The 87060-nt window shown below is 33.9% G+C and carries 102 protein-coding genes and 1 pseudogene; 87 read left to right on the forward strand and 16 right to left on the reverse strand.

The window, feature by feature from the left end; all coding sequences use genetic code 11:
* The first annotated feature begins 192 nt into the window (after positions 1-192).
* From yut to CD155_RS01295, 6 genes are all read left to right on the forward strand, one after another.
* On the forward strand, positions 193-1092 hold the full coding sequence (gene yut / locus CD155_RS01270; protein WP_103212310.1) for an urea transporter: 900 nt from the start codon (positions 193-195) through the stop codon (positions 1090-1092).
* Between the two features lie 344 nt (positions 1093-1436).
* Positions 1437-2582, forward strand: coding sequence for an acyl-CoA dehydrogenase family protein (locus CD155_RS01275; protein ID WP_103212311.1), 1146 nt, complete (start codon positions 1437-1439; stop codon positions 2580-2582).
* A 212-nt stretch (positions 2583-2794) separates the two neighbouring features.
* The gene (locus tag CD155_RS01280; RefSeq protein WP_103212312.1) at positions 2795-3715 is read left to right on the forward strand and encodes an ABC transporter substrate-binding protein; all 921 of its coding nucleotides are present in this window, start codon (positions 2795-2797) and stop codon (positions 3713-3715) included.
* Positions 3716-3836: 121 nt separating this feature from the next.
* The gene (locus CD155_RS01285) at positions 3837-4775 is read left to right on the forward strand and encodes a nucleoside hydrolase (protein ID WP_103212313.1); all 939 of its coding nucleotides are present in this window, start codon (positions 3837-3839) and stop codon (positions 4773-4775) included.
* A 111-nt stretch (positions 4776-4886) separates the two neighbouring features.
* The gene (locus CD155_RS01290; RefSeq protein ID WP_002443813.1) at positions 4887-5435 is read left to right on the forward strand and encodes a biotin transporter BioY; all 549 of its coding nucleotides are present in this window, start codon (positions 4887-4889) and stop codon (positions 5433-5435) included.
* Positions 5436-5474: 39 nt separating this feature from the next.
* Positions 5475-6230: a GNAT family N-acetyltransferase gene (locus tag CD155_RS01295; RefSeq protein ID WP_103212314.1), complete on the forward strand. Its 756-nt coding sequence runs from the start codon at positions 5475-5477 to the stop codon at positions 6228-6230.
* A gap of 39 nt (positions 6231-6269) precedes the next feature.
* Here CD155_RS01295 and fdhD read toward each other — a convergent pair whose 3' ends face one another.
* The gene (gene fdhD, locus CD155_RS01300; protein ID WP_002443809.1) at positions 6270-7061 is read right to left on the reverse strand and encodes a formate dehydrogenase accessory sulfurtransferase FdhD; all 792 of its coding nucleotides are present in this window, start codon (positions 7059-7061) and stop codon (positions 6270-6272) included.
* A gap of 217 nt (positions 7062-7278) precedes the next feature.
* On the opposite strand from fdhD, the gene modA reads away from it, so the two are divergent.
* The 5 genes from modA to CD155_RS01325 all read left to right on the forward strand — a co-directional run bounded on the left by modA (position 7279) and on the right by CD155_RS01325 (position 11159).
* Positions 7279-8073: a molybdate ABC transporter substrate-binding protein gene (modA, locus tag CD155_RS01305; protein WP_103212315.1), complete on the forward strand. Its 795-nt coding sequence runs from the start codon at positions 7279-7281 to the stop codon at positions 8071-8073.
* Positions 8074-8086: 13 nt separating this feature from the next.
* Positions 8087-8758 (forward strand): molybdate ABC transporter permease subunit, encoded by a 672-nt coding sequence (modB, locus tag CD155_RS01310; RefSeq protein WP_103212316.1) that lies wholly within the window; start codon positions 8087-8089, stop codon positions 8756-8758.
* Positions 8759-9367: an ATP-binding cassette domain-containing protein gene (locus CD155_RS01315; RefSeq protein ID WP_103212317.1), complete on the forward strand. Its 609-nt coding sequence runs from the start codon at positions 8759-8761 to the stop codon at positions 9365-9367.
* Positions 9368-9617: 250 nt separating this feature from the next.
* The gene (locus CD155_RS01320) at positions 9618-10622 is read left to right on the forward strand and encodes a ThiF family adenylyltransferase (protein ID WP_103212318.1); all 1005 of its coding nucleotides are present in this window, start codon (positions 9618-9620) and stop codon (positions 10620-10622) included.
* Between the two features lie 18 nt (positions 10623-10640).
* The gene (locus CD155_RS01325) at positions 10641-11159 is read left to right on the forward strand and encodes a MogA/MoaB family molybdenum cofactor biosynthesis protein (RefSeq protein WP_070871886.1); all 519 of its coding nucleotides are present in this window, start codon (positions 10641-10643) and stop codon (positions 11157-11159) included.
* Between the two features lie 26 nt (positions 11160-11185).
* Here the strand turns inward: CD155_RS01325 and moaC are convergent, their stop codons facing one another.
* On the reverse strand, positions 11186-11674 hold the full coding sequence (gene moaC, locus CD155_RS01330; RefSeq protein ID WP_070830332.1) for a cyclic pyranopterin monophosphate synthase MoaC: 489 nt from the start codon (positions 11672-11674) through the stop codon (positions 11186-11188).
* 61 nt (positions 11675-11735) lie between these two features.
* On the opposite strand from moaC, the gene CD155_RS01335 reads away from it, so the two are divergent.
* The 7 genes from CD155_RS01335 to CD155_RS01365 all read left to right on the forward strand — a co-directional run bounded on the left by CD155_RS01335 (position 11736) and on the right by CD155_RS01365 (position 16473).
* The gene (locus tag CD155_RS01335) at positions 11736-12995 is read left to right on the forward strand and encodes a molybdopterin molybdotransferase MoeA (protein ID WP_070830333.1); all 1260 of its coding nucleotides are present in this window, start codon (positions 11736-11738) and stop codon (positions 12993-12995) included.
* Positions 12992-13474, forward strand: a complete 483-nt coding sequence (gene mobB, locus CD155_RS01340) for a molybdopterin-guanine dinucleotide biosynthesis protein B (RefSeq protein WP_103212319.1) — start codon at positions 12992-12994, stop codon at positions 13472-13474. Before CD155_RS01335 ends, mobB begins: the two co-directional genes overlap by 4 nt.
* Complete coding sequence (locus tag CD155_RS01345) at positions 13471-13917, forward strand: molybdenum cofactor biosynthesis protein MoaE (RefSeq protein ID WP_103212320.1); 447 nt, start codon at positions 13471-13473, stop codon at positions 13915-13917. Before mobB ends, CD155_RS01345 begins: the two co-directional genes overlap by 4 nt.
* Position 13918: 1 nt before the next feature.
* The gene (gene moaD / locus CD155_RS01350; RefSeq protein ID WP_037541593.1) at positions 13919-14152 is read left to right on the forward strand and encodes a molybdopterin converting factor subunit 1; all 234 of its coding nucleotides are present in this window, start codon (positions 13919-13921) and stop codon (positions 14150-14152) included.
* 5 nt (positions 14153-14157) lie between these two features.
* Positions 14158-14763 (forward strand): molybdenum cofactor guanylyltransferase MobA, encoded by a 606-nt coding sequence (mobA, locus tag CD155_RS01355; protein WP_002443783.1) that lies wholly within the window; start codon positions 14158-14160, stop codon positions 14761-14763.
* Positions 14764-14775: 12 nt separating this feature from the next.
* Entirely contained in the window at positions 14776-15798 is a 1023-nt protein-coding gene (gene moaA, locus CD155_RS01360) for a GTP 3',8-cyclase MoaA (RefSeq protein WP_002443782.1), read from the forward strand.
* 324 nt (positions 15799-16122) lie between these two features.
* Positions 16123-16473 carry a SarA family transcriptional regulator gene (locus tag CD155_RS01365; protein ID WP_002432752.1) on the forward strand — a complete coding sequence of 117 codons (351 nt, stop codon included), beginning with the start codon at positions 16123-16125 and terminating at the stop codon, positions 16471-16473.
* Between the two features lie 143 nt (positions 16474-16616).
* On the opposite strand, the gene CD155_RS01370 is transcribed toward CD155_RS01365, so the two are convergent.
* Positions 16617-17816: an MFS transporter gene (locus CD155_RS01370; RefSeq protein ID WP_070871890.1), complete on the reverse strand. Its 1200-nt coding sequence runs from the start codon at positions 17814-17816 to the stop codon at positions 16617-16619.
* Positions 17816-18247, reverse strand: a complete 432-nt coding sequence (locus CD155_RS01375) for a MarR family winged helix-turn-helix transcriptional regulator (RefSeq protein WP_002443780.1) — start codon at positions 18245-18247, stop codon at positions 17816-17818. Before CD155_RS01375 ends, CD155_RS01370 begins: the two co-directional genes overlap by 1 nt.
* A gap of 175 nt (positions 18248-18422) precedes the next feature.
* On the opposite strand from CD155_RS01375, the gene CD155_RS01380 reads away from it, so the two are divergent.
* Positions 18423-19184: a VOC family protein gene (locus tag CD155_RS01380; RefSeq protein WP_070871891.1), complete on the forward strand. Its 762-nt coding sequence runs from the start codon at positions 18423-18425 to the stop codon at positions 19182-19184.
* Here the strand turns inward: CD155_RS01380 and CD155_RS13185 are convergent.
* Positions 19181-19432: a hypothetical protein gene (locus tag CD155_RS13185; RefSeq protein WP_080981450.1), complete on the reverse strand. Its 252-nt coding sequence runs from the start codon at positions 19430-19432 to the stop codon at positions 19181-19183. The genes CD155_RS01380 and CD155_RS13185 overlap by 4 nt on opposite strands.
* Before the next feature lie 154 nt (positions 19433-19586).
* Here CD155_RS13185 and CD155_RS01390 point away from each other — a divergent pair, with 154 nt between their 5' ends.
* Positions 19587-20837, forward strand: a complete 1251-nt coding sequence (locus tag CD155_RS01390; protein WP_103212321.1) for a lipid II:glycine glycyltransferase FemX — start codon at positions 19587-19589, stop codon at positions 20835-20837.
* A gap of 94 nt (positions 20838-20931) precedes the next feature.
* Positions 20932-24099: pseudogene (locus tag CD155_RS01395) on the forward strand (efflux RND transporter permease subunit).
* A 64-nt stretch (positions 24100-24163) separates the two neighbouring features.
* Here CD155_RS01395 and mspA read toward each other — a convergent pair.
* Both mspA and CD155_RS12870 read right to left on the reverse strand, forming a co-directional pair.
* Positions 24164-24481: a membrane stabilizing protein MspA gene (gene mspA, locus CD155_RS01400; protein WP_037541591.1), complete on the reverse strand. Its 318-nt coding sequence runs from the start codon at positions 24479-24481 to the stop codon at positions 24164-24166.
* Between the two features lie 250 nt (positions 24482-24731).
* Positions 24732-24896, reverse strand: coding sequence for an SE1832 family protein (locus CD155_RS12870; protein WP_002443773.1), 165 nt, complete (start codon positions 24894-24896; stop codon positions 24732-24734).
* A 150-nt stretch (positions 24897-25046) separates the two neighbouring features.
* On the opposite strand from CD155_RS12870, the gene CD155_RS01405 reads away from it, so the two are divergent.
* Positions 25047-25955 (forward strand): AEC family transporter, encoded by a 909-nt coding sequence (locus CD155_RS01405; protein ID WP_037541590.1) that lies wholly within the window; start codon positions 25047-25049, stop codon positions 25953-25955.
* Between the two features lie 314 nt (positions 25956-26269).
* Here CD155_RS01405 and CD155_RS01410 read toward each other — a convergent pair whose 3' ends face one another.
* The 3 genes from CD155_RS01410 to CD155_RS01420 all read right to left on the reverse strand — a co-directional run bounded on the left by CD155_RS01410 (position 26270) and on the right by CD155_RS01420 (position 29156).
* A complete protein-coding gene (locus CD155_RS01410) occupies positions 26270-27061 on the reverse strand; it encodes a glucose 1-dehydrogenase (RefSeq protein WP_002443769.1) in 792 nt (263 codons plus the stop codon).
* A gap of 19 nt (positions 27062-27080) precedes the next feature.
* Complete coding sequence (locus CD155_RS01415) at positions 27081-27944, reverse strand: GRP family sugar transporter (RefSeq protein WP_002443767.1); 864 nt, start codon at positions 27942-27944, stop codon at positions 27081-27083.
* Positions 27945-28271: 327 nt separating this feature from the next.
* On the reverse strand, positions 28272-29156 hold the full coding sequence (locus CD155_RS01420; protein ID WP_103212322.1) for a GNAT family N-acetyltransferase: 885 nt from the start codon (positions 29154-29156) through the stop codon (positions 28272-28274).
* A gap of 250 nt (positions 29157-29406) precedes the next feature.
* Between CD155_RS01420 and CD155_RS01425 the strand changes: the two genes are divergently transcribed.
* Positions 29407-31542, forward strand: coding sequence for a DNA topoisomerase III (locus CD155_RS01425; RefSeq protein WP_103212323.1), 2136 nt, complete (start codon positions 29407-29409; stop codon positions 31540-31542).
* 112 nt (positions 31543-31654) lie between these two features.
* Positions 31655-32989 (forward strand): NCS2 family permease, encoded by a 1335-nt coding sequence (locus CD155_RS01430; protein WP_002443759.1) that lies wholly within the window; start codon positions 31655-31657, stop codon positions 32987-32989.
* Between the two features lie 59 nt (positions 32990-33048).
* Here the strand turns inward: CD155_RS01430 and CD155_RS01435 are convergent, their stop codons facing one another.
* A complete protein-coding gene (locus CD155_RS01435) occupies positions 33049-33453 on the reverse strand; it encodes a hypothetical protein (RefSeq protein ID WP_002443757.1) in 405 nt (134 codons plus the stop codon).
* Between the two features lie 354 nt (positions 33454-33807).
* Here CD155_RS01435 and rpsJ point away from each other — a divergent pair, with 354 nt between their 5' ends.
* The 35 genes from rpsJ (at position 33808) to rpsI (ending at position 52474) form a co-directional block, all read left to right on the forward strand.
* On the forward strand, positions 33808-34116 hold the full coding sequence (gene rpsJ, locus CD155_RS01440; protein ID WP_001118667.1) for a 30S ribosomal protein S10: 309 nt from the start codon (positions 33808-33810) through the stop codon (positions 34114-34116).
* A 27-nt stretch (positions 34117-34143) separates the two neighbouring features.
* On the forward strand, positions 34144-34806 hold the full coding sequence (gene rplC, locus CD155_RS01445; RefSeq protein ID WP_002443755.1) for a 50S ribosomal protein L3: 663 nt from the start codon (positions 34144-34146) through the stop codon (positions 34804-34806).
* 29 nt (positions 34807-34835) lie between these two features.
* The gene (gene rplD / locus CD155_RS01450) at positions 34836-35459 is read left to right on the forward strand and encodes a 50S ribosomal protein L4 (RefSeq protein WP_002443752.1); all 624 of its coding nucleotides are present in this window, start codon (positions 34836-34838) and stop codon (positions 35457-35459) included.
* A complete protein-coding gene (gene rplW, locus CD155_RS01455) occupies positions 35459-35734 on the forward strand; it encodes a 50S ribosomal protein L23 (protein ID WP_002443749.1) in 276 nt (91 codons plus the stop codon). Before rplD ends, rplW begins: the two co-directional genes overlap by 1 nt.
* 31 nt (positions 35735-35765) lie before the next feature.
* The gene (gene rplB / locus CD155_RS01460) at positions 35766-36599 is read left to right on the forward strand and encodes a 50S ribosomal protein L2 (RefSeq protein WP_002443747.1); all 834 of its coding nucleotides are present in this window, start codon (positions 35766-35768) and stop codon (positions 36597-36599) included.
* A gap of 67 nt (positions 36600-36666) precedes the next feature.
* Positions 36667-36945, forward strand: a complete 279-nt coding sequence (rpsS, locus tag CD155_RS01465) for a 30S ribosomal protein S19 (protein ID WP_001829710.1) — start codon at positions 36667-36669, stop codon at positions 36943-36945.
* Between the two features lie 28 nt (positions 36946-36973).
* On the forward strand, positions 36974-37327 hold the full coding sequence (rplV, locus tag CD155_RS01470) for a 50S ribosomal protein L22 (RefSeq protein WP_103212324.1): 354 nt from the start codon (positions 36974-36976) through the stop codon (positions 37325-37327).
* Between the two features lie 24 nt (positions 37328-37351).
* The gene (gene rpsC, locus CD155_RS01475) at positions 37352-38005 is read left to right on the forward strand and encodes a 30S ribosomal protein S3 (RefSeq protein ID WP_002443735.1); all 654 of its coding nucleotides are present in this window, start codon (positions 37352-37354) and stop codon (positions 38003-38005) included.
* 2 nt (positions 38006-38007) lie between these two features.
* Positions 38008-38442 carry a 50S ribosomal protein L16 gene (gene rplP, locus CD155_RS01480; RefSeq protein WP_002432945.1) on the forward strand — a complete coding sequence of 145 codons (435 nt, stop codon included), beginning with the start codon at positions 38008-38010 and terminating at the stop codon, positions 38440-38442.
* Positions 38432-38641, forward strand: coding sequence for a 50S ribosomal protein L29 (rpmC, locus tag CD155_RS01485; RefSeq protein ID WP_000644737.1), 210 nt, complete (start codon positions 38432-38434; stop codon positions 38639-38641). Before rplP ends, rpmC begins: the two co-directional genes overlap by 11 nt.
* Before the next feature lie 24 nt (positions 38642-38665).
* Complete coding sequence (gene rpsQ / locus CD155_RS01490) at positions 38666-38929, forward strand: 30S ribosomal protein S17 (protein WP_002432741.1); 264 nt, start codon at positions 38666-38668, stop codon at positions 38927-38929.
* Between the two features lie 30 nt (positions 38930-38959).
* On the forward strand, positions 38960-39328 hold the full coding sequence (gene rplN, locus CD155_RS01495; RefSeq protein ID WP_002432661.1) for a 50S ribosomal protein L14: 369 nt from the start codon (positions 38960-38962) through the stop codon (positions 39326-39328).
* A 40-nt stretch (positions 39329-39368) separates the two neighbouring features.
* Positions 39369-39686, forward strand: a complete 318-nt coding sequence (gene rplX / locus CD155_RS01500) for a 50S ribosomal protein L24 (protein ID WP_002443733.1) — start codon at positions 39369-39371, stop codon at positions 39684-39686.
* Positions 39687-39711: 25 nt separating this feature from the next.
* Complete coding sequence (gene rplE, locus CD155_RS01505; protein ID WP_037541587.1) at positions 39712-40251, forward strand: 50S ribosomal protein L5; 540 nt, start codon at positions 39712-39714, stop codon at positions 40249-40251.
* A 23-nt stretch (positions 40252-40274) separates the two neighbouring features.
* The gene (locus tag CD155_RS01510; RefSeq protein WP_001829713.1) at positions 40275-40460 is read left to right on the forward strand and encodes a type Z 30S ribosomal protein S14; all 186 of its coding nucleotides are present in this window, start codon (positions 40275-40277) and stop codon (positions 40458-40460) included.
* A gap of 31 nt (positions 40461-40491) precedes the next feature.
* Entirely contained in the window at positions 40492-40890 is a 399-nt protein-coding gene (rpsH, locus tag CD155_RS01515) for a 30S ribosomal protein S8 (protein ID WP_002432853.1), read from the forward strand.
* A gap of 24 nt (positions 40891-40914) precedes the next feature.
* The gene (rplF, locus tag CD155_RS01520) at positions 40915-41451 is read left to right on the forward strand and encodes a 50S ribosomal protein L6 (protein ID WP_002443729.1); all 537 of its coding nucleotides are present in this window, start codon (positions 40915-40917) and stop codon (positions 41449-41451) included.
* A 31-nt stretch (positions 41452-41482) separates the two neighbouring features.
* Positions 41483-41845, forward strand: a complete 363-nt coding sequence (rplR, locus tag CD155_RS01525) for a 50S ribosomal protein L18 (protein WP_103212325.1) — start codon at positions 41483-41485, stop codon at positions 41843-41845.
* 20 nt (positions 41846-41865) lie between these two features.
* Positions 41866-42366: a 30S ribosomal protein S5 gene (rpsE, locus tag CD155_RS01530; protein ID WP_002443725.1), complete on the forward strand. Its 501-nt coding sequence runs from the start codon at positions 41866-41868 to the stop codon at positions 42364-42366.
* Positions 42367-42382: 16 nt separating this feature from the next.
* Positions 42383-42562: a 50S ribosomal protein L30 gene (gene rpmD, locus CD155_RS01535; RefSeq protein ID WP_002432330.1), complete on the forward strand. Its 180-nt coding sequence runs from the start codon at positions 42383-42385 to the stop codon at positions 42560-42562.
* Between the two features lie 16 nt (positions 42563-42578).
* Positions 42579-43019 (forward strand): 50S ribosomal protein L15, encoded by a 441-nt coding sequence (rplO, locus tag CD155_RS01540; protein WP_103212326.1) that lies wholly within the window; start codon positions 42579-42581, stop codon positions 43017-43019.
* Positions 43019-44311, forward strand: a complete 1293-nt coding sequence (secY, locus tag CD155_RS01545; protein WP_002443722.1) for a preprotein translocase subunit SecY — start codon at positions 43019-43021, stop codon at positions 44309-44311. The genes rplO and secY overlap by 1 nt, the downstream gene beginning before the upstream one ends.
* A 17-nt stretch (positions 44312-44328) precedes the next feature.
* A complete protein-coding gene (locus CD155_RS01550) occupies positions 44329-44976 on the forward strand; it encodes an adenylate kinase (RefSeq protein WP_002443720.1) in 648 nt (215 codons plus the stop codon).
* Positions 44977-45166: 190 nt separating this feature from the next.
* Positions 45167-45385: a translation initiation factor IF-1 gene (infA, locus tag CD155_RS01555; RefSeq protein ID WP_001829792.1), complete on the forward strand. Its 219-nt coding sequence runs from the start codon at positions 45167-45169 to the stop codon at positions 45383-45385.
* A gap of 31 nt (positions 45386-45416) precedes the next feature.
* Positions 45417-45530, forward strand: coding sequence for a 50S ribosomal protein L36 (gene rpmJ / locus CD155_RS01560; RefSeq protein WP_001829709.1), 114 nt, complete (start codon positions 45417-45419; stop codon positions 45528-45530).
* Between the two features lie 22 nt (positions 45531-45552).
* Positions 45553-45918 carry a 30S ribosomal protein S13 gene (gene rpsM, locus CD155_RS01565; RefSeq protein ID WP_002432712.1) on the forward strand — a complete coding sequence of 122 codons (366 nt, stop codon included), beginning with the start codon at positions 45553-45555 and terminating at the stop codon, positions 45916-45918.
* A 21-nt stretch (positions 45919-45939) separates the two neighbouring features.
* Positions 45940-46329, forward strand: coding sequence for a 30S ribosomal protein S11 (rpsK, locus tag CD155_RS01570; RefSeq protein ID WP_000101625.1), 390 nt, complete (start codon positions 45940-45942; stop codon positions 46327-46329).
* 76 nt (positions 46330-46405) lie between these two features.
* On the forward strand, positions 46406-47350 hold the full coding sequence (locus CD155_RS01575; protein ID WP_002443717.1) for a DNA-directed RNA polymerase subunit alpha: 945 nt from the start codon (positions 46406-46408) through the stop codon (positions 47348-47350).
* 16 nt (positions 47351-47366) lie between these two features.
* Positions 47367-47735, forward strand: coding sequence for a 50S ribosomal protein L17 (rplQ, locus tag CD155_RS01580; RefSeq protein WP_002432926.1), 369 nt, complete (start codon positions 47367-47369; stop codon positions 47733-47735).
* Positions 47736-48095: 360 nt separating this feature from the next.
* Positions 48096-48905 (forward strand): energy-coupling factor transporter ATPase, encoded by an 810-nt coding sequence (locus CD155_RS01585; protein WP_256605050.1) that lies wholly within the window; start codon positions 48096-48098, stop codon positions 48903-48905.
* On the forward strand, positions 48902-49762 hold the full coding sequence (locus CD155_RS01590; RefSeq protein WP_103212327.1) for an energy-coupling factor transporter ATPase: 861 nt from the start codon (positions 48902-48904) through the stop codon (positions 49760-49762). Before CD155_RS01585 ends, CD155_RS01590 begins: the two co-directional genes overlap by 4 nt.
* A complete protein-coding gene (locus CD155_RS01595; protein WP_103212328.1) occupies positions 49752-50558 on the forward strand; it encodes an energy-coupling factor transporter transmembrane component T family protein in 807 nt (268 codons plus the stop codon). The genes CD155_RS01590 and CD155_RS01595 overlap by 11 nt, the downstream gene beginning before the upstream one ends.
* Positions 50559-50561: 3 nt before the next feature.
* The gene (gene truA / locus CD155_RS01600) at positions 50562-51365 is read left to right on the forward strand and encodes a tRNA pseudouridine(38-40) synthase TruA (RefSeq protein ID WP_103212329.1); all 804 of its coding nucleotides are present in this window, start codon (positions 50562-50564) and stop codon (positions 51363-51365) included.
* Positions 51366-51624: 259 nt separating this feature from the next.
* Positions 51625-52062 (forward strand): 50S ribosomal protein L13, encoded by a 438-nt coding sequence (gene rplM / locus CD155_RS01605; protein WP_002443708.1) that lies wholly within the window; start codon positions 51625-51627, stop codon positions 52060-52062.
* A gap of 19 nt (positions 52063-52081) precedes the next feature.
* Entirely contained in the window at positions 52082-52474 is a 393-nt protein-coding gene (gene rpsI / locus CD155_RS01610; RefSeq protein WP_002443706.1) for a 30S ribosomal protein S9, read from the forward strand.
* 106 nt (positions 52475-52580) lie between these two features.
* On the opposite strand, the gene CD155_RS01615 is transcribed toward rpsI, so the two are convergent.
* Complete coding sequence (locus CD155_RS01615; protein WP_103212330.1) at positions 52581-53312, reverse strand: NAD-dependent protein deacylase; 732 nt, start codon at positions 53310-53312, stop codon at positions 52581-52583.
* Between the two features lie 252 nt (positions 53313-53564).
* Between CD155_RS01615 and CD155_RS01620 the strand changes: the two genes are divergently transcribed.
* The 9 genes from CD155_RS01620 to CD155_RS01660 all read left to right on the forward strand — a co-directional run bounded on the left by CD155_RS01620 (position 53565) and on the right by CD155_RS01660 (position 62038).
* On the forward strand, positions 53565-54320 hold the full coding sequence (locus CD155_RS01620) for a DeoR/GlpR family DNA-binding transcription regulator (protein ID WP_103212331.1): 756 nt from the start codon (positions 53565-53567) through the stop codon (positions 54318-54320).
* A gap of 313 nt (positions 54321-54633) precedes the next feature.
* The gene (gene lacA, locus CD155_RS01625) at positions 54634-55062 is read left to right on the forward strand and encodes a galactose-6-phosphate isomerase subunit LacA (protein ID WP_002443699.1); all 429 of its coding nucleotides are present in this window, start codon (positions 54634-54636) and stop codon (positions 55060-55062) included.
* Between the two features lie 14 nt (positions 55063-55076).
* Positions 55077-55592, forward strand: coding sequence for a galactose-6-phosphate isomerase subunit LacB (gene lacB, locus CD155_RS01630; protein ID WP_103212332.1), 516 nt, complete (start codon positions 55077-55079; stop codon positions 55590-55592).
* An 11-nt stretch (positions 55593-55603) separates the two neighbouring features.
* Positions 55604-56536, forward strand: coding sequence for a tagatose-6-phosphate kinase (gene lacC / locus CD155_RS01635; RefSeq protein ID WP_103212333.1), 933 nt, complete (start codon positions 55604-55606; stop codon positions 56534-56536).
* Positions 56537-56539: 3 nt separating this feature from the next.
* Entirely contained in the window at positions 56540-57520 is a 981-nt protein-coding gene (lacD, locus tag CD155_RS01640; protein ID WP_002443692.1) for a tagatose-bisphosphate aldolase, read from the forward strand.
* A 24-nt stretch (positions 57521-57544) separates the two neighbouring features.
* Positions 57545-57859, forward strand: a complete 315-nt coding sequence (locus CD155_RS01645) for a PTS lactose/cellobiose transporter subunit IIA (RefSeq protein WP_002443690.1) — start codon at positions 57545-57547, stop codon at positions 57857-57859.
* A gap of 5 nt (positions 57860-57864) precedes the next feature.
* On the forward strand, positions 57865-59610 hold the full coding sequence (locus tag CD155_RS01650; protein WP_070830354.1) for a lactose-specific PTS transporter subunit EIIC: 1746 nt from the start codon (positions 57865-57867) through the stop codon (positions 59608-59610).
* Between the two features lie 15 nt (positions 59611-59625).
* Complete coding sequence (lacG, locus tag CD155_RS01655) at positions 59626-61038, forward strand: 6-phospho-beta-galactosidase (protein ID WP_070830355.1); 1413 nt, start codon at positions 59626-59628, stop codon at positions 61036-61038.
* A 127-nt stretch (positions 61039-61165) separates the two neighbouring features.
* Complete coding sequence (locus CD155_RS01660) at positions 61166-62038, forward strand: alpha/beta hydrolase (protein ID WP_370444536.1); 873 nt, start codon at positions 61166-61168, stop codon at positions 62036-62038.
* Positions 62039-62109: 71 nt separating this feature from the next.
* Here CD155_RS01660 and CD155_RS01665 read toward each other — a convergent pair whose 3' ends face one another.
* Positions 62110-63099, reverse strand: a complete 990-nt coding sequence (locus CD155_RS01665) for an LLM class flavin-dependent oxidoreductase (RefSeq protein ID WP_103212335.1) — start codon at positions 63097-63099, stop codon at positions 62110-62112.
* Positions 63100-63244: 145 nt separating this feature from the next.
* Between CD155_RS01665 and CD155_RS01670 the strand changes: the two genes are divergently transcribed.
* The 5 genes from CD155_RS01670 to CD155_RS01690 all read left to right on the forward strand — a co-directional run bounded on the left by CD155_RS01670 (position 63245) and on the right by CD155_RS01690 (position 67170).
* Positions 63245-64249, forward strand: a complete 1005-nt coding sequence (locus CD155_RS01670) for an NADP-dependent oxidoreductase (RefSeq protein WP_103212336.1) — start codon at positions 63245-63247, stop codon at positions 64247-64249.
* 87 nt (positions 64250-64336) lie between these two features.
* A complete protein-coding gene (locus CD155_RS01675; protein WP_103212337.1) occupies positions 64337-65353 on the forward strand; it encodes a zinc-binding alcohol dehydrogenase family protein in 1017 nt (338 codons plus the stop codon).
* Positions 65354-65807: 454 nt separating this feature from the next.
* Complete coding sequence (gene amaP, locus CD155_RS01680; RefSeq protein ID WP_103212338.1) at positions 65808-66344, forward strand: alkaline shock response membrane anchor protein AmaP; 537 nt, start codon at positions 65808-65810, stop codon at positions 66342-66344.
* 12 nt (positions 66345-66356) lie between these two features.
* Positions 66357-66596, forward strand: a complete 240-nt coding sequence (locus tag CD155_RS01685; protein WP_002443674.1) for a DUF2273 domain-containing protein — start codon at positions 66357-66359, stop codon at positions 66594-66596.
* Positions 66597-66660: 64 nt separating this feature from the next.
* A complete protein-coding gene (locus tag CD155_RS01690) occupies positions 66661-67170 on the forward strand; it encodes an Asp23/Gls24 family envelope stress response protein (RefSeq protein ID WP_002443670.1) in 510 nt (169 codons plus the stop codon).
* A 115-nt stretch (positions 67171-67285) separates the two neighbouring features.
* Here CD155_RS01690 and CD155_RS01695 read toward each other — a convergent pair whose 3' ends face one another.
* A complete protein-coding gene (locus tag CD155_RS01695) occupies positions 67286-69232 on the reverse strand; it encodes an IucA/IucC family protein (RefSeq protein ID WP_103212339.1) in 1947 nt (648 codons plus the stop codon).
* Positions 69233-69335: 103 nt separating this feature from the next.
* Here CD155_RS01695 and CD155_RS01700 point away from each other — a divergent pair, with 103 nt between their 5' ends.
* The 7 genes from CD155_RS01700 (at position 69336) to CD155_RS01730 (ending at position 78335) form a co-directional block, all read left to right on the forward strand.
* Entirely contained in the window at positions 69336-70517 is a 1182-nt protein-coding gene (locus CD155_RS01700) for an MFS transporter (RefSeq protein ID WP_103212340.1), read from the forward strand.
* Positions 70507-72264 carry an IucA/IucC family protein gene (locus CD155_RS01705; protein ID WP_070830362.1) on the forward strand — a complete coding sequence of 586 codons (1758 nt, stop codon included), beginning with the start codon at positions 70507-70509 and terminating at the stop codon, positions 72262-72264. Before CD155_RS01700 ends, CD155_RS01705 begins: the two co-directional genes overlap by 11 nt.
* A 3-nt stretch (positions 72265-72267) precedes the next feature.
* The gene (locus CD155_RS01710) at positions 72268-73329 is read left to right on the forward strand and encodes an alanine/ornithine racemase family PLP-dependent enzyme (RefSeq protein ID WP_103212341.1); all 1062 of its coding nucleotides are present in this window, start codon (positions 72268-72270) and stop codon (positions 73327-73329) included.
* A gap of 395 nt (positions 73330-73724) precedes the next feature.
* A complete protein-coding gene (locus tag CD155_RS01715; RefSeq protein ID WP_002443661.1) occupies positions 73725-74723 on the forward strand; it encodes an ABC transporter substrate-binding protein in 999 nt (332 codons plus the stop codon).
* A gap of 11 nt (positions 74724-74734) precedes the next feature.
* Entirely contained in the window at positions 74735-75766 is a 1032-nt protein-coding gene (locus tag CD155_RS01720) for a FecCD family ABC transporter permease (protein ID WP_002443659.1), read from the forward strand.
* Positions 75763-76731 (forward strand): FecCD family ABC transporter permease, encoded by a 969-nt coding sequence (locus tag CD155_RS01725; protein ID WP_002443657.1) that lies wholly within the window; start codon positions 75763-75765, stop codon positions 76729-76731. Before CD155_RS01720 ends, CD155_RS01725 begins: the two co-directional genes overlap by 4 nt.
* A 230-nt stretch (positions 76732-76961) precedes the next feature.
* Positions 76962-78335: a YjiH family protein gene (locus CD155_RS01730; RefSeq protein WP_103212342.1), complete on the forward strand. Its 1374-nt coding sequence runs from the start codon at positions 76962-76964 to the stop codon at positions 78333-78335.
* A 52-nt stretch (positions 78336-78387) separates the two neighbouring features.
* On the opposite strand, the gene CD155_RS01735 is transcribed toward CD155_RS01730, so the two are convergent.
* Both CD155_RS01735 and CD155_RS01740 read right to left on the reverse strand, forming a co-directional pair.
* Positions 78388-78699, reverse strand: coding sequence for a heme oxygenase (locus tag CD155_RS01735; protein WP_002443653.1), 312 nt, complete (start codon positions 78697-78699; stop codon positions 78388-78390).
* Positions 78700-78878: 179 nt separating this feature from the next.
* Positions 78879-79139: a SunI/YnzG family protein gene (locus tag CD155_RS01740; RefSeq protein ID WP_037541582.1), complete on the reverse strand. Its 261-nt coding sequence runs from the start codon at positions 79137-79139 to the stop codon at positions 78879-78881.
* A 182-nt stretch (positions 79140-79321) separates the two neighbouring features.
* On the opposite strand from CD155_RS01740, the gene CD155_RS01745 reads away from it, so the two are divergent.
* From CD155_RS01745 to salA, 7 genes are all read left to right on the forward strand, one after another.
* On the forward strand, positions 79322-79837 hold the full coding sequence (locus CD155_RS01745) for a metal-dependent hydrolase (RefSeq protein ID WP_002443650.1): 516 nt from the start codon (positions 79322-79324) through the stop codon (positions 79835-79837).
* Between the two features lie 57 nt (positions 79838-79894).
* Positions 79895-81082, forward strand: coding sequence for a UTP--glucose-1-phosphate uridylyltransferase (locus CD155_RS01750; RefSeq protein WP_103212343.1), 1188 nt, complete (start codon positions 79895-79897; stop codon positions 81080-81082).
* A gap of 18 nt (positions 81083-81100) precedes the next feature.
* Positions 81101-81784, forward strand: a complete 684-nt coding sequence (gene trhA / locus CD155_RS01755; RefSeq protein WP_002443645.1) for a PAQR family membrane homeostasis protein TrhA — start codon at positions 81101-81103, stop codon at positions 81782-81784.
* Positions 81785-81929: 145 nt separating this feature from the next.
* Positions 81930-83270, forward strand: a complete 1341-nt coding sequence (gene sdrM / locus CD155_RS01760; protein WP_103212344.1) for a multidrug efflux MFS transporter SdrM — start codon at positions 81930-81932, stop codon at positions 83268-83270.
* A 120-nt stretch (positions 83271-83390) separates the two neighbouring features.
* Complete coding sequence (locus CD155_RS01765; protein WP_002443640.1) at positions 83391-83858, forward strand: SepA family multidrug efflux transporter; 468 nt, start codon at positions 83391-83393, stop codon at positions 83856-83858.
* Positions 83859-83940: 82 nt separating this feature from the next.
* Positions 83941-85383, forward strand: a complete 1443-nt coding sequence (locus CD155_RS01770) for an MDR family MFS transporter (RefSeq protein ID WP_002443637.1) — start codon at positions 83941-83943, stop codon at positions 85381-85383.
* Positions 85384-85532: 149 nt separating this feature from the next.
* Entirely contained in the window at positions 85533-86597 is a 1065-nt protein-coding gene (salA, locus tag CD155_RS01775; protein WP_070830368.1) for an iron-sulfur carrier protein/transcriptional regulator SalA, read from the forward strand.
* Positions 86598-87060 lie beyond the last annotated feature (463 nt).

Raw genomic sequence — 87060 nt, forward strand, 5'->3', positions numbered from 1 at the left:
AACAAGTAAAACGAGAAGAAAATTTTGGTTATTTATATAAAGATGGTTTAAACTTAGTATATATTTACCAATAAATATAAAATTTATCTAATGTTTAAAAAAGTTCTATTAGAAAAAGTATTATTAATATCAGAAGCATTTTATGGATATGCTAGAAAATGCTTTTAAATTTTAAGAATAAAGGTGAAAGAATTGAAAACAATTAGTATTATGTTAAAGAATATCTCTCAAGTTTTATTGATTAATAATAAGTGGACCGGATTGTTTGTATTAATTGGTTTGTTTGTAGCAAATTGGCAAGTTGGTTTAAGTGCACTTATCGCTAGTATCATCTCATTTGTTTTGGCACCATATATGAACTATTCACAAGATGAGATTGATAATGGTCTCGCAGGTTTTAGTCCTGTTTTAACAGCTGTAGCGCTCACACTTTTCCTTAATCATAATTTGAGTGGCTTAGTGATTACTTTAATTGCAACCATTTTGACGCTACCAGTAGGTTCGGCTATTAGAGAATTGTTGAAGCCTTATGGTATAGCGATGTTAACATCACCTTTTGTGATGATGACATGGATTACTGTGTTGATACCTGGTCAAGTTAAATCGTTAAATACACAACTTGATATCATCCCTAGCCATATTAAGAAAACATCGTTTGATACGGGAAATGAAACGATACAATTTTTCCAATCTTTAACTGAAGGATATAGCCAAGTATTTCTTGTGCCAAGCGTGATAGGTGGCTTGTTGATTATAATTGGAATTTTTATAGGCTCAAGAAAGGCAGCTATCTTATCAATTGTTGCTAATATTATTGGTTTCTTAATTGTAGGATTGTTAGGTGGTAATTATAGCGATATTAATGAGGGCTTGTTCGGTTACAATTTAGTTTTAACAGCGATTGCTTTAGGAGTCACTTTTAAATCTACAATGAACGCATATTTAGCAACAGTGCTTGGTATTGTTTTAACAGTCTTTATCCATTTAGGATTAAATACGTTATTAGAACCGTTTGGATTACCTGCACTTACCATGCCATTTATTTTAGCTACATGGATCATGTTATTTGCTGGAATGAACAATCGTGCATAAGGTGTCGCATTTGATTTTTATAAAAAGTGATAATCATATATGCATACAGAAAAAGAATTTTTAAATTTAAAATCTATTAAATGATATAAAATGAGCTCCTACATGGATTGATTAAACATTCATTTTAGGAGCTTTTAGATTGCGATTAATTTTTCATCCTTGATACTTTTAGCAATTCATATGACATCTGCTTATAGTGAAAGTGTTTATACGAATGCTCATGGTTGCTAGTTCCTTTATATTTTGAATGATTTTCAGTGGCAGTTGACTTCCATATATAAAAGTCGAGTGTTAAACTAGGAATAATTAAAGGGATGTAATTATGAATATTCGAGGTGAGAGTTGTGGTACAGTCATTTCTAGTACGCACAGAAATTCAAAAGCGGTGGATTCAAAAATTTAAAGAAGTGGAAGATATATTCAAAGAACGCGCTACTGAAAACGATAAAAAAGCGCAATTTCCATATAAAAATATTGAATGGCTTATTCAAGAAGGCTATACAAAACTAACATTGCCGAAATACTATGGAGGCGAAGGGGCAACCATTGAAGATATGGTAATTCTTCAAAGTTATTTAGGTGCAATAGATGGTGCTACTGCTTTATCGATAGGTTGGCACTTAAGTGTGGTGGGCCAATTATATGAGCAACATATGTGGGATCAACGAATGCTTGATGCATTTGCTAAAGAAGTAGTCAATGGTGCACTTGTAAATCGAGCAGTAAGTGAAGCTGAAACAGGCAGTCCAACAAGAGGTGGTCGCCCAGGTACACATGCGGTTAAAGTTAACGATGGTTACGTTTTAAATGGAGTTAAAACTTTTACATCAATGAGTAAAGCATTGACGCACTATATTGTTGGTGCGTATGTTGAAGAGATAGGTTCAGTTGGATTCTTCTTAGTTCCTCGAGAATATGCAGGTGTAGAGGTTGCTGATAACTGGAATATGGTTGGTATGCGTGCAACTGAAAGTCATGATCTTGTATTGAATGATGTTCATGTACCAACAGAATACTTTGTTGAAGCTGGACGTAAACCTCAACCGAATGGCTGGATTCTTCATATTCCGAGTTGTTATTTAGGTATCGCACAGGCCGCTCGTGATTATGCTGTTCATTTTGCGGAAAATTATAGTCCAAATAGTATCGAGGGAATAATTGCAGATTTACCTACTGTCCAACAAAATTTAGGTAAAATGGAAAGTTTATTACTATCGGCAAGACATTTCTTGTGGAGTACTGCACATGGGTATCAATTATATGAAGAAGATGCTCAGATATGGAATGTGACTTCTGCGAGTAAAGTGATGGTGATGAATCAAGGACTAGAAGTGATTGATTTGGCAATGAGAATTGTTGGTGCTAAAAGTTTAGAAATGGATCGACCATTACAACGATATTATAGAGATATGCGTGCGGGGCTACACAATCCTCCAATGGAAGATATGGCCTATACGAATATAGCTAAAAGTATTACATGTAAGATGTAAGGGATGTCTATGATTGAAAGAAGCTTGATATAAGCACACTTTTAAATGTGAAATCTACTGTCAATATGTTAAAGGAGACTAAGATTATTAATTGTAGCTTGGTCTCTTTTTAATTTTCCAAAAATATTTACTTAACAAACTATTGTAAAACTACAAATATTTACGTATAATTAATCGTGAAATTGATAATCGTTATCATTTAGGAGGAAGTTATGAAAAAATTATTATTACCTTTGATTGCGTTAATCCTAGTATTAGCCGCATGTGGTAACAATTCAGGTAGTGGGTCAAAGGATTCAGATAATAAAGCAGAAACAAAGTCATACAAAACGGATGATGGCAAAACAATTAAAGTACCTAAAAATCCTAAGCGTATTGCAGTAGTGGCACCTTCATACGCTGGTGGAATTAAAAAATTAGGCGGAAATGTTGTCGCAGTAAGTAATCAAGTTGACCAAAGTAGTATCTTAAAAGATAAATTCAAAGGTGTAACTAAAGTGGGAGACGATGATGTAGAAAAGGTAGCTAAACAAAAACCTGACTTAATCATTGTTTTAGATCAAAATAAAAATATTAAAAAATACAAAAAAATCGCAGCTACAGTACCATTTAATTACCAAAAACATAAATATTTAGAACAACAAGAAGAATTAGGTAAATTATTAGGTAAAGAGGACGAAGTTAAAAAATGGGAAAAACAGTGGAAAGATCAAACAGCTAAAGATGGCAAAGAAATCAAAAACAAAATTGGTGCCGATTCTACAGTCTCAATCTTCGATGAATTTGATAAAAAATTATATACTTACGGAGATAACTGGGGCCGCGGTGGCGAAGTCTTATATCAAGCATTTGGATTAAAAATGTCTAAAGGCCAAAATGACTTAACTAAAAAAGCGGGTTGGGCTGAAGTAAATCAAGAGCAAATTGAAAAAGTTGCTGGTGATTACATTGTTTCAACAAGTGCAGGTAAGTCTACTCCAGGTTATGAGAAAACAAATATTTGGAAAAACTTACCAGCAGTGAAAAAAGGGCATGTTATAAAAGTTAAAGCTGAGACGTATTGGTATAATGATCCATATACTTTAGACTTCATGCGTAAAGACTTGAAGAAAAAATTAATGGATGCAAAATAAAAGGGAATTAACGAATATCAATTGAGTAAATGGAAGAGGTTGCCGATAAAAGGTAGCCTCTTTTTTAAAATCAACATAATTAAAATTTGTTAAAATAAATTAAAAGAATAGAGGAGGAAGAATGATGACTAACGTTTATTTTAACCATGATGGTGGCGTAGACGACTTAATTTCTTTATTTTTATTACTCCAAATGCAAGATGTGGATCTGATTGGTGTGAGTACTATTGGAGCGGATTGTTACCTAGAACCCTCACTTAGCGCATCTATTAAAATTATAAATAGATTTTCAAATAAAGGTATTCAAGTTGCCCCCTCACACGAAAGAGGTAAGAATCCTTTCCCGAAAGAATGGAGAATGCATGCATTCTTTATGGATGCACTACCAATTTTGAATGAAACACGTACGCCTAACCGTGCTAAAGTCAGTGATTATGAAGCGTATGAAGATATTATTCAAAAGGTTAATATGAGCTCTAAAAAAGTGACATTATTATTTACTGGTCCGCTTACAGATTTAGCCAAAGCAATTCGTCACAACGACGCCTTTTTAGCGAATGTTGAAAAATTAGTTTGGATGGGCGGTACATTTTTAGATAAAGGTAATGTAGAAGAACCAGAACACGATGGAACTGCAGAATGGAATGCATTCTGGGACCCTGAAGCGGTGAAAACGGTTTTCGATAGTAAGATTAAGATTGATATGGTCGCTCTCGAAAGTACAAATCAGGTGCCATTAACATTAGATGTACGTCAACGTTGGGCTGATGAGAGAGAACATGTAGGTATAGATTTTCTAGGAGTAAGCTATGCTGCCGTGCCTCCATTAACACATTTCGTAACGAACTCAACCTACTTTTTATGGGACGTACTTACAACAGCTTATGTAGGTAAACCTAAACTCGTTAAATCAGTGAAAATGAATGTAGATGTTATAAGCCATGGTCCTAGTCAAGGTAAAACTTATAAAGATGAAAATGGGCGCAAAGTGAATGTAGTTAACTACGTAGAAAGAAATGCGTTTTTCGACTATATTTCACAGCTTGCTAAACGAGTATAGTGATTAAGCATTTTTATAAAGAAGAAAAAGACCAGTTAACTAATGTAAACTTTTTATTTATTAAAGTTTACAATGATGATATAATCATTCTCATGTAAGGAGGATGAACAAATGACTACGAAACACTTAGTTTATACAGCTTTAATGACGGCAATTATTTGCATTTTAGGATTGGTTCCTGGTATACCCTTACCATTTATGCCAGTGCCTATCGTATTGCAAAATATTGGGATCTTTTTAGCAGGAATTATTTTAGGACGTAAGTTGGGAGCTACCAGTGTCATCGTATTTTTACTATTAGCTGCAACTGGGTTACCAGTATTATCAGGAGGACGCGGAGGTATTGGTGTCTTTGCTGGTCCTTCAGCTGGATTCTTATTCTTATATCCATTTATTGCCTATTTTATAGGCTTAGTAAGAGATCGCTATTTTGGGAAAATTAATTTTGGCGTACTTCTAGTAGCTACGTTAATCATTGGCGTATTAGTATTAGATATTTTCGGTACCATTATTATGGGATTCATTATACATATACCGGTTTCTAAGGCAATTTTATTGTCATTTACATTTATGCCAGGGGATATCATTAAAGCAATTATTGCTAGTTTAATTGGTGCCACAGTTTTAAATCACACACGATTTAGAACTCTGATACAATAAGGGTAATCAATTTTAGAAATATTTGCAGAGGCGATAAGTATGTCACGGATAACGTTTGAAGATATCTATGTAGATGGTACAAAGTGGTCTGAAGATCAACGCAAAGTCATTTATTTAACTTCGAATCAACCATTACAATTTTCGAGTAATACTTGGTTTTATAAGATGATGCCTTCTATGAATCAATGGTTAGAAGATATCAATGTGCAGCAACGTCTTCATACTCAACAGGGCTCGAATCATCTTTCGTTTTACTTTCCGGAAAATGAACCACTCACTCAGCAATGGATAGATTTCATTCAAGAGCGAGGGTTTGAGCTAGGATTAATGGAATTATATGTTGTAGAGGGCGAAGATTTATCGAAATTGCCACAGAATCAGCAAGTAGAGATTCAGCATGTCTCTGAACAAAATATTGAGGATTATTTAAAAATTTATCAATACTTTGCTCAACCGTTTGGTGAATCATATGCCATTGCAAGTGCACAACATATAAGAGCTTATTATGAGAACGATATTCCACAAAGACTTATCGCATATATTAACCAACAACCTGTTGGCATCGTGGATTTGATTGTTTCAATGAAATCAATTGAAATTGATGGCTTTGGTGTACTAGAAACCTATCGTCATCAAGGGGTTGGTTCAACGATACAAGCTTATATAGGTGAGTTGGCTAAAAAGAAACCCGTTATACTTGTCGCAGATGGAGAAGATATTGCCAAGGATATGTATCTTAAACAAGGTTATACGTTTCTTGGTTATCGGTATCAAATTTTAAAAGAAAATATTTAAATAAAAAAGCGAATTAGAAAAGGAATGTATGTTCCCAATCTAATTCGCTTTAATACGTTCTGGATGACTATATATGTTGAAATTACCATCACGGATGAAACCAATTGCGGTAATATTTAAATCTTTAGCTAATTGCACAGCAAGCGTAGTTGGTGCAGATTTAGATAGAATCACTCCAACACCTATTTTGGCAGCTTTGATTAAAATTTCTGAAGAAATACGCCCGCTAAATATAAGTACTTTATTTCTAACTGAAATATGTCTTTGTATACAATATCCGTATAGTTTATCTAGCGCATTATGACGTCCAATGTCCTGCCTATGTTCAAAGAATGTACCTCCATCACTGATTGCAGCATTATGAAGTCCACCGGTTTGTTTGAATATCACACTAGCACTTTGAAGTTGTGTCATCATTCTTAGAATTTGTTGTGGTTGTAATTCAATTTTTGACATTGACGTTTTCGCAATAGCTGCATCATTATGAAAATAAAATTCACGGCTTTTTCCGCAACATGAAGCAATCATTCTTTTAGTTGAATATTCAAAACGATCGCCTAATGATTTTGTTAATTCGACATGTGCAAACCCTTTACTATCGTCAATTTGTATTGATTTTAATTCATCTCTTTTTAAAATAGCGCCCTCAGAAGCTAAAAATCCTAGAACAAGTTCTTCCATATTTGTAGGACTACAAATAACGGTAGCGAACTCTTCGCCATTGACCATAATTGTTAATGGGAATTCTGTTACGTAATTATCTTCTGTTTCAAATAATTCACCATTCTCATAACGCACAATTGATTGGTCAGTTGATACGTCTTTATTCATAATATTGTGCCCCCACTTTAGTCATAATATAATCATAAAACTAAATGTTAGAAATTTAAATTCTTTTGTTTATAGGTTTATATTGCTAAAAATGTTATTAAATAAATTAGCTTAGCATTCATTAATTATTACGAATTTGTTCAATAACTTTTACATAAATATCCTTTTCAAAGTAAAACAAAAGAGTATAATAAAAACAGAGTGGAGGGATTTATTCATGAAAAGAAAACACATTTTAGCTTTAATTATTGCAGTGTGCTTAGTATTAGCAGGATGCTCTAATTCTAGTAACAGCAATAAAGATGGAGATAAAAAAGAATCAAGTTCGTCTGACAGTGGTAAAAAACAAGAATTACAAATTTCTGCAGCAGCGAGCTTAACAGACGTAAGTAAAGCACTTGAGAAAGAATTTAAAAAAGACCATAAAGATGCAAACATTAAATTTAACTACGGTGGTTCTGGTGCATTAAGACAACAAATTGAAACAGGCGCACCTGTAGACGTATTTATGTCAGCTAATACAAAAGATGTCGATGCATTAAAAGATAAAAAGAAAGCACACGATACATACAACTATGCTAAAAACAAATTAGTGCTTGTAGGCGATAAAGATAAAAACTATCAATCAGTTAAAGATTTAAAAGGTAATGACAAACTTGCATTAGGCGAAGTTAAAACTGTGCCTGCAGGTAAATATGCTAAACAATACTTAGATGACAACAAATTATATGATTCAGTTAAAGATAAAATTATCTATGCTAAAGATGTTAAACAAGTTCTTAACTATGTAGAAAAAGGTAACGCGCAAGAAGGCTTCGTTTATAAAACTGACTTATACAATCAAAAGAAAAAAACTGATAAAGTAAAAGAAATTAAACAAGTTCAATTAAGTAAACCAATTGTGTATGAAGCTGGCGCAACTTCAGATAAGAAATTAGCTAAAGAGTGGATGAAATTCTTAAAATCTGACAAAGCTAAAAAAATTCTCAAAGAATACCAATTCTCAGCATAAGGAGTTATAAACCATGCCTGATTTAACGTCATTTTGGATATCTTTACGTGTTGCAATAATCAGTACAATTATTGTTACAATACTAGGGATTCTTATTTCTAAATGGTTATACAATAAGAAAGGGCATTGGGTGAAAATCCTTGAAAGTTTTATTATATTACCTATTGTGCTACCACCAACGGTACTAGGTTTTATATTATTAATTGTATTCTTAACAAGAGGACCTATAGGTCAATTCTTTACAAATATTTTACACTTACCCGTAGTGTTCACATTGACAGGTGCAGTTATTGCATCTGTCATTGTTAGTTTTCCACTTATGTATCAACATACAATTGGTGGCTTTAGAAGTATTGATAGAAAGATGTTGAATACTGCACGAACGATGGGAGCGAGTGAATCTAAAATATTTTTTAAATTAATTTTACCTTTATCTAAACGTTCAATTTTATCTGGTATAATGATGAGCTTTGCACGTGCCATTGGGGAATTCGGTGCAACATTAATGGTGGCAGGTTATATTCCTAATAAGACGAATACATTGCCTCTTGAAATCTATTTCTTAGTTGAACAAGGTAAAGAAAATGAAGCTTGGCTCTGGGTACTTGTACTAGTCGCTTTCTCTATAACAGTGATTGCTACAATTAATTTAGTTAATCGGGATAAATATAGGGAGGTCGATTAGATGTTAAGAATTCAATTAGAATACTTGTTAAAGGACACACAAATCCATGTCGATATCGATGATCATGTCCCTAAGATTTACGCTATTCGTGGACCATCTGGAATTGGGAAGACTACAGTATTAAATATGATTTCTGGTTTGAGAGAAGCAGATTATGCTTATATTAAGGTGAATGAACGTGTGTTGACTGATTCGGAGCATAAAATCAATGTCAAAATTCAACAACGTCGCGTGGGCTACCTATTTCAAGATTATCAATTATTCCCTAATATGAATGTTTATAAAAATATTACTTTTATGGCTGAACCATCTGAACATATTGATAATTTAATACAAACGCTCAACATCGGTCACTTGATGAATCAGTACCCGATGACATTGTCTGGCGGTGAAGCGCAACGTGTAGCTTTAGCGCGATCACTGAGTACGAAGCCAGATTTAATTCTACTCGATGAGCCCTTTTCAAGTTTGGATGATGCGACAAAAGAAGAGAGTATTGAACTTGTTCAAAAGATATTTAATGAATGGAAGATACCTATTATATTTGTTACGCACTCAAACTATGAAGCTGAAAAGATGGCACACGAAATCATTAATATTGGAAAGTAAATAATTATAAATATAAGAGGTTGGGAACTTTAAAGTTTACGCTCTGCGACACCGATTAACGGCGTCCCAAAGCAAGGTTTTCGACAGTAACACTCACAATTCGACAAAATTTGAGAAACAATTTTGCTCATTGCTCGGTTCTGTTCAAATCCTAAACACTTTTGTTCCGACCTCTTTTAGTGTTTAAATTTTGTGACTTATCAAGAAAGCTTATATAATGGAAACAATGATAAATGAAAGGGAAACTCATATGAATCAAGAACGTTATTCGAGACAAATGTTGTTTAAACATATCGGTAATAGAGGCCAAGAGAAAATCAAACAACAACATGTGCTGATTATCGGGATGGGAGCACTAGGTACGCATCTTGCTGAAGGTTTAGTTAGAGCAGGTATTGGTAAATTAACTATAGTAGATAGAGATTATATTGAATATAGTAATTTACAAAGACAAACCTTATATACTGAAAATGATGCAAGAGAAGCTTTGCCAAAGGTGATTGCCGCACAACGTGCACTCACACATATTAGGAATGATATTGAAATTCATGCATTGATTGAACATGTGAATTATCAATTTCTAGAGAAGCATGGTAAAGATGTGAACTTTATTCTCGATGCGACAGATAACTTTGATACAAGACAATTGATCAATGATTTCTCATATAAATACGGTATACCATGGATTTATGGTGGAGTAGTTCAAAGTACGTATGTAGAGGCAACATTTATACCTGGGCAAACGCCATGCTTTAATTGCCTTATGCCACAGCTTCCTTCAGTCAATTTAACTTGTGACACTGTGGGCGTGATTCAACCCGCAGTTACAATGACTACAAGTTTACAATTAAAAGATGCTTTAAAATTACTTACCCAAAATGAAATCAAAACGCGTTTAACTTATGGAGATATTTGGGAAGGCGATCACTTCACAATTGGGTTTAGTAAAATGTATCGAGAGGATTGTCCTACGTGTGGTCATCATCCGTACTATCCACATTTAAACCAAGAGAAACAAAGTTATGCGACATTGTGTGGTCGTGATACAGTTCAATATGAGAATCGTAATATTTCCCAGGAAATGCTCATCGCTTTTCTTGAGCAACATCAAATTCATTATCGTACCAATAATTATATGACGATTTTCAAATTTAGAGGACACCGCATTGTTGCTTTTAATGGAGGCAGGTTCCTGATTCATGAAATGACGCATCCTCAAAACGCTATGCAATTAATTAATCAATTATTTGGATAAAATAAGGAGTTGAATATGATGCACAATCATCAACACGAACATGTTAAATTAGAAAGAAATATTAATGTAGCTGTTCTAACCATTTCTGACACAAGAGATGAAGAGACTGATAAAGGTGGTCAATTGGTACAATCTCTTTTAAAAGAGATTAACGTAACTGTTGAGAAAGATAATTATAAAATTGTTAAAGATGATAAAAATGCAATTACTTTACAACTTAAGCAATGGTTAGATGAACATGAAGAAATTGACGCCATTATTACTACAGGTGGGACTGGCATTTCTCAAAGGGATGTTACGATTGAAGCAGTACGACCGTTGTTAACTAAAGAATTAGAAGGCTTTGGAGAGTTATTCCGATATTTAAGTTATACAGAAGATGTAGGCACACGTTCGCTATTATCACGTGCAATTGGAGGAACTGCTAAAGATAAACTTATCTTTGCGTTGCCAGGTTCCACAGGTGCGGTTAAACTTGCGATAGAAAGATTAATTAAGCCAGAACTTAATCATCTTGTGCATGAATTGACTAAATAATATGAAGGAAACAACTAGCGTAAAGACTAGTCGTTTCTTTTGTAATCTCCGGATTTGCCACCGGATTTAGATTCTAAGTATGTTTCACCAATAATCATGCCTTTATCAACAGCTTTCGTCATATCATAGACAGTTAAAGCTGTCGCTGAAGCTGCTGTTAAGGCTTCCATTTCAACACCTGTTTTACCAGTGGTTGAAACAATGGCAGTAATATTAAGAACATAAGAAGGTGCTTGAGTGGTATCCCATTCAAATTGCACATCAATACCTGTTAATGGTAAAGGATGGCACATTGGAATAATCGTAGACGTGTTTTTAGCTGCCATGATTCCAGCAATTTGGGCTGTATTCAGTACATTACCTTTCTTATTTGTATTATCGATAATTTGTTGATAAATGATTTCATTTACAGTAATGCTTGAATGAGCACGAGCTTGACGTTTAGTCACTTCCTTTTCAGAAACATCAACCATCTTAGCATTACCTTGTTTGTTAATGTGTGTAAAGTCAGTCATTATATACCTCCTAGCAGAACTTAGTATATCACGAAAATATTTATTTTTTGGAGATGAAAATATGTCAGTTGAGAAAAGAACCCCAATACCAGTAAAAGAAGCTATTTCACGAGTGATGAAGCAAAATGTAGAAGTACGTAAAACTCAAGTAAAATTAGATGATAGCTTAGGATATGTATTAGCTGAAGATATCGTGGCGACATATGATATACCTCGCTTTAATAAATCACCATATGATGGCTTTGCGATTCGTAGTGAAGACTCTAAAGGCGCAAGTGGTGAACATCGTATTGAATTCGAAGTAATAGATCATATCGGTGCTGGATCAGTTTCTGATAAGAAAATTGGGAAGAATCAAGCAGTCCGTATTATGACAGGTGCACAAATACCTGAAGGTGCGGATGCTGTCGTAATGTTTGAACAAACCGTTGAATCCGAAACAACATTTACGATACGTAAACCATTTGAACATTTTGAAAATGTATCATTAAAAGGTGAAGAAACGACGACAGGTGACATTGTCTTACAAAAAGGTCAACATATCAATCCGGGAACTATTGCCGTATTAGCAACTTATGGTTATACAGAAGTACCAGTAGCAATGAAACCGAGTGTTGCAGTTATTGCTACTGGTAGTGAGTTACTTGAAGTAGAAGATGAACTTGAACCTGGTAAAATTAGGAATTCGAATGGGCCTATGATTAAGGCGTTAGCTGAAAGTTTTGGTTTAGAGGTCGGCGCATATAAAATCCAACAAGATGATCTTGAAAGTAGCATTCAAGTTGTTAAAGAAGCGTTGTCACAACATGATATGGTGATTACTACTGGCGGTGTTTCAGTAGGTGATTTTGACTATTTACCAGAGATTTATAAAGCAATCAACGCTGATGTCTTATTTAATAAAGTCGCTCAGAGACCTGGCAGTGTAACAACTGTAGCATTTGCAAATGGTCAGTATTTATTTGGACTATCTGGTAATCCTTCAGCATGTTTTACAGGATTTGAACTTTACGTTAAACCTGCTGTGAATAAAATCATGGGTGCAAAAGCGTGTTATCCTCAAATGATTAAAGCGACATTAATGGAAGATTTTACTAAAGCGAATCCGTTTACGCGTTTCATTCGTGCGAAAGCGACTTTAACTCCAGCAGGTGCGACAGTAGTCCCTTCAGGTTTTAATAAATCAGGTGCTGTTGTTGCGATTGCGCATGCGAATGCGATGATTATGTTGCCAGGAGGTACGCGTGGATTTAAAGCCGGTCATACTGTTGATGTGTTACTGACGGAATCCAATGCCTTTGAAGAGGAACTGTTGTTATGATTTTACAAATTGTCGGTTTTAAAAATTCTGGCAAGACGACTTTAATGGCACATGCGGTTTCATTTTTAAAGGAAAAAGGATATACAGTTGTAACGATTAAGCATCATGGACATCAAGGTGAAGATATTACCTTGCAAAATGATAGTGTAGACCATATGAAACATTTCAATGCAGGCGCTGACCAAAGCATTGTTCAAGGTGCTACGTATCAACAGACAGTGACACGGTGCTATAAACAGAATCTTACTGATATTATTAATGAATCTGTTACAATTGATTGTAATATCATCTTGGTTGAAGGATTTAAAAATGAACATTTCGACAAAATTGTTGTATACAAAGATGATAAGGAATTAGAAAAATTATCAAAATTAACACATGTACGTTTTAAAGTGAATTTGAATGAGCCGAATGCCTATAAACATTTTGAAACAGCATTGTTAGATTTGATTAACATAGAAGGATTGAAAGATAAATGAAGCAATTTGAAATCGTGACTGAACCGATTCAAACTGAGCAATATAGAGACTACACAGTCAATGAGCATCAAGGTGCAGTTGTCGTTTTCACAGGTCATGTTAGAGAATGGACAAAAGGTGTGCGCACGGAATATCTAGAATATGAAGCTTATATTCCTATGGCAGAGAAGAAATTAGCGCAAATTGGTGATGAAATTCAGCAACAATGGCCTGGAACAATTACTACAATTGTCCATCGTATTGGACCATTGAATATCTCAGATATTGCCGTACTCATTGCAGTTTCTTCACCACATAGAAAAGATGCGTATCGTGCAAATGAATATGCGATTGAACGTATTAAAGAAATTGTACCAATATGGAAGAAAGAAATTTGGGAAGATGGTGCAGAATGGCAAGGCCATCAAAAAGGCACACATCAAGAAGCGAAGAGAGGTGAATAATGTGAGAGTACTTTACTTCGCAGAATTGAAAGAGATTTTAAATCAATCATCAGAAGAAATCGATATAAAAAAAGAGATGACGGTTCAAGAGTTTGAAGCTCACCTTTTTAATCAACATCCAGAAATTGATGATAAAAAATTTCAAATTGCAGTAAATGAGGAATTTGTAAGAAAAGACGATATCATACAACCACAAGATACTGTCGCACTTATTCCACCAGTTAGTGGAGGATAAATTTAATGAAAGCAATTATACTGGCAGGTGGTCATTCAGAACGCTTTGGTCAACCAAAAGCATTCGCCGAAATTGATGGCCAACCTTTTTATCAGAAAATCATAGAAACCTTAACAACAACAAATATGTTTAATGAAATTATAATTAGTACAAATCAACAATTAGCATCACAATTTAAGTATGCACATGTAGTTGTTGATGATAAAGAAAATAAAGATAAGGGCCCTTTAGCAGGAATTTATTCAGTAATGAAGCAGTACTCAGATGAGGAACTGTTCTTCGTTGTTTCTGTAGACACACCCATGATTACGAGTAAGGCTGTCAGTGGGTTATATCAATTTATGATATCTCATTTAATTGAAGATCATTTAGACATTGCAGCTTTTAAAGATGGAGACATGAAGATACCCACGATTGCATTTTATGGACCGCACGCAAAAGAGGTTATAGAACAAGCACTACAATCTAGTGATTATAGTATGAAGAATGTTTATAAACAATTATCCACTGATTGGTTAGACGTTTCAGAAATCAATTCACCTCATTACTGGTATAACAATATTAACTATCAGCAAGATTTGGACTCTTTAAAACTAGAAATTAAAAAATAGGGAGGTCCAATTATGGTAGAGCAAATTAAAGATAAGTTAGGCCGACCCATTCGTGATTTAAGGTTATCTGTCACAGATAGATGTAATTTCAGATGTGATTATTGCATGCCTAAAGAAATATTCGGTGATGACTTTGTCTTTTTACCTAAAGATGAATTACTTACGTTTGATGAAATGACTCGTATTTCTCGTATTTATGCTGAATTAGGTGTGAAAAAGATCAGAATTACTGGAGGAGAACCTTTATTACGTCGTAATTTATATCAATTGATTGAGCAATTGAATGAAATTGAAGGTATAGAAGATATTGGTTTAACAACAAATGGATTGCTCTTAAAGAAACATGGACAAAAGTTATATGACGCAGGCCTTCGTCGTATCAATGTGAGTTTAGATGCTATCGATGATCAAGTCTTTCAAGCAATTAATAATCGAAATATCAAAGCTTCAACAATTTTAGAACAAATTGATTATGCGGTATCAATAGGTTTTCACGTCAAAGTCAATGTTGTGATTCAGAAAGGCGTAAATGATGATCAGATTATTCCAATGATTGATTATTTTAAAGATAAAGATATTGAAATACGCTTTATAGAATTTATGGATGTTGGTAATGATAATGGATGGGATTTTAGTAAGGTAGTAACTAAAGACGAAATGTTAAGTATGGTTGAGCAGCACTTTGATATAGAACCAGTAGAGCCAAAATATTATGGGGAAGTTGCTAAATATTATCGACACAAAGAAAACGGTGCAAAATTTGGATTAATCACAAGTGTCTCTCAATCATTTTGCTCTACATGTACACGCGCAAGACTATCATCAGACGGGAAATTTTATGGTTGCTTATTTGCAACCGTAGACGGCTTCAACGTTAAATCATTTATGCGATCAGGCGTTACAGACCAAGAATTAAAAGACCAATTCAAAGCACTATGGAACATAAGAGACGACCGCTACTCAGACGAACGAACAGAACAAACCGTAGCCAACCGCAAACACAAAAAAATCAACATGAACTATATTGGGGGTTAGGGTTCCCGACATAAAGATTCTCAGCAATGAGAATCCCCTTTAAAAACCTCAAAATATTGCTTTGTGTATTGTTTGAATTTTAAATGTATATATTTAAAAGCAATTCGTTAGATAACTTTGCTGTGGCAAAATCTATTTAGATATTTTATATGCCTTTCAATATATAACTGATTGTTTAAATTGTTTAAATTCTTAACAAGATTTAGACGCTATTTTAATATTTGTAATAGAATAAATGCAAACTTTGTTATATAATAAAGTTAAGCAATTGAATTTTATAATGCAAACATTACATCTAAGAATCAACATAGGAGGCATTTTATTATGAGTAACAAAGTACAACGTTTTATTGCATCTGAAAGAGAGTTGAGCCAATTAAAGCATTGGCTTAAGACAACTTATCGTATTTCGATTGAAGAGTTTGTGGTTTTATATAAAGTATATGCAGATACAAAGATTAGTGGGAAAGAATTACGCGATACTTTACATTTCGAAATGTTATGGGACACAAGTAAAATTGATGTGATTATTCGAAAAATCTATAAAAAAGAACTCATTTCAAAATTACGTTCAGAAACAGATGAAAGACAAGTATTCTATTTCTTTGACGCTAAACAAAAGAAATTATTAGATAAAATGACTGGTGAAATTGAAACCATTAGTATTGCGAACTAAGTAAAAATAAAGAACTAAATAAATGAAGTATTGATATAAAAAGCGCCTCTAAAATGAATTGATTCAAAAATTCATTTTAGAGGCGCTTATATATATTATGATAGAAATTTCTATTTTAACTTTTGCTTAATCAAGTTAAGTTATTAAATGCTTTGATGTTTTACTTTTCGTCCGTGAACAAGTAAATAAATAATCAAAGTAACTACTCCTAGAATTCCCATAATTCCAAACAATTGACTATAAGTAATCATATGTGTAAATAAACCTAAGAATGATGGTCCGAATCCTATGCCAATATCCAAGCCTATGAAATACGTAGATGTAGCTAATCCATATTTTGTAGATGGAGATACTTTGATTGCAATGGCTTGCATAGATGATGATAGATTACCGTATCCAATACCTAGGGCAATACCAGCAATTAATAACATCCAACCATTGAAACTAAACATTAGCATTGCGAAACTAATGACTAAAAAGATAAATGCTGGATATACTACTACATTTTCATTTTTATCATCCATTAAACGACCGGCAATCGGACGCGTAAATAGAGATGCTACCGCATAAAAGATAAAGAAGTAACTTGCCGCTGTGACTAAGTTTCTTTCTACGGCAAATGCTTGTAAATAAGTTAAAATTGCTGCATAAGTCACACCAATGAGCATCATAACAATCGCAACTGGTATCGCTTCTTTTGCAATAAAGTGACTCAAAATCGAACCTTTTTGATTTACTGAATCATTTTTAGCTTTAACAGTTTGAAATTGAATTCTAATAAATAATGATAACAAACCACTGATTACACCAAGAACAACACAGATAATAAATAGTATCTTAATTGAAAATGAATTCATTAATAACATACCAAAGAATGGTCCAATGGCGGTACCTAATACTAAACTTAATGAAAATAAGCTAATACCTTCACTTTTTCGTGTAGGTGGTGTGACGTAGGCGGCTATGGTACCTGTAGCAGTTGTAGCGATTGCTGTGGCAATGCCATTGAGTAATCTCACAATCATTAAGAACCAAACTGAACCTGGTATGAAATAAAGTAATTGTGTGATGATTAAACAAATTAATCCAAATATAAGTATCTTTTTCGGACCAAACTGATTCACATATTTACCAGTAATAAAACGGCCGATTAGAGATCCTACAATGAATAGTCCTACTACAAGACCTGCAAGTGAATCGGAAGCATGGAATTCAGTTTTACTGTATCCAGCGATGACAACGATTAATAAATACATACATAAGTATACGAAAAAATTAATCGCAAAATTAAGATTAAAACTTTTGGTGAAAATAGGATCCTTAGTAGGTATCGCTTCGTTCATTATTTATCCTCCTTAATTAATGTCTCGTGAATTTGAGACATAATCTCTATAATTTCTGAGAGCTTTGCTTCTGTTAAACCTACTTTTTTAATAATGTTTTCTTGAACAACCGTTACTTCTTCATTAATTGCATCGAACAATGCTTTACCTACAGGCGTTAAACTTAATAATTTTTCTCTTTTGTCATTACCTTGAGTAGCAACAATCCAATTATTTTCAAGTAGGACCTTAACAATTTTACGAGTTGTAGGTTTTTCAATTGAACGACGATGAGAAATTTTAACCAATGTAGTTGGTTGGAAATTAGCTATATCTCTCAGCACAAGCCACTGACCTGTATGGATATCATGCTTATCTAGAATAGGTTGTGTTAATTTTATATAAGGTCTATAAACTCCGATGAAACTATTAAAGAAATCATTGTTTAACATGGCCGACACCTCATTTTGTCATTATAGTTAGCTTAGCTAACCTTTTTGGTACAAAAAGTATTATATGACTGAAATATGAATTTTGCAATACTTTTTTATTCTTTTTGATATTAAAAGTAAAATGGTCGGCTTTTTGTTAAAATAAGCATTAATAAGAGGTAGAGGGGGAAGATAGATGGAGCTCAAATTTGATCATATCATCCACTACATCGATCAACTCGAGCGATTTCAATTTCCTGGGAAATTATTGAAATTACATAGCGGTGGTAAGCATCATAAATTTGGAACTTTCAACCAATTGTCTTATATTAATGGTAATTATATTGAAATGTTAGACGTTGAGGATAAAGAAAAATTGAAGAAGTTAGCAAAGTCTGAAGAGGGACGCGTATCATTTGCCACTAAGATTGCACAAGATAACTTTATTCAAGGTTTTAAAACTATCAGTATGCGAACGAATGATATTGAGCAGGTAAAACAAACTTTAACTGATAGAGGTATTGATACGATAGGGCCTTTACGAATGGAAAGAGATAATAAAAAAGGCGATAAAGTAGGTTGGCAATTATTGTATATTGCTAATCCTGACTATAGGGTTAAACCGCCGTTTTTCATACAATGGGACGAAAGCGAAGCGTCTAGAGAAGCACATCTGAAAGATTTTTATCAAAAGCAGTTTTCAATTGAAGCAGTAGTAATTAGTAGTAGTCAACGACACAAAACTGTTGAGGATTGGAAGCAATGGTATGATATGCAAATCTTACATGAATATGATACTTATACAGATCTAATCTTGAAAGATGATGATATCCTTTTCAGAATTGAAGATGGAAAAGAATCAGGCTACCGCACACTAATTATTAAAGATGCTAATGCGACAGCGCCATATTCAATATTTATTAGAGGTGCCAAATACAGATTTGAACCTATTAATTAGTATAAATATTGGTAGGTACTTTGTGCGATAATGCCGATATGGATGAGCGCAATAAAAATAGAAATGATACTTAAAATTGTGTCAAAACGAGATGTTCTTATAAGTGAGAAGAAAAGAGACAGAACGAACGTTAATGCAACACATATCACTCTAAGACTAAAATAAGATACGGTAAGCGGATGGCTTAACGTCACTATTATTGCAATTATGTTTAATAATATAAATACAGATAGTATAATCTTTCTCATTAAGAAAACCTCTTTCTATCTCATAATAATAAATATTATATCAAGATTTAACAGGATGTCAGAACTAAAAAGGTTTATAGCATACTTAATCGACAGCGATTAAGATAGGATGTATAATTAAAATTACTGTAAAATAAAGGAGATATTATAAACCATGGAAAAGATGAATATCACTAATCAAGAACATGACGCATTTGTAAAATCTCATCCAAATGGCGATTTACTGCAATTATCTAAATGGGCAGATACTAAGAAATTGACTGGATGGTATTCTAGAAGAATTGCGGTTGGTGAAAATGGTGAAATCAAAGGTGTAGGGCAATTATTATTTAAAAAAATACCAAAACTTCCTTATACGTTATGTTACGTATCAAGAGGGTTTGTCACAGATTATAGTGATAAAGAGGCCCTAGAAGCATTATTAAAATATACAAAAGTAATTGCAAAAGAAGAAAAAGCCTATGCAATCAAAATTGATCCAGATGTAGAAGTCGATAAAGGGACTGATGCATTAAAAAATCTACGTGATTTAGGATTTAAACATAAAGGCTTCAAAGAAGGTTTATCTAAGGATTATATCCAACCACGAATGACGATGATTACGCCAATTGATAAATCTGATGATGAACTTATTCAAAGTTTTGAACGTCGTAATCGTTCTAAGGTACGTTTAGCTCTTAAACGAGGCACTAAAGTAGAACGCGCAGGACGAGAAGGACTTCAAACTTTTGCGAACTTAATGAAGATTACAGGAGAACGTGATGGCTTCTTAACGCGCGATATTAGTTACTTTGAAAATATTTATGATGCACTTCATGAAGATGGAGATGCCGAACTTTTCTTAGTTAAGTTAGAGCCAAAGCCTGTTTTAGAAAAAATTAACAAAGACTTGGAAGAGCTTAATAACGAAAAAGAAAAGCTACAAGCTAAAAAACAAGACAAAAAAACACTAAATAAAATCAACGATACAGATAATAAAATTAAAAAGACGGATGAACTTAAAAATGATATGCTAGAACTTGAAAAAGTACATCCTGATGGTATTTACTTATCCGGTGCATTGTTAATGTTCGCTGGTAATAAATCTTATTATTTATATGGTGCATCTTCGAATGATTATCGTGATTTCTTACCTAACCATCATATGCAATTTACTATGATGCAATATGCACGAGAACACGGTGCAACAACGTATGATTTCGGTGGTACTGACAATAATCCCGACAAAGATTCAGAACATTATGGATTGTGGTCATTCAAACGTGTATGGGGCACATATTTAAGTGAAAAAATAGGTGAGTTTGATTATGTACTTAATCAACCATTGTATCAACTTATTGAGCAAGTAAAACCACGACTAACTAAAGCTAAAATTAAATTATCACGTAAACTAAAAGGTAAATAATTAACATAATGAGAATCTGAACGCGTCTATGATATTACTAGAACGTTCAGATTTTTTACTATAAATGAATTTATAAGTGGAAGGGAATAATAGGATGATAAAAAAATTATTACAATTCTCATTAGGTAATAAATTTGCTATATTTCTCATGGTTGTATTAGTCGTTCTAGGGGGCGTGTATTCGAGCGCGAAATTAAAACTTGAATTGTTACCAGATGTAGAAAATCCAATGATTTCAGTTCAAACAACGATGCCAGGTGCGACACCTCAATCTACACAAGATGAAATTAGTAGTAAAATTGATAGCCAAGTGCGTTCCTTAGCATATGTAAAAAGTGTCAAAACAGAGTCAATTCAAAATGCGTCTATCGTAACTGTTGAATATGACAATGGCACAGACATGGATAAAGCAGAAGAGCAACTTAAAAAAGAAATCGATAAAATTAAATTCAAAGATGGTGTAGGAGATCCAGAATTAACACGTAATTCTATGGATGCCTTTCCTATGGTCGCCTATTCATTCACCAGCAACCAACACGATTTAAAAGATGTGACCAAAGATTTAAATCAACAACTTATTCCAAAACTTCAAACGATTGACGGCGTCCAAAATGCACAATTAAATGGACAAACCAATCGTGAAGTGACATTAAAATTTAAACAAAAAGCATTAGATGAAAAAGGTTTAACAGCAGATGATGTTGAAAACTACATAAAAACTGCAACACGTGAGACACCGCTAGGATTATTCCAATTCGACAAAACAGATAAATCTATAGTTGTAGATGGCGAATTCAATTCGGTTGATGCTTTGAAAAATCTTAAAATACCAATGTCTGCTGCAGGCCAAGGTAGTCAAAGTAATGATAATTCTAGTAGCGATAGTGAAAATGAGAACAGTAGCTTAATGCCGAAAGATAATACAAATGCTTCAAATTCTAATTCGAAGACATCTAGTAGCGATGGTAAAATGCCATCTGTTCCTCTAAAAGATGTTGCACAAGTCTCTGTAGGAGATGAACGTACCTCCATTTCTAAAACGAATGGTAAAGATGCAGTGAACTTACAAATTATAAAAGCTCAAAATGCGAATACGGTTCAAGTCGCAAGAGATGTTCAGAAAAAAGTGGACGAATTTGTTAAGAATAATCATGGCATGACTTCAACTAAGACAATGGATACGGCTAAACCTATTCAAGACTCTCTTTATACAATGGTTGAAAAAGCAGCATTAGGAACAATTGTGGCTATTATCGTTATCCTATTGTTCTTAAGAAATATTCGAACAACTGCGATTTCCGTAGTATCTATCCCATTGTCTATTTTAATTGCGCTCGTAGCTTTAAAATTGAGTAATGTATCATTAAATATTTTGACGTTGGGTGCCTTAACAGTAGCCATTGGTCGTGTGATTGATGACTCTATTGTAGTAGTGGAAAATATCTACCGAAGATTATCCCATCCAAATGAAAAGTTGAAAGGCGAAAATTTAATAATCAATGCTACGACTGAAGTGTTTAAACCCATTATGTCGTCTACGTTAGTAACTATTGTCGTGTTCTTACCACTTGTATTTGTATCAGGATCAGTGGGTGAAATGTTTAGACCATTTGCTTTGGCTATTACGTTTAGTCTTCTCGCATCGTTACTTGTATCTATTACAGTTGTGCCTTCTTTAGGTGCGACCCTTTTCAGAAAAGGTGTGAAAACAAAGCGTCAACATGAAGGTTTAGGTGCCATCAGTCGAGGATATCGTCAAATACTTAAATGGTCGTTAAATCACAAATGGATAGTCATTATCGTAAGTATCGTGATTCTTATAGGCAGCATCGGGTTAGGGGCAACAAGTTTAGGAACAAGTTACATTTCATCTGGCGATGACAAGTTCTTAGCGCTTACTTATACACCTAAACCTGGGGAAACTGAAAAAGCAGTACTCAATCATGCTGAAGAAGTTGAAAAATATTTGGATAGTAAAGATAAGGTTCAAACTGTGCAATATTCTGTTGGAGGCCCGACACCACAAGATCCAACTGGAAGTACAAATAGTATGGCTATCATGGTTAAATATAAATCGGATACACCTAATTTCGATGAAGAACCGGATAAAGTTTTAAAACATATTGATCAATTCAAACAACCAGGAGAATGAAAAAACCAAGATCTAGGTACAGGAGCAGGAAATGATTCTGTTGAAGTAACTGTGAAAGGTCCTTCTACCGATGATATCAAAGGCACTATAGAAAAAGTTGAGAAAACGATGAAAGATATCGATGGTATTGCGAATGTTAAATCCGATTTAACACAAACTTATGATCAATATGAAATTAAAGTTGACCAAAATAAAGCAGCAGATAACGGCATCTCTGCGAGTCAATTAGCTATGAATCTAAATGAAAACTTACCTGAAAAGACGATTACAACAGTGAAAGAAAAAGGTAAGAAAATCGATGTTAAAGTGAAGCAAAATAAACAAACTGATTGGTCAGCGAAGAAATTGAATAACATAGAATTGAAGAAACCGACAGGCGGAACGATTAAATTAAGTGAAATTGCTACATTGCAAAAGACTACAACGCCAAGTAAGTTAACTCAAGAAGATGGAGACTATGCTACGACTGTCTCAGGCAAAGTCACTGATAAAGACGTAGGCGGAAAATCACGAGATGTTATGTCTAAATTAAACGATATTGATAAACCACATAACGTTAAATTGAATGTAGGTGGTGCGACCGATGATATCAATACAGCTATTTCTCAACTTATTATAGCGATGGTCGCAGCAATTATTATCGTTTACTTAATACTTGTGATTACATTTAAGGGTGGACTTGCGCCATTTACGATACTCTTTTCACTACCATTCACAGTGATAGGGGTTGTGCTAGCGCTCGTGATTACCGGAGAGACAATTTCCGTACCAAGTCTTATAGGTATGTTAATGTTGATAGGTATTGTTGTTACTAATGCGATTGTATTAATAGATCGTGTCATTAATAATGAAAAGCAAGGTATGGCAATGAAAGAAGCATTAATTGAAGCGGGTGGCACACGTATTAGACCGATATTGATGACTGCCATTGCGACAATTGGTGCCTTAATACCATTATTATTTGGTCAAGATAGTTCAATTCTTATTTCAAAAGGGATGGCCGCTACTGTGATAGGTGGTCTTGTGTCATCAACTATTCTGACACTCATCGTCGTGCCAGTCATTTACGAAATACTATTCACGCTTAAAAACAAACTTTTTAGAAAATAGACTCATAAAACGAAAAAATCGACTTAGGCCGCTCACCATGGTAGCCTAAGTCGATTTTCCATTATTAATATAAGAATAGCGCCAATATCACATAAATCACTATCAAAATAATTGATATAATATTTAAAATGTTAACGCCTTTTTCGTCGTCTTTCAGTTTTTTAAAGCCAGTGACTTCAATATTACCTACAAGCAATAATAAGACGATAAATACCCACCAGTTTTCTTTAGGGAATTGCAAAGTAGTGATAGCAACTACAAATAATAATAAAACACCCATGATAATTCTTAAAATTCTAGTAAAAATTGAACGCATTTTAAAAATACTAATATAAGCGACAATTAAATATAAAATGGGCAATAAGATAAGATACAGTAGCATCTGAGACATCCTTTCCTTTACGAATATTATATTAGCACGATAAAAAGTAGCTGACTAGGATGTCTAGTCAACGGTATATGTAAATCCAGAACTAATTATAAAAATAGCCATTGAATGTTTAAATTAGAATGTGATGATGTGTTTGTACGATCGAGCTTGTCCGATGCAACCTGTGATAGCAACTTGCTTTATTAATGCCATGCACATTACTTTGTCGACGCGCGCAATCTTTTTATTAAATTCAACTCAATTAGCTATTCATTTTAGCGCGGACATCTGCTATTTCTTTTTCAATTTCTTCTAATTGATTAAGTAGTGGGTCAATATTTTGATTGAGCGATTCACGTTTATCTAAATCATTCTGTAAACGTACGTAATCATACTTAAGTTCTGTTAATTTAGATTCTAAATCCATAGAAACAAATCTCCTTTTATAATTGAAATTGATTATTAACTATATTTAAATAAGATTATATCATGAAACAAGACACTTCTAAAAATTGAAAGAGATATGTTAAAGTTATCAACTGTAAAAAGTGAAATTTTTGGGAAAGAAGGAATACATGTGACTGAACAATTTGTCATGATTATATTACTCATTGCGCTTGGTTATTTCCTAAAACGTATCAATTATTTAAAAGCAACAGATAGCCAAGTTCTTTCAACGCTCGTATTAAATGTCACATTACCTTCTCTCGTTATCGTTAACTTAAACAGTGCCGATTTAAATATGTCATTCTCTATTTTACCAATCATGATGATTGTGTATGGTGTGATTGCTAAAATCATTGTTGTATGGTTTTTCAGAAAGTATGACAATCACATGCGTGGCTCAGTAGGAATGATGACAGGGTCAATGAACATCGGACTCTTCGCATATCCATTAGTTAACGCAATTTGGCCTGAAAAGGGTATGGTATATTTCGGTATGGCGGATATCGGTGGCGCAGTCATTATGTTCGGAGTAACTTACTTTGTAGGGAGTTATTTTAGTGAAGGGGCAGACCAATTCAATTTTAAATTCTTAGGGAAAAAATTGATTCAATCTGTACCGCTCGTGACATATATTGTGATGTTTATACTGAATATGTCTAATATTCATATTTGGAAACCGGCGATAGATTTCTTTAGTATTCTTTCTAAAGCCAATATGCCTTTATCTATGATTTTACTAGGTGTCATGTTAAGTTTTAGCATTGATAGAGAATACTTGCCTGTGACAATTAAATATTTATGTCTACATTACGGCTTAGCGATTGTAGCTGGTACACTCGTTCATTTCTTTTTACCGGTTTCAGATCAAATGATTAAAACAACATTGCTAATTACATGGTTGTTACCTGTAGGCGTAGCGATCATTCCTTATTCTATTCAATTTAAATATAAGACATTGCCTTTTATAGGTATGGTCACCAACTTAACGATTGTGATCAGTATTGTCATACTCTATATTTATCAAGCACTCTTTGTATAATTGTATTTGCTCCTTTTGAAAATTAAAATTAAGTGCAGATACCTTTAACGTGGGATGAATCACTTGAGAAAGGAACAACATCCTCACTCATTAAAAATAAACGAAATATTGTATATAAAAATAGAGGTTGGGAATTGTGTTCTGGGAAACCGATTAACGGTGTCCCAAAAGCAGGATTTTCAGCAGTAACACTCACAATTCGACAAAATTTGAGAAACAATTTTGCGCATTGATCGGCTCTGCTCAAATCCTAAACACTTTTATCCCGACCTCTATTATTTTTGTACAAGTATGTCCAAGGATGTTACTTCAAATTATCCTTTACCACCCATAAATGCAGGATAATTTGTCATACCACCATCAACATATAAAGTTGTGCCATGGATATAGCTGGCTAAATCAGATGCTAAGAATAAAGCAACATTGGCTACATCTTGAGCTTCTCCAATTTCACGTGCTGGAATCATTTCTAAAGTTTCTTCACGTGTTTTAGGATCAGAGAATTTCTCTTTCGTATGTTCAGTGACAATGGCACCTGGAGAAATATTGTTAATACGGATACCATATTGCGCATATTCCATAGACATCGTTTCCATCATTAACTTCATTCCGCCTTTGCTTGCAGCATAGTTGACGTAATTTGGCCATGGAATCGTATCATGAACACTTGAAGTATTAATGATCACGCCTTTTTTATCTTCTTTAAGGAATTGGTTAATGGCTTCTCGTGAACCGATAAATGCGCCAGTTAAGTTAATATCGATCACTTTTTGCCATTCATCTAATGACATTTCGTGCGTTGGGATTGGCTTTTCAAAACCAGCATTATTAATCATAATATCAATGGTGCCGAACGTTTCCACTGCAGATTGAACAAGATGCTTCACATCTTCTTCTACAGATACATCGCCTTGAACTGCGATAGCTTGTCCGCCAGCGCTTTGAATCGTATTTTTAAGTTCTTCTAATTCATCTAAATGACGATCAGAACGATAATTTAATACAACTTTTGCTTTCGCTTTACCAAAGTTTTCAGCAAATGATTTGCCTATACCACTACCTGCTCCGGTAATAACGACTACTTTGTTTTCTAATTCTTGAAACATTTTGACTCCCCCTAGACTACTATTTTAAGTTACCTAGAATAATTGATGCGATAATAATAACGACAATACCTGACCATATACCAATCATTTGGCGGCGATCTTTTTTCTCTCCTAAAATAAAAATCCCACCTAATGTAGATACGATAACAAGTAATTGTGATAATGAGAAACTTGTTGCTACACCCACTTTAGGTTGTGAGTAGAACATAAATAAGTTACCAATACCCCATACGACACCAGGTATGAGATTGAGCGCAGTAGATTTAACAGAGGTTTGATGATTCATTGATAGAATAAATCCTCCGATTGCCATACCAATTGATTGGAAGAATAGGGCATCTGTACCACTTACTCCGAAAATATCGCCAAGTACGACATAACCTACATAGCCAACTGTGGATATAAGTAAAATCCCCATTGCTTTTTTAAATTCTGGATTGTTAGATGTACCTTCATTCTTAGCTTTAAGTGACGTTAAAGCAATACCGACTACAAGTAATACCATTGCAATTAAGCCCATGACAACTTGAACCATTGTGCTCCATTCTCCTAAGAAAATAGCACTAAACAAGGTTGTACCAACAAGTTGCATACCTGTAGATATTGGCATAGTTTTTGATACACCGATTAAATTGACTGATTTCAATTGATTGCCTTGACCAAATGCCCAAAGCGCACCAGAAATCAGACCTACAATAATGACAGTAAAATTATCAAAAGCAGCATTACCAGTTAATAGTAAACCGATACCGACAATTAATGTTCCTAATGTCGTGCCTCGGATTTGATTGTAGGGGCCACCACCTACAAATACATTTATAATTACAACACTACCCCAAAAAAGGGCCGGTAATAGTGCGATAAGAAAGTCTAAAATTTGCACTTATTACTCACTCTCCTAAAACATGATTAAGTGTCCCCTTAACACTTGAAATCATTTTAAAGCATAAAAATTAATAAGTAAAAAACAAAAACTTGAAGTTGCAATAATTGTAATTACTAATCATTGTAATTAAGTGAAACAATTTGAATGTTAAAACATTAAGAAAGGTTAGTGTTTGTATTTTCGAAATAAGAAGACAAATAGTATAGAAATTAAAAAGACTGTAAATCACACGTTAGTTTTAGAACTATAGGTTAAAGCTCTAAAAACAATATTGATTCACAGTCAAAGTTTATTGTTATATTTATTTAAAAATATGATATTCAGTTATTGAGTGAAATCTTGGTGCAGATGTTGAGGTTCGAATTTATATTTTTTATATTCGTAATTAATTTGAAATCCTAGTTCATTAAAGCGTTCCACAAGTTTGCTGTTTTTATTACGGATTTTGAAATAAACCTTATGAATAGAATAATGTTCAAAAGCAAATTTCAACGCATATTCTAATAAATCAAAGGCAATCCCTTTAAGTCGATAATCAATATGAGAACTAAAATATTTAATTTCAGCACTATGTCGTTCAGCATCTACTCGTAAATATAAATAACCTTTAAGTAACCCTTCGCTAACAAATAAGAACAATCGGTGATGTTCATCTAGTGATTCTATAATCTCCTCCGGTGTCATCGCATCATGTTTGAAAGTCATTAAATGTAACTTACTGAATGCACGATAAAAACCTCTTTGATATTCAATGATATTCTGACTATTAAAAGTCTCTCCTAGATCTTGGTGAGCTTCTAAATAATAATCTGTAAAATTATAGCTTGCATGTATTTGCTTCATGAAAGGTTTGTATTCTTGCACACCTTCTTCAAATGAAAAATTAAAAATAGTCTCTTCGGGTTGATGTTCAGTTAATTTGTCGAAAAGTAATTGGAAGTGCTCGTCATCGAGTTGGAAATCTTGTGCTATAAAAGGTCCTATCACTTTATATCGATGATGATCATATGAGAAAGCGAGCATTAAAGCTAAAATTGTTCCATCTTCTGTCAACGCGACAACTCCAGAATTGCTAATTGCTTCATTTAATAAAGTATCAAAGTCTTCATATTGTTGTGGAAGTTTATATAAATAAGATGTTGATAGGTATAGAGATGATTCAATAAATGCTTTTATTTCTTGTGGCTCACTCAATTGAATGATATCCATTAATCTACCTCCGTCTCTCACGTCTTTAATTTAAATGTATTTTGCCGATAAGTTCTTCCTTAATTATATTATATTTCTAGAGAAATAAAAGTTTATCGATATACTCACATGTTACAATATGACTAATACTAATCAATGGATCAGATAGTTTATTTATGAAAAGTGTTAAATAGAATGACCGTAAGAATTAAATCATTACTTATTTAATATAAACTATTGATGTAATTCATTTTCAGAAAGGGAAGTTATGATGAAATCCTTAATATTAGCTGAAAAGCCATCGGTAGCGCGAGACATAGCCGATGCACTTCATATTAAAAATAAAAAGAATGGCTATATCGAGAACGAAAAATATATAGTGACTTGGGCTCTAGGACACTTGGTCACAAATGCGACACCAGAACAATATGATGCGTCATATAAAGAGTGGAAACTTGAAGATTTACCGATTATTCCTAAATATATGAAAACGATAGTTATTGGTAAAACAAGTAAACAATTTAAAATTGTTAAGTCATTAATATTAGATAAAAAAGTAAAAGATATTATTATTGCGACGGATGCAGGACGCGAAGGTGAACTTGTAGCAAGACTTATTCTAGATAAAGTTGGAAATAAAAAGCCTATTCAGCGCTTATGGATTAGTTCTGTAACGAAAAAGGCAATACAAGAAGGATTTAAACATTTAAAAGATGGTCGAGCATATAATAGTCTGTATCATGCGGCATTAGCTCGTAGTGAAGCGGATTGGATAGTAGGGATTAATGCGACACGTGCATTAACGACGAAATACGATGCACAATTATCTTTAGGTCGTGTACAAACACCAACCATTCAACTCGTTCAGTCCAGACAAGATGACATTAATCATTTTCAACCTGAAAAATATTATACGCTCTCAATTAAAGTAGATGGATATGAGTTCACGTTTAATACGCAAAAGCATTTTAAAAATAAAGAAGACCTAGAAACGATTGAACAACAAGTGAAGAATCAAGAGGGGAAAGTAATAGATGTAAAATCCAAGCACAAGAAGTTGTATCCTCAACAGCTATACAATTTAACAGATATACAACAAGATGCGTATCGTCGTTTCAAAATGGGGCCTAAAGAAACATTGAACACATTACAACATTTATATGAACGACATAAGATTGTAACGTATCCACGTACAGATTCTAATTATTTAACACATGATATGGTAAGTACAATTAAAGAACGTTTACAAGCTTTGCTTGCAACAAATTATAAATCTCATGTGCGTGAACTTATTGGTCAATCATTCTCACCTAAAATGTCTATATTTAATGATAGTAAGGTATCAGATCACCATGCGATTATACCAACTGAAGTGAGACCATCTCTCGAACAACTGAGCCAAAGAGAATTTAAAATCTACATGCTTATTGTTGAAAGATTTCTAGAATCTTTAATGAAACCATACGAGTATGAAGGCGTGACGGTTAACTTTGAAGTGGGCGATTTGATGTTCAGTTTAAAAGAGAATATCCCTAAACAATTAGGATTCAAAGCCTTAAAAGAAGATACATTACAGCCATCAAAATCACATCAATTTGTGATTGGACAACAGTTTAAAGTTCAAAAAGTTGATATACATGAGCATGAAACTAAACCGCCTGAATACTTTAATGAAGGTTCATTATTGAAAGCAATGGAAAATCCTCAAAACTATATTCAGTTGGATAATAAAAAATATGCTCAAACTCTCAAACAAACAGGTGGAATTGGTACTGTCGCAACACGCGCTGACATCATCGATAAACTGTTTAATATGAATGCACTTGAAGTACGTGATGGTAAAATTAAAGTAACATCCAAAGGGAAACAGATATTAGAATTAGCGCCAAGTGAATTAACTTCACCATTGTTAACGGCCCAATGGGAAGAAAAACTTACACAAATTGAAAAGGGCCGATATAATTCAAAGAAATTTATGGATGAAATGAAGCATTTTACTAAAGATATAGTGCAGAAAATTAAAAAAAGTGAACAAAAATATAAACATGATAACTTAACTACAACCGAGTGTCCTACATGCGGTAAATTTATGATTAAAGTAAAAACTAAAAATGGACAAATGTTAGTTTGTCAGGATCCTTCATGCAAAACGAAGAAAAATGTTCAGCGTAAGACTAATGCACGCTGTCCAAATTGTAAGAAAAAAATGACGTTATTTGGTAGAGGGAAAGAAGCGGTATATCGATGTGTATGTGGGCATTCTGAAACCCAAGCTCAAATGGATAAACGTATGAAAGAAAAATCCAGCGGTAAAGTTTCTCGTAAAGAGATGAAAAAATATATGGGAAATCAGGAAGAAATAGATAATAATCCTTTCAAAGATGCTTTGAAAAATTTGAAATTGTAGATAAATAGCGAACAAAATCATGAGATTAAAATTAAAAGTTCGCGTTTAGTATTGTTTTTTACGAATATAGGTATTAAAATATTAAAGTATTTCAAATAAAGGAGCATTTACCGTGAAAAAATACTTTCAGTTCGATAAGTATGGAACAAATTACAAAAATGAAATTTTAGGCGGCATTACAACATTCTTGTCAATGGCTTATATTCTTGCTGTAAACCCTCAAGTTTTAAGCTTAGCAGGAGTTAAAGGTATTTCGAGCGATATGAAGATGGACCAAGGTGCGATATTTGTAGCAACTGCATTAGCAGCATTTGTTGGTTCGTTATTTATGGGACTCATCGCTAAGTATCCAATAGCTTTGGCGCCGGGGATGGGTTTAAATGCCTTCTTCGCATTTACAGTCGTACTCACAATGGGTATTCCGTGGAAAGTTGGTTTAACTGGCGTTCTCTTCTCAGGAATATTCTTTGCCATCCTCACTGTAACCGGATTAAGGGAAATCATCATTAATGCCATACCTTATCAAATGAAAATGGCTGTTTCAGCAGGTATCGGATTATTCATTACCTTTGTTGGACTTCAAAGTTCTGGAATCATCATTAAAAATGATTCTACATTAGTTACACTAGGACATTTAACTAAAGCACCAGTGCTTCTAGCGATTTTTGGTATTATAGTAACTGTGATTTTATACACTAAAAAAGTTCCAGGTTCTATTTTTATAGGTATGATTATTACAGCTATCGCTGGTATGTTAACTGGTCAAATTCATGCACCATCTGGAGTTATTGGAGATATACCAAGTATTAAACCTACTTTTGGTGCTGCATTTGAATCATTTAAAGATCCAGGACAATTATTTACGGTACAATTTTTAATCGTCATTCTTACTTTCTTATTTATTGATTTCTTTGATACTGCTGGAACTTTAGTAGCAGTAGCAACTCAAGCAGGTATGATGAAAGATAATAAGTTGCCAAGAGCGGGTAGAGCTTTATTCTCTGATTCATTAGCAACGATTGTCGGAGCTATCTTTGGTACAACAACTACAACGTCATACATAGAATCTACTTCTGGTGTGGCAGTGGGGGCACGAACAGGATTTGCAAGTATTGTAACTGGTATTTGTTTCTTACTCGCTTTATTCTTTAGTCCACTCATTGAGGTTGTGACAAGTGCCGTAACGACACCAGCACTTGTAGTAGTAGGTGTACTCATGGCATCTAATTTTGCTGAAATTAATTGGAAACGTTTTGAGGTTGCAGTTCCAGCGTTTATTACTATTATTATGATGCCATTATCTTATTCGATAGCTACCGGTATTGCATGTGGGTTTATATTCTATCCACTTACAATGCTCATTTCAAAAAGACACAAAGAAGTACATCCAATTATGTACGTATTAATGGCTTTATTTATTCTTTACTTTGTATTTGTTCATAAATAATAAAGAAAATGGTCGGTTCCTTCTCTAGGTTCCGACCATTTTATACTATAGAAATAGAATTATTTATTATCATATTCGTCTTTGTGCTGATTTTTATATTGAGTATATATCACTTTAGCATCTTTATTTGGTAGATAGGTTGGAGCAGATAATACGATAAAGACAAAGAAAATCATTAAGAAGAATAAAATCCAATGAATAATCATGCCCACAAAAGGTATAAATGCCATAAATGAACCTACAAGACCAACGATTGGTATAATAACCATAGGTTTTATGGCGTTTTGACTATCTACAAGTAAAATGATTGTAATGATGAAATAAAGTAAGGCATTAAATAATAAAGGTTGCCAGCCAAAACTCATGATGACACTGCCACCTAAAAATGGAATGCCATAGAAAAATTCACAAATGATAAGAAATACACCCAAAATCGCTAAAGTTATTTTAACTCCATTTTTCATTAAATCACTCCTATTCTCTTCCTATTATATAAAACCTACCATTATAAATATATTAATATGTTTTCAAATTCGACAGAGAGATAAATTAAAAGTAAAAAATTTCAATAAAACGGTTGAACAACCACTCTATTTCAAGTACAATAATCAAGTATGTGTTAGACAGATATATAGAAAGTTACTGGAAAACCTTGATTTATCAGTGTTTTTCATGTAATATATCTAATGTTGGACTTTAAGAAAAGCGATGAAGCGAAAGGTTACTGACACACCCGGCCGCTTTGCCATGGCGTTGTGTGAGATAGTTTTCGTGGAGAAGTCTATCACTTAAATGTAGACGAATAAGGAGGGAAAATTATGGCAAAACAAAAAATCAGAATCAGATTAAAAGCTTATGATCATCGTGTTATCGATCAATCAGCAGAGAAAATTGTTGAAACTGCAAAACGTTCTGGTGCAGACGTGTCTGGACCAATTCCGTTACCAACTGAAAAATCAGTTTATACAATTATTCGTGCCGTGCATAAGTATAAAGATTCTCGTGAACAATTCGAACAACGTACTCATAAACGTTTAATCGATATTGTTAACCCAACACCTAAAACAGTTGATGCTCTAATGGGCTTAAACTTACCATCAGGTGTAGACATCGAAATTAAATTATAATAGAAAAATTTAGGAGGTGGACTTTCGATGACCAAAGGAATCTTAGGAAGAAAAATCGGGATGACACAAGTTTTCGGTGAAAACGGTGAATTAATCCCAGTAACAGTAGTAGAAGCTAGCCAAAACGTTGTATTACAAAAGAAAACTGAAGAAGTTGATGGATACAACGCAATTCAAGTAGGATTTGAAGACAAACAAGCATACAAAAAAGGTTCTAAATCTAATAAATATGCAAATAAACCAGCTGAAGGTCACGCTAAAAAAGCTGACACAGCACCTAAGCGCTTCATTCGTGAATTCCGCAACGTTAACGTTGATGAATACGAAGTAGGTCAAGAAGTCTCAGTAGATACTTTTGAAACTGGCGACATCATTGATGTTACAGGCGTTTCAAAAGGTAAAGGTTTCCAAGGTGCAATTAAACGTCACGGACAAGCTCGTGGACCGATGGCACACGGTTCTCATTTCCACAGAGCACCAGGTTCTGTAGGTATGGCTTCAGATGCTTCAAGAGTATTTAAAGGTCAAAAAATGCCAGGCCGTATGGGTGGAAACACTGTTACAGTTCAAAACTTAGAAGTCGTACAAGTCGACACTGAAAATAGCGTTATTTTAGTTAAAGGTAATGTACCTGGACCTAAAAAAGGTTTAGTAGAAATTACTACTTCAATCAAAAAAGGTAACAAATAATTTAAAAAGCGAAAGGAGGAAATTGCATAATGGCTAATTATGATGTTTTAAAAGTAGACGGATCTAAATCAGGTTCAGTTGAATTAAGCGATGCAGTATTCGCTATCGAACCAAATAATAGCGTTCTTTTCGAAGCTATTAATTTACAACGTGCGTCATTACGCCAAGGTACACATTCTGTTAAGAATCGTTCAGCTGTACGTGGTGGTGGACGTAAACCATGGAGACAAAAAGGAACAGGTCGTGCACGTCAAGGTACTATCCGTGCTCCACAATGGCGTGGTGGTGGTATCGTATTCGGACCAACTCCAAGAAGCTATTCATATAAAATGCCTAAGAAAATGCGTCGTTTAGCATTACGTTCTGCATTATCTTTCAAAGTTCAAGAAAAAGGATTCACTGTTGTTGATACTTTTGGTTTTGACGCTCCAAAAACAAAAGAATTCAAAAATGTGTTAACTACACTTGAACAACCTAAAAAAGTATTAGTTGTTACTGAAGGCGAAGATGTAAATGTTGAATTATCAGCACGTAACATCCCTGGCGTACAAGTTACAACTGCTCAAGGATTAAACGTTTTAGATATTACTAGCGCTGACAGTGTAGTAATCACTGAAGCTGCTGCTAAAAAAGTTGAGGAGGTGCTCGGATAATGGATGCAAGAGATATTCTTAAGCGCCCCGTAATCACTGAGAAATCTTCAGAAGCTATGGCAGAAGATAAATACACTTTCGATGTTGATACTCGTGTGAATAAAACACAAGTTAAAATCGCTGTTGAAGAAATCTTCGATGTAAAAGTTGATAGTGTAAATATCATGAATTATAAACCTAAGAAAAAACGTATGGGCCGTTACCAAGGCTATACAAACAAAAGAAGAAAAGCGATTGTTAAATTAAAAGAAGGTTCAATCGACTTATTTAACTAAAAATAAATTACCAATAAGGAGGTAAGCGACAATGGCTCTTAAAAAATATAAGCCAATAACAAATGGTCGTCGTAATATGACTACTTTGGATTTCGCAGAAATCACAAAGACAACACCTGAAAAGTCATTATTACAACCGCTACCGAAAAGAGCGGGACGTAACAACCAAGGTAAATTGACTGTTCGCCATCATGGTGGAGGACACAAACGTCAATACCGTGTTATCGATTTTAAACGTAACAAAGACGGAATCACTGCTAAAGTTGATTCAATTCAATATGACCCTAACCGTTCAGCAAATATTGCATTATTAGTATACGCTGATGGTGAAAAACGCTATATCATCGCACCTAAAGGATTACAAGTTGGACAAACTGTTGAAAGTGGTGCTGAAGCAGATATCAAAGTAGGTAATGCTTTACCATTACAAAACATTCCAGTAGGTACTGTAATCCACAATATTGAGTTAAAACCAGGAAAAGGCGGACAACTTGCTCGTTCAGCTGGTGCAAGCTCACAAGTTTTAGGTAAAGAAGGTAAATATGTATTAATCAGATTAAGATCTGGTGAAGTACGTATGATCTTATCTACTTGCCGTGCTACTATCGGTCAAGTTGGTAACTTACAACATGAACTTGTAAATGTTGGTAAAGCAGGACGTTCTAGATGGAAAGGCGTTCGTCCAACAGTACGTGGTTCTGTAATGAACCCTAACGATCACCCACACGGTGGTGGTGAAGGTCGTGCTCCAATCGGTAGACCATCTCCAATGTCACCATGGGGTAAACCAACTCTTGGTAAGAAAACACGTCGTGGTAAAAAATCATCAGATAAACTTATCGTTCGTGGACGTAAGAGAAAATAATAATAACAACTTATTTGGGTGTGCGGCTTAACTGCTGCACGCACACAATAAGAAGGGAGGCGCCCAAATGGCTCGTAGTATTAAAAAAGGACCTTTCGTCGATGATCACTTAATGAAAAAAGTAGAAGCACAAGACGGAAGTGAAAAAAAACAAGTAATTAAAACATGGTCTCGTCGTTCTACAATTTTCCCTAATTTCATCGGTCATACTTTCGCAGTATACGATGGACGTAAACATGTACCTGTATATGTAACAGAAGATATGGTAGGTCACAAACTAGGTGAATTTGCTCCAACTCGTACATTCAAAGGACATGCTGCAGACGACAAGAAAACTAGAAGATAATTTTTAATAAGTAGAGGAGGAAATCCTAATGGAAGCAAAAGCGGTTGCTAGAACAATAAGAATCGCACCTCGTAAAGTTAGATTAGTTCTTGACTTAATCAGAGGTAAAAATGCTGCTGAAGCTATTGCTATTTTAAAATTAACAAACAAAGCTTCATCACCAGTAATTGAAAAAGTATTAATGTCCGCTTTAGCAAATGCAGAGCATAACTATGACATGAACACAGATGAATTAGTTGTCAAAGAAGCATATGCAAATGAAGGACCAACTTTAAAACGTTTCCGCCCACGTGCACAAGGTCGTGCAAGTGCAGTTAACAAACGTACAAGCCACATTACAATCGTCGTAAGTGACGGTAAAGAAGAAGCTAAAGAAGCTTAATAAACTTTCTAAGGAGGGAATACTGTGGGTCAAAAAATTAATCCAATCGGACTTCGTGTCGGAATCATCCGTGACTGGGAAGCTAAATGGTATGCTGAAAAAGACTTCGCTTCACTATTACACGAAGATTTAAAAATCCGTAAATTTATTGATAATGAATTAAAAGAAGCATCAGTTTCTCACGTAGATATCGAACGTGCTGCTAACCGCATCAACATCGCAATTCATACTGGTAAACCAGGTATGGTTATTGGTAAAGGCGGTTCAGAAATTGAAAAACTTCGTAACAAATTAAACGCTTTAACTGATAAGAAAGTACACATTAACGTAATTGAAATCAAAAAAGTTGATATCGATGCTCGTTTAGTAGCTGAAAATATCGCACGTCAATTAGAAAACCGTGCTTCATTCCGTCGTGTACAAAAACAAGCTATTACAAGAGCTATGAAACTTGGTGCTAAAGGTATTAAAACTCAAGTATCAGGTCGTTTAGGCGGAGCTGACATCGCTCGTGCTGAACAATATTCAGAAGGAACTGTCCCACTTCATACATTACGTGCTGACATTGATTACGCACACGCTGAAGCTGATACTACTTATGGTAAATTAGGCGTTAAAGTATGGATTTATCGTGGAGAAGTTCTTCCTACTAAGAACACTAGTGAAGGAGGAAAATAATAATGTTACTACCAAAACGTGTAAAATATCGTCGTCAACATCGTCCAAAAACAACTGGTCGTTCTAAAGGCGGTAACTATGTAACATTTGGTGAGTATGGTTTACAAGCTACTACAACGTCTTGGATCACTTCTCGTCAAATCGAATCTGCTCGTATTGCAATGACACGTTACATGAAACGTGGTGGGAAAGTTTGGATTAAAATCTTCCCTCATACACCGTATACTAAAAAACCTTTAGAAGTACGTATGGGTGCTGGTAAAGGTGCGGTTGAAGGCTGGATTGCAGTCGTTAAACCTGGTAGAATCTTATTCGAAGTAGCTGGTGTATCTGAAGAAGTTGCACGTGAAGCATTACGTTTAGCAAGTCACAAACTTCCAGTAAAAACTAAGTTTGTAAAACGTGAAGAATTGGGTGGTGAAACAAATGAAAGCTAAGGAAATTAGAGACTTAACCACTTCAGAAATCGAAGAACAAATCAAATCTTCAAAAGAAGAGCTTTTTAACCTACGCTTTCAGTTAGCTACAGGTCAATTAGAAGAAACTGCACGTATTCGCACAGTAAGAAAAACGATTGCACGTCTAAAAACTGTTGCTCGTGAAAGAGAAATTGAACAAAGTAAGGCTAATCAATAATAATCGAAAGAGGAGGTTACAAAAGTGAGCGAAAGAAACGATCGTAAAGTGTATGTAGGTAGAGTTGTTTCAGACAAAATGGACAAAACGATTACAGTTCTTGTAGAAACTTACAAAACTCACAAATTATACGGTAAACGAGTAAAATACTCTAAAAAATACAAAACTCATGATGAAAACAATTCAGCTAAATTAGGAGACATTGTTAAAATTCAAGAAACTCGTCCTTTATCAGCAACAAAACGTTTTCGTTTAGTAGAAATTGTTGAAGAGTCAGTAATTATTTAATCAAGATTAGAGATAAGGGAGGTTTAACGAATGATCCAACAAGAAACACGTTTAAAAGTAGCAGACAACTCTGGTGCTCGTGAAGTTCTTACAATTAAAGTATTAGGTGGATCTGGTCGCAAAACAGCGAATATCGGTGATATTATCGTATGTACTGTTAAAAATGCAACACCAGGTGGCGTTGTTAAAAAAGGCGACGTTGTCAAAGCTGTTGTAGTTCGTACTAAATCAGGTGTTCGTCGTAACGACGGTTCATATATCAAATTTGATGAAAATGCATGTGTTATCATCCGTGATGACAAAGGCCCACGTGGTACTCGTATCTTTGGTCCTGTTGCTCGTGAACTACGTGAAGGTAACTTCATGAAAATCGTATCATTAGCACCAGAAGTACTTTAATACAAATTTAACCAATCATACTATTTAAGGAGGTGCCCACATGCATATCAAAAAAGGTGACAACGTAAAAGTTATCGCAGGTAAAGACAAAGGTAAAGAAGGTAAAGTAGTTGCTACTGAACCTAAAAAAGACCGTGTCGTTGTGGAAGGTGTTAACGTAATTAAGAAACACCAAAAACCAACTCAATTAAATCCTGAAGGTGGAATCTTAGAAACAGAGGCAGCAATCCATGTTTCTAACGTACAATTATTAGACCCTAAAACTAACGAACCTACACGTGTAGGATACAAAACAGTTGATGGTAAAAAAGTTCGCGTTGCTAAAAAATCAGGCGAAGAAATCAAATCTAATAATTAATAACTAGTTGAAAGGAGGATCCACTTTGAACCGTTTAAAAGAAAAGTACAATTCTGAAGTTACTGAGAACTTAGTGAAAAAATTCAATTACAGTTCAGTAATGGAAGTACCTAAAATTGAAAAAATCGTTGTGAACATGGGTGTAGGTGACGCAGTTCAAAACTCTAAAGTATTAGATAATGCTGTTGAAGAGTTAGAATTAATCACTGGTCAAAAACCATTAGTAACAAAAGCAAAAAAATCAGTTGCAACATTCCGTTTACGTGAAGGTATGCCAATCGGTGCAAAAGTTACACTTCGCGGTGAAAGAATGTATGAATTCTTAGATAAACTTATTGCAGTATCATTACCTCGTGTACGTGACTTCCAAGGTGTTTCAAAAACAGCATTCGATGGACGTGGTAACTACACATTAGGTATTAAAGAACAATTAATTTTCCCTGAAATTGACTATGATAAAGTAACTAAAGTTAGAGGAATGGATATTGTTATCGTAACTACTGCTAACACTGACGAGGAAGCTCGTGAATTGTTATCAAACTTCGGTATGCCATTTCGTAAATAATCTCTAAAAAGGAGGCTAATTAAGTGGCTAAAACTTCAATGGTTGCTAAGCAACAAAAAAAACAAAAATTCGCTGTTCGTGAATACACTCGTTGTGAACGCTGTGGTCGTCCACATTCTGTATATCGTAAATTTAAATTATGCCGTATTTGTTTCCGTGAATTAGCTTATAAAGGCCAAATTCCTGGCGTACGTAAAGCTAGCTGGTAATAATTAAGAGTCTGAAAGGAGGCAACAATCAATGACAATGACAGATCCAATCGCAGATATGCTTACTCGTGTTAGAAATGCAAACATGGTTCGTCACGAGAAGTTAGAATTACCTGCATCTAATATTAAAAAAGAAATTGCTGAAATCTTAAAAAACGAAGGTTTCATTAAAAACGTTGAATACGTAGAAGACGATAAACAAGGTGTTATTCGTTTATTCTTAAAATATGGTCAAAACAATGAACGTGTTATCACAGGATTAAAACGTATCTCAAAACCTGGTTTACGTGTTTATGCTAAAGCAAATGAAGTACCTAAAGTATTAAACGGTTTAGGTATCGCATTAGTTTCAACTTCTGAAGGTGTTATCACTGATAAAGAAGCAAGAAAACGTAACGTTGGCGGAGAAATTATCGCATACGTTTGGTAATAATTAATAAGGAGGTGCCATAACATGAGTCGTGTTGGTAAGAAAATTATTGACATCCCTAGTGACGTAACAGTAACTTTTGATGGTAATCATGTAACTGTTAAAGGTCCTAAAGGTGAATTAGCAAGAACTTTAAATGAAAGAATGACATTCAAACAAGAAGAAAACACAGTTGAAGTTGTAAGACCATCTGATTCTAAAGAAGACAGAACAGACCATGGTACAACTCGTGCTTTATTAAATAATATGGTACTAGGTGTTTCTCAAGGTTTCGAAAAAACACTTGAACTTGTTGGTGTTGGTTACCGTGCTCAAATGCAAGGTAATGACTTAGTACTAAATGTTGGTTATTCTCACCCAGTAGAAATTAAAGCTGAAGACGGTATTACTTTTGCTGTTGAGAAAAACACAACTGTTAAAGTATCTGGTGTTTCTAAAGAACAAGTTGGTGCTATCGCATCTAACATCCGTTCAGTAAGACCTCCAGAACCTTATAAAGGTAAAGGTATTCGTTACCAAGGTGAATATGTTCGCCGTAAAGAAGGTAAAACTGGTAAATAATAGATAACACTCTAAAGAAAGGAGTATTGAAATGATCAGTAAAATTGATAAAAACAAAGTACGTTTGAAAAGACATGCTCGTGTTCGTGCTAAATTATCAGGTACAGCTGAAAAGCCACGTTTAAATGTGTATCGTTCAAACAAACACATCTATGCTCAAATTATTGATGACGTTAAAGGCGAAACTTTAGCTCAAGCTTCATCTCAAGATAAAGATATTGCTAGTGAATCTACATCAAAAGTTGATTTATCAACTAAAGTAGGTCAAGCAATTGCTAAAAAAGCAAGCGATAAAGGTATTAAAGAAATCGTATTCGACCGTGGAGGTTATTTATATCACGGACGTGTAAAAGCTTTAGCAGAAGCAGCTAGAGAAAGCGGATTAGAATTTTAATTTAAAGGAGGGACACATTCATGGCTCGTAGAGAAGAAGAAACTAAAGAATTTGAAGAACGCGTTGTTACGATTAACCGTGTTGCTAAAGTAGTAAAAGGTGGTCGTCGTTTCCGTTTCACTGCATTAGTAGTTGTAGGTGATAAAAAAGGTCGTGTAGGTTTCGGTACTGGTAAAGCACAAGAGGTACCTGAAGCAATCAAAAAAGCTGTAGAAGCAGCGAAAAAAGATTTAGTAGTTGTTCCACGTGTTGAAGGTACAACTCCTCACACTATCACTGGTCGCTACGGTTCAGGTAGCGTATTCATGAAACCAGCTGCACCTGGTACTGGGGTAATCGCTGGTGGACCAGTTCGTGCCGTATTAGAGTTAGCAGGAATTACTGATATCTTAAGTAAATCATTAGGATCTAACACTCCTATTAACATGGTTCGTGCAACTATCAATGGTTTACAAAACTTAAAAAATGCAGAAGATGTTGCTAAATTACGTGGCAAATCTGTAGAAGAATTATACAATTAAGGAGGGAAAATAAGTTATGGCTAAATTACAAATTACCCTCACTCGTAGTGTTATTGGTCGTCCTGAAACACAACGTAAAACTGTTGAAGCATTAGGTCTTAAAAAAACTAATAGTTCAGTAGTTGTTGAAGATAACCCTGCTATTCGTGGGCAAATCAACAAAGTTAAACATTTATTAACAATTGAAGAAAAATAATTAAGGAGGTGCCGAAATGAAATTACATGAGTTAAAAGCAGCAGAAGGATCACGCCGTGTATGTAATCGTGTAGGTCGTGGTGCTGCAACTGGTAACGGTAAAACTAGTGGCCGTGGTCAAAAAGGTCAAAAAGCACGTTCAGGTGGTAAAGTAAGACCAGGATTTGAAGGTGGACAATTACCTTTATTCCGTCGTTTACCAAAACGTGGTTTCACTAACATTAACCGTAAAGAATATGCTATTGTTAACTTAGACCAACTTAATAAATTTGAAGATGGTACTGAAGTAACTCCAGCTTTACTAGTAGAATCTGGTGTTGTTAAGAATGAAAAATCTGGTATCAAAGTACTAGGTAATGGTTCACTTGATAAAAAATTAACAGTGAAAGCTCATAAATTCTCAGCTTCAGCAGCAGAAGCTATTGATGCTAAAGGTGGAGCACACGAGGTGATCTAATGTTTCAAACGCTTGTGCGTTTCTTTACAACTAAGGAAGTGCGTAACAAGATTTTCTTCACTCTAGCAATGTTAGTTATTTTTAAAATAGGAACGTATATTCCTGCTCCAGGAGTTAATCCTGAAGCATTTAACCATCCACAAGGTTCTCAAGGTGCCACTGAGTTATTAAATACTTTTGGTGGCGGTGCCTTGAAACGTTTCTCAATATTTGCGATGGGTATTATGCCCTATATCACCGCATCCATCGTTATGCAATTATTGCAAATGGATATAGTGCCTAAGTTTACAGAATGGGCTAAACAAGGTGAAATGGGTAGAAGAAAAATTAATAATGTAACACGTTATTTCGCTATTATTTTAGCTTTTATCCAATCAATAGGTATGGCTTTTCAGTTCAATAATTATCTCAAAGGACAACTGATTATTGATAAATCAGTTATGAGTTATTTATTGATTGCAGTTGTTTTAACAGCAGGAACAGCTTTCTTAATTTGGCTTGGTGACCAAATCACTCAGTTTGGTGTTGGTAATGGTATTTCTCTTATCATCTTTGCTGGGATTTTATCAACTTTACCATCAAGTATTGAACAATTTGGCCAATCTCTATTTGTTGGTCAAGATGATACTTCATTAGCATGGTTAAAAATTGTAGGTTTAGTTGTAGCATTAATTTTATTAACAGTTGGTGCTATTTTTGTACTTGAAGCTAAACGTAAGATCCCTATTCAATATGCGAAGAAACAATCTGCTCAACGATTAGGCTCACAAGCAACTTATCTACCTTTAAAAGTTAACTCAGCAGGTGTTATTCCAGTAATCTTTGCGATGGCATTTTTCTTATTACCAAGAACGTTAACATTATTCTTCCCTAAAGCTGAATGGGCACAGAATATTGCTGATACTGCCAATCCTTCAAGTAATATTGGAATGATTGTATATATCGTATTAATTATTGCATTTGCGTATTTCTATGCATTTGTACAAGTTAATCCGGAAAAAATGGCTGATAACCTTAAAAAACAAGGTAGTTATGTCCCAGGCATTAGACCTGGTGAACAAACAAAAAAATATATTACTAAAGTTCTTTACAGATTGACATTTGTTGGTTCTATATTCTTAGCAGCTATAGCAATTTTGCCGATTATAGCAACTAAATTTATGGGCTTACCACAATCAATTCAAATTGGTGGTACAAGTTTATTAATCGTTATCGGTGTAGCTATAGAAACTATGAAGACATTAGAAGCTCAAGTAAGTCAAAAAGAATACAAAGGCTTTGGTGGTAGATAATTTGTAGGAGGGCATTTATGAATATCATTTTAATGGGTTTACCTGGCGCAGGTAAAGGTACTCAAGCGAGTGAAATTGTTAAGAAATTCCCAATACCACATATTTCTACTGGTGACATGTTCAGAAAAGCGATTAAAGATGAAACTGATTTAGGTAAAGAAGCTAAATCATACATGGATCGTGGAGAATTAGTTCCTGATGAAGTTACTGTAGGTATCGTTAAAGAACGTATTTCTGAAGACGATGCGAAAAAAGGATTCTTATTAGATGGATTCCCAAGAACAATCGAACAAGCTGAGGCATTAAATAACATTATGTCTGAGCTTGATAGAGAAATTGATGCTGTTATCAATATTGAAGTTCCTGAGGAAGAGTTAATGAATCGTCTTACAGGTCGTCGTATCTGTGAGAAATGTGGTACAACTTATCATCTTGTATTTAATCCTCCAAAGGTTGAAGGTATTTGTGATATCGATGGTGGAAAGTTATATCAACGTGAAGATGACAATCCAGAAACAGTATCAAATCGTTTGAGCGTTAATGTTAAACAATCAAAACCTATTTTAGAGTATTACGATGAAAAAGGTATTTTGAAAAACATTGATGGTTCAAAAGATATTGATGAAGTAACGAACGATGTCATTGATATTTTAGATCATTTATAGATAGATCAACGATTTACGATCTATTTGCTAAGTGAATATTTGAGTGAAATTTAATAGAGTGAGTGACAAATAATGATTTGTAATTCCCGTATTTTTGTTAAACTTATAATAACTAGTCACGAATAGATTCGTATTGTTAAGTTGTCTATTGACGATTACCTTACTATTGCAAAAAGGGGGAAGTTAATCAATGGCTAAACAAGATGTAATTGAATTAGAAGGTACTGTATTAGATACTTTACCAAATGCAATGTTTAAAGTAGAATTAGAAAATGGTCATGAGATTTTAGCGCATGTTAGTGGTAAAATCAGAATGAATTACATTCGTATTCTACCTGGCGACAAAGTAACTGTTGAGATGTCTCCGTATGATTTATCACGCGGTAGAATTACTTATCGTTATAAATAATCGTCACTCCATAATATAGGGAGGTATAAAAATGAAAGTAAGACCATCAGTAAAACCAATTTGCGAAAAATGCAAAGTCATTAAACGTAAAGGTAAAGTAATGGTAATTTGTGATAATCCTAAGCACAAACAAAGACAAGGTTAATAAAAGAGAGGTGTAAATTAATATGGCACGTATTGCAGGAGTGGATATTCCACGTGAAAAGCGCATTGTTATCTCATTAACATACGTTTATGGTATCGGTACTTCAACTGCTAACAAAATCGTTGAAGAAGCAAACGTATCAGCAGATACTCGCGTTAAAGATTTAACTGATGACGAATTAGGTCGTATCCGTGAAGTTGTAGATAGCTACAAAGTAGAAGGTGACTTACGTCGTGAACAAAACTTAAACATTAAACGTTTAATGGAAATTTCATCATACCGTGGTATTCGTCACCGTCGTGGCTTACCAGTTCGTGGTCAAAAAACTAAAAACAACGCACGTACTCGTAAAGGCCCGGTTAAAACAGTAGCTAATAAGAAAAAATAATAGGTAAAGGAGGCAAAAATAATGGCACGTAAACAAGTATCTCGTAAACGTAGAGTGAAAAAGAATATTGAAAACGGTGTAGCACATATCCGTTCAACATTCAATAATACTATCGTAACTATCACTGATGAATTCGGTAATGCATTATCTTGGTCATCAGCTGGTGCATTAGGATTCAAAGGATCTAAAAAATCAACACCATTCGCAGCACAAATGGCTTCAGAAACAGCTTCTAAATCAGCTATGGAACATGGTTTAAAAACTGTAGAAGTAACAGTTAAAGGACCTGGACCAGGCCGTGAATCAGCTATCCGTGCATTACAATCTGCAGGATTAGAAGTAACTGCAATTAGAGACGTTACTCCAGTACCTCACAACGGTTGTCGTCCACCAAAACGTCGTCGCGTCTAATTTAGGATTGTATTGTTACAGGTCACTGAGCAAACAGTTTAAATCTAGTCGACGTATTTAAGGAGGATATTTGTAAATGATAGAAATTGAAAAACCTAGAATTGAGACAATTGAAATTAGTGAAGATGCTAAATTCGGTAAGTTCGTTGTTGAACCACTTGAACGTGGCTACGGTACTACACTAGGAAACTCCTTACGTCGTATCCTACTATCTTCGTTACCAGGTGCAGCCGTTAAGTACATCGAAATCGAAGGAGTTCTACACGAATTTTCAGCAGTAGACAATGTTGTAGAAGATGTTTCAACAATTATTATGAACATTAAAAAATTAGCATTAAAAATTTACTCTGAAGAAGATAAAACTCTTGAAATTGATGTTAAAGATGAAGGCGAAGTAACTGCAAGTGACATTACTCACGACAGCGATGTTGAGATTTTAAACCCAGAACTTAAAATCGCAACTGTGTCTAAAGGTGGACATCTTAAAGTGCGTCTTGTTGCTAATAAGGGTAGAGGTTACGCATTAGCTGAACAAAATAATACTAGTGATTTACCAATTGGTGTAATTCCTGTTGATTCACTATACTCACCTGTAGAACGTGTTAACTACACAGTAGAAAACACACGTGTAGGTCAAAGTAGTGATTACGATAAATTAACTTTAGATGTTTGGACTAACGGTTCAATCACTCCACAAGAATCAGTTTCATTAGCAGCTAAAATAATGACTGAACACTTGAACATCTTTGTAGGTCTAACTGATGAAGCTCAAAATGCTGAAATCATGATCGAAAAAGAAGAAGATCAAAAAGAAAAAGTACTTGAAATGTCTATCGAAGAATTAGACTTATCTGTACGTTCTTACAACTGCTTAAAACGCGCAGGAATCAATTCTGTACAAGAGTTAGCTGATAAATCTGAAGCTGACATGATGAAAGTGCGTAATTTAGGTCGTAAATCTCTAGAAGAAGTTAAATATAAATTAGAAGATTTAGGATTAGGATTAAGAAAAGAAGATTGATAAAGGAGGTTAACTCATGGGTTACAGAAAATTAGGTCGTACTTCTGATCAACGTAAAGCAATGTTACGTGACTTAGCGACTTCTCTTATCGTAAGTGAACGTATTGAAACTACAGAAGCTCGTGCTAAAGAAGTACGCAGTGTAGTAGAGAAATTAATCACTTTAGGTAAAAAAGGAGATTTAGCTTCTCGTCGTAATGCAGCTAAAACTTTACGTAACGTTGAAATCTTAAATGAAGATGAATCAACACAAACTGCTCTTCAAAAATTATTCGGTGAAATCGCTGAACGTTATAATGAACGTCAAGGTGGTTACACTCGTATCCTTAAAGTAGGCCCTCGTCGTGGTGACGGTGCTGAATCAGTAATTATCGAATTAGTTTAATTTAGGGATTGAGACATTAAATTATGTCTCAGTCACTTTACCTTAATAAATACACTTACTACTTATATATAAAGCAAATGAGTGCAACGATAATGTTTGCCACATACAAATATTGTCTAGCTCAGAGTGCCCCATCTAACTAAATATTTCTTATAAGCGTGAACTCAACAATACGATGGGGTGCGCGCTTTTTTATTTAAGCTATAGTCAGAGATTACTATAGCTTTTTTGTTTTCTTTTCTAATATAGAGAAATTCTAAGATTATCTGTGTGAAAAGAACGTATGTGATATACAGATAAATTGAATTATTGTAAAATATTTAAAGTAACGACAATATTTAACAGAAGGAGTTGTTTAGTGTGAATGAGCCAATGAATATCATTGAATTTAAAAGTGTATCTTTTCAATATCAAAGTGATTCTGCGTTCACATTAAATAACGTATCTTTTTCTGTTCCTATTGGAAAATGGACGTCGATTGTAGGTCATAATGGTTCTGGGAAGTCTACTATAGCTAAATTAATGGTAGGCATAGAAGAAGCTAACGAAGGTCAAATATTATTTAAAAATGAAAAAATAGACAATTCAAATATACATAAAATTAGAAATCAAATTGGTATTGTGTTTCAAAATCCAGATAATCAATTTGTCGGCTCAATTGTGAAATTTGATGTTGCTTTCGGTCTAGAAAATCATGCAGTCCCTCATGATGAGATGCACATTAAAGTAGATAAAGCATTATCAGAAGTAGACATGCTTAATAAAGCTGATTACGAGCCACATTCACTTTCTGGAGGTCAGAAACAACGTGTTGCGATAGCTGGTGTATTAGCGCTAAATCCATCTGTTATTATTTTAGATGAAGCAACAACTATGTTAGACCCTGATGCGAAAGTATCACTCTTAAATCTCGTACGTGAAGTGAAAGAAGATAATGAAGTAACAATCATTTCTATAACTCATGATTTAGACGAAGCGATGGAAGCTGATCATGTTATTGTTATGAATAAAGGAACTGTTTTTAAACAGGATACACCTGAAGAAATATTTAAATATACTGATGAACTAACTTCTATTGGATTAGATTTACCTTTCTCTATGAAAATGAATCAACTACTAGGATTTGATTCATCATTTGTGACATACGAAGGGTTGGTCAAACGATTATGAGTATTCAGTTAAATCATGTTAGCTATACTTATCAAAAAGGGACGCCATATGAATATAATGCTATAGAAGATATATCTTTGATTTTGGAAAAAGGAAAGTATTACGCAATTATAGGACAAACAGGTAGTGGAAAATCTACCTTGATACAGCATCTTAATGCGTTATTAAAACCAACAAAAGGGTCAATTGAATTTGAGGATATTGAAATAACACATAAAACTAAGGATAAATATTTACGACCTATCCGTAAAAAGGTAGGCATTGTATTTCAATTCCCAGAATCTCAACTATTTGAAGATAGTGTAGAAAAAGAAATAGAATTTGGACCGAAAAACTTTAATATGGACTTAGAAAAAGCTAAAGAAAAGGCTTATCAATTATTACTTGATTTAGGATTTTCAAGAGATATCATGTCACTTTCTCCTTTTCAAATGTCAGGTGGACAAATGAGGAAAATTGCAATTGTATCTATTTTGGCTATGGATCCAGAAGTTATTATATTGGATGAACCAACAGCTGGCTTGGACCCTCAAAGTAAAGAGCAGATTATGACTCTTATTAAGCGAATTCAAGTGGAAGAAAATAAGACGATTATTTTAGTCTCACATGATATGAATGATGTTTCGCGATATGCTGATGAAGTTGTTGTATTAAGTAATGGTAGGGTAGCTGAACAATCAGAACCTAGAGAACTATTTAAAAATACAGATAAGTTAGCTGAGTGGCATATTACGCTACCAAACATTATTAGATTACAAATAGATTTTGAGCACAAGTATCAAATATCCTTACCTAAACTAGCTTTAAATGAAGAGGAGTTTATTGAGATGTATAAGGAGTGGCAAAATGAAAAATAAATTAATCATTGGACGCTATCTCCCAAATCATTCGACTGTACATCATCTTGATCCTAGAGCAAAGCTCATATTTGTCTTTGTGTTTATAATATTTATTTTCTTTTGTCATTCGTTTGGCACATACGCTTGGATATTTTTACTTATCATTATATCTATGAAATTGGCTAAAATCCCATTCGGATTTCTAATGAAAGGGCTCACGCCTATCTTTTTCTTCTTAATATTTACTTTTTTAATGCATATCTTATTTACTAATGGAGGAAAGACACTTTTACATTGGGGTTTCTTTACAATAGAGTCTAATGGAGTGATAGAAGGAATTTACATTTCATTACGTCTTATCTTTATAGTGATGATTGCGACAATTATGACGCTTTCGACAAGTCCTATAGATTTAACTGATGCCTTTGAAAAGTTATTAGCACCATTGAAATGGGTTAAGATTCCCGTTCATCAATTGAGTATGATGATGTCTATCGCGCTAAGGTTTATACCTACTTTAATGGATGAATTGGAAAAAATTATTTTAGCTCAAAAATCAAGAGGGTCTGAAATAAGTTCAGGGAGTATTGTGACACGCATTAAAGCATTTATCCCTCTTATGGTTCCATTGTTTATTTCTGCCTTTCAAAGAGCGGAAGAATTAGCAATAGCTATGGAAGTAAGGGGCTATGATATGAATGTTAAACGAACTAGTTACAGATTACTACAATGGCGATTAAAAGACACGATAACGTTAATTCTATTAATACCAATTGGACTTATCTTATTTATTATTAAATACACAGGAGTGTAAACATTGCGAATTTTAGTAGAAATTGCATATCAGGGTAATCAATTCCTTGGCTTTCAAATTCAACAGCAGGGGAGAACAGTACAACAACAATTTGAAAAGATTCTTAAACGTATGCACAAGCGTCATGTACGAATACATCCTACAAGTCGTACGGACAGAGGCGTGCATGCGTATCAACAATTCTTTCATTTTGACACTGAGTTAAATATTGATAATCAACAATGGCAATATGCGATGAATCGTTTCTTACCTAATGATATTTACGTTAAAAGCGTTCAAACAGTAGATGAAAACTTTCATTGTAGATATGACTGTGTAGGTAAAAGATATCGATATAAAGTCTATCAAGGCGCACATCGTGATCCGTTTAAAAGTGGTCTCGAAACATTTATCGATAATGATTTAGATTTAGCTAAAATGAATGAAGCGGCTCATCATTTTATTGGAACACATGATTTTACAGGTTTTTGTTCTCAGAAAACTGAAGTGGAAAGCAAAGTGAGAACTCTATATCAAAGTGAAGTGGTTCAAACTGAAGCAGGTTTTGATTATGTGGTTACTGGTTCAGGATTTCTCTATAACATGGTTCGTGTTCTTGTAGCATTTTTAATAGAGGTGGGAAAAGGGAAGCGACAACCTGACGAGGTTCCACAACTACTTGAAGAAAAAAATAGAAACAATGTACCTTTCACTGCCCCCTCAGAAGGACTCTATTTAGAAAAGGTTTACCTATCACCAGAATCACTTAAGGAAGAGTTTGGAAATGATATTAAAATACATCTTAAAAAATCGTTGGAAAATGATTGAATGTCATTGACAAAAGCATTGTGAAATTATAAGATTATTAACGGTATTGTTTTATATCACCCCACGATAAGCCCCGGAAACTTATTGTGTTACTAGATATATAAGCAAAGCAGAACAACAGTTAACAAAATAAATGAAAACTTACGCTTTTAAATCGTAACAATAATTAAAATTGTGCGTTGAATGATCATAGGTTCGAATGTGATCAATTGACAAAACAATTAAGAACGAAGCATTTATTTTTAGGAGGACAATTATTATGCGTCAAACATTTATGGCAAATGAATCAAACATTGAGCGCAAATGGTATGTTATTGATGCTGAAGGCCAAACATTAGGTCGTTTATCATCTGAAGTAGCTGCTATCTTACGCGGTAAAAATAAAGTAACTTATACACCACACGTTGACACTGGTGATTACGTAATCATCATCAATGCATCTAAAATCGAATTCACTGGTAATAAAGAACAAGATAAAATGTACTATCGCCACTCAAATCACCCAGGTGGTTTAAAATCAATCACAGCTGGTGAATTAAGAAGAACTAACCCAGAACGTTTATTAGAAACTTCTATTAAAGGTATGTTACCAAGTTCACGTTTAGGTGAAAAACAAGGTAAAAAATTATTTGTATATGGTGGCGCTGAACATCCACACGCTGCACAACAACCAGAAAACTACGAGTTACGTGGTTAATTAGAAGGAGGAAATTACATTGGCACAAGTTGAATATAAAGGTACAGGCCGTCGTAAAAACTCAGTAGCACGTGTACGTTTAGTACCAGGTGAAGGTAACATTACAGTTAACAACCGTGACGTACGTGACTACTTACCATTTGAATCATTAATCTTAGACTTAAACCAACCATTCGATGTTACTGAAACTAAAGGTAACTATGACGTTTTAGTAAACGTTCACGGTGGTGGTTTCACAGGACAAGCTCAAGCTATCCGTCACGGAATTGCTCGTGCATTATTAGAAGCTGACCCTGAATACAGAGGTTCTTTAAAACGCGCTGGATTACTTACTCGTGACCCACGTATGAAAGAACGTAAAAAACCAGGTCTTAAAAAAGCTCGTCGTTCTCCTCAATTCTCAAAACGTTAATTTTGGCGAACACACATCAACACTTCCCATTATTTGGGAAGTGTTTTTTTATGTTATTACAATGATGATGAGACTAACTATAAAGTTCCCAACCTCAAAATATTATCTATTTTTTCGTGACGTTTTCGACAACTTCTGTCATATCTTCATGTATGACTAAGTCAGCACTTTGATCATACGGTGTGTGATCTCTATTGATAATTACTAAATTGTCACCTTTAAATTCTGAAACAAAGCCTGCTGCTGGCTGTACTACGAGTGATGAACCTAGAACAATGAGTGTATAAGCTTTTTGTATTTTTTCTAAAGCTTTGAATACTGTGTTTTGATTCAACATTTCCCCGTATAATACAATATCAGGTCGTATAATCTGGCCACACTTTTCACAATATCGAATGTGATTGTCCATCACTTGAGATTTTGAGTATTCATTGTAGCAATTGATACAGTAAAAACGATTTAAAGTGCCATGTAATTCATCAACATGTTGACTACCTGCATCTGTATGTAAGCCATCAATATTTTGAGTAATAACACCTAAAGATTGACCTTCATGTTCTAATTCTGCAATCCATTGATGTACAATATTTGGTTTTTTATCTGCAATTAATAATCTTTTATGATAAAAATCAATAAAACTTTCTTTGTCATCATTTAAATGATCTACACTTAGTAAATACTCTGGAGATTGTCCATCTTTTGAAATCTCATCAAATAGACCACCCATTGAGCGGAAATCAGGAATACCACTTGCTACAGATACGCCTGCCCCAGTGAAAAATACAATTTTTTCGGATTCTTCTATCATTTCTCTTAATCGTTGAATTTCCATATCCATAGAATCACCTCAGTTTTTAAATTTCTTTTTAACTAATCGAAAACTGTTCGTTTTCACCACAAATAATTTATAAGTGAATATCAAGTTTCCGTGTTATGATTTTTGTAGCAACATATTTACATAATTGATTACTTTATCATTTTAAAGTATTTAAAGTGTGTTATAAAATTATATTAAGACATTAGAAAAGTAAATTAAAGTTAAAACAAATTAAGTATGTAAATGACGTTATCGTAGGAAGTGGATATAGATATGAACAAATATGATAGGCTAGACGAAATTACAAAACTTGTTAATAAAAGAGGGACTGTTAGAACAAATGAAATTGTAGAAGATTTAAATGTATCAGATATGACAGTTCGTCGTGATTTAGCAGAGTTGGAAGAGAAAGGTGTGCTTACTAAGATTCATGGTGGCGCACGTAGTAATTCTGCATTTCAATATAAGGAGATGTCCCACCAGGAAAAACATACGCACTACATTGAGGAAAAGAGATATATAGCTAAAAAAGCTGTTGCGTTGATTGAGGATGGAGATACTATATTTTTAGGTCCTGGTACGACTGTTCAAAAGTTAGCTGAAGAAATTAATCATCATACGCTCACAGTTATCACAAATTGTTTGCCAGTTTTTAAAATTCTAATGAAAAAACAGAGTCTACATTTTAGAGTGTATTTGTTGGGTGGAGAAATGAGAGATTTAACTGAAGCATTTGTGGGAGAGATGACGAATCAATTATTAAATAACTTGCGATTTAGTAAGATGTTTTTTAGTAGTAATGGAGTTAAAGATGGCGTTGCGATGACTTCATCAATGGATGAAGCTTATACCCAACATCTAGCATTAGATCATTCAATTGAGAAATATTTACTTATTGATTCTTCGAAAATAGGGAAAGATGATTTCTCTTCTTTCTGTGAATTGAAAGAATTAAATGCAGTATTAATGGATAAAAATGATTTGGAAAAGACAGAACAAGTTGAAAAATATGTTGAAGTCATAGACTAACACTTAAAACTTAATAAAATATAGTTTAAGAGAAAGTGCTCTTATACCTCGTCAACCTCTATGGAGCGGAAAGTGAAATCATTCTACAAGAATGAGATTTCACTCTCCGCTCCTTTTCTGTTGATTTAAAGGAGTAGTTTAAACAATAAGTTCACTAAATGTTTGAAATCAAACATCAAACAAACAAAATACAAACAGTATTTGTTGATTTATTGTTGTGTAGTGTTTATAATTTAAACATAGTTAATTGAAAGCGCTTTTCTCTCATTCATTTATTTAGTGCTTTCAAAATCATTTTAAAAGGAGACTTAAAATGACAATTATTATCGGTTCAGATGTAGACGGTAAACGTCTAAAAGATTTAATTAAAGTGTATTTAAAAGAGAACGATTTCGAAGTTCTAGATGTAACAGAAGGTAAAGAGTTAGATTTTGTAGATTCGACAGTATCTGTTGCACGTGAAGTTCAAAAATCCGATGACAATTTGGGAATTGCCATCGATGCCTATGGTGCAGGTAGTTTTATTGTTGCTACAAAAATTAAAGGAATGATTGCAGCTGAAGTTTCAGATGAGCGTTCAGCATACATGACTAGAGGACATAATAATTCCAAAATGATTACTTTAGGTTCTGAAATTGTTGGAGATACTTTAGCTAAAAATGTGGTTAAGGGATTTGTTAACGGTCATTATGACGGCGGACGTCATCAAATTCGTGTAGATATGCTGAATAAAATGTGCTAATAGGAGGAGAACAAATGAAAATTGCTATAGGTTGTGACCATATTGTCACTGATACAAAGATGGAAGTATCACAGTTTTTAAAATCAAAAGGACATGAAGTTATTGATGTTGGGACTTATGACTTCACACGTACACATTATCCAATTTTTGGTAAGAAAGTTGGAGAAGAAGTTGTAAGCGGTAATGCTGACTTAGGTGTATGTATTTGTGGTACAGGTGTTGGTATTAATAATGCGGTTAACAAAGTTGCTGGCATTCGTTCCGCACTTGTACGTGATATGACTTCAGCTTTATATGCGAAAGAAGAGTTAAATGCAAATGTTATTGGTTTCGGTGGGAAAATCATCGGCGAACTTCTAATGTGCGATATTATTGATGCATTTATCAATGCTGAGTATAAACCTACAGAAGAAAATAAAAAATTAATCGCAAAAATAAATCATCTTGAAACTCATAATGCTAAACAAGAAGATCCACATTTCTTTGATGAATTTTTAGAAAAGTGGGATAAAGGCGAATATCACGATTAAGGAAGATCAACATGATTTTAACTTTAACTTTAAATCCTTCGGTAGATATATCTTATCCATTAGATGAATTACACATTAACACAGTGAATAGAGTTCAAGACGTTAGCAAGACGGCTGGTGGAAAGGGACTCAATGTAACTAGGGTGTTATCACAACTCAATGAACATGTTGTTGCGACAGGCTTTTTAGGTGGTAAAATAGGTGAATTTATTGCAGAAAAGTTAAATCACAATCAAGTGAAACATTCATTTTTTACAATTAAAGATGAAACACGAAATTGTATTGCTATTTTGCATAATGGCAACCAAACAGAAATTTTGGAACAAGGACCAACCATTGCGACGGATGAATCAAAAGGATTTTTGAAACATTTGAATGATTTAATATCGAAAGCTGAAGCGGTAGTTATTTCTGGTAGCCTTCCAAAAGGTCTAGATTCAAATTACTATTCAAAAATTATTGATATATGTCACGAAAATGCTAAACCAGTCGTATTGGATTGTGCTGGCGAAACACTTAAATTAGCGCTACAAAACACTCACAAACCGACAGTCATTAAGCCAAATATTGAAGAATTATCACAGTTGATTTCATTGGAACTTAATGAATCTACTGAAGAACTGAAAAATGCTTTAAATCATCAGTTATTTTCAAAAATTGAATGGATTATTGTTTCTTTGGGCGCAAATGGCGCTTTCGCTAAACATAACCAACGATTTTACAAAGTAAACATACCTTCGATTAAAGTACTTAATCCTGTAGGTTCCGGAGATTCCACAGTAGCAGGTATAGCTTCAGCAATTGTTCATCATGAAAGTGATGAGCATCTCCTTAAGAAGGCAAACACCTTAGGGATGTTAAATGCGCAAGAAGCACAAACTGGTTATGTAAACATGTCTAATTATACTCAGCTCTTTGACCAAATTGAAATTATAGAGGTGTAAAAAATGGTAAAAACAACTCAAAAAACGGCATCAATTGAACATCTAAGTAATGATAAAGGCGTCATCTCAGCATTAGCTTTTGACCAACGCGGTGCATTAAAACGTATGATGGCGAAACATCAAACAGATGAACCTACAATTGAGCAAATTGAACGATTAAAAGTTTTGGTATCAGAAGAATTAACGCAATACGCGTCATCAATTCTCCTAGATCCTGAATACGGACTACCTGCATCTGAAGCCCGCAATAAAGATTGTGGATTACTACTTGCTTATGAAAAAACAGGATATGACGTTAACGCTAAAGGTCGTTTACCTGACTGTTTAGTTGAATGGTCAGCTAAAAGACTTAAAGAACAAGGCGCTAATGCAGTTAAGTTCTTACTTTACTACGACGTAGATGATGCAGAAGAAATTAATATTCAGAAGAAGGCTTACATTGAAAGAATTGGTTCTGAATGTGTAGCTGAAGACATTCCATTCTTCTTAGAGGTACTCACTTACGACGATAATATTCCAGATAATAGTAGTGTTGAATTTGCAAAAGTGAAACCAAGAAAAGTAAACGAAGCAATGAAATTATTCTCAGAAGCGCGCTTTAATGTTGATGTCTTAAAAGTAGAAGTTCCAGTCAACATGAAATATGTTGAAGGGTTCGCTGAAGGAGAAGTTGTTTATTCAAAAGAAGAAGCAGCTCAACATTTTAAAGATCAAGACGCTTCAACAAACTTACCATATATTTACTTAAGTGCTGGCGTTTCAGCTGAACTTTTCCAAGAGACTCTAAAATTTGCGCATGAAGCGGGAGCTAAATTTAATGGTGTGCTTTGTGGTAGAGCGACATGGGCTGGAGCTGTTCAAGTTTATATCGAACAAGGTGAAGAAGCAGCTCGAGAATGGTTACGTTCAACAGGATTTAAAAATATTGATGAGTTAAACAAAGTTTTGGAAACAACTGCAACGTCATGGAAAGAGAGAGTTTAATTCTCGAAAGGGGACGAATACATCATGAATAGAGAAGAAGTACAATTATTAGGATTCGAGATTGTTGCATTCGCTGGGGATGCGCGGTCTAAATTCTTAGAAGCACTAACAGCTGCACAAGAGGGAGATTATGATAAGGCAGAATCACTAATTGAAGAAGGAAATCAATGCATCGCTGAAGCACATCGGGCTCAAACAAGCCTACTTCAAAAGGAAGCACAAGGTGATGATATTGCCTATAGCGTAACAATGATGCATGGCCAAGATCACTTAATGACAACAATTCTATTAAAAGATTTAATGAAGCACTTAATCGAATTATATAAAAGAAAGAGTTGACCTTTATGAATAAGTTAATAGCATGGATAGAAAAAGGAAAACCGTTCTTCGAAAAAATATCTCGTAATATTTATCTAAGAGCGATTCGTGATGGATTTATTGCAGCAATTCCAATTATCTTGTTCTCAAGTATATTTATTTTAGTAGCTTATGTGCCAAACGTATTTGGATTTACTTGGAGTAAAACCATGGAAGGCATCTTAATGAAACCTTATAACTATACAATGGGTATTGTTGGGTTCATTGTAGCAGGAACAACAGCCAAGTCACTGACCGATTCATTCAATAGAAAGTTGGACAGTACGAATCAAATTAACTTTATTTCGACAATGATGGCTGCGATGTGTGGTTTCTTATTCTTAGCCGCTGATCCTGTTAAAGATGGAGGATTCCTAAGTGCTTTCATGGGTACTAAAGGATTATTAACAGCGTTCATCTCAGCATTTGTAACTGTGATTGTTTATAGTTTCTTTATTAAACACAATATCACAATAAAAATGCCTAAAGAAGTTCCTCCAAATATCTCACAAGTATTTAAAGATATATTCCCTTTATCAGCAGTAATCATCATTCTATATGCATTAGATTTACTTGCTAGAGCTTTTGTTCATACAAATGTGGCAAATGCAGTATTAAAAGTATTTGAACCATTGTTTACAGCAGCTGATGGTTGGGTTGGAGTAACGATAATCTTTGGTGCATTTGCATTCTTCTGGTTTGTTGGTATTCATGGACCATCAATCGTTGAACCAGCGATTGCAGCGATTACTTACGCTAACCTTGAAACAAACTTACATTTGATTCAAGCAGGAGAGCATGCAGATAAAGTCATTACACCTGGTACTCAAATGTTCGTAGTAACAATGGGTGGTACCGGTGCAACATTGGTCGTACCTTTTATGTTTATGTGGCTGACTAAATCTAAACGTAATAAAGCAATTGGACGAGCATCAGTAGTTCCAACATTCTTTGGTGTAAATGAACCTATCTTGTTCGGAGCACCATTAGTATTAAACCCAGTGTTCTTTATTCCATTTATATTAGCGCCTATCGTCAACGTTTGGATATTTAAATTCTTTGTAGATGTACTGAATATGAATAGTTTCAGTATTTTCTTACCTTGGACTACACCAGGTCCTCTCGGTATCGTGATGGGTACTGGTTTTGCATTCTGGTCATTTGTATTAGCCATCGTCTTAATCGTTGTCGATGTCATTATTTACTATCCATTCGTTAAAGTTTATGATGAACAAATTTTAGAAGAAGAGTTAGGCAATAAAGAAGCAAACAATGAATTAAAAGAAAAAGTTTCAGCTAACTTCGATACAAAAAAAGCTGACGCAATTTTAGCTACAGCTGGAGCTGGTGAAGCTACACAAACTCAAGTTGATCAACCAGCAATTTCAAAAGAACAATCTAACCATCAGATTACTGAACAAACGAACGTTTTAGTATTATGCGCAGGTGGAGGTACAAGCGGTCTTCTCGCAAACGCACTTAATAAAGCCGCTGAAGATTATAATGTACCACTTAAAGCAGCAGCTGGCGGTTATGGTTCACATATGGATATTATGAAAGAGTATCAATTAATTATATTAGCACCACAAGTCGCATCAAACTATGAAGATATTAAACAAGACACTGACAGATTAGGTATAAAATTAGCTAAAACACAAGGCGCTGAATACATCAAATTGACAAGAGATGGAGAAGCAGCTCTTGAGTTTGTAAAAAAACAATTTGAAAATTAGATAGGAGTTTTATACATGACTAAGAAATTACCTGAAGATTTTATTTTTGGTGGAGCAACAGCAGCATATCAAGCAGAAGGAGCGACTCAAACTGATGGTAAAGGACGTGTCGCTTGGGATACGTATTTAGAGGAAAATTACTGGTACACAGCAGAACCAGCGAGTGATTTCTATAATAAATATCCAGTGGATTTAGAATTAAGTGAAAAATTTGGAGTTAATGGTATTAGAATTTCAATTGCTTGGTCACGTATTTTCCCTAAAGGTTATGGCGAGGTAAACGCTAAAGGCGTGGAATACTACCATAACTTATTCAAAGAATGTCATAAACGTCACGTAGAACCGTTTGTCACTTTGCATCATTTTGATACACCAGAAGTACTTCATAAAGATGGAGATTTCTTAAATCGCAAAACGATTGATTATTTCGTTGAATATGCGGAATTCTGTTTTAAAGAATTCACAGAAGTTAACTATTGGACAACATTTAATGAAATTGGTCCAATAGGAGATGGTCAATACTTAGTAGGTAAATTCCCTCCAGGCATTAAATATGACTTTGAAAAGGTATTTCAATCTCATCACAATATGATGGTTGCACACGCACGTGCAGTGAAACTATTTAAAGATGGCCAATATTCAGGTGAAATAGGCGTTGTACATGCCTTACCAACTAAATATCCTTACGACCCTTCTAATCCAGAAGATGTTAAAGCTGCCGAATTAGAGGATATCATTCATAATAAATTTATTTTAGATGCCACATACTTAGGTAAATATTCTCGTGAAACAATGGAAGGTGTACAACACATCTTATCTGTGAACGGTGGTAAGTTAAATATTCCAGAAGAAGATTATCAAATTTTAGATGCTGCTAAAGATTTAAATGACTTCTTAGGCATCAATTACTATATGAGTGATTGGATGAGAGGTTATGAAGGTGAATCTGAAATCACACATAATGCGACTGGTGATAAAGGCGGTTCTAAATATCAACTTAAAGGCGTCGGTCAAAGAGAATTTGATGTAGATGTACCAAGAACAGATTGGGACTGGATGATCTATCCTAAAGGATTATACGATCAAATTATGAGAGTGGTTAAAGATTATCCAAACTATCATAAAATTTATGTCACTGAAAATGGTTTAGGATACAAAGATGAATTTGACGAAAAAGAAAAAACTGTACATGATGATGCGCGTATTGATTATGTGAAGCAACATTTAAACGTAATTGCTGATGCAATTGCAGATGGTGCTAATGTGAAAGGTTACTTCATTTGGTCACTTATGGATGTATTCTCTTGGTCAAACGGTTACGAAAAACGATATGGTCTTTTCTACGTCGATTTTGATACACAAGAAAGATATCCTAAGAAAAGTGCTTATTGGTACAAAGAATTAGCTAAAACAAAAGAAATTAAATAACTAACATAAACGAATCAATCATCAAAATTTTATCAAAAAGGCTCATCACTAATAAGTGGTGGGTCTTTAATTATGAGCAAATCATACTTGAATGATATATAATATATGAACTAGATAAAAATGAGGGATGATGATGAAGTCAAAATTAACAGCAATAGTATTTTTAATGATTGCCGTAATGACATTAATATTAGTGATGGCATTAAACAATCGTGAAACAAAGCAAAACAATCATTCTAAAGTAAGCCAATATACTCAAAATCAGGTCGTAACTTTATTTATGCATGGATACGGAGGTAGTGAGAACTCTGAAAAATTTATGGTTAATCAAGCAGTTAAAAAAGGTGTTACTAAAGATGTGATAACTGCAAAGGTAGCACAAAATGGAGAGGTTACATTTGATGGACACTTAGATAAAAATAGTAAAAATCCTATCGTAAAAGTTGAATTTGAGAATAATCAGAATGGTGATTTTAATGAAAATGCGAGATGGATTAAAAATGTTTTAACTCAATTAAAATCACAGTATGGTATTAAACAGTTTAATTTTGTAGCACATTCAATGGGAAACATGTCATTTGCATATTATATGAAGAATTATGGCGGTGATAAACAATTACCTCGACTTCAAAAGCAAGTCAATATTGCCGGGACATTTAATGGTGTATTACATTTAAATGAAAAAGTAAACGAAATTAGTGTAGATCAAAATGGCAAACCAAGTAAAATGAACGAAGACTACAAAAATTTACTATCACTGAAAGATATATACAAAAACAAAGGAATAGATGTTCTCAATATATACGGAGATGTTCAAGATGGCACACATTCAGATGAACGTGTATCAAATAGTTCATCCAAGTCATTAAAATATTTATTAGGAGATAGCCCTAAATCTTATAAAGAAGTTAAATATACTGGCAAAAAGGCGCAACATAGTCAATTACATGAAAATAAAGACGTTGCTAACAAAATCATACAGTTCTTGTGGAACCGATAACCCCCACAATTGAAGCGCACTTATGTTTTCCGCCGCAAATTTTAAAACATAAGTGCGCTTATTTTAAATCATCATCCCAAATTCAATTCATGAGCTAATAACTCAATCAATTCTAATCGTGCGTCTTCTCCATATACATGAGGTAAAATCATGAGTTCATTAACACCATAGCGATGTTTCAACTCTAATAGCACGCGTGAGACTTCACGAGGTGTTCCGTATATGATTCGACGTTTGTTCTTCTCAAGTTTTTCACTTTCTCGATCGCTATAAACTCGATTTTCAGCGGTTTCAATAGATGGATAAAAATGAGGTTGATCCAAATAGTGAATACGTAATAACCATAGTTGTAAAGCACTTAAAAGGTGTTCTATTTTCTCATCGTTTCCAGCAGTTACAACAAACGTAGCCAATATCACATATGGTTTCGCATCGCCAGAATATTCATCCCTATATACTTTTATCACTTCATCAATAGACTTTGATGATTGACCCATTTGAGCAATAACAAATGGTAAACCTCGTCTGCCAGCTAACTTAGCACTACGTTCACTCATACCTAAGATATACATCTCAGGTGCAGTAGGGATTAACGGCGTAGCTAATAACGACTTGAAGCGGTGTGCGTCATCAATATTATCACTAAAGTATTTATTCAAATCATCTAATTGTGTCTCAAAGTCTAGCTTTTCTTCTTTATTCTCATTTAACGCTGCATTGACATTTTTGAAACTAGGTGAACGACCAATTGCCATATCGACGCGTCTAGGATGTCGTGCCTCCATAATTTTAAATTGTTCAGCCACTTTGTAAGGACTATAATGCGGTAACATGACACCGCCGCTACCGATTCTTATCTTCTTTGTCTGTTCTAATAGGGACATCATGACCATTTCTGGCGCACTTGATGCCACAGAACGTACTTGATGGTGTTCAGCTACCCAATATCTCATATAACCTAGTTGTTCAGCGCGTTGTGCCAATTCTACACTGTGCTGAAATGCTTCGTGCGCGCTTCTATCTTCAAATATCGGTACATAGTCTAATAGGCTCAATCTCATTTTAGGAAAATTAAACCTCCCTTACCTCACGAATTACGTCATTTCTCAACGTTTGCCCTCATTATACAAGTGATTTTCTATGATTGCGATGACCATGTTCGAGGTATGATACTTACAGAATTAATTTTAATAAAAGGGTGATACCATGAAAAATGAACAAATCGTATTTAACAAAGTTCCAGATGGAATGCCACAAGATGATACATTCAAATATGAAGAAACTGATGTGACAGAACCCGAAAATAATGAAGTCCAATTAGAAACATTATATATATCCGTGGATCCTTATATGAGAGGTCGTATGACGAATGCAGACTCATACGTAGAGCCATTCAAAAAAGGCGAACCTTTCAATGGTCACATCGTATCCAAAGTGCTTAAATCCAATGCTGAAGGTTACAGTGAAAGTGATATTGTAGTAGGTATGCTTCCTTGGAAGAAAATCAACACCGTATCTACAGAAACTATAGACAAAGTCCCTTCCACAGACGTGCCACTTGATTTATATTTAAGCGTACTCGGCATGCCAGGGCAAACTGCCTATCACGGTTTATTAGATATTGGTCAGCCTAAAGAAGGTGAAACCGTTGTTGTTTCAGCCGCATCTGGTGCGGTAGGCTCAGTGGTAGGTCAAATTGCTAAGATTAAAGGCTGTAAAGTTGTCGGCATCGCTGGTGGAGATAAGAAAGTGAATTATCTTACAGATGAACTAAATTATGACGCAGCCGTAGATTATAAGAAAGATGACTTCTCTCAAGCATTGAGAGACGCAGTTCCAGACGGTATTGATGTCTATTATGAAAATGTAGGCGGCAAAATTAGCGATGAAGTATTCAAACATTTAAATACACATGCAAGAATTCCTGTTTGTGGTGCCATTTCTTCATACAACCATCCAGAAGACGATATTGGCCCTCGTATTCAAAGTACGCTTATTAAGAAACAAGCGATGATGAGAGGATTCTTAGTTGCAGAATTCGCTGATGACTTTAAAAATGCTAGCGAACAACTCGCACAATGGGTTCAAGAAGACAAAATTAAAACACAAGTGTCTGTAGAAGAAGGTTTCGATAAAGTACCACAAGCATTTAGAAATCTACTCACTGGCGATAATTTCGGTAAACAAGTAATTAAAGTTGCTGACGTTTAAGCGTTTCATTTTCAAAAAAAGAATCAAAAGTGTGAATTAAATAAAATGCTATAATTAATTTAATAGAACGAACATCGAGGTGGAATCATGAAAGCAATTGGATTTAACGCACCATTTAAATTAGAAGATGGAAATCAATTTCAAGAAATAGAACTTAATATTCCTGAGCCAAAAGGGAAGCAGTTACTCGTCAAAATTCAAAGTATGAGTGTCAATCCTGTGGATACGAAACAACGTATCTTACCAGTCGAGCATCCGCCACGTATATTAGGATTTGATGCAGCAGGTATCGTCGAACAAGTTGGAGAAGATGTCACAATGTTTGAACCGGGAGATAATGTCTTTTATTCCGGATCACCCACACAACATGGGTCTAATGAAGCGTATCAATTAATTGAGGAAGAATTAGTAGCGAAAGCACCAGCTAATCTTACGCCTGAACAAGCGGCAAGTTTGCCACTCACAGGCCTCACAGCTTCAGAAACGCTATTTGACGTCTTTCAAATTTCACATAACCCTGAAGAGAATAAAGATAAATCTCTTCTCATCATTAACGGGGCTGGTGGCGTAGGAAGTATAGCGACTCAAATCGCAAAGCAATATGGCTTGAAAGTGATTACCACGGCTTCCAGAACGGAAACAATTGAATGGACTAAGTCCATGGGCGCAGATATTGTGTTAAACCATAAAGAAGATTTAAAGGCTCAATTTGAACAACATGACATCAATGAGGTAGATTACATTTTCTGTACATTCAATACAGATTTATATTATGAAAAGATGATTGAATTAATCAAACCACTAGGTCATATCGCAACGATTGTAGCATTTAATGACAAGCAAGATTTAAATCTGCTCAAACCAAAGAGTGTCAAATTTACACATGAATTTATGTTTGCGCGACCAGTCAATCGTACGCCAGATATGATTAAACATCATGAGTATTTGAAAGATATTGCTGAAAAAGTTGAACAAGGACAGTATCGTCATACCACTACGAAGGTTATCAACGGTTTAACTACTGAGACACTTTACCAAGCACATCAAATTTTAGAATCTAGTACGATGATAGGTAAATTAGTCATTAATGTAGACAATCAATAATATGACAATGAAACTAGCTAAACCTGAATAACAATCTCCAAATCAATAGCTCTAAGATGGTTATTAATGATGTACAGAAGCACTAAAGTAGTACACAAGATCTAACTTTATGCGGTTGTATTATTATAAAAACCGTCTTAGAGTCTTTTTTATCTCTATTTCTATAATCCGTTTTCCATAAGCCATCTCTACTTTAATACTTCGTTTTCCTTCGGATGTGCTGATAACAATATTTCTTTTTATATTCTAAAAACGAAAAAAATTATCAAATTTTTCTAAATATACGTTTTTCACTTAAACAAAGTGGGAATAAATCAATGTAAGTGGTACTTCTTTGAATATTTTTTAAATTAGATATAAAAATGTTTTATTTATGTTTTAAAAAAATATTTATAGGGTACTTAGTTCACATGACAACAAAATTCAACAATGACTAAAGGAGGTGCCATGCGAGGTGAAAAGACTTAAGAATTTCATCCTCGGCCTATTAATAGTCGCAATCGTTGGATTCCTATTGTTTATGTACATAAAGGATAGTCGAATTAAAAGTTACCAAGACTATTTCCTTCAATTCAATTGGTTCCAACCATTATTAATAGGGCTTGCTGGATTACTAATATTGATTGGTCTCATATTAGTACTAAGCATATTCAAACCTACGTATCGCAAACCTGGACTTTATAAAGACTTTGACGATGGTCATATTTATGTATCACGAAAAGCAGTTGAAAAATCTGCATACGATACAATCACTAAATATGATCAAGTAAGACAACCTAATGTTGTAAGTAAGCTTTACAACAAGAAAAACAAATCATTTATCGACATTAAAGCAGATTTCTTTGTACCAAATAATGTACAAGTTAAATCGTTAACAGAAAGCATTCGTTCTGACATTAAACATAATGTTGAACATTTTACAGAAATTCCAGTACGAAAATTAGAAGTTAATGTACGTGACCAGAAAACATCTGGCCCACGAGTGTTGTAAGGGAGGGATATCATGGCTGATAATAACAATCAAAACGGACAAGACTCTACGCAACAATTGATTAATATCTTTAAAGCGTTCAAATGGCGTATTATTGGATTTCTAGCATTCTTAATTATAGCTATATTATTCCTAACTCTTGGATTTTGGAAAACGATTTTAATTATTGTCTTGTGTTTAATTGGAATTGGAATCGGGTATATGAAAGACCGTACACAAGACTTTATGAATTTCTTGAATAGATGGAGTTAGCTTTTAAAATTAAGAAATTTTCAATTAACAAATTTTAAATATTTAAAATAAAGGAGAATGAATTATGGCAGTAGATAACAATAAAGCAAAACAAGCATATGATAATCAAACTGGAGTAAACGAAAAAGAAAGAGAAGAACAACAAAAACATGCTCAAGAAAACCAAGAACCACAATTCGAAAATAAATTAACTTTCTCAGATGAAGTAGTTGAAAAAATTGCTGGTATCGCAGCTCGCGAAGTTAAAGGTATCTTAGACATGAAAGGCGGTTTCGCTGACAGTGTCACTAACGCTTTCTCAAGCGGAAACAATGTAACAACTGGTGTATCAGTAGAAGTTGGCGAAAAACAAGCTGCTGTAGACTTAAAAGTAATCTTAGAATATGGTGAATCAGCACCTAAAATCTTCCGTAAAGTAACTGACTTAGTTAAAGAACAAGTGAAATATATCACTGGTTTAGAAGTTGTAGAAGTCAATATGCAAGTTGACGATGTTATGACTAAAAAAGAATGGCAACAAAAAAATGAAAAAGACAACAAAGAAAACAACCACGACAGACAAGGTTTACAATAATTAACCTTTAAACGTAATAAAGCACTAGGGCAATCGCTCTAGTGCTTTTTTTGATATAAATGAAGTTGTTGTGTAAATGCACAAATTATTTTAATGTTTCATATTTCATCAATACTTAATGAAGCGGGTTATTTACTTTAATGTACGTATACTCATGTGCTTCATCTTCTAAACGCATCGTTGTAACGCATTTATAATCAATAGTTGGCGCGAAGATGATATCTTCAATCGCCGTGCGACGTTCTTCAGATAAGTCAATGATATCATTGAATATCTCTTTTAATGTTGTAGCCATCTCTTGCCAGATTTCATTTTCAAGGGTAGTAGAATTAGAAGACTTAGCAATCGTTAGCACAAGTTCACCTAGATGATTCTGTACAGTAGAATAGAAGGCTTTATTAAATACAGAAGTCTTAGAATTTGTTAAAATTCGAGATTTCTCATGGAAATGATCAGTTGTGTAGCCTGCTTGGTTCAATTGTTCAGCATCAATACGTAAGCCTTCAAAATCTCTAATATACATGGTATTTAATGAGCCATCATGATTAAATGTTGCGACAGAATTTTGTAGATGTGCTTCTAAAGAAATGCCATATTTAGAATATAGAGGAATGACTAATCCTAAAATCGCTTTACTATACTCACGCATCCATGATTGTGCTGCATCTTCAAATGTTTCGTAACCTCGAGCATCTTGATACGTTTTAATTAACGTTTCAATCGGCTTTTCATCATTGAAAGGATAGGTTGCTACTAAACTTGAAGGAATGACAGGTACAACATTGTCAGGGATAAAGCGATAAAAATTATTTCTAAATAAAGTACCTAATTGCTCACTTCGATCAGTTTGTATTGACGGATTATCGTTTTGATTATAGAAGTGGATACCCGCAACTTCGTCAATGACATTTGAGGCATATTGATTAAATGTTGTATCCTTTGTCAGAATGTCATTTAAAATTTGAGTTACTAACGGGCCATTATGCGTTGTTTGTTCAGATAATGTACGAATCTCACCAGTAATATGCACATTGGTAGATAACTTGATGTGAGGGGCTTCATTTGGTAACTCTGGTACTAACGTTCTGAATGATAAACCGGCATAATACGGAATGGAATATTCACTTACTATCACAAGTTGTTGATTCAGTTCTTCCATATAATCTTGGTGTAAGACATGATCGTATTGCCATGGATGCATAATCATCAGATTGTAATCATCTAAATTGATTGTGTTGTCGAATTCCTTTTCCAAATGTGAATAAATATCTGAAAACATATGTTTCATCGTATCATTGTAATTTGCATTTAAAGCTTGAACACGGCTTACAGAATGGTGGAGTAGAACGACTTTTAATTCTATAGGTTGTGCAAATTCAGAAGAATATTTAAATGTTTCGAATGCATCCATACCTTTACGAAGTTTGGCACCTGGATGTAATGGGTGGCCTTCAACGACAGCTTGTTCTGATCGAAGATAACTGTCTTGATGATTTTTAATAATGTCATAAAGTGGCGCTCTATCATCGCACATTTTGAAATATTGATAGCTCAACGCGAATGTCATGTTCGCAGCACTATTTGTTTGGTCGTCTCTAAATTGCTGGCTTGCTTCATTATCTAATTCAGGCGCTTCAGTAAGGATCCAATCTAAGACCACATTCGGGTGTAGAATACGGTTGAAGTCATCATTATGTTTCCCTTGCTTGTAATAGAAAGGACCTTGCACGTCAACACGATTAAATGCATGCTGTCCAGTGACCGGTGCATATAAATAAACATCTGACTTAGGAAAATGAATTTCTAAAATAGCAGTCACATTCACGTCATAACCAGCAAATTTATGGCGATTCAATAATTGACTATTGTCATTCCCGTTGACTAGATTTTCCCTATGTATAGAAGTTACGAGACGTTGAGTTACTTTATCTCGTCCCGTTAATAATTTATCTTGGAAAATAGATGCCCATTGTTCATCATATTGTTGTAAAAACTGAAAAACATTTTGCTCATCTTTGGTCATCTCGATGTCTTGTTTATTAATAAATTGATTGAAATTCATAATTCACCTCTAAAAAATATTTTACAAAAATAAATAAGATTTGTATAATCCATATTAATGATAATGATAATTATTATCAATTAAAAAGACAGGTGGAAATTAAATGGCAAAATTTTTCTTTTCCAGTTCATTTCTTCTGTTTTTGGGGAATTGGATTGGGCAAATAGGGTTAAACTGGTTTGTGCTTACCACATATCATAACGCAGTTTATTTAGGATTGGTTAATTTTTGCCGACTCGTACCAATTTTGTTATTAAGTGTATGGGCCGGATCAATCGCTGACAAATATGATAAAGGAAATTTACTTAGAATAACAATTTCATCATCGTTTGTCGTCACTGCAATATTATGTGGTTTAACATTTACTATTGATTCTATCCCAATCGCTGTAATACTCGTGTATGCGACTTTAAGAGGTATATTAAGTGCCGTTGAAACACCTGTGAGACAAGCTGTCTTACCTGATTTATCAGATAAGATTTCTACTACACAAGCTGTATCGTTTCATTCATTTATTATAAATATTTGTCGTTCAATCGGTCCAGCAATTGCAGGTGTCATCTTAGCAGCTTACCATGCGCCAGCGACATTCTTAGCGCAAGCAGTATGTTATTTAATTGCAGTCGCATTTTGTATACCGATTCACTTTAAAGTTGTATCAAATAATGTTGAAGATAAAGAATTTTCTTTAAGAGTAGTCATGAATTATTTTAAACGAAACTTAGAAGGAAGTAAGATATTTATTACCTCACTATTAATCATGGCGACAGGATTTTCATATACAACAGTATTACCCGTGCTAACGAATCATATTTTTCCAGGAAAATCAGAAGTATTTGGTATAGCGATGACGTTCTGTGCTATTGGTGGTATCGTCGCAACAGTAGTACTACCGACGATCTTAAACCATTTAAGTTCAGTAAAAATGTATTACTTAAGTTCATTACTATTTGGACTTGCTTTACTAGGCGTCGTTATACACAATTTGGTTATCATGTTCATATGTATTACTTTAATAGGACTATTTAGCCAATGGGCAAGAACTACCAATAGAGTTTATTTTCAACATAGTGTTAAAGACTATGAGAGAGGGAAGGTATTAAGTATCATTATGATGGATCGCGGTATGATACCTCTTGGAAGTTTAGTAATGAGCTTCTTTGCAGATGTCTTTGGAATATTAACAACATTCCTCATTATGGGTATTGCAACTGTCAGTATCTCAGTCATTTTCTACTTAATACAACGCATTTCGAAGGTGGAGGAAAGTAACAATGGAGCGTAATGAATGGCTTTTAGCAGACAAAAATATACAATATAGAATCATGAACGCAATAATCAAAGAGCGTATTTCTCCAGATGGTATGACAATGACAGAAACAAGCCATCATGTTGAACTTCAATATCACGGTAAAATTTTATCAGTTCATGTAGAGCGAAAAAGCGCCATGGAAAGATATGTGTTCAGTGGGGATGTTATTTATAGCTGTGGTCATGTATCTCAACCGATAGAAAGTTTAGAAGATTTACTTGAAACATTAACGCAAGACTTTGATATAGAAATTTCAGAGCGGTTGTATGAAGAATTGATTCATAGTAGGGATAGCTTTATTGAAACGTACAAACATTTTAATAATAGACAATCACTGATACATCAGAGTATGAAATTTGCCAGATTACCTGAATCTTTAAATTTCATCTCTTGGCTACAACATTTACAAGAAAATGGCATTGCCGATGATTTAAGTTACTCTGAAAGTTTAATTGTTGAAGGACATCCTACCCATCCTTTAACAAAGACGAAACTGCCTTTGACAACGAATGAATTAAAAGCGTACGCTCCCGAATTTGAAAAGGTCATCCCTCTAAATATCATGCTGATAGAAAAGAACCATATCGTCACAACATCTATGGAGAATGATGCACAATATATATTAAATAAAGTCATCCCAGAGTATCGTAGTCAATTGAGTACATTTTTAGAACCACTCAATTTAGATATAGATGACTATCGGGTAATGATTGTACATCCGTGGCAATACGAGCACACAATTGGTGAAAAATTTAAACAATGGATTGCAGATAAGATTCTGATACCTACCCCATTTACATTAGAATCTAAAGCGACATTGTCATTTAGAACAATGGATTTAATCCATAAACCTTACCACGTGAAACTACCTGTAAATGTTCAAGCAACGAGTGCAGTTAGAACGGTCTCTACAGTTACGACTGTCGACGGCCCTAAGTTAAGTTATGCTTTACAAGGCTTGCTAGATCAATATCCAGGGCTTCAAGTTGCAATGGAACCATTTGGCGCTTATGCAGACGTCGAACCTGATTTAGCTAGACAACTCGCATGCATTATTCGTCAGAAACCCGTTATATTTGAAAATGGCACAACAGTTGTTACTGCTAGTTTGGTTAACCCTAATCCAATCGATCATAAAGCCATTGTTGATAGTTATTTAGAATGGTTAGAAAATGACGTAACCATCGATCATATTAAATATTTCATTGCGACTTACACACAAACATTAGTACAACCTTTGATTGCATATATTCAAGATTATGGAATAGCTCTTGAAGCTCATATGCAAAACACGATAGTGAATCTGGGACCTAATTATCAAATGAAATTTTTAGTGCGTGACTTAGGTGGCTCTCGTATAGATTTAACAACATTGCAACAAAAAATAGATAACATAGAAGTGACTAATGAAAGCTTATTAGCGCAATCAATTGAAGAGGTCATTGCGAAATTTCAACATGCCGTCGTTCAAAATCAGCTTGCGGAATTAATTCACCATTTTAATCAATATGAAGATGTGGTAGAAAAAGAGCTTTTCGATATTGTACGTGAAGAGATTGAAATAGCTATTGACGATGACAAAGCACATGCCGACATTTTAAGGAAAGTATTATTCGGACCCACAATAACAGTTAAAGCGTTATTGAGTATGAGAATGGAAAATAAAGTAAAGAAATATTTGAATACAGAATTAGATAATCCTATAAAAAAAGAGGTGTAGTACATGGCGAGAATCAACGTTAATTTATCTAAAATTAAATATAATGCCAAAGTACTTCAAACTATACTTGAGCGTAAACAGATTCATTTTACCCCTGTAGTGAAATGTGTTGCCGGAGATGAACGTATTGTTTCAACAATTCAATCTTTAGGTATTACACACTTTGCTGAATCTAGACTTGATAATATTGAACGATTAAAAGATTTAGATGTTACGTTTACTCTATTACGCCCCACAACAGAATCTGAGTTTGAAGCAATGGTTTCAAAAGTTAAAATGAGCATTCAAACTGAATTACATACAATTAAGAAACTTAATACGATTGCTAAAAAACTTAATGTGAAACATCAAATTATGTTGATGATTGATTGGAAAGATGGTCGTGAAGGTGTCTTAACATATGATACGCTTGATTTCATTAAAGAAATTATGAATTTAAATCATATACAACTTGTAGGTGTTGCATTTAACTTTATGTGCTTTAAGTCTGCTGCACCAGAAGAAAACGATGTATTTATGATAAATAAATTTGTGAGCGCAGTTGAAAAAGAAATGGGTTACAGATTTAAAATTATTTCTGGTGGTAATTCAAGTATGCTTCCACAAACAATGTATAATGATTTAGGAAAAATTAATGAATTAAGAATAGGAGAAGCATTATTTAGAGGTGTGGACACGACAACAAATGAACCGATTGCTAGTTTATATCAAGATGCAATTGTGTTAGAAGCGGAAATTATTGAAATTAAACCACGGATTAATCAACTCGCACACCAATCCTATTTACAAGCAATAGTTGATATTGGATATTTAGATACATTTATCGAGGGGATTAAACCAATTGCTAATGATATTAAAATTATTGGTGCTTCAAGTGACCATTTAATGATTGATTTAAACAATCAAGATCATTACCAAATCGGTGATAGAATTCAATTTAGTTTGAACTACGAAGCAGTCTCTCAAAGTATGTATATGAAAAACTTAACCAAAAGTTATATTTATGATTCAAAGATTCAAACACTAATTGAAAATTTCCATACACCAGTTTATGTGAAATCATAATACGATTTTCAATTAGACTAACGTTATTATATGAATCAAGAGGTTGGGACAAAAGTGTTTAGGATTTGAGCAGAACCGAGCAATGAGCAAAATTGTTTCTCAAATTTTGTCGAATTGTGAGTGTTATTGCTGAAAATCCTGTTTTTGGGACGCTGTTAATCGGTTTCCCAGAGCATAAACGTTAAAGGTCCCAGCCTTTTTTATTAAATAGTTATTTAATTTAAGAATTATATTGAGTTATATACAGATTAATCTCAATAAGAAGTTAAAGAGACATTTGATTTAAATAGTAATGAGTAAAATTTATTCACAAAATTATACAATAAAATGTTGACAATGATAATCGTTATCAATAAACTATTAATGTAAGCATATACATATTAAGGAGTGGAACTATGAGAGGTCTCAAATTTTTTAGTGTTATTGGCTTAATGCTAGTTTTAGTTCTTGTTGCTGCATGTGGAAGCAATGGTTCTAATGACTCAAATAATAAATCAGCATCTAAAGATGGTGTTGAAATCAAGCATGAAGAAGGGAAAACAAAAGTCCCTAAACACCCTAAACGTGTTGTTGTTCTTGAATATTCATTCGTTGATGCATTAGCTGCATTAGATGTTAAACCAGTTGGTGTTGCAGATGATAAGAAGAAAGAACGTATTATTAAACCATTAAGAGATAAAATTGGGAACTATACTTCAGTAGGTGCTCGTAAACAACCTAACTTAGAGGAAATTAGTAAACTTAAACCGGATTTAATTATTGCAGATAGTAATAGACATAAAGGCATTTATAAAGATTTAAATAAAATTGCTCCTACAATTGAACTGAAAAGTTTCGATGGTAACTATAATGAAAACATCGATGCTTTCAAAACGATTTCTAAAGCATTAGGTAAAGAAGATGAAGGTAAAAAACGCCTAGACGAACACGAGAAAAAAATCGAGAAATATAAAAAAGAAATTACAATGAACAAAGATGAGAAAGTATTACCTGCAGTTGCTTCTAAATCTGGTTTATTAGCACATCCAAGTAATTCTTATGTAGGTCAATTCTTAAGTCAACTTGGATTCAAAGAAGCATTAACTGATGACGTAACTAAAGGCTTAAGTAAGTATCTTAAAGGACCTTACTTACAAATGAACACAGAAACATTATCTAAAGTTAACCCAGAACGTATGTTTATTATGACTGACAAAGCAAGTCCAAATGAACCATCATTAAAAGAATTAGAAAAAGATGCAGTTTGGAAAAAATTAGATGCTGTTAAAAAAGATCGCGTTGACGTTTTAGACCGTGACTTATGGGCTAGATCACGTGGTTTAATCTCATCTGAAGAAATGGCAAAAGAACTTGTAGAATTATCTAAGAAAGATTCTAAAAAAGATAACAAGTAAGGTGGAAATCAATGACTATAGGTTATAAAGATAGTCAATCCGCTATTGAACAAAAAAAGAGAAAGCGCACTACACTCACTTATATTGTGGGTGTGTGCCTTCTTTTTATTTCAATCTATTTGAATTTAGCGATTGGTTCTTCGAAAATACAATTTCATGATATTTTAAGTTATTTCACAGGACACATCGGAACAGAGCAAACATTCTTAATACACAACGTACGTATGCCTCGAATGCTTGCAGGATTAGTCATAGGTGGCGCTTTGGGGATAGCAGGTTTACTTATGCAAGCAATTACTAAAAATCCACTGGCCTCTCCACAGATATTTGGTGTAAACGCAGGAGCTTCGTTTGTCATTGTCTTAATAACAGTTTTAATTCCAGCTTTAGGCTCATATTCAACTATCTTAGCTATTATTGGTGCCTTTTTCGGTGGTTTTACTGTTTATACGCTCTCGGGTTCTACAAAAGCTATTACACCCGTTAAACTTGCACTTGCAGGTATGGCTATTCATCTATTTTTTAGTAGTATGACCCAAGGAATTATCATTTTAAATGAGGACTCTAACGATACAGTGATGTTTTGGTTAGTAGGATCTTTAGCTGGTATTAAGTGGAGTCAAATCATGATGATTGTCCCATGTTTAGCAATTGCTGTGATTGTGACCATTTTCATGGGACGTCAACTTACAATTATGGAGCTCGGTGACGATATAGCTAGAGGGTTAGGTCAACGAACACATATCGTAAGAATGATTATCGGTTTATTAGTCATTGTCTTAGCAGGTATGTCTGTTTCAATTGCAGGACCTATAGGATTTGTTGGTTTAATCGTTCCTCATATCGTTAAACGCTATGTAAGTAAAAATTACTTAGTTATGATTCCTCTAACATTTATTTTTGGTGCAGATTTATTATTAATCTCAGATGTATTATGTCGATTAATCACATATCCATTTGAATCACCAGTAGGTATTGTGACATCATTTGTCGGCGCCTTTTACTTCTTATTTATTACAGTTAGAGGGGTGAATCGCGTATGATAAAAGGAAGAAATAGTATACGTTACGGTATTGTAATTTTAATTTTATTAGTGAGTACTTTATTCAGTTTATGTATAGGTTCTGTCATGATTGACCCTATTCATGCAATTGCTGGTTTATTTACACAAGATGATTTTATTTTAAATGAATACCGTATCCCTAGAACATTATTGGGATTAGTGATAGGTAGTAGTTTAGCTATTTCAGGTGCGGTTATTCAAGGTGTTATCAGAAACCCACTTGCTTCACCAGACGTGATTGGTATTACAAAAGGGGCAAGTCTTGCTGCTGTTATCATTATTATGATTTTTCCATCAGCTCCTCTCTTTGTTTTACCTTTAGGATCATTTGCAGGCGCTTTAATTATCAGTTTAATTCTATCTTTCCTAATATCTAAATTTGATGTTAAAGGTTCGAAGCTTGCATTAATAGGTTTAGCGATAGGGGCAATTTGTACAGCTATCGTTCAGTTTCTACTTATTCGTAATCCAATGGATGCTAACAATGCATTAATTTGGTTAACGGGTAGTTTATATGGACATAATATCTCTAACTTTTTCAGCGTGCTACCTTGGTTTATAATTACTGTACCTTTAGTACTTCTACTTGGTTATCAGTTGGACATTTTAAACTTAGGTGACAACGTAGCCACTGCACTCGGTGCACGTGTGCAATTCTTAAAAATGATACTTCTTATCTTAGCTGTTATGTTAGCTGGAGCTTCAATTGCAGTAGTCGGAGGTATCAGTTTCTTGGGACTTATTGCTCCTCATATCGCTAGACAACTTGTGGGTCATAAGAATTTACATGTCATCATCATGTCAGGGTTAATAGGTGCCATATTATTAACACTTGGTGATGGCTTAGCTAGGGGAATTCAACCACCACTCGATATTCCAGTGGGTGTGGTTATTGCAGTTATTGGAGCACCATATTTCTTATTCTTATTACGTAGAATGAAATAAATTATTCATTAATTATAAATGGGTGAGCTCAAGGGTATAACAAGGCCGATTTCAATTTATAATACGTTGAAATCGGTCTTTTTTTAAATTTGATGATTGCGAAAAATGGAAGAATAGCGTATAGTAATTATACGTATTTATTCATAATTTTGCATATATAATCATTAACAAATGCACTTATCTTGATAAATTCAAGTTTAATATAAATAGAAAGAAATGGATTGAAAGTAATGAAAGAACACACCCAAAGTGAGATCATTAAAGGAAGAATAAAATTTATAACAATGTCTATCTTAGGAATTATTTTATTTTTAATTCCTATACCTGTTGTTCAAGATGGAGAGAAACAAACAACATTACCTGTAGCATTTTTAGCTAATTGTCTTAAAGATTGGATAGGTGGCGTGATGTCACCACTCATAGTTTTAATTATCACAGTTTCTGGTATTTTAACTATTTTATGTTCTACAATTTTTAAAAATAAATTGAATCCGCAAGGTTTAATGTATAATGCATTTAACGTTAAAATAGGATGGTTAATATTAAGAGTTTTAGCAGTGATATTTGTGTGGCTTACTTATTTGAAAGTGGGTCCAAAGATGATTTATTCAGAAGATACTGGAGGACTCGTTTTTTCTAGTTTGCTACCAACATTAGTCGCTGTATTTTTATTTGCGGCTTTATTTTTACCATTATTAATGGAATATGGTTTATTAGAATTACTAGGACCAGTATTTAGACCAGTGATGAGACCATTATTTACATTGCCTGGTCGATCTACAGTAGACAATCTTGCTTCATTTATCGGAGATGGGACAGTAGGACTACTCATTACCAGCAGACAATATGAAGAGGGGTTCTATTCGAGAAGAGAAGCAACTGTTATTTCAACTACATTCAGTGTGGTTTCTATCACTTTTGCAATTGTCATTGCTTCAACTATAAAAATGCAAGATCAATTCTTTTATTTTTATATCACAGTCATTATATCTTGTTTAATTGCAGCAATGATTATGCCTAGAATATGGCCACTAAAAAATATTCCTGACGAATATGCCAAAGATGTTTCTAAAGAAGCTAGAACAGAACAATTACCTGAAGGAAAAACAGCGTTAGGACATGGTTTTGATATGGCAACAGAAGTTGGCATTAAAGCACCTGGATTCAAAGATTTCTTTATTTCTGGTTTTAAAACAGTTGTTGATATGTGGTTTGTCATCTTACCAGTAGTTATGAGTATCGGAACAATAGCTACAATCATTGCGAATTATACACCTATTTTTGAAATAGTAGGGAAGCCATTTGTGCCATTTTTAGAGTTACTACAAATACCTGAAGCCTCACATGCGTCTCAAACGATTTTAATTGGTTTCGCGGATATGTTTTTACCATCTATTCTCATTGAAGGTGTTCAGAGTGACATTACACGCTTTGTTATTGGCGCATTAAGTATATCTCAATTAATATACTTATCAGAAGTAGGTGGCGTTATACTAGGATCAAAAATCCCGGTTAGCATAGGAAAGCTATTTATGATCTTCTTAATTCGTACTTTAATTACGCTTCCTATTATTGCATTATTAGCACACTTGTTTATTAAATAAAAAAGATGACACATCGTTTCAATTCCATTCGATGGCCATCTTTAAATCGTTTTTATTTATCTAGTTTAGATAAGACATTCGCTTTTACAATTTCGCTTTTAATTACTGGAGAATCTTCTGATTTTCCAGTATTTTTATGTGCTTCTTTAAAAGCATCACTGTTTACCCAGTTCTTAAAGTCTGCTTCAGTTTCCCACCAAGTATTAACATACATGTCCTCACTATAATCATCTCTAGCAATTTGCCAAACTTCAATTCCATTAAATCCTTGTAATGATTGAATTTGTCCACCTTTAGTAAATCTAGGTGCCATTTTTTCAGCAAAACCTTTTTTTACAGTGATTCTGTTAGTCACAACGAACATAGCTCTGATACCTCCAATTAAATGCTACTTTAAATATAATATGTATATTTGAGATTATCAATTTTTAAAGATTTTGAAAATTTTATTTACTATCGGAATTTTTCTATAACTAATAAAAGCTGCCAACAAAGTTTGACCTTGTCGACAGCTCATTGCCATATCATATTTTATGTACTTTATTATTTTGTAAGTTCATTATAAACTTTTTGATCGTTTTGAGTATAAATAATGTATTTATGGTCATCAGTATCGATAATTACGCGATTTGTTTTCCCAAATGTAGATCCAATACGTGAAATTTCTTTACCATTTTCGTCTGGAACGGCATGGATGTCTTGGTCTTGAGAAATATTTTTAATTTCATTATTTGGGATTTTAATATCTGCAACTCTCCATTGAATACGTACTTCATTATCGTTTTTCTTTACTGTCATTGCCATTAAAAACACATCCTTTAAATAATTTGTACATTTATCATAAATGATATTGAAATCGTTTTCAAGCATTTGTGTGATACTTTTAAATAAATTATGTCATACTAATGATTTGAATATAATATAGCGAAAGTATGTTCGCATTCGTTGGGTGAATGTGATATGATTAATAAAGAAGGAGACGTTCAATGACAGGTAAAACACATGCATCTTGTGGCTTTCTAGTAGGAGCCCTCACAACACAATACTTTCATACAGATTTATTTACTTCGATTACCACAATAGTTCTATCCACGATTGCAAGCTTATTACCAGATATTTGCCATACTAAAAGTAAAATTGGTAGACGTTTTAAAATTTTAAGTTTTATCATTCGACTTTTATTTGGACATAGGACATTTACACATTCTCTAGTATTCATAGCTTTAGTTGGCTTTTTACTGTACTTAATTCATACTCCCATGTATTATATGGTTGCGATTGTTATTGGAATGATATCACATGTTATACTAGATATATTAACTCCTAGAGGTGTGAAATTATTTTACCCGTTACCATTTAATATAGTATCACCGATACATTTTAAGACAGGTGGTTTAGTAGATTTATCTTTAGCTACTGCTTTGAGCTTTGGAGCTATCTACGTTTTATTTCAACCCTTTGTTAACGAATTAACGCATCAGTGGGTAAGCCATTTTTTCTAAATTAAATAAAATATGGAATGAAGAACATAGAATTATTAGTACATAAGGAGCGTAATCATGTTAGACAAAAATCGATTGGAAAAATATAACCAAGAGCATTTGTATGAATATGAGAAATTGATGAGTAATAATGAGAAAGAATCTTTAGATAATAAGGTAAAACAGCTTGATTTAGAATCGATTCAAAATTTATATCAAGATTTATATGTGAATAGACAATCTATTGAAGATGTTTCTTCAGTTTCTGAAGTTAAATATGAAGTGAAATCCAAATTAACAGATGAAGAACGATATACATATGAACAAAAAGGTTATGAAGCAATTAGAAATGGCGAATTCGCTGTACTCTTAATGGCTGGAGGCCAAGGGACGCGTTTAGGCTATAAGGGGCCTAAAGGTTCATTTGAAATAGAAGGGGTAAGTTTATTTGAACTACAGGCACGTCAGTTAATTAACTTAAAGGAACAAACAGGTCACACTATCAATTGGTATATAATGACAAGCGATATTAACCATGAAGAAACTTTGGAATACTTCAAACAGCATAATTATTTTGAATATGATGCGAATCATATACACTTTTTCAAACAAGCAAACATGGTCGCTTTAGGAGAAGATGGAAAGCTTGTATTAGATAGAGATGGTCATATTATGGAAACGCCAAATGGTAACGGAGGCGTCTTTAAATCGCTTAAAGATGCAGGTTATTTAGATAAAATGGAGAAAGATCATGTTCAGTATATATTCTTAAACAATATAGATAATGTACTAGTTAAAGTCTTAGATCCATTATTCGCTGGATATACTGTTAGCAATAACAGAGATGTTACTTCGAAGACCATACAACCCCGTGAAGGAGAAAGTGTAGGTAGATTAGTTAACATCGATTGCAAAGACACTGTTCTCGAGTATTCTGAGTTAAATCCTGAAGTAGCAAATGATTTTGACAATGCTAACATAGGTATTCATGCCTTTAAATTAGCATTTATTAAAAGTGCGGTAGATAGAGAATTACCATATCACTTGGCTATCAAAAAATTAAAGCAATTGGATGAGGATTTTGGAGTAGTAGAACGACCTACATTAAAATTTGAGTTGTTCTATTTTGATATATTTAAATATGGAACAAGTTTCATTACTTTACAAGTACCTAGAGAAGAAGAGTTCTCACCACTTAAAAATAAAGAAGGCAAAGATAGTGTAGAAACAGCTACTGAAGATTTAAAGAGAATGGGATTGATTTAAATAAGGACGGTGGAATAGATGTCTCAATCATCTAAGCATAAAAACGAATCTGTTGTTGAAACATTTAAGGACATCATTCCTTTAACGTTTGGGGAAGAAATTGGTAATGCAGCATCTCATGGTGCTGCAGCATTACTGACGTTATTTATATTACCTTATGCAGCGGTGCACAGCTTTAATAATGGTGGCACATTGGAGTCTGTAAGTGTATCTATTTATATAATTAGTATATTTATGATGTTTATCTCATCAACAGTGTATCATTCGATGCAAAATCATACGGCACATAAGTATATTTTACGTATTATTGATCATAGCATGATATATGTGGCGATATCTGGGACCTATACACCTGTGTTGCTAACTGTCGTAGGCGGTTGGATAGGTTGGTTGGTAACGATTCTATTATGGGGAACTACGCTTTGGGGAATATTATATAAATCTATAGCTACAAAAGTGAATCATAAATTAAGCCTAATTGTATATTTAGTGATGGGATGGATTGGTATTATATTTTTACCAATCATCATTATACGAACGTCTTGGCTATTTATTTTATTTATATTTCTTGGTGGTCTTTCATATACCATTGGCGCATGGTTTTATGCTCAAAAGAATAGACCTTATTTCCATATGATATGGCATATATTTATCGTTATAGCTTCATTATTACATATGGTAGGTATTTTATATTTCATTTAAGAATGTTAGCGGTAGAGTTTATATTACTCTGCCGTTTTGTTTTTTAACGATTTAAAATAATACTAATGCACGATTGTGTTAATCGATATAACGTATTAATATTTTAAAGGTTCGATACAACTCATAGAAAGGGAGGTAAACTAAAATGAAATTAAAATCTATAATTACAGTCACTGCACTCATACTAATTATGTTTATGGCTGCAATCGAAACGTCCATTATTTCTTTAGCATTACCAACAATTAAAAACAATTTACATGCTGGAAATTTAGTTTCGTTAGTATTTACAGTATATTTTATAGCTTTAGTTGTTGCTAACCCAATTGTTGGGGAATTATTGTCGCGATTTAGAATTATTTACATTGCAGTTACAGGAGTGGCTTTATTCGCAATAGGAAGCTTGATGTCGGGATTAAGTGAAACATTTACCTTCTTAATTATTTCAAGAGTAATCCAAGGTTTTGGTGCTGGGGTAATGATGTCACTATCTCAAATTGTCCCTAAATTAGCGTTTGAAATACCTCTCAGATATAAAATAATGGGAATCGTCGGTAGTGTTTGGGGGATTTCAAGTATTGTAGGTCCTTTATTAGGAGGAGCAATTTTAGAATTTGCTACATGGCATTGGTTATTCTTCATCAATATACCAATTGCTATTATTGCTATCATTTTAGTGCTCATTACTTTTCATTTTCCAGATGAAGAAAATGTCAATAAAACTAATTTTGATGTAAAGGGACTATCAGTTTTCTATATCTTTATAGCATTACTTATGTTCGGTCTTTTAAATCAAGGCCACATTTCATTAAACATTATCTCTATTATATTAGCGATGATTGTTATGATTTTATTATTTAAAATGGAAAAGAAAACTGAAAATCCATTTTTACCAGTTGCAGAATTTAATAAATCAATCGTTCTTGCATTTATTACTGATTTATTTATCGCTATGTCATTAATGGGGTACAATCTCTATATACCAGTCTATTTACAAGAAAAATTAGGCTTGTCTCCATTACAAAGTGGATTGGTTATATTTCCATTATCCGTGGCATGGATTACACTGAACTTTAATTTAGCTAAAATTGAAGCGCATTTTACTAGAAAAGCCTTATATATAAGTGCATTCACAATACTGTTAATATGTAGCATTGTTATCATATTCGGTTTGAAAGTACCACTTTTAATCGCTTTTGCAGTTATTTTTGCGGGACTCAGTTTTGGATTTGTATATACTAAAGATAGCGTTATCGTCCAAGAAGAGAGTTCACCAAAAAATATGAAAAAGATGATGTCATTCTATGCATTAACTAAAAATTTAGGTTCTTCAGTTGGATCAACAATTGTGGGATATATGTATGCTTTGAAAGCAGGATTATTTGGTTCAGACTTACACAATGTATTAGGTTTAGTTTCTGTTATTTCGATATGCCTTGCGCTTATATGGACATTCCTTTATAGAAATGATGAATTATCAAATACTTAAATCCTAATTGAATAAACATTAAAAACGTCTACGATGTGTGTGGGCGTTTTTTAAATTTTATAAGGTTGGGTATACGTGATACTATAAATATGTATTGATTAAGGAGGGGGGACAATTAAAGTGAAGTCGTTTAAAAATAAATTTTATAATTTAGCAGTAACACTTATTGTTCTCGCTATCTTTGTACTGTCAGGGGCAATTTTCTTAACTTTTTTAGGTTTTGGTTTATATGGTTTGAGTAGAATTTTAATATTCTTTCATTTAGGATACTTTGAATATAATAAAGGCTTTTACGATAATTTATTTTATTACGGTAGCTATATTATTTTTGGATATTTTACGCTATTTGCGATTGAACATTTAATGGACTATTTTAAGAAAAAATTGCCAAACAACCCATACTTTCAAGGTATCACTTATCATCTCATTTCATTTATAGTCACAACTATCATGTTTTATTTCATCGTTCATATCCATTATGTATATATAAATATTCAATTTTGGGTAATTATGATAATCATAGGATTTTTATTTGTCTGTAAGGAAATCTTCTATCCGGAAAGTAAAAATTTAAATAATAAAAAATAATCAAATAAGCAATTAGATTGATTCGAGATCTTAATTTTGGTTAAATAAAAAACTGTTATCAAACAAGAAGGAGTAATTATCTATGGACACTATAAAATTACCCAAACATAGACGTAATTTAATAGTGGCAGTGATGTTAATTAGTGCATTCGTTGCAATATTAAATCAAACATTATTAAATACTGCCTTACCTCATATTATGCGTGAATTAAAAATTAACGAAAATACATCGCAATGGTTAATAACAGGTTTCATGCTGGTAAATGGTGTCATGATTCCTTTGACTGCTTATTTAATGGACAGAATAAAAACTAAACCACTATATCTTGGAGCGATGGGGACGTTTTTATTAGGTTCAATTATAGCTGCTATTGCTCCTAATTTCGGTGTATTAATGACTGCAAGAGTCATACAAGCGATAGGTGCTGGTGTGCTCATGCCATTAATGCAATTCACGTTATTTACATTATTTTCAAAAGAACATCGTGGTTTCGCCATGGGGCTAGCTGGATTGGTCATACAATTCGCTCCTGCGATTGGACCTACTTTCACAGGACTTATCATCGATAATGCAAGTTGGAGAGTTCCATTTATCATTATTGTTGGAATTGCTCTAATTGCATTTATATTTGGATTAGTTTCTATTTCAAGTTACAACGAAACGAAAGATACAAAGTTAGATAAGCCATCGGTTATATATTCAACAATTGGTTTTGGATTAATGTTGTATGCTTTCAGTAGCGCCGGTAATTTAGGATTTTCAAATCCGATTGTTATTGGCTCACTCGTGATTAGTATCGTGATTATTTTAATCTTTATAAGAAGACAAATAACGATTGCTAACCCGTTACTTAATCTTAAAGTATTTAAAAGTAAAATCTTCTGTTTCAGTACAATTACTTCTATGATTGTCATGCTTTCAATGGTCGGCCCTGCTTTACTAATTCCATTGTATGTTCAAAATGCATTAGGTTTATCTGCATTACTATCCGGTTTAGTTATTATGCCAGGCGCTATTATTAACGGTATCATGTCAGTATTTACAGGAAGATTTTATGATAAATATGGACCGAGACCTCTGATATTTGCAGGATTTACATTACTTACTATTTGTACGCTGTTGCTTTGTTTCCTAAAAGCAGATACTTCATATACGTATCTCATCATTATATATGCGATCCGAATGTTCGCAGTTTCATTACTAATGATGCCTATTAATACTACAGGTATTAACGCCTTAGAAAATAAAAATATCTCACATGGTACTGCTATAATGAACTTTGGACGTGTTATGTCAGGTTCACTTGGTACAGCTTTAATGGTTACATTTATGAGTATAGGTGCAAAATGGCTAGGACCTTCATCATCAGCACACGCTAGTAAAGAATTATTGCAAAGACAAACGGTCGCTGCTGGTGTTGATGTTTCATTTGCATTAGTAACTGGTTTTGTTGTTATTGCCTTTATTTTAGCCTTATTTATCAAAGAGCCGAATAGAAAATCTCAAAATATTAGAGAAGTATAAATATATTTATCGAGTTAGTTTACTTAATTATGTAGGCTAACTTCTTTTTTTATCATTAAAAAAGCCTTATACTTAAACAGATGAACTACGTAAATGAATAACTTTTGTTATTATGTAGATAAATTAACATTGATTAAGGGGGATTTACTTTGTTAACGGTAAATCAAGTTGAAGAGATAGTAGGTGCGTTAAAGGATCCAATTATTGATGTACCTTTAAAAGAAACTGATGGAATTGTTAACGTAACCATCAAAGAAGAGATAGAGCACGTAAGTGTTAAAGTTGCAATGGCTCAATTAGGTGGCCAACCACAATTAGATTTACAAATGGCAATTGTAAAAGCTTTAAAAGAAAATGGTGCAAATACAGTTGGTATCCGTTTCGAAGAGTTACCACCTGAAACAGTTGAGAAATACCGTGGTAAGGGAACTGAAAAACCAAAAACAATTGAAGGACTTCTTTCTCAAAATAATCCAGTTGAATTTATCTCAATTGCATCAGGTAAAGGTGGCGTTGGTAAATCAACCATAGCAGTAAATTTAGCTGTAGCCTTAGCAAGAGAGGGTAAAAAAGTCGGACTTGTAGATGCTGATATATATGGTTTTAGTGTTCCAGATATGATGGGTATTGATGAAAGACCTGGCGTAGATGGTAAAGAAATCATTCCAGTAGAACGTCATGGTGTTAAAGTTATCTCAATGGCATTCTTTGTTGAGGAAAATGCCCCAGTTATTTGGAGAGGGCCTATGCTAGGTAAAATGTTGACAAACTTCTTTACAGAAGTACAATGGGGAGATTTAGATTATCTCTTACTTGATTTACCACCAGGTACTGGAGACGTTGCATTAGATGTTCATTCTATGTTGCCATCTAGTAAAGAAATTATTGTAACGACACCTCATCCTACAGCAGCATTCGTTGCAGCTAGAGCTGGAGCTATGGCAAAACATACAGACCACTCAATTTTAGGCGTTATCGAAAATATGAGTTACTTTGAAAGTAAAGAAACTGGAAATAAAGAATATGTATTTGGTAAAGGTGGGGGAACTAAACTCGCTGATGAGTTAGATACTCAGTTGTTTGGAGAATTACCATTAGAACAACCAACATGGAACCCAAAGGACTTTTCACCATCTATTTATCAACCTGATGATCGCTTAGGTGAGATTTATACATCTATTGCTAGAAAGGTCATTGCTAGCACTCAAAAATAAATAAACAATTTTAAAAGAGCTTTATTAAATCATACAAAGACGAATTTTGTTTTTGTATGATTTTTCTATTGCAAATTTTAGAAATCATGGTAGAATATTTCTTTGTGAGCTACGAAAACGACACTCACAAAATTTAAAAAATAATGCAATTTAATTGTTGACTTAAAAACATAAAATTGATATTATAAAAAAGTCGCTGAAAAGCGATTGTAAAGTGTTTATTTCAATTGTTAAGCGAGTGTAAAACTTACCCTTGCAAAGGTAATTAAAACACTTTAAAATAAATAAAGTAATCTTGATAAGTCATTGACTTTTGTTTATAAAAAAGATATGATAGAAAAGATATGATAGAAAAGATTGATTTTATTCAAATGAACATTGAAAACTGAATGACAATATGTCAACGTTAATTCCAAACAAACAGTAACGAAAGTTACAAACTATTTAGTATTTATGAGCTAAT

The sequence above is a fragment of the Staphylococcus caprae genome (genome assembly GCF_002902725.1).
GTDB lineage: Bacteria > Bacillota > Bacilli > Staphylococcales > Staphylococcaceae > Staphylococcus > Staphylococcus caprae.

Bases quoted from the DNA above. Each gene is read 5' to 3' on its own strand.
- CD155_RS01705 (WP_070830362.1), top strand. From the start codon at position 70,507: ATGGAGCGTAATGAATGGCTTTTAGCAGACAAAAATATACAATATAGA.
- mspA (WP_037541591.1), bottom strand. From the start codon at position 24,481: ATGCTACTGTATCTTATCTTATTGCCCATTTTATATTTAATTGTCGCT.
- CD155_RS01335 (WP_070830333.1), top strand. From the start codon at position 11,736: ATGTCAGTTGAGAAAAGAACCCCAATACCAGTAAAAGAAGCTATTTCA.
- CD155_RS01690 (WP_002443670.1), top strand. From the start codon at position 66,661: ATGGCAGTAGATAACAATAAAGCAAAACAAGCATATGATAATCAAACT.
- rplQ (WP_002432926.1), top strand. From the start codon at position 47,367: ATGGGTTACAGAAAATTAGGTCGTACTTCTGATCAACGTAAAGCAATG.
- CD155_RS01375 (WP_002443780.1), bottom strand. From the start codon at position 18,247: ATGTTAAACAATGATTTCTTTAATAGTTTCATCGGAGTTTATAGACCT.
- secY (WP_002443722.1), top strand. From the start codon at position 43,019: ATGTTTCAAACGCTTGTGCGTTTCTTTACAACTAAGGAAGTGCGTAAC.
- rplF (WP_002443729.1), top strand. From the start codon at position 40,915: ATGAGTCGTGTTGGTAAGAAAATTATTGACATCCCTAGTGACGTAACA.
- modB (WP_103212316.1), top strand. From the start codon at position 8,087: ATGCCTGATTTAACGTCATTTTGGATATCTTTACGTGTTGCAATAATC.
- CD155_RS01595 (WP_103212328.1), top strand. From the start codon at position 49,752: ATGAAAAATAAATTAATCATTGGACGCTATCTCCCAAATCATTCGACT.
- trhA (WP_002443645.1), top strand. From the start codon at position 81,101: ATGTCTCAATCATCTAAGCATAAAAACGAATCTGTTGTTGAAACATTT.
- rplB (WP_002443747.1), top strand. From the start codon at position 35,766: ATGGCTCTTAAAAAATATAAGCCAATAACAAATGGTCGTCGTAATATG.
- rplX (WP_002443733.1), top strand. From the start codon at position 39,369: ATGCATATCAAAAAAGGTGACAACGTAAAAGTTATCGCAGGTAAAGAC.
- fdhD (WP_002443809.1), bottom strand. From the start codon at position 7,061: ATGAATAAAGACGTATCAACTGACCAATCAATTGTGCGTTATGAGAAT.
- lacG (WP_070830355.1), top strand. From the start codon at position 59,626: ATGACTAAGAAATTACCTGAAGATTTTATTTTTGGTGGAGCAACAGCA.
- rpmJ (WP_001829709.1), top strand. From the start codon at position 45,417: ATGAAAGTAAGACCATCAGTAAAACCAATTTGCGAAAAATGCAAAGTC.
- CD155_RS01435 (WP_002443757.1), bottom strand. From the start codon at position 33,453: ATGAAAAATGGAGTTAAAATAACTTTAGCGATTTTGGGTGTATTTCTT.
- rplN (WP_002432661.1), top strand. From the start codon at position 38,960: ATGATCCAACAAGAAACACGTTTAAAAGTAGCAGACAACTCTGGTGCT.
- CD155_RS01590 (WP_103212327.1), top strand. From the start codon at position 48,902: ATGAGTATTCAGTTAAATCATGTTAGCTATACTTATCAAAAAGGGACG.
- sdrM (WP_103212344.1), top strand. From the start codon at position 81,930: ATGAAATTAAAATCTATAATTACAGTCACTGCACTCATACTAATTATG.
- CD155_RS01745 (WP_002443650.1), top strand. From the start codon at position 79,322: ATGACAGGTAAAACACATGCATCTTGTGGCTTTCTAGTAGGAGCCCTC.
- rpsM (WP_002432712.1), top strand. From the start codon at position 45,553: ATGGCACGTATTGCAGGAGTGGATATTCCACGTGAAAAGCGCATTGTT.
- rplR (WP_103212325.1), top strand. From the start codon at position 41,483: ATGATCAGTAAAATTGATAAAAACAAAGTACGTTTGAAAAGACATGCT.
- CD155_RS01685 (WP_002443674.1), top strand. From the start codon at position 66,357: ATGGCTGATAATAACAATCAAAACGGACAAGACTCTACGCAACAATTG.
- CD155_RS01380 (WP_070871891.1), top strand. From the start codon at position 18,423: ATGGAGCTCAAATTTGATCATATCATCCACTACATCGATCAACTCGAG.
- moaC (WP_070830332.1), bottom strand. From the start codon at position 11,674: ATGACTGACTTTACACACATTAACAAACAAGGTAATGCTAAGATGGTT.
- CD155_RS01700 (WP_103212340.1), top strand. From the start codon at position 69,336: ATGGCAAAATTTTTCTTTTCCAGTTCATTTCTTCTGTTTTTGGGGAAT.
- CD155_RS01740 (WP_037541582.1), bottom strand. From the start codon at position 79,139: ATGGCAATGACAGTAAAGAAAAACGATAATGAAGTACGTATTCAATGG.
- CD155_RS01730 (WP_103212342.1), top strand. From the start codon at position 76,962: ATGAAAGAACACACCCAAAGTGAGATCATTAAAGGAAGAATAAAATTT.
- CD155_RS01660 (WP_370444536.1), top strand. From the start codon at position 61,166: ATGATGATGAAGTCAAAATTAACAGCAATAGTATTTTTAATGATTGCC.
- rpsE (WP_002443725.1), top strand. From the start codon at position 41,866: ATGGCTCGTAGAGAAGAAGAAACTAAAGAATTTGAAGAACGCGTTGTT.
- rpsH (WP_002432853.1), top strand. From the start codon at position 40,492: ATGACAATGACAGATCCAATCGCAGATATGCTTACTCGTGTTAGAAAT.
- CD155_RS01720 (WP_002443659.1), top strand. From the start codon at position 74,735: ATGACTATAGGTTATAAAGATAGTCAATCCGCTATTGAACAAAAAAAG.
- CD155_RS01295 (WP_103212314.1), top strand. From the start codon at position 5,475: ATGTCACGGATAACGTTTGAAGATATCTATGTAGATGGTACAAAGTGG.
- moaA (WP_002443782.1), top strand. From the start codon at position 14,776: ATGGTAGAGCAAATTAAAGATAAGTTAGGCCGACCCATTCGTGATTTA.
- CD155_RS01670 (WP_103212336.1), top strand. From the start codon at position 63,245: ATGAAAAATGAACAAATCGTATTTAACAAAGTTCCAGATGGAATGCCA.
- CD155_RS01550 (WP_002443720.1), top strand. From the start codon at position 44,329: ATGAATATCATTTTAATGGGTTTACCTGGCGCAGGTAAAGGTACTCAA.
- rpmC (WP_000644737.1), top strand. From the start codon at position 38,432: ATGAAAGCTAAGGAAATTAGAGACTTAACCACTTCAGAAATCGAAGAA.
- CD155_RS13185 (WP_080981450.1), bottom strand. From the start codon at position 19,432: ATGAGAAAGATTATACTATCTGTATTTATATTATTAAACATAATTGCA.
- CD155_RS01280 (WP_103212312.1), top strand. From the start codon at position 2,795: ATGAAAAAATTATTATTACCTTTGATTGCGTTAATCCTAGTATTAGCC.
- lacB (WP_103212332.1), top strand. From the start codon at position 55,077: ATGAAAATTGCTATAGGTTGTGACCATATTGTCACTGATACAAAGATG.
- CD155_RS01320 (WP_103212318.1), top strand. From the start codon at position 9,618: ATGAATCAAGAACGTTATTCGAGACAAATGTTGTTTAAACATATCGGT.
- rplV (WP_103212324.1), top strand. From the start codon at position 36,974: ATGGAAGCAAAAGCGGTTGCTAGAACAATAAGAATCGCACCTCGTAAA.
- rplO (WP_103212326.1), top strand. From the start codon at position 42,579: ATGAAATTACATGAGTTAAAAGCAGCAGAAGGATCACGCCGTGTATGT.
- CD155_RS01750 (WP_103212343.1), top strand. From the start codon at position 79,895: ATGTTAGACAAAAATCGATTGGAAAAATATAACCAAGAGCATTTGTAT.
- lacD (WP_002443692.1), top strand. From the start codon at position 56,540: ATGGTAAAAACAACTCAAAAAACGGCATCAATTGAACATCTAAGTAAT.
- CD155_RS01420 (WP_103212322.1), bottom strand. From the start codon at position 29,156: ATGGATATCATTCAATTGAGTGAGCCACAAGAAATAAAAGCATTTATT.
- CD155_RS01710 (WP_103212341.1), top strand. From the start codon at position 72,268: ATGGCGAGAATCAACGTTAATTTATCTAAAATTAAATATAATGCCAAA.
- rplD (WP_002443752.1), top strand. From the start codon at position 34,836: ATGGCTAATTATGATGTTTTAAAAGTAGACGGATCTAAATCAGGTTCA.
- CD155_RS01620 (WP_103212331.1), top strand. From the start codon at position 53,565: ATGAACAAATATGATAGGCTAGACGAAATTACAAAACTTGTTAATAAA.
- lacC (WP_103212333.1), top strand. From the start codon at position 55,604: ATGATTTTAACTTTAACTTTAAATCCTTCGGTAGATATATCTTATCCA.
- CD155_RS01725 (WP_002443657.1), top strand. From the start codon at position 75,763: ATGATAAAAGGAAGAAATAGTATACGTTACGGTATTGTAATTTTAATT.
- rplC (WP_002443755.1), top strand. From the start codon at position 34,144: ATGACCAAAGGAATCTTAGGAAGAAAAATCGGGATGACACAAGTTTTC.
- CD155_RS01715 (WP_002443661.1), top strand. From the start codon at position 73,725: ATGAGAGGTCTCAAATTTTTTAGTGTTATTGGCTTAATGCTAGTTTTA.
- rplM (WP_002443708.1), top strand. From the start codon at position 51,625: ATGCGTCAAACATTTATGGCAAATGAATCAAACATTGAGCGCAAATGG.
- lacA (WP_002443699.1), top strand. From the start codon at position 54,634: ATGACAATTATTATCGGTTCAGATGTAGACGGTAAACGTCTAAAAGAT.
- mobA (WP_002443783.1), top strand. From the start codon at position 14,158: ATGAAAGCAATTATACTGGCAGGTGGTCATTCAGAACGCTTTGGTCAA.
- rpsK (WP_000101625.1), top strand. From the start codon at position 45,940: ATGGCACGTAAACAAGTATCTCGTAAACGTAGAGTGAAAAAGAATATT.
- CD155_RS01425 (WP_103212323.1), top strand. From the start codon at position 29,407: ATGAAATCCTTAATATTAGCTGAAAAGCCATCGGTAGCGCGAGACATA.
- CD155_RS01365 (WP_002432752.1), top strand. From the start codon at position 16,123: ATGAGTAACAAAGTACAACGTTTTATTGCATCTGAAAGAGAGTTGAGC.
- CD155_RS01575 (WP_002443717.1), top strand. From the start codon at position 46,406: ATGATAGAAATTGAAAAACCTAGAATTGAGACAATTGAAATTAGTGAA.
- mobB (WP_103212319.1), top strand. From the start codon at position 12,992: ATGATTTTACAAATTGTCGGTTTTAAAAATTCTGGCAAGACGACTTTA.
- CD155_RS01290 (WP_002443813.1), top strand. From the start codon at position 4,887: ATGACTACGAAACACTTAGTTTATACAGCTTTAATGACGGCAATTATT.
- CD155_RS01285 (WP_103212313.1), top strand. From the start codon at position 3,837: ATGATGACTAACGTTTATTTTAACCATGATGGTGGCGTAGACGACTTA.
- CD155_RS01325 (WP_070871886.1), top strand. From the start codon at position 10,641: ATGCACAATCATCAACACGAACATGTTAAATTAGAAAGAAATATTAAT.
- CD155_RS01390 (WP_103212321.1), top strand. From the start codon at position 19,587: ATGGAAAAGATGAATATCACTAATCAAGAACATGACGCATTTGTAAAA.
- rplW (WP_002443749.1), top strand. From the start codon at position 35,459: ATGGATGCAAGAGATATTCTTAAGCGCCCCGTAATCACTGAGAAATCT.
- CD155_RS01410 (WP_002443769.1), bottom strand. From the start codon at position 27,061: ATGTTTCAAGAATTAGAAAACAAAGTAGTCGTTATTACCGGAGCAGGT.
- rpmD (WP_002432330.1), top strand. From the start codon at position 42,383: ATGGCTAAATTACAAATTACCCTCACTCGTAGTGTTATTGGTCGTCCT.
- CD155_RS01675 (WP_103212337.1), top strand. From the start codon at position 64,337: ATGAAAGCAATTGGATTTAACGCACCATTTAAATTAGAAGATGGAAAT.
- CD155_RS01770 (WP_002443637.1), top strand. From the start codon at position 83,941: ATGGACACTATAAAATTACCCAAACATAGACGTAATTTAATAGTGGCA.
- rplP (WP_002432945.1), top strand. From the start codon at position 38,008: ATGTTACTACCAAAACGTGTAAAATATCGTCGTCAACATCGTCCAAAA.
- CD155_RS12870 (WP_002443773.1), bottom strand. From the start codon at position 24,896: ATGGATTTAGAATCTAAATTAACAGAACTTAAGTATGATTACGTACGT.
- CD155_RS01695 (WP_103212339.1), bottom strand. From the start codon at position 69,232: ATGAATTTCAATCAATTTATTAATAAACAAGACATCGAGATGACCAAA.
- CD155_RS01370 (WP_070871890.1), bottom strand. From the start codon at position 17,816: ATGAACGAAGCGATACCTACTAAGGATCCTATTTTCACCAAAAGTTTT.
- CD155_RS01615 (WP_103212330.1), bottom strand. From the start codon at position 53,312: ATGGATATGGAAATTCAACGATTAAGAGAAATGATAGAAGAATCCGAA.
- rpsJ (WP_001118667.1), top strand. From the start codon at position 33,808: ATGGCAAAACAAAAAATCAGAATCAGATTAAAAGCTTATGATCATCGT.
- modA (WP_103212315.1), top strand. From the start codon at position 7,279: ATGAAAAGAAAACACATTTTAGCTTTAATTATTGCAGTGTGCTTAGTA.
- rpsS (WP_001829710.1), top strand. From the start codon at position 36,667: ATGGCTCGTAGTATTAAAAAAGGACCTTTCGTCGATGATCACTTAATG.
- CD155_RS01315 (WP_103212317.1), top strand. From the start codon at position 8,759: ATGTTAAGAATTCAATTAGAATACTTGTTAAAGGACACACAAATCCAT.
- CD155_RS01645 (WP_002443690.1), top strand. From the start codon at position 57,545: ATGAATAGAGAAGAAGTACAATTATTAGGATTCGAGATTGTTGCATTC.
- CD155_RS01650 (WP_070830354.1), top strand. From the start codon at position 57,865: ATGAATAAGTTAATAGCATGGATAGAAAAAGGAAAACCGTTCTTCGAA.
- infA (WP_001829792.1), top strand. From the start codon at position 45,167: ATGGCTAAACAAGATGTAATTGAATTAGAAGGTACTGTATTAGATACT.
- CD155_RS01735 (WP_002443653.1), bottom strand. From the start codon at position 78,699: ATGTTCGTTGTGACTAACAGAATCACTGTAAAAAAAGGTTTTGCTGAA.
- CD155_RS01665 (WP_103212335.1), bottom strand. From the start codon at position 63,099: ATGAGATTGAGCCTATTAGACTATGTACCGATATTTGAAGATAGAAGC.
- CD155_RS01345 (WP_103212320.1), top strand. From the start codon at position 13,471: ATGAAGCAATTTGAAATCGTGACTGAACCGATTCAAACTGAGCAATAT.